This window comes from Streptomyces sp. NPDC111520 (assembly GCF_055635295.1).
In genome coordinates, this window is sequence record NZ_JBVKBW010000026.1 from 1 (window position 1) to 88,740 (window position 88,740).

Annotated in this window: 61 protein-coding genes, 1 tRNA gene, 1 rRNA gene, 1 other RNA gene and 2 pseudogenes; 24 read left to right on the plus strand and 42 right to left on the minus strand. The window is 73.3% G+C overall.

Translation table 11 applies throughout. The features are described 5' to 3' along the window. Nucleotides 1-87 precede the first annotated feature (87 nt). The 6 genes from ACZ7MY_RS38040 to ACZ7MY_RS38065 all read right to left on the minus strand — a co-directional run bounded on the left by ACZ7MY_RS38040 (nt 88) and on the right by ACZ7MY_RS38065 (nt 6,061). Nucleotides 88-876 carry a S16 family serine protease gene (locus ACZ7MY_RS38040; RefSeq protein WP_499609580.1) on the minus strand — a complete coding sequence of 263 codons (789 nt, stop codon included), beginning with the start codon at nt 874-876 and terminating at the stop codon, nt 88-90. Between the two features lie 70 nt (nt 877-946). After that, nucleotides 947-1,612, minus strand: a complete 666-nt coding sequence (locus tag ACZ7MY_RS38045; RefSeq protein ID WP_499609583.1) for an IclR family transcriptional regulator — start codon at nt 1,610-1,612, stop codon at nt 947-949. A 328-nt stretch (nt 1,613-1,940) separates the two neighbouring features. Beyond that, entirely contained in the window at nt 1,941-3,749 is a 1,809-nt protein-coding gene (locus tag ACZ7MY_RS38050) for a DEAD/DEAH box helicase (protein ID WP_499609586.1), read from the minus strand. Between the two features lie 255 nt (nt 3,750-4,004). Continuing rightward, nucleotides 4,005-4,394, minus strand: coding sequence for a type II toxin-antitoxin system death-on-curing family toxin (locus ACZ7MY_RS38055; RefSeq protein WP_499609588.1), 390 nt, complete (start codon nt 4,392-4,394; stop codon nt 4,005-4,007). 1 nt (nt 4,395) lies between these two features. Continuing rightward, entirely contained in the window at nt 4,396-4,596 is a 201-nt protein-coding gene (locus tag ACZ7MY_RS38060; RefSeq protein WP_499609591.1) for a hypothetical protein, read from the minus strand. A gap of 31 nt (nt 4,597-4,627) precedes the next feature. Continuing rightward, complete coding sequence (locus ACZ7MY_RS38065) at nt 4,628-6,061, minus strand: MFS transporter (protein ID WP_499609594.1); 1,434 nt, start codon at nt 6,059-6,061, stop codon at nt 4,628-4,630. Between the two features lie 80 nt (nt 6,062-6,141). On the opposite strand from ACZ7MY_RS38065, the gene ACZ7MY_RS38070 reads away from it, so the two are divergent. Both ACZ7MY_RS38070 and ACZ7MY_RS38075 read left to right on the plus strand, forming a co-directional pair. Further along, on the plus strand, nt 6,142-7,005 hold the full coding sequence (locus ACZ7MY_RS38070) for an alpha/beta fold hydrolase (RefSeq protein WP_499609596.1): 864 nt from the start codon (nt 6,142-6,144) through the stop codon (nt 7,003-7,005). A 91-nt stretch (nt 7,006-7,096) separates the two neighbouring features. Further along, nucleotides 7,097-7,168 (plus strand) — tRNA-Cys (locus ACZ7MY_RS38075). A 56-nt stretch (nt 7,169-7,224) separates the two neighbouring features. On the opposite strand, the gene ACZ7MY_RS38080 is transcribed toward ACZ7MY_RS38075, so the two are convergent. The 7 genes from ACZ7MY_RS38080 to ACZ7MY_RS38110 all read right to left on the minus strand — a co-directional run bounded on the left by ACZ7MY_RS38080 (nt 7,225) and on the right by ACZ7MY_RS38110 (nt 15,951). Continuing rightward, a complete protein-coding gene (locus tag ACZ7MY_RS38080) occupies nt 7,225-9,561 on the minus strand; it encodes a xanthine dehydrogenase family protein molybdopterin-binding subunit (protein ID WP_499609599.1) in 2,337 nt (778 codons plus the stop codon). 61 nt (nt 9,562-9,622) lie between these two features. Continuing rightward, nucleotides 9,623-10,960: a (2Fe-2S)-binding protein gene (locus ACZ7MY_RS38085; protein ID WP_499609601.1), complete on the minus strand. Its 1,338-nt coding sequence runs from the start codon at nt 10,958-10,960 to the stop codon at nt 9,623-9,625. Then, nucleotides 10,957-11,850, minus strand: a complete 894-nt coding sequence (locus tag ACZ7MY_RS38090) for an FAD binding domain-containing protein (protein WP_499609604.1) — start codon at nt 11,848-11,850, stop codon at nt 10,957-10,959. Before ACZ7MY_RS38090 ends, ACZ7MY_RS38085 begins: the two co-directional genes overlap by 4 nt. Before the next feature lie 261 nt (nt 11,851-12,111). Continuing rightward, complete coding sequence (locus tag ACZ7MY_RS38095) at nt 12,112-13,743, minus strand: beta-N-acetylhexosaminidase (RefSeq protein ID WP_499609606.1); 1,632 nt, start codon at nt 13,741-13,743, stop codon at nt 12,112-12,114. Between the two features lie 105 nt (nt 13,744-13,848). Continuing rightward, the gene (locus ACZ7MY_RS38100; protein WP_499609608.1) at nt 13,849-15,012 is read right to left on the minus strand and encodes a hypothetical protein; all 1,164 of its coding nucleotides are present in this window, start codon (nt 15,010-15,012) and stop codon (nt 13,849-13,851) included. Between the two features lie 67 nt (nt 15,013-15,079). Beyond that, nucleotides 15,080-15,361 carry a DUF3039 domain-containing protein gene (locus ACZ7MY_RS38105; RefSeq protein WP_499609609.1) on the minus strand — a complete coding sequence of 94 codons (282 nt, stop codon included), beginning with the start codon at nt 15,359-15,361 and terminating at the stop codon, nt 15,080-15,082. A gap of 11 nt (nt 15,362-15,372) precedes the next feature. Continuing rightward, nucleotides 15,373-15,951, minus strand: a complete 579-nt coding sequence (locus ACZ7MY_RS38110; protein ID WP_499609611.1) for a YqgE/AlgH family protein — start codon at nt 15,949-15,951, stop codon at nt 15,373-15,375. A 253-nt stretch (nt 15,952-16,204) separates the two neighbouring features. Between ACZ7MY_RS38110 and murA the strand changes: the two genes are divergently transcribed. Next, nucleotides 16,205-17,539, plus strand: coding sequence for a UDP-N-acetylglucosamine 1-carboxyvinyltransferase (gene murA, locus ACZ7MY_RS38115; RefSeq protein ID WP_499609613.1), 1,335 nt, complete (start codon nt 16,205-16,207; stop codon nt 17,537-17,539). Nucleotides 17,540-17,620: 81 nt separating this feature from the next. Here the strand turns inward: murA and ACZ7MY_RS38120 are convergent, their stop codons facing one another. From ACZ7MY_RS38120 to ACZ7MY_RS38145, 6 genes are all read right to left on the minus strand, one after another. Next, nucleotides 17,621-17,902 (minus strand): HU family DNA-binding protein, encoded by a 282-nt coding sequence (locus tag ACZ7MY_RS38120; RefSeq protein WP_018564081.1) that lies wholly within the window; start codon nt 17,900-17,902, stop codon nt 17,621-17,623. 198 nt (nt 17,903-18,100) lie between these two features. Then, on the minus strand, nt 18,101-19,522 hold the full coding sequence (locus ACZ7MY_RS38125) for an NAD-dependent malic enzyme (RefSeq protein ID WP_499609615.1): 1,422 nt from the start codon (nt 19,520-19,522) through the stop codon (nt 18,101-18,103). 356 nt (nt 19,523-19,878) lie between these two features. Then, a complete protein-coding gene (locus tag ACZ7MY_RS38130; protein ID WP_499609618.1) occupies nt 19,879-22,152 on the minus strand; it encodes a HelD family protein in 2,274 nt (757 codons plus the stop codon). Between the two features lie 248 nt (nt 22,153-22,400). Continuing rightward, nucleotides 22,401-23,546 carry a uroporphyrinogen-III synthase gene (locus ACZ7MY_RS38135; RefSeq protein WP_499609621.1) on the minus strand — a complete coding sequence of 382 codons (1,146 nt, stop codon included), beginning with the start codon at nt 23,544-23,546 and terminating at the stop codon, nt 22,401-22,403. Nucleotides 23,547-23,707: 161 nt separating this feature from the next. Next, nucleotides 23,708-25,087, minus strand: a complete 1,380-nt coding sequence (locus ACZ7MY_RS38140; protein ID WP_499609624.1) for a nitrate/nitrite transporter — start codon at nt 25,085-25,087, stop codon at nt 23,708-23,710. A gap of 103 nt (nt 25,088-25,190) precedes the next feature. Next, the gene (locus tag ACZ7MY_RS38145) at nt 25,191-26,180 is read right to left on the minus strand and encodes a LysR family transcriptional regulator (protein ID WP_499609627.1); all 990 of its coding nucleotides are present in this window, start codon (nt 26,178-26,180) and stop codon (nt 25,191-25,193) included. 98 nt (nt 26,181-26,278) lie between these two features. Here ACZ7MY_RS38145 and ACZ7MY_RS38150 point away from each other — a divergent pair, with 98 nt between their 5' ends. After that, on the plus strand, nt 26,279-27,487 hold the full coding sequence (locus ACZ7MY_RS38150; RefSeq protein WP_499609629.1) for an MFS transporter: 1,209 nt from the start codon (nt 26,279-26,281) through the stop codon (nt 27,485-27,487). Between the two features lie 141 nt (nt 27,488-27,628). Here the strand turns inward: ACZ7MY_RS38150 and ssrA are convergent. The 5 genes from ssrA to ftsE all read right to left on the minus strand — a co-directional run bounded on the left by ssrA (nt 27,629) and on the right by ftsE (nt 31,554). Continuing rightward, nucleotides 27,629-28,016: a transfer-messenger RNA gene (ssrA, locus tag ACZ7MY_RS38155) on the minus strand. A 118-nt stretch (nt 28,017-28,134) separates the two neighbouring features. After that, nucleotides 28,135-28,617, minus strand: coding sequence for an SsrA-binding protein SmpB (gene smpB / locus ACZ7MY_RS38160; protein ID WP_499609632.1), 483 nt, complete (start codon nt 28,615-28,617; stop codon nt 28,135-28,137). Nucleotides 28,618-28,671: 54 nt separating this feature from the next. Next, nucleotides 28,672-29,835, minus strand: coding sequence for a S41 family peptidase (locus ACZ7MY_RS38165; protein ID WP_499609634.1), 1,164 nt, complete (start codon nt 29,833-29,835; stop codon nt 28,672-28,674). A 67-nt stretch (nt 29,836-29,902) separates the two neighbouring features. Then, nucleotides 29,903-30,820: a permease-like cell division protein FtsX gene (ftsX, locus tag ACZ7MY_RS38170; protein WP_018564090.1), complete on the minus strand. Its 918-nt coding sequence runs from the start codon at nt 30,818-30,820 to the stop codon at nt 29,903-29,905. A gap of 44 nt (nt 30,821-30,864) precedes the next feature. Further along, the gene (gene ftsE, locus ACZ7MY_RS38175) at nt 30,865-31,554 is read right to left on the minus strand and encodes a cell division ATP-binding protein FtsE (protein WP_018564091.1); all 690 of its coding nucleotides are present in this window, start codon (nt 31,552-31,554) and stop codon (nt 30,865-30,867) included. 275 nt (nt 31,555-31,829) lie between these two features. Between ftsE and ACZ7MY_RS38180 the strand changes: the two genes are divergently transcribed. Beyond that, a complete protein-coding gene (locus ACZ7MY_RS38180) occupies nt 31,830-32,021 on the plus strand; it encodes a hypothetical protein (protein ID WP_499609638.1) in 192 nt (63 codons plus the stop codon). Nucleotides 32,022-32,178: 157 nt separating this feature from the next. Here the strand turns inward: ACZ7MY_RS38180 and ACZ7MY_RS38185 are convergent, their stop codons facing one another. From ACZ7MY_RS38185 to ACZ7MY_RS38205, 5 genes and pseudogenes are all read right to left on the minus strand, one after another. Next, on the minus strand, nt 32,179-32,922 hold the full coding sequence (locus ACZ7MY_RS38185) for a hypothetical protein (RefSeq protein WP_499609640.1): 744 nt from the start codon (nt 32,920-32,922) through the stop codon (nt 32,179-32,181). Between the two features lie 309 nt (nt 32,923-33,231). Continuing rightward, the gene (gene prfB / locus ACZ7MY_RS38190) at nt 33,232-34,350 is read right to left on the minus strand and encodes a peptide chain release factor 2 (protein ID WP_499609643.1); all 1,119 of its coding nucleotides are present in this window, start codon (nt 34,348-34,350) and stop codon (nt 33,232-33,234) included. A gap of 84 nt (nt 34,351-34,434) precedes the next feature. Beyond that, on the minus strand, nt 34,435-35,298 hold the full coding sequence (locus ACZ7MY_RS38195; protein ID WP_499609714.1) for a DUF8189 domain-containing protein: 864 nt from the start codon (nt 35,296-35,298) through the stop codon (nt 34,435-34,437). A 54-nt stretch (nt 35,299-35,352) separates the two neighbouring features. Beyond that, nucleotides 35,353-36,582: pseudogene (locus ACZ7MY_RS38200) on the minus strand (serine/threonine-protein kinase); the annotation flags it as partial. A 385-nt stretch (nt 36,583-36,967) separates the two neighbouring features. Next, on the minus strand, nt 36,968-38,734 hold the full coding sequence (locus ACZ7MY_RS38205; protein ID WP_499609646.1) for a serine/threonine-protein kinase: 1,767 nt from the start codon (nt 38,732-38,734) through the stop codon (nt 36,968-36,970). Nucleotides 38,735-39,103: 369 nt separating this feature from the next. Here ACZ7MY_RS38205 and ACZ7MY_RS38210 point away from each other — a divergent pair, with 369 nt between their 5' ends. The 5 genes from ACZ7MY_RS38210 (at nt 39,104) to ACZ7MY_RS38230 (ending at nt 48,380) form a co-directional block, all read left to right on the plus strand. Further along, nucleotides 39,104-42,172 (plus strand): FtsK/SpoIIIE domain-containing protein, encoded by a 3,069-nt coding sequence (locus ACZ7MY_RS38210; RefSeq protein WP_499609648.1) that lies wholly within the window; start codon nt 39,104-39,106, stop codon nt 42,170-42,172. Between the two features lie 220 nt (nt 42,173-42,392). Then, nucleotides 42,393-43,775, plus strand: coding sequence for an ABC transporter substrate-binding protein (locus tag ACZ7MY_RS38215; RefSeq protein ID WP_499609650.1), 1,383 nt, complete (start codon nt 42,393-42,395; stop codon nt 43,773-43,775). An 81-nt stretch (nt 43,776-43,856) separates the two neighbouring features. After that, entirely contained in the window at nt 43,857-45,134 is a 1,278-nt protein-coding gene (locus tag ACZ7MY_RS38220) for a carbohydrate ABC transporter permease (protein ID WP_499609653.1), read from the plus strand. Further along, nucleotides 45,131-46,051, plus strand: a complete 921-nt coding sequence (locus ACZ7MY_RS38225) for a carbohydrate ABC transporter permease (protein WP_499609655.1) — start codon at nt 45,131-45,133, stop codon at nt 46,049-46,051. Before ACZ7MY_RS38220 ends, ACZ7MY_RS38225 begins: the two co-directional genes overlap by 4 nt. A 115-nt stretch (nt 46,052-46,166) precedes the next feature. Continuing rightward, nucleotides 46,167-48,380 carry a bifunctional glycosyltransferase/CDP-glycerol:glycerophosphate glycerophosphotransferase gene (locus ACZ7MY_RS38230; RefSeq protein WP_499609658.1) on the plus strand — a complete coding sequence of 738 codons (2,214 nt, stop codon included), beginning with the start codon at nt 46,167-46,169 and terminating at the stop codon, nt 48,378-48,380. A gap of 28 nt (nt 48,381-48,408) precedes the next feature. Here the strand turns inward: ACZ7MY_RS38230 and ACZ7MY_RS38235 are convergent, their stop codons facing one another. Then, entirely contained in the window at nt 48,409-50,508 is a 2,100-nt protein-coding gene (locus ACZ7MY_RS38235) for a bifunctional glycosyltransferase/CDP-glycerol:glycerophosphate glycerophosphotransferase (protein ID WP_499609660.1), read from the minus strand. 136 nt (nt 50,509-50,644) lie between these two features. Between ACZ7MY_RS38235 and ACZ7MY_RS38240 the strand changes: the two genes are divergently transcribed. From ACZ7MY_RS38240 to ACZ7MY_RS38250, 3 genes are all read left to right on the plus strand, one after another. Further along, a complete protein-coding gene (locus ACZ7MY_RS38240) occupies nt 50,645-54,334 on the plus strand; it encodes a bifunctional glycosyltransferase/CDP-glycerol:glycerophosphate glycerophosphotransferase (protein ID WP_499609663.1) in 3,690 nt (1,229 codons plus the stop codon). Between the two features lie 17 nt (nt 54,335-54,351). Continuing rightward, nucleotides 54,352-56,643, plus strand: a complete 2,292-nt coding sequence (locus ACZ7MY_RS38245; RefSeq protein ID WP_499609666.1) for a bifunctional glycosyltransferase/CDP-glycerol:glycerophosphate glycerophosphotransferase — start codon at nt 54,352-54,354, stop codon at nt 56,641-56,643. 99 nt (nt 56,644-56,742) lie between these two features. After that, nucleotides 56,743-58,266 carry a hypothetical protein gene (locus ACZ7MY_RS38250; RefSeq protein ID WP_499609668.1) on the plus strand — a complete coding sequence of 508 codons (1,524 nt, stop codon included), beginning with the start codon at nt 56,743-56,745 and terminating at the stop codon, nt 58,264-58,266. A 73-nt stretch (nt 58,267-58,339) separates the two neighbouring features. Here the strand turns inward: ACZ7MY_RS38250 and ACZ7MY_RS38255 are convergent, their stop codons facing one another. Beyond that, nucleotides 58,340-63,268, minus strand: a complete 4,929-nt coding sequence (locus ACZ7MY_RS38255; protein WP_499609671.1) for an NAD-glutamate dehydrogenase — start codon at nt 63,266-63,268, stop codon at nt 58,340-58,342. A gap of 305 nt (nt 63,269-63,573) precedes the next feature. On the opposite strand from ACZ7MY_RS38255, the gene ACZ7MY_RS38260 reads away from it, so the two are divergent. After that, nucleotides 63,574-64,140 carry a DJ-1/PfpI family protein gene (locus ACZ7MY_RS38260; protein ID WP_499609673.1) on the plus strand — a complete coding sequence of 189 codons (567 nt, stop codon included), beginning with the start codon at nt 63,574-63,576 and terminating at the stop codon, nt 64,138-64,140. Between the two features lie 78 nt (nt 64,141-64,218). On the opposite strand, the gene ACZ7MY_RS38265 is transcribed toward ACZ7MY_RS38260, so the two are convergent. Both ACZ7MY_RS38265 and ACZ7MY_RS38270 read right to left on the minus strand, forming a co-directional pair. After that, complete coding sequence (locus ACZ7MY_RS38265) at nt 64,219-64,875, minus strand: HAD family hydrolase (protein WP_499609676.1); 657 nt, start codon at nt 64,873-64,875, stop codon at nt 64,219-64,221. An 81-nt stretch (nt 64,876-64,956) separates the two neighbouring features. Further along, a complete protein-coding gene (locus ACZ7MY_RS38270) occupies nt 64,957-65,463 on the minus strand; it encodes a DUF6912 family protein (RefSeq protein ID WP_499609679.1) in 507 nt (168 codons plus the stop codon). Between the two features lie 156 nt (nt 65,464-65,619). Here ACZ7MY_RS38270 and ACZ7MY_RS38275 point away from each other — a divergent pair, with 156 nt between their 5' ends. Continuing rightward, entirely contained in the window at nt 65,620-66,078 is a 459-nt protein-coding gene (locus ACZ7MY_RS38275) for an Rv3235 family protein (protein WP_499609682.1), read from the plus strand. Nucleotides 66,079-66,154: 76 nt separating this feature from the next. Here ACZ7MY_RS38275 and secA read toward each other — a convergent pair whose 3' ends face one another. After that, entirely contained in the window at nt 66,155-68,947 is a 2,793-nt protein-coding gene (gene secA, locus ACZ7MY_RS38280) for a preprotein translocase subunit SecA (protein WP_499609684.1), read from the minus strand. Between the two features lie 207 nt (nt 68,948-69,154). Between secA and ACZ7MY_RS38285 the strand changes: the two genes are divergently transcribed. Both ACZ7MY_RS38285 and ACZ7MY_RS38290 read left to right on the plus strand, forming a co-directional pair. Then, nucleotides 69,155-69,745 carry a GNAT family N-acetyltransferase gene (locus ACZ7MY_RS38285; protein WP_499609687.1) on the plus strand — a complete coding sequence of 197 codons (591 nt, stop codon included), beginning with the start codon at nt 69,155-69,157 and terminating at the stop codon, nt 69,743-69,745. Nucleotides 69,746-69,813: 68 nt separating this feature from the next. Then, nucleotides 69,814-70,983 (plus strand): winged helix-turn-helix domain-containing protein, encoded by a 1,170-nt coding sequence (locus ACZ7MY_RS38290; RefSeq protein ID WP_499609690.1) that lies wholly within the window; start codon nt 69,814-69,816, stop codon nt 70,981-70,983. Between the two features lie 55 nt (nt 70,984-71,038). Here the strand turns inward: ACZ7MY_RS38290 and ACZ7MY_RS38295 are convergent, their stop codons facing one another. From ACZ7MY_RS38295 to mtrA, 6 genes are all read right to left on the minus strand, one after another. Further along, complete coding sequence (locus ACZ7MY_RS38295) at nt 71,039-71,791, minus strand: response regulator (RefSeq protein WP_499609693.1); 753 nt, start codon at nt 71,789-71,791, stop codon at nt 71,039-71,041. Between the two features lie 179 nt (nt 71,792-71,970). Next, on the minus strand, nt 71,971-72,654 hold the full coding sequence (hpf, locus tag ACZ7MY_RS38300) for a ribosome hibernation-promoting factor, HPF/YfiA family (RefSeq protein WP_499609696.1): 684 nt from the start codon (nt 72,652-72,654) through the stop codon (nt 71,971-71,973). 513 nt (nt 72,655-73,167) lie between these two features. Then, complete coding sequence (locus tag ACZ7MY_RS38305; protein WP_499609717.1) at nt 73,168-73,935, minus strand: ComF family protein; 768 nt, start codon at nt 73,933-73,935, stop codon at nt 73,168-73,170. A 209-nt stretch (nt 73,936-74,144) separates the two neighbouring features. After that, nucleotides 74,145-75,977, minus strand: a complete 1,833-nt coding sequence (locus ACZ7MY_RS38310; RefSeq protein WP_499609699.1) for an LpqB family beta-propeller domain-containing protein — start codon at nt 75,975-75,977, stop codon at nt 74,145-74,147. Next, nucleotides 75,977-77,935: an MtrAB system histidine kinase MtrB gene (mtrB, locus tag ACZ7MY_RS38315; protein WP_499609700.1), complete on the minus strand. Its 1,959-nt coding sequence runs from the start codon at nt 77,933-77,935 to the stop codon at nt 75,977-75,979. The genes ACZ7MY_RS38310 and mtrB overlap by 1 nt, the downstream gene beginning before the upstream one ends. A gap of 28 nt (nt 77,936-77,963) precedes the next feature. Beyond that, nucleotides 77,964-78,653, minus strand: coding sequence for a two-component system response regulator MtrA (mtrA, locus tag ACZ7MY_RS38320; protein ID WP_078620260.1), 690 nt, complete (start codon nt 78,651-78,653; stop codon nt 77,964-77,966). Nucleotides 78,654-78,934: 281 nt separating this feature from the next. On the opposite strand from mtrA, the pseudogene ACZ7MY_RS38325 reads away from it, so the two are divergent. Together ACZ7MY_RS38325 and ACZ7MY_RS38330 are read left to right on the plus strand one after the other, a co-directional pair. Further along, nucleotides 78,935-79,054: pseudogene (locus tag ACZ7MY_RS38325) on the plus strand (helix-turn-helix domain-containing protein); the annotation flags it as partial. A gap of 129 nt (nt 79,055-79,183) precedes the next feature. Further along, entirely contained in the window at nt 79,184-81,460 is a 2,277-nt protein-coding gene (locus tag ACZ7MY_RS38330) for an FG-GAP repeat domain-containing protein (RefSeq protein ID WP_499609702.1), read from the plus strand. A gap of 348 nt (nt 81,461-81,808) precedes the next feature. Here ACZ7MY_RS38330 and mtnA read toward each other — a convergent pair whose 3' ends face one another. Beyond that, the gene (gene mtnA / locus ACZ7MY_RS38335) at nt 81,809-82,939 is read right to left on the minus strand and encodes an S-methyl-5-thioribose-1-phosphate isomerase (RefSeq protein ID WP_499609704.1); all 1,131 of its coding nucleotides are present in this window, start codon (nt 82,937-82,939) and stop codon (nt 81,809-81,811) included. A gap of 143 nt (nt 82,940-83,082) precedes the next feature. On the opposite strand from mtnA, the gene ACZ7MY_RS38340 reads away from it, so the two are divergent. Genes ACZ7MY_RS38340 through ACZ7MY_RS38360 form a run of 5 tightly spaced genes read left to right on the plus strand, consistent with a single transcriptional unit; the run spans nt 83,083 to nt 88,515 of the window. Then, entirely contained in the window at nt 83,083-84,336 is a 1,254-nt protein-coding gene (locus ACZ7MY_RS38340) for a DUF7847 domain-containing protein (RefSeq protein WP_499609707.1), read from the plus strand. A gap of 5 nt (nt 84,337-84,341) precedes the next feature. Beyond that, on the plus strand, nt 84,342-84,998 hold the full coding sequence (locus ACZ7MY_RS38345; protein ID WP_499609708.1) for a DUF4129 domain-containing protein: 657 nt from the start codon (nt 84,342-84,344) through the stop codon (nt 84,996-84,998). Continuing rightward, nucleotides 84,995-86,221, plus strand: a complete 1,227-nt coding sequence (locus ACZ7MY_RS38350; RefSeq protein WP_499609709.1) for a DUF4350 domain-containing protein — start codon at nt 84,995-84,997, stop codon at nt 86,219-86,221. The genes ACZ7MY_RS38345 and ACZ7MY_RS38350 overlap by 4 nt, the downstream gene beginning before the upstream one ends. Further along, the gene (locus ACZ7MY_RS38355) at nt 86,218-87,186 is read left to right on the plus strand and encodes an AAA family ATPase (RefSeq protein ID WP_499609710.1); all 969 of its coding nucleotides are present in this window, start codon (nt 86,218-86,220) and stop codon (nt 87,184-87,186) included. The genes ACZ7MY_RS38350 and ACZ7MY_RS38355 overlap by 4 nt, the downstream gene beginning before the upstream one ends. An 18-nt stretch (nt 87,187-87,204) precedes the next feature. After that, nucleotides 87,205-88,515, plus strand: coding sequence for a DUF58 domain-containing protein (locus ACZ7MY_RS38360; protein ID WP_499609712.1), 1,311 nt, complete (start codon nt 87,205-87,207; stop codon nt 88,513-88,515). Between the two features lie 149 nt (nt 88,516-88,664). Here the strand turns inward: ACZ7MY_RS38360 and rrf are convergent. Continuing rightward, nucleotides 88,665-88,740 (minus strand): 5S ribosomal RNA (gene rrf, locus ACZ7MY_RS38365); the annotation flags it as partial.

The following is an 88,740-nucleotide window of genomic DNA, read 5'->3' on the forward strand; positions in this document are numbered from 1 at the left end:
GTGCAGTCCTAGACAGCTCCACCACACCGGAGGTCTTCGCCTTGATCAAGCCCCCGCAGGTGTCAACAACGCTCGTGATCAATACACCTAGCAGCTGGGGACCTTGCCGCCGCTCTGCAGGGCGTCCAGTGCGTCGATCGCCCCGTCGAGGGTGGTGACGGGCACCAGTCGCAGCCCCTCGGGGAGTTCGGCCCTGGCGTCGGCGCACTCGGCCTTCGGGACGAGGAAGACGGTCGCGCCGTCGCGCCTCGCGGCCTGCTCCTTGAGCGGGACGCCGCCGACCGGGCCGACCTTGCCGGCGGCGGTGATCGTCCCCGTACCGGCGATCCTGCGGCCGCCGGTGAGGTCGCCGCCGCGGCCGTTGCCCTCGATCTTGTCGATGATGCCCAGGCTGAACATCAGGCCCGCGCTGGGCCCGCCCACGTCCGCGAGGTGCAGGGTGACATCGACGTCCGAGGGGGAAAGCCGCAGCTGCCGCAGGGCCGCCGCGGTGGCGTCCTGCTGGGACTCGGTCATCTCCGCCTGGTTGTGCTGCTCGATCTCCTTGACGGTGCCGCCGGTCGGGTAGACCGCGTCGCGCGGCATCACGGCCCGGTCCGTGGCGAACCAGGCCGTGAGGACGTCGCCGAAGCGGACGGTCGCGTCCGGGTTCGTCGCGGCGATGGTCGTCATCCGCAGCTGCCCCGAGGTGTCGCGGGTCTCGGTACCGGTGATCGTGATCACCGGCTTGCCCTGGTCGTCGCCGAGGACGTCGGCCGTCAGCCCGGGCACGACGATCGAGATCGGCAGCGGCGCGAACAGGGCCACCGCCAGCAGCGCGGCCACGAGCGCGGCGCAGACGGCGAGGATCCGGTTCCGGGCGGAGGCGAAAGGCATGGGGTGAATCTAGTTCACGGGAGCGGCGCGGCGTGCCGGGGCCCGGTGGACCCCGGTACGGCGGCGTCCCTCACCGCAGGGCGTCGGCCACCTCCAGGGCCGCCTCGACGACCCGCGGACCCACCCGTTCGGGTATCGCGTCGGCGAGCATCACCACACCGACGCTGCCCTCGATGCCCGGGACCCCCACCAGCGGGGCCGCGGCGCCGCTCGCGCCGGCCTCCAGCTCGCCGTGGGTCAGGACGTAGCCGGGGCCCTCGGAGCAGCGCGGATCGGGCTCGTACGGCTGCACGCTGCGCCCGGCGAGGATGGCCCGGCCCGCGGCGCCGCGGTCCAGGGAGTGCCGGAAGCCGGTGCGGTAGGCGACGTGGTAGTCGGTCCAGCTCGGCTCGACGACCGCCACGGCCAGCGCCTCGGTGCCGTCGACCAGCGTGAGGTGGGCGGTGGCCCCGATGTCCTCGGCCAGCGAGCGCAGGGCGGGGAGCGCGGCCTCGCGCAGCAGCGGGTGCACCTGGTGCGCCAGCCGCAGCACGCCGAGGCCGACCCGGGCACGGCCGCCGAGGTCCCGGCGGACCAGGGAGTGCTGCTCCAGGGTGGCCAGGAGGCGGTAGACCACCGTGCGGTTCACGCCCAGCTTCGCCGCGAGCTCCGTGACGGTCAGTCCGTGGTCGGTGTCGGCCAACAGCTTCAGGACCCGCAGGCCCCGATCGAGCGTCTGAGAGGTCTCCGCGGTCACGACGCCCCCTTCTCGTGTGAGTGGCGGCTCATCTCTCACGTCGGGAGCACTGCCGGTCCCGCGGCAGAGCGCGGAGAGGCCACCGGTCTGGCGGTACCGGCTGGCGCCCCGAGGCTGCTCTGCCACGGCGCGTTGCGTGAGCGGAACGGTAGCGATGCGTACCGCTCAGCGGAAGACTTCGTCCACAATCCGGTCACGTGACCGGAGCAGCGGGGGCGCCCGACGTAAATCTTCCGCCGAATCGCCCCTCGCGCCGCAAGATTCACACCAGTGTTGATGCCCTGTCAGCAGCGGGACGGAGCACCGCGGATGAGGGAACGTCCGCCGCTCAGCGCATCCGGGTCGCCCACTCCTGGACCTTCTTGATGCGCTCGTTGAGCTGCCCCGCCGTCGCCTCCGCGCTCGGCGGACCGCCGCACACCCGGCGCAGCTCGTTGTGGATGACGCCGTGCGGCTTGCCGCTCTGGTGGTTGTACGCCGCGACCATCGTGTTCAGCCGCTTGCGCAGCTCCAGCAGTTCCTTGTGCGTGACGATCGGCCGCCGCTCGGCGGGAAGTTCCAGCAGGTCCGCCTCACTGTCCGGCTTCTTCCTGCTGTGGGCGATCTGCCGGGCCTGCCGCTTCTGCAGCAGCAACTGCACCTGGTCCGGCTCGAGAAGGCCCGGAATGCCCAGGTAGTCCTGCTCCTCCTCGCTGCCCGGATGCGCCTGCATGCCGAACTCGGCGCCGTCGTACAGCACCCGGTCGAAGACCGCGTCGGACTCCAGCGCCTCGAAGGGCAGCATGTCCTGCTCGCCGGTGTCCTCGTCCTGCTGCTTCTCGGCCTCCTCCAGCTCCTTCTCGGACTCCGCGTACGGGTCCTCCTCGCCCTCCTTCTTCGGCTTGTCGAGGGCGTGGTCGCGCTCCACCTCCATCTCTCCGGCGAATTCCAGCAGCGTGGGGATGGTCGGCAGGAAGACCGAGGCCGTCTCGCCGCGCCTGCGGGACCGCACGAAGCGGCCGACCGCCTGCGCGAAGAACAGCGGCGTGGAGATCGTCGTCGCGTAGACCCCGACGGCCAGCCGCGGGACGTCCACGCCCTCCGACACCATGCGGACCGCGACCATCCAGCGGTCGTCGCTCGCGCTGAACTCCTCGATCCGCGAGGACGCCCCGGTGTCGTCGGAGAGCACCACGGTCGCCTTGTGCCCGGTGATCTCCCGGATCAGCTTGGCGTACGCGCGGGCCGTGTCCTGGTCGGTGGCGATCACCAGCGCACCGGCGTCCGGGATGGACTTGCGGACCTCCGTCAGCCGCTGGTCCGCGGCGCGCAGCACGTTCGGGATCCACTCGCCGGTCGGCGCCAGCGCGGTCCGCCAGGCCTGGCCGATCGCGTCCTTGGTCATCGGCTCACCGAGCCGCGCGGAGATCTCGTCGCCGGCCTTCGTGCGCCAGCGCATGTTGCCGCTGTACGAGAGGAAGATCACAGGGCGCACGACGTGGTCGGCGAGCGCGTTGCCGTAGCCGTAGGTGTAGTCGGCGGAGGACCGGCGGATGCCGTCGTTGCCCTCCTCGTACACCACGAACGGGATCGGGTTGGTGTCCGACCGGAACGGCGTCCCGGTCAGCGCCAGCCGCCTGGTCGCCGGCTCGAACGCCTCCAGGCACGCCTCGCCCCAGGACCGGCTGTCGCCCGCGTGGTGGATCTCGTCCAGGATCACCAGCGTCTTGCGCTGCTCGCAGCGGTTGCGGTGCAGCATCGGGCGCACACCGACGCCCGCGTAGGTCACCGCGACCCCGTGGTAGTCCTTCCCGACCGGCCCCGCGCTGTACTCGGGGTCCAGCCTGATGCCTATCCGGGCCGCGGCCTCCGCCCACTGCTTCTTCAGGTGCTCGGTGGGGGCGACGACGGTGATCTGCTGCACGAGGTGGTTGTGGAGCAGGTACGAGGCCAGGGTGAGCGCGAAGGTCGTCTTGCCGGCGCCGGGGGTCGCGACGGCCAGGAAGTCACGTGGCTGCGTCGCGATGTACCGGTCCAGGGCACCCTGCTGCCAGGCACGCAGCTTGCCGGCCGTGCCCCAGGGGGCGCGGCCGGGGAAGGCGGGCGACAGGTGGTGCGAGTGCGAGTTGCTGGCGCTGTGCGGGGCGGTGGTAGTCACGGTCTCCGGTGACGGGTCGGGTACGACAACCGTCACAGCCTACTGGGGCGGTGTCCGTGCCTCGGGCTGCGGCACCGACCGGGCCCGTGGTCGCGGCCCGGGGTGGTATGCGGGTGCGTTGTGCCTGCGGCGGGGCGGGGCGGGCAGGATGGCGGGTGGCTGGGGCGGGCGTTTCGGCTGCTCAGCCTCGTCGCCTGTCGCGCCGAAGAACCGGCGCACCGCTGGAGGGCACGAACGACCCGGGAGGAACCCCGCTCAGGCGCCGGCGAGGCGGGCCAGGACGCTCCCGATCGCCGCGGGGGCGGAAACCTCCCCCGCCGCGACCGACACGACCAGGCCGTACGCCGCGTCCTGGTCGGCCGACCGCAGGTCGACCCCGTTCAGCGCCAGGAACACCGCCGCCGCCAGCCACGCCGTCCGCTTGTTGCCGTCGACCAGGGGATGGTTCGCCGCGATCGCGTGCAGCAGCGCCCCCGCCGCCGCGAAGACGTCGTCCCCGTAGGCCTCGACGCCGAACATCCGGGCCCGGGGCCGGTGCACGGCCGACGCGAGCAGCCCGGGCTCGCGCAGTGCGGGGGGTTCGCCGCCGCAGGCGAGGCGGGCCAGGTCGGTGACCTCGGCGAGGGTGAGGTGGCGCACGGTCACGTCACTCCCCCAGCCTGCGCAGCAGGTCCGCGTGGGCGGCGGCGTACGCCTCCCCCGCGGCCCGGACGCGCGCGGCCTCGGCCGCCTCGTACGCCCGCACCGCCGTGCGCACGAACTCCGCGACCGGCACGCCGTGCGCGTCGGCGAGGTCGCCCAGGGACTCCCACTCGGCGTCGGTGAAGACGACGGTCAGCTCTTTCACACCGGGACGGTAACGCCCCGGCGCGTCCGCCTCACCCGGTTTTCGGGTGGAGCCGCACGGCGACGCCGACGCCCGCGAGGGCGAGGACGGCCATGGGGAGGAGGACGGCCGTGAACGCGCCCGCCGCGCCGCCGAGGGCGGCGAAGACGGTGCCCGCGGCGGCGACGAGGACGACGCTGGACAGGGCGTCGGAGACCTGGAGGGCCGCGGAGTTGGCGCCGGCCTCGGAAGGGGGCGAGAGCTTGAAGAGGATGACGCTCAGGGAGGAGATGACCAGGCCCGCGCCGAGGCCGCCCACGCCCCACGCGGCGGCCGCGCTCCAGGCGGGGGCGGCGTCCAGCAGCGGCAGGGCCGCGCCGGCGATCGCGGCGGCCATGAGGAACATGCCGAGGACGACGAGGCGTTCGCGGTGGGGTTCCAGGCGGGGGCGGCCCTGGATCCAGGAGCCGATGCCCCAGGTGACGCCGCCGCCGGCCAGGGAGAGCCCGGCGAGGGTCGGGGACATGTGCCGCTGGGTGACGAGCATGAGCGGGACGAAGCTCTCGGCGCCGAGGAACGTGCCGGAGGCCACACCGCGCAGGAGCACCACGGACGGCAGCCCTCGCGCCGCGCGGAAGGTCCCGAGGGGCAGCAGCCGCAGCGCGGACGGCACGACCAGTGCGGCGCCCGCGGCCGCGAAGACCAGGGACAGCGGCCGCAGGTCCTGCCCGGCGTACTGGAGCAGCCCGGCGCCGGCGGAGACGGCGAGGGCGAGGCGCAGCCGACGGCGGTCGGGGGCCGCGCGGTCGTCGGGGGGACGCTGCAGGGAGGTGCGGCGCAGCGCGGGCAGGCCGACGAGGAGCGGGAGCACGACGAGCACGGGGATGGCGAGGAAGACCCAGCGCCAGCCGAACTGCTCCGTGACCGTGCCGGCCACGAGCGGGCCGACGATGGAGGGCAGCACCCAGGACGCGGCGAAGGCGGCCATCACCGCGGGCCGCAGGCGTTCTGGGTAGGCAAGGCCGACGACGACGTACAGGGCGACGATGACGAGTCCGCCGCCGATGCCCTGCACGGCGCGGCCCAGCACGAACGGCCACATCGACTGGGCGGTGCCGGAGACGACCAGGCCGGCGGCGAAGGCGGCGATGCCCGCGACGAGCGGCGCCAGCGGGCCGCTGCGGTCGGACCACTGGCCGCTGACGACCATCGCGAAGAGCGAGGTGGTGAAGTAGCCGGAGAAGGCGAAGGCGTACAGCGGCAGCCCGTCCAGCTCGCGTGCGGCGATGGGCATGGCCGTGCCGACGGCGGTCGCCTCGAAGGCGATGAGCAGGACGACCGAGACCATCGCGAGGGTCAGCGCGCGGTAGCGGCTGCCCAGCACGGTGTCGGTGCCGGTGTCCGGCGCGGCGAGGAGCATGCCTGCATGGCCGGATACCGGCTCGGTGTCTGCGGTGGTCACCACGACAGGGTAAGGGGTCAACATGGACCTTGCCCCTGGCACCCCGGTCGGCCTTTCGGCCTAGGACCGGGAGAAAGCCGGCCAGGGCAGGGAAGGCGTAGGCCATGCCGCACTACACCTCGTACGACGGAACCGAGCTCGCCTACACGGACCGGGGCGAGGGGCCCGTACTGCTCGCCCTCGCCGGCGGCCCGGGTCGGGACGCCGCCTACCTGGGCGACCTGGGCGGCCTGGACCGGGGCAGGCGCCTGGTGGTCCCGGACAGCCGGGGAACCGGGGCCAGCCCGCCGGCCGGCGACCCGCTCACCTACTCCTTCCCCCGCCTCGCCCAGGACGTGGAGGCGCTGCGCCGGCACCTCGGCCTGGAGCGCTTCGCGCTGCTGGCGCACGACGCGGCCGCCGCGACCGCGCAGGCGTACGCCGCCGCCTACCCGGAGCGGCTGACGCACCTCGTCCTGGTCACCCCGGGCTCCCGGCTGCAGGGCGCGCTGCCGGACGACGCCCGGGAGATCTTCGAGGGCCGGGTCGGTGAGCCCTGGTGGCCGGAGGCGGTCGCCGCCCTGGCCGAACTGGAGAGTGCCGACGACCTCGACCGGGTGCGCACGCTGCTGCTCCAGGTCGCGCCCATGGCGTACGGCCGCTGGGACGAGCCCCAGCGCGCCCACGCCGCCGCCGAGGGCGGCCAGTTGCACCCGGTCCCCCGCGCCGGGTTCTGGCAGGGCATGGACGAGCCGGCCCGGCTCGCCGTCCTGGCCCGGCTGCGCGAGGTGACCTGCCCGGTCCTGGTCCTCACCGGCGACCGCGACGCCGTCACCGGCATGCGCGCCGGCGAGGTCGTCGCGGCCTGCTTCCCGGACGCCCGGCTGCGCCCGCTGCACGCCGTCGGGCACTTCCCGTGGGTGGACGAACCCGAGCTGTTCCGCCCGGTGGTGGAGGAGTTCCTGTCGGGCGCCCCCGGCGGTTCGTGAACGCCGTGTGGCAGTCCTGTTGCGGGCCCCCGGGAACCGTTGACCCCCTCCCGGGGGCCGCGCCTATGGTCGTCGTACGTCACCGACGCACGGCCGTGTGCCCGAGTGGTTCAGGGGCTCGACTGCAAATCGAGTTACGTGGGTTCGATTCCCGCCACGGCCTCCGCGCGAAGGGCCCGGTCCGCACGGACCGGGCCCTTCGTCGTCAGTGGCAGTGGGTCAGCCCTGGGGGCGGGCCACCGCGTGCTGGGGGCGGATGGGGAGGCGGCTGACCGGGCGGCCGGTGGCGGCGCGGACGGCGGAGGCGACGGCGGCCGGGGAGACGACGACGGGGGCCGCGCTGGCGGCCTTGGCGCCGAAGGGGGCGAGCACGTCGCGTTCCTCGATGAGCCGGACCACGCGGATCGCGGGCGCGTCGAGCGCCGTGGGCAGCGAATAGCCGGTCAGGTTGGGCCGCTTGATGACGCCGCGGGGCGCGCGGAGGTCCTCCATCAGGGCCATGCCGACGCCCTGGGTGACCCCGGCCTCGATGCGGGCGTGCAGTTGCGCGGGGTTGAGGATCCGGCCGACGTCCTGGGCGACGGCCATCTCCACGACCCGGACCGCGCCGAGTTCGATGTCGACGTCCACGACCGCGCGTACGGCGCAGAAGGCCAGGCCCACGAAGGCGTCGCCCTGGCCGGTGTCGTCGAGCTTCTCGGTGGGGTGCGGACGGCACTGGGCGGTGGCCCACAGCTCCTTGCCGGCCAGCTCCTCCTCGACGGTGGTGGAGAGCACCCCGTCGTACGAGGTGATCTTGCCGTCGGCGATGGAGAGCAGCTCCGCCGACATGCCGAACTTCCCGGCGAGCGGCTGCAGCAGCTGGGTGCGGACCATCTTGGCGGCGCGTTCGACGGCCCCGCCGGAGACCCACGTGTGGCGGCCGCGGGCGGCGGCGCCGGCCGGGGGCTGGTCGGTGTCGGAGGGCAGCACGCGGACGTCCTCGACGCCGAGGACCTCCTGCACGATCTGCCGGGCGAGGGTGGCGAAGCCCTGGCCGGTGTCGACGGCCGCGCAGATGACGGTGGCGGCGCCGTCGTGGACGCGCACCGTGGCGGTGGAGACCTCGTCGGTGCCCTCGGCCCCGAGCATGTGCACCATGCCCAGCGCGTAGCCCACGCCGCGGCGTACCGCGCCCGGCTCGCCCGCGCCCTCCAGGCCGCCGGGGAGCAGCCACTCGGACTCGTCGTCGTCGACGGGCAGCGGGGGCAGGTCGGTGTCGCGCACGGCCTTGAGCAGTTCACCGACGGGTGCCGGGCAGGTGACCGTCTGGCCGGTGGGCAGCAGGTCGCCGGTGGCGATCACGTTGCGCATGCGGATCTCGGCCGGGTCCAGGCCGAGTTTGGCGGCGAGCTTGTCCATCTGGCCCTCGTAGGCCGCGCAGACCTGCATCGCGCCCTCGCCCCGGACGTGGCCGGAGGGCGGGTTGTTGGTGCGCACCGCCCAGCCCTCGACGAAGACGTGCGGGACGACGTAGGGCCCGGCGGCGAAGGCGACGGCCGCGGCCAGCGCGTCGGCGGAGGTGTCGGCGTACGCGCCGGCGTCCAGCAGCACCTGGGCCTCGACCTTGACCAGCCGGCCCTCGGCGTCCGCGTGGTGGCGGTAGCGCAGCAGCGTCGGGTGGCGGTGGTTGTGGCTGAGGAAGGACTCCTCGCGGGTGGCCACGAACTTCACGGGGCAGCCGGTCTTCAGCGCGAGCAGCCCGAGGGGGATCTGCACCCCGGAGTCCTCGCGGTCGCCCATCGCGCCGGGCACGCCGGTGACGACGACCTTGACCCGGTCCTGTTCCAGCCCGAAGCAGGCGGCGGCCAGGTCGCGGTCGGTGTGCGGGTCGGTGGAGGCGACGTACAGCTCCACGCCGCCGTCGGGGCGGGGCACGGCGAGGCCGGCCTCGGCGCCGACCGGGGCCGGGTCCTGGCGGCCCACCCGGTACAGGCCCTCGACGATGACCTCGCCGACCGCGTCCGGGTCGCCGAACTGCAGCGGGATGTGCCGGATCAGGTTGCCGTCGGGGTGCAGCGGGGCCGCCGCGAAGGCCCGTTCCGGGTCGATGACGGGCTCCAGCACCTCGTACTCGACGTGGATGGCGGCGGCGGCGAGCCGGGCGGTGTCGGGGTGGTCGGCGGCCACGGCGGCGATGGCCTCGCCGTGGTGCCGGACGGTGTCCTTGGCGAAGACCGGACGGTCGGCCACGCGGCGCCCGTGCATGACGTCGCCCGGGACGTCCTCGTGGGTCACCACGGCCCGCACGCCGGGCAGCGCGGCGGCCTCGGTCGTGTCGACCGACAGGATGCGGGCGTGCGGGTGCGGGGAGCGCAGCACGGCCGCCCACAGCAGGCCCTCGGCCCACAGGTCGGCGGCGTACGGATAGGTGCCCTGGGCCTTGGCGAAGGCGTCCGTGGCGGGCAGGGAGGCGCCGATGCCGTGCGGCGCGGACTGATGCTCGGCGGCGCCGGTCGCGACCGTCGCGGGGGTGCCCACGGCCGGGGTGGCCGTCGCGGCGTCGGGGCCCGTCATCGCGCGTACCTTTCGCTGCCGCGAGGGGGGAGGTGGTGCCGGTTCGGGAGGTTCGGGGTGCTCACGCCGGGCCTCCGGAGGAGGGGCGCGGGTGCGGGACGCGGATGCCGTCGGTGGGGTCGCCGGCGGTGTCGTCCGCGGCGGCCTCGGCGGTCTCCTCGCGCTCGGCCACGACCTGGCGGACGGCCTCCAGGACGCCCTGGTAGCCGGAGCAGCGGCAGAGGTTGCCGCTGATGGCCTGCCGGGTCTCCAGCTCGGTCGGGCTGTGGTTGCCCTCGAGCAGGTCGTGCACGGTCATCGCCATGCCGGGGATGCAGAAACCGCACTGCACGGCCCCGCACTCGGCGAGCGCACGCTGTACGTCCGAGGGGCCGCCGTCGGCGGACAGCCCCTCGACGGTGCGAATGTCGCTGCCCGCGGCGGTCGCCGCGGGCACCAGGCAGGAGGCGACGAGCCGGCCGTCGACCTTGACCGAGCACGCGCCGCACTCGCCCTGCTCGCAGCCGTCCTTGGCGCCGGCGAGGCCGAGGCGCTCGCGCAGCACGTACAGCAGGGACTCGCCGAGCCAGGCGTCCGTGACGGGCCGGTCGGTGCCGTTGACGTTGAGGACGTAGGAGTCGACCGGGTGCTCGCTGTGCGCGTCCGCGCCGGGCCCTTCACCGGTCTCCCCGGCCGCCTCCTCGGGGGCCCGCGGCTCCTGCTCCGCGAGGTCCGCGCCGAAGTCCTGGGCGAGGTCCGCGCCGAGGTCGGCGCCGTGGTCCTGGGCGGGGTCCGCGCCGAGGTCCTGGGCGGGGTCCGCGCCGTGGTCCTGGGCGGGGTCCGGCGCGGGCGGGAAGCGGTACTCGCCGGACTCCTCGGCGACGCCGTCCGGGGCGAGCGGCAGCTTCCACTGGCCGGTGGCGTCCGCGGGCAGCGACCAGCCACCGTCGGCCGGCCCCGCGTGCGGCAACGGGGGTGCCTGCGGGGCGGCGGGGGCGTGCCAGGACTGCGCCGGGTCGGGGGCGGTGGTGGGCACGAAGGCGCCCACCGAGTACTCGCCGGAGTCGTCGGCGGTGGCGTCCTCGCGCACCGCGGGGATCGCCCACGTGGTCGCCGCGTCCTCGGCGGACGGGACGGCGGGCGCCTCGACGTGGGCGGGCGGCATCGGGAGGGAGGGCGGCTCGGGCGCGTAGCCGTGGCCCGGGGCGGCGAGGGGGTCGGCGCCCGGCTCGGTCATGGACAACTGCGCCGCGAAGGAGACGTGCATGGTCTGGTCGGGGTCGTACTCGCCGTGGGGCAGGGGCTCCCACACCCCGTGCCCCGGGGTGAATCCCCCGCCGTGCGGCACGGGGGTCCCCTCGTGCGGCTGGTCGGTCATGCGCCCGTCCGGTGTCCTGTCGTCGTACACGTCGTCACTCATGCCAGTGCCCTCCCCAGCGCGCGGCGGGCCAGTGCGGCCACCGTACGCCGCAGCTGGACGGCTGCGGGGGGCAGTTCGGGGGCCGTGGTCCCGTCCGCGGCCGGCAGCGGGTCGGGGATGCAGGCGGCGGCGACGTACTCGCCGAAGGCCGTCAGGGCCTCCGGTGCCAGCGTGCGCTCGCCGTCCCAGTCGATCAGCCCGGCGACCCAGCGTTCGGCCTCGAGCGGCCGCAGCGGCACCGGTGCGACAGCTCCCACCGCGCAGCGTACGCCCCGGCGCGCGGGATCGAGCACGACGGCCAGGGACGCGATCGCGCGGCCGGGCCCGGTGCGGCCGGTGGCCTTGAGGAAGGTCTGCGGCGCGTGCAGCAGCGGGACCCGCACGTACGCCAGGACCTCGCCCGGCCGCAGCGGGTCCATGCCGGTGAGCAGGTGGCTGACCGGCAGCTCGCGGTTGCCGTCCGGGCCGGCGACGAGGACGGACGCCTCCAGGGCGGCCAGCACCGGCAGCGAGTCGCCGGTCGGGGCGGCGCTCGCGATGTTGCCGCCGAGCGTGCCCGCGTTGCGGATCTGCGGGGGCCCGGCGGCGCGGGCGGCCGCGGCCAGGGCGGGGATGAGCGCGGCGAAGTCCGGGCGGCCCATGCGGGCGTGGGTGAGGCCGGCGCCGAGCAGCGCCGCGCCGTCCGCGTACTGCCAGCCGCGGATCTCGCTGATCCGCCCGAGACCGACCAGCCCCGAGGGACGCAGCAGCCCGGAGTTCACGGCCGCCATGAGGTCGGTGCCTCCGGCGACGGGCACGGCGGTGGGCGCGGCGGCCAATGCCGCCACGGCCTCGTCGAGCGAGGTCGGCAACGCCACATTGCGCGCTGCCTGCCGTGCGTACGTGCTCACGCAGCTGCCCCTTCCCCGGCTGTCCGCGGTGCGGTAGCCGTACGGTACGTGCTGACAGCCCGGACGTGGCAACTCTGGCACATCTTCCGGGGTGATCAACGCGAGGGTCGCAAAGGAGAGCCCGCCTTCCGGATGGACCTACGTCCGGTTTGCGTCTTTCTCCAGGTTGCGATGGGAATGGCCTCCTTCACGCGCCTTGCCGTGATTGGCCACACCACCCTGCCATCTCCCGCCTCGCCCGGCCCCGGGTTGTGGCATGCCTCACACGATCGGGGGCGGCCCCTCGATCGGGCGTCCGATGACGCCCGGACGCCGCTGCCACGGCCGCGGACCGCCCGGCGGCCGGTATTCGACCCCCAGTGCGTCAAGTCGCCCGTAGTGGGTGGTCATTCGGGCCGCGAAGCCCTCGTGGTCGCGGGCCGCGGGCGCGGGCAGCCGGCTCCAGACCGTCTCGGCGAAGGCGGCGAGCCGCGGGAAGGCCATGTAGTCCACCGCGCGGACCGAATCCATCGTCTCCGTCCAGATGTTGGCCTGCGCGCCGATGACGTGGGCGGCCTCCTCGGCGGTGAGGTCGTCCGGGACGGGCTCGAAGCGGTAGACGTCCTCCAGGGTGCGCACGTGCGCGATCGGCACCGGCTCGTCCTCGCCGTCCGACTGCCGCCAGTCCAGGTAGACCTGGCTCTCCGGGCACATCACGACGTCGTGCCCCGCCCGGGCCGCCGCGACGCCGCCCGCGTAGCCGCGCCAGGAGGAGACGGCGGCGCCCTCGGCCAGTCCGCCCTCCAGGATCTCGTCCCAGCCGATCAGCCGGCGGCCGCATGCGGCCAGCCAGGCGTCGAAGTGCCGGACGAACCAGCTCTGCAACTCGTCCTCGTCGCGCAGCCCCAGTTCCTTGATGCGGGCCTGGACGGTGGCGGAGGCGCGCCACTGGTCCTTGGGGCACTCGTCGCCGCCGATGTGGACGAACTCCGAGGGGAAGACCTCCAGGACCTCGGCGAGGACCTCCTCGTAGAAGCGCACGGTGGCCTCGGTGGGCGCCAGCACGTTGGGGTTGATGCCCCAACCGGTCAGCACGGGCAGGGCGCCGGTGTCGACCACGTCCGCGTTGCCGAGTTCCGGGTAGGCGGCGATGGCGGCCTGCGAGTGGCCGGGGACGTCGATCTCGGGCACGACGGTGACGTGCCGTTCCGCCGCGTACGCCACGATCTCGCGGAGGTCGTCCTGGGTGTAGTAACCGCCGTGCGGGCGCTCGTCCCACAGCGGGGACTCGCGCAGTCCGACCTTGGTGCGGGTGCGCCAGGCGCCGACCTCGGTCAGGCGCGGGTGGCGGCGGATCTCCACCCGCCAGCCCTGGTCGTCGGTCAGGTGCAGGTGGAGCACGTTCAGTTTGTGCGCGGCCAGCAGGTCGACGTAGCGCAGGACGACGTCCTTGGGCATGAAGTGCCGTGCCACGTCCAGCAGTACGCCGCGCCAGCCGAAGCGCGGGGCGTCCTCGACGGAGCAGTGCGGCAGCCGCCAGGCGCTTCCCGGCAGCGGCGCGCGCCGGAAGGCGTCGGCGCCGAGCAACTGCCGTACGGTCTGGGCGCCCCAGAACACCCCCGCCGCTCCGCCGCCTTCGATGAGCACGCCGTCCGCGGCGGACACCGTCACGCGGTGGCCCTCCGCGCCGAGGCGCCCGGTCACCCGCGGGTCCACGCGGAGCGTGATCGTGCCGGGCGTGCCCGCGGGCGGCGGGGGCAGCCGGAGCCCGGTGGCGGCGCCGACGGTGGCACGCAGCCAGTGCGCGGTCCCCTCGGTGCCGGGACCGGCGTCCAGGGTGGTGCCGGGGCCCAGGTCCACATGACCGCCGTCGCCGTGCCGGTGCGCCTCGACGGGCGCCGGGATGAGGTCCATGGCGCCCATCCTGCCGCGCCCACGGCAACTGGAATAGACCAATCGCCGCATCTTTCCGGCCGGTGTCCGGCCCGTGTCCGGCCTGGTCCCGCCCTCAGCCGGCCCTCAGCCGGCCGCCCGGCGCGCCCTGTTCAGCGCGAGGACGGGGATCAGCATGCCGACGACGCACCACAGGACGTGCGCCACGGTCACCGCGGACCACAGCGCCGTGGAGGTCGCGCCCGCCACCGAGAGGGCCACGACGGTGCCGATGAGGGCGACGACGGCGGTCAGTTGGAGCACGGCGTGCCGGCCGGGCAGGAAGTGGCGCTGCAGGAAGGCGTCGCCGTACCACCAGCGCACCGCGCGGGCGGCGGCGAGCAGCACCACGACGCCGCCCGCCGCGACGCCCAGGACGGCCGGAAGCGGCCACGGCGTCCCGTCGGCGGCTGAGGCGGCCGCCAGACCGGTGGCGGCGAACGGCAGCACGGGCAGGAGGGCCCCGGCGGTCAGGGCGGCGGCCCGGGCGCGGGTCGGGTCCCCGTGCAGCTCGGCCCTCGCCAGGGCGCGTACGGCCTGCAGACGCCCCCGGCCGGTACTGCCGGAGCGGCGGGCCTGCAGCAGCCACAGCGCGCCCGCCAGCGCCGCCAGGGCGGCCGTCCCGCCCGCCAGCACCCACGGGTCGGCGAACAGCACCAGCGCGGCCACCAGCAGCGCCGGCACGAACCGCGGCCACCGGCGCCCTCCCGCCACGTCGGAGGGTGCGGCACCGAGCTCCAGGGCCCGTGCGACGGCCGTGCGGCGCTCGGCCCGGGCGGCCGGGCGGAGCGAGAGGTCCAGCGCCCGTGCGAGCGCGACGTGCGCCTCGGCCTCGCGGGGCGCGATCAGGACCGCCCGCCGGGCGGCGGCGACCGCCTCGGGACGGCGCGAGAGCATCCGGCAGGCGTCGGCGACCAGCACCTGGGCCCGCCACTCGCGGGGCCGGGCGGCGGCGACCCGCAGCCCGAGCCCCAGGGCCGCGTGCGCGTCGCCGAGCATCAGCAGGACGAGACCCGCCAGCAGCGGCGGATCGGGGTCGCCGGGCTCCGCGTGGGCCAGCGCCCAGTCGACAGCCTCCCGGGACCGGTCGGCGCGCCGTTCGTAGGCGAAGACCCTGGCCCGTACGAGGTAGCCGAAACTGCCGTTGCGGGCGACGAAGGCGTCGTCGACGAGCGAGTGCGCCATCTCGAAGCGCCCCCGCTCGCACAGCCCGAAGACCCGGTCCGCCGTGACGGCGTCGTCCTGCGCCATGTCCCCCCGAACGCGCGGGGTACGGCCGCGGTGCCGCGGCCGTACCCGCCGGGTGCCGTGGCGGCCGCTACTTGCCGCCCTTGTCCTTGTCCCCGCCACCGGTGGGCATGGATTCGAAGATCTCCTTGCACATCGGGCAGACCGGGTACTTCTTGGGGTCCCGGCCGGGCACCCAGACCTTCCCGCACAGCGCGACCACCGGCGACCCGGAGAGCGCGCTCTCCATGATCTTGTCCTTCTGGACGTAGTGCGCGAAGCGCTCGTGGTCGCCATCGCCGTTCGACGCCTGCGGGGTCGGTTCGACGAGGGTGCCGGTGCCCGCCCCGCGCTCGGGCTCGAGAGTGCTCATGGCACGCAAGCCTAATTCAGAGACGGATCGTCCGGATACGTCGCGACCATCGCGAGTTCGCTGCGCTGCCTGCGCAGCACGGAGCGCCACAGCTGTTCCGGGTCCGGGGAGAAGACGTCCCCCGGTTCGGACTCCACCACGTACCAGGCACCCTCGACGAGCTCGTCCTCCAGTTGGCCGGGCCCCCATCCGGCGTAGCCGGCGAAGATGCGCAGGGAGCCCAGCTCGGCCGCCAGGAGCTCCGGCGGCGCCTCCAGGTCCACCAGGCCGATCGCGCCGAACACCCGGCGCCAGCCGAGCGGCTCCGCGTCCTCGCCGTTGCGCGGCTCACCGGGCACCACGGCCAGGCCCAGGGCCGAGTCCAGGGAGACGGGCCCGCCCTGGAAGACGACCTGCGGCGCGCCCGCAAGACCGGCCCAGGACTCCAGGACGTCGCCGACCCCGACGGGCGTCGGACGGTTGAGGACGACGCCGAGCGACCCCTCCTCGTCGTGGTCGAGGAGGAGCACCACCGCCCGGTCGAAGTTCGGGTCCGCGAGCGCGGGCGTCGCGACGAGCAGTCTGCCGGTGAGCGATGACACTTCGGTCATGGTCAACATAATCCCGCATTCCGCCGCCGCGCGGGGTGGCAACGACCCCCTTTCCCGGCCCGGGGGCCGCGCCCGGGGCGCAGGGGCGGCCACCCTCCGGAACCGGGCGGGCGCACAGGGTGCTGTAGCGAAGCCATTACATGAGTGGGACCTCACAGGCCTCTTCCGGGCGCCGGAAGGCCGATTACCATTTCTCCTTGGTGCCTGCGGGGACCGAGCTTCACTTCTGCCCGTCTCCAGGAACGCGAGAGCAATGACCGGCCTCAAGGACGTACTGCTTGTTCACGGTGGCACCCCCCTCGAGGGGGAGATCCACGTCCGCGGCGCGAAGAACCTCGTGCCCAAGGCGATGGTGGCCGCGCTGCTGGGAGGCGAACCCAGCCGGCTGCGCAACGTGCCCGACATCCGTGACGTGCGTGTGGTGCGGGGCCTGCTGCAGCTGCACGGCGTGACGGTGCAGACCGGTGACGAGCCCGGGGAACTGGTGCTCGACCCGTCCAAGGTGGAGAGCGCGAACGTCGCGGACATCGACGCGCACGCGGGCTCCTCACGGATCCCGATCCTCTTTTGCGGCCCGCTGCTGCACCGCCTCGGGCACGCCTTCATCCCGGGCCTGGGCGGCTGCGACATCGGCGGCCGGCCGATCGACTTCCACTTCGACGTGCTGCGCAAGTTCGGCGCGGTCATCGAGAAGCGCCCCGAGGGCCAGTACCTGGAGGCCCCGCAGCGGCTGCGCGGCTGCAAGATCGAGCTCCCGTACCCGTCGGTCGGCGCGACCGAGCAGGTGCTGCTGACGGCCGTCCTGGCCGAGGGCGTCACCGAGCTGAGCAACGCCGCGATCGAGCCGGAGATCGAGGACCTCATCTGCGTCCTGCAGAAGATGGGCGCCATCATCACGATGGGCACCAACCGCACCATCCACATCACCGGCGTGGACAAGCTCGGCGGCTACAACCACCGCGCCCTCCCGGACCGCCTGGAGGCCGCCTCGTGGGCCTGCGCGGCCCTGGCCACCGAGGGCAACGTCTACGTCCGCGGCGCCAGCCAGCGCGAGATGATGACCTTCCTCAACGTCTTCCGCAAGGTCGGCGGCGCGTTCGAGGTCGAGGACGACGGCATCCGCTTCTGGCACCCCGGCGGCCCGCTCAACGCCATCGCCCTGGAGACGGACGTCCACCCCGGTTTCCAGACCGACTGGCAGCAGCCCCTGGTCGTGGCCCTCACGCAGGCCTCGGGCCTTTCCATCGTCCACGAGACGGTCTACGAGTCCCGGCTGGGCTTCACCTCGGCGCTCAACCAGATGGGTGCCCACATCCAGCTCTACCGCGAGTGCCTGGGCGGCACCCCCTGCCGGTTCGGCCAGCGCAACTTCCTCCATTCGGCGGTCGTCAGCGGCCCGACCCGGCTGCAGGGCGCCGACCTGGTCATCCCGGACCTGCGCGGCGGCTTCTCGTACCTGATCGCGGCCCTGGCCGCGCAGGGCACCTCGCGGGTGCACGGCATCGACCTGATCAACCGCGGCTACGAGAACTTCATGCAGAAGCTGGAGAAGCTCGGCGCCAAGGTCGAGCTGCCCGGCACGGACTGACCGGCCCCCGCCGCACAGCACACGAAAGGGCGGCCTCCCCGCGGGGAGGCCGCCCTTTCACATGTCGCGTCGATCGCGGAATTACTTGCCCTTGGCGGCTTCCTTGAGCTTCGAGCCCGCGGAGACCTTCACGCTGTAGCCGGCCGGGATCTGGATCGGGTCACCGGTCTGCGGGTTGCGCGCGGTGCGCGCGGCACGGTGGCTGCGCTCGAAGGTGAGGAAGCCGGGGATGGTGACCTTCTCGTCGCCCTTGGCGACGATCTCGCCAACGACCTCGGCGAACGCGGCCAGAACGGCGTCGGCGTCCTTGCGGGTCACCTCGGCGCGCTCGGACAGCGCGGCCACCAGCTCACTGCGGTTCATCTAAGTACTCCTTGCATGGAAACCCCCAACGTCGACCGTCGGGGAAGACGCATTGTGAAGACGCTCATCGCGCTTCTGCGGTGCGGCCCTCACCGCCCAGGTACGCATCCTGCCCCTATTTCTGGGGGAAACGCCAATCCGGCACCCGGGAGAGTCACACAAAAAGCGGGTCGTGTACGGCCCGATGACGCTCCGTCGTCACGACGTCGCGGTGAGGCCCTGCGCCTTCGCCGCCTCGCGGACGGCGCCGGCGACGGCGCCCGCGACCTTGTCGTTGAAGACGCTCGGGATGATGTAGTTCGGGTTGAGTTCGTCCTCCGTGACGACGTCCGCGAGGGCGGTGGCCGCCGCGAGCATCATCTCGGTGTTGACCGTACGGCTCTGGGCGTCCAGCAGGCCGCGGAAGACGCCCGGGAAGACCAGCACGTTGTTGATCTGGTTCGGGAAGTCGCTGCGGCCCGTGGCGACCACCGCGGCGGTCTCCCGGGCGACCGCCGGGTCGACCTCCGGGTCCGGGTTGGCCAGGGCGAAGACGATGGCGCCGTCGGCCATGGCCGCGACGTCCTCGCCGTCCAGGACGTTGGGGGCGGAGACGCCGATGAAGACGTCCGCGCCGCGCACGGCCTCCCGCAGGGTCCCGGTGACCTCCTCCGGGTTGGTGTTGTCGGCGATCCAGCGCAACGCCGACCCGGGGCCGGCTTCGACCAGGTCCTCGCGGCCGCTGTGCACGACACCGTGGATGTCGGCCACGACCGCGTGCTTGACGCCCGCCGCGAGCAGCAGCTTGAGGATGGCCGTGCCGGCCGCGCCCGCGCCCGACATGACGACCTTGACGTCGCCGACCTGCTTGCCGACCACGCGCAGCGCGTTGGTCAGCGCCGCGAGCACCACGATGGCGGTGCCGTGCTGGTCGTCGTGGAAGACCGGGATGTCCAGGGCCTCGCGCAGCCGGGCCTCGATCTCGAAGCAGCGGGGCGCCGAGATGTCCTCCAGGTTGATGCCGGCGAAGCCGGGGGCGATCGCCTTGACGATCTCCACGATCGCGTCGGTGTCCTGGGTGTCCAGGCAGATCGGCCAGGCGTCGATGCCCGCGAAGCGCTTGAAGAGCGCCGCCTTGCCCTCCATGACCGGCAGCGCGGCCTTCGGCCCGATGTTGCCGAGGCCCAGCACGGCCGAGCCGTCGGTGACCACCGCGACGCTGTTGCGCTTGATGGTCAGCCGGCGGGCGTCCTCGGGGTTCTTGGCGATCGCCATGCAGACCCGCGCCACACCGGGGGTGTAGACCATGGAGAGGTCGTCACGGTTGCGGATGGGGTGCTTCGACGCCATCTCGATCTTGCCGCCGAGGTGCATCAGGAACGTACGGTCGGAGACCTTGCCGATCGCGACGCCCTCGATCTGCGCCAGCTTGGCGACGATCTCGTCCGCGTGCGCGGTCGAGGTGGCCGCGATGGTCACGTCGATCCGCAGCTTCTCGTGGCCGGAAGCGGTCACGTCCAGGCCGTGGACCGCTCCACCGGAGGCCTCCACGGCCGTGGTGAGCTGGCTGACCGCGGATCCGCTCGCGGGCACCTCCAGCCGCACCGTGATTGAGTACGAGACGCTCGGCGCCGTTGCCATGGCCGCTGTTCCTCCGCTGTCGCTGCTTCGTGCGCCCTCGATGCTGCCACCTACTGGTGGGTACGCGTAAACCCGGGGGGCCTACGACAAACTGTCGAGCAGCGATGGGTGTCAACGGAAGCTTGTGTGCTTAATGTTCCCCCAGCCGCCACCGGAACGGCGCACACGGACGGAATGACAATCGCGGATCCTTTGTTAGCCTGGGTGAGGCACCGGCTCGATCCAAGCCCCCGGGCCCAACCTTAGGCGCTTCGAGCGCCCACTTGCCGCGAGGCGAGCATGGCGGGTCGGTGTCACATGCGTCCGGCGGGGCGCCCCCTCTCGAGGGGGCGCCCCGCCGTCGTTCCCGGCGGCGGTCAGTCGCGCAGCAGGTCGGGGACGCCGGCGGGGTCCGGCAGGTCGCGCCCGCTCGAGAGCACCGTCAGCCGCTGGGTGGCCCGGGTCAGCGCCACGTACAGCACCCGCAGCCCCGCCGGGGACTCGTCCGCGATCTCCGCCGGCGAGACGACCAGCGTCGCGTCGTACTCCAGGCCCTTGGCCTCCAGGCTGCCCAGCGCCACGACGCGCTCGCCCAGCCCCGCCAGCCAGCGCCGGGCCTCCTCGCGGCGGCCCATGGCGACGACCACGCCCACCGTGCCCTCGACCTCGCCCAGCAGCCGTTCCGCCTCCGCGCGCACCGCCTCGCCGGGACCCGCGTCGGCGGCCACCACGAACCGGGGCACCAGCCCCGTGGAGCGCACCGCGCGCGGCGCCTCGCTGCCCGGCATGGCCAGCGCCAGCACCTTCGCCGCCAGGTCCGCGATCTCGGCCGGGTTGCGGTAGTTCACGGTGAGCGTGAAACGGCGGCGCGGACGGTTGCCCAGGGCCTCGTCACGGGCCAGGGCCGCCTCGTCCGGGTCGGTCCACGAACTCTGCGCGGGGTCGCCGACCACCGTCCAGGTCGCGGCACGGCCCCGGCGGCCCACCATCCGCCACTGCATCGGGGTGAGGTCCTGCGCCTCGTCGACGATGACGTGCGCGTACTCGGTGCGCTCAGCGTCTAGCCGGTCCTGCCGGCTGCGGCGGCCGCCCGCCATCCGGTCGGCGAAGGTGGTGACCTCCTCCAGACCGGTCAGCTGGTCCAGCGGGTCCGCCTCACGGCTGCGCACCTTCGGCGGCGGGCCCAGCAGGGCCTCCAGCTCGTCGAGCATCGCCACGTCGTGCACGGACAGCGCCCCGTTGCCCGCCGCGTCCAGCCGGCGCAGCGAGCGCGCCACCCGGCGCACCTCGGGCGGTGTCAGGACCCGCCGCGCCCAGCGCCCCAGCCGCTTCTCGTCGGAGAGCGCCGCCAGCACCCCGCGCGGGGTCAGCACCGGCCACCAGGCGGCCAGGAAGTCCACGAAGTCCTGCTCGGTGGAGACGTCCTCGTCGAAGCCCTGCCGCTCCTCGGCGGCGAGCTCCGGGTCGTCGAAGCGGCGTCCCGCCTTGCGCCACAGCGCGTCCAGCAGCAGACGACGGGCCCGGGGCCGCAGCAGGTTCACCGGGGTCGTGCCGCCCAGCACGGCGTGCCGGATCGCCGACAGCTCCTCGGCCTCCAGTTCCAGCCGCCGCCCGAACGCCACCACCCGCAGCCGGTCCGGGCAGCGCCCCGCCCCGGTCCCGTACTCCAGCACCCCGCGGGCGGCCTTGCGCAGCACCCTCAGCATCCGCAGCGAGCCCTTGATCCGGGCGACCGCCGGATCGTCGTACGTGGTCGCCTCGGCGCCGTCCACCAGCGAGCCCACGGCGCGGATCGCGACCTGGCCCTCCTCGCCCAGCGAGGGCAGCACGCCCTCGGTGTACGCCACCAGCAGCGGCGTCGGGCTGACCACCAGGATCCCGCCCGCGTACCGGCGCCGGTCCTGGTAGAGCAGGTACGCCGCCCGGTGCAGGGCCACCGCCGTCTTCCCGGTGCCGGGCCCGCCCGTCACCTCGGTGACGGAGGCCGCGGGGGCCCGGATCACCACGTCCTGCTCGGCCTGGATGCTGGAGACGATGTCCCGCATCGTGTGGCTGCGCGCCTGGCCCAGCGCGGCCATCAGCGCGCCGTCGCCGACCACGGGCAGCCCCGTCGTCAGTTCCGGGCGCAGCAGGTCGTCCTCGACACCCAGCACCTTGCGGCCCTTGGAGCGGATGACGCGCCGCCGCACGACCCGGCCGGGCGCCACCGGGGTCGCCCGGTAGAACGGCGCCGCGGCGGGGGCCCGCCAGTCGATCACCAGCGGCGCGTAGTCCGCGTCCAGCACGCCGAGCCGGCCGATGTGCAGGGTCTCGGCGACGTCCGCCGTGCCGTCGGGCCGGATCGCGTCGTCCGCGGGCTCCACGGAGGTGAACGCACCGTCCGGGCCCTTCTTGCCGTCCTCGCCCCGCAGCAGGTCGATCCGGCCGAAGAGGAAGTCCTCGAACTCCGAGTTCAGCCGGTTCAGGTGCAGCCCCGCCCGGAACACCTGGGCGTCGCGCTCCGCGAGCGCGCCCGGCGTACCGACCTGACCGCGCTTCACGGCGTCGTCCATGAGGAACTCCGCCTCGTGGATCTTCTCCTCGAGCCGGTCGTACACCCGGTCCAGATGCGTCTGCTCGACTGCGATCTCCGTGTCCCGGACCGCTGCCACGCAGGACCCCCTTCTTGTTCTTCCGTACGTCACGCGCCGTGCGCGCCGCCCCGGCGAACGGGGCAGCCTGTCACCGTACGCCAACCAGGCGTTTGCCGCCCACTCGGCGACCGCCTCCGGGCACGGCTCCGCGGCCGCGGTCCCGGCGTGGGGGCGGGGCTGTGCGCCGGGTTCCGGCTCTCCCGCCGTCTCGCGCCCGCAGGGCGCGAGACGAACCCGCACCCACCCGACCGCCCGCGCCCGGGACGTCACCCCGCAGCGGGGCCGTACTTCACGTCCGCGGCCGGATCCAGGGCCAGGCGATAACCCCGCTTGACCACCGTCTGGATGAGTTTCGGCGCCCCGAGCGCCGCCCGGAGCCGCGCCATCGCCGTCTCGACGGCGTGCTCGTCGCGCCCCGCCCCCGGCAGCACCCGGAGCAGGTCGGCCCGGGAGACCACCCACCCGGGACGCCGGGCGAGGGCCCTGAGCAGGGCCATCCCCGCCGGGGGGACGGCGTGCAGCTCCCCGTCGACGAGGGCCGCGTGGCCGCGGATCTCCAGGCGCCGGCCGGCCACGGGCAGCGGGCGCGCCCGCCCCGGGAGCTCCGCGGCGAGCAGCTGGACGAGCGGCCCCAGGCGGAAGCGTTCGGGCTGGGCGGTCGGGACGTCGTGGGCCTCCAGGGGCAGCGCCGTGACGGGTCCCACGCAGGCCGGGAGGACGTCGTGGCGCAGGGCGTCGAGCAGCTCGCCGCGCCGGCCCCGGCGTTCGGCCCGGTCCAGCAGGGAGGCCGCCGCCGGGGCACTGGTGAACGTGACCGCGTCCAGCCCGCGCGCGACGGCCGCGTCGATGAGCCGGTCGACCGGGCCGAGGTCCTCCGGCGGCATCCAGCGGTAGACGGGGACGCCGACGACCTCCGCGCCGGCCGCGCGCAGCGCCTCCATGAAGCCGGGCACCGGCTCCCCGTGCAGCTGGACGACGACGCGCCGGCCGGCGACGCCCTCGTCCAGCAGCCGGTCCAGGACCTCCGCCATCGACTCGGACGCCGGTGACCAGGACTCCCTGAGCCCGGCCGCGCGGACCGCGCCCCGCACCTTGGGGCCGCGGGCGAGCAGTTCGACGTGGCGCAGCCGTTCCAGCAGGGTCTCGCCGAGGCCCCAGCCGTCGGCCGCCTCGATCCAGCCGCGGAAGCCGATCGCCGTGGTGGCGACCACGACGTCGGGGCCGCGGTCGAGCAGCCGCTTGGTCGCCGCCAGCAGTTCGGTGTCGTCGGGCAACGGGACGATCCGCAGCGCGGGGGCCCGCATGACGACGGCTCCGCGCCGCTCGAGGAGGGCGCAGAGTTCGTCGGCGCGGCGGGCCGCGGTGACGCCGACCGTGAAGCCCGCCAGGGGGAGGACGTCTGCGTGTCGCACTTGCATGGCTCTTGCCTCGCTCCGCCGGAGGTACACGTGCAACGGAGGCCCGGGACCGTCCCGGGTCCCGGAGTCGTGCGCCCCGTTCCGCGCATGGTGCCAAGCCCCGGTGACGTTCCGGGTTCACCGGTATTTCCCCGTTGTTACACGGTTCGCCCGGGCTACACCTGCGCGTAGGACAGACGCTGCTCCGGTTCCGCCCCGGCGGCCGGGGCGGGGGCCGGGGCGGGCCTGCGCAGGTATACGGCCCAGGTGACCGCGAAACAGACGGCGTACACGGCCAGGAAGGTGACGAAGGCCGGGGTGCCGGTGCCCCGGCTGAGGAAGGACTGCCGGAAGGCGAGGTTGATGCCGAGGCCGCCGAGCGCGCCGACGGCCCCGATCAGGCCCATCGCGGCGCCGGACAGCCGGCGTGCCCAGGAGGCCGCGGCCTCGCCGGTCAGGCCCATGGCGGCGGCCTTGGCGGCGTAGATGCCCGGGATCATCTTGTACGTCGAGCCGTTGCCGAGGCCGGTCAGCAGGAACAGGGCGACGAAGGCGACGGAGAACAGCACCAGGGACCTCTGGGCCGAGGCGAGGACGATCACGGCGGTGGCGGCCGCCATCGCCAGGAAGTTCCACAGCGTGATCCGGGCGCCGCCGTAAGCGTCGGCGAGCCGTCCGCCGACCGGGCGGAACAGCGAGCCGAGCAGCGGGCCGACGAAGGTGACGGCGGCGGCCTGCAGCGGGGTGCGGTCGAACTGGCTCTGCAGGACGAGCCCGAAGGCGAAGCTGTAGCCGATGAAGGAGCCGAAGGTGCCGACGTAGAGCAGGGACATGATCCAGGTGTGGCCGTCCTTCACCGCCAGGGCGGCCGCCCCGGTGTCGTTCCGTACGGGCGCCAGGTTGTCCATGAACAGGGCCGCGAGCGTGGCGGCGACCACGACGAGCGGGATGTAGACGGCGAGCAGCAGCCGCGGGTGGCCGGCGCCCGCCGTGCCGATGACGAGCAGGCCGACCAGCTGGACGACGGGCACGCCGATGTTGCCGCCGCCGGCGTTGATGCCGAGCGCCCAGCCCTTCCGCCGCAGCGGGAAGAAGGAGTTGATGTTGGTCATGGAGGAGGCGAAGTTGCCGCCGCCGACCCCGGTCAGCGCGGCGACGGCGAGGAAGGTGCCGTAGGAGGTGCCGGGCTCCATGACGACCGCGGCGGCGGTCGTCGGCAGCAGCAGCATGAGCGCGCTGACGACGGTCCAGTTGCGGCCGCCGAAGCGCGCGACGGCGAAGGTGTACGGGACGCGGACCACCGAGCCGACCGCCGTGGCCGTGGCGACCAGGAAGAACTTCCCGGCGGGGTCGATGCCGTACTCCGGGCCCATGAAGAGCACCATGACCGACCACAGCGTCCAGACCGAGAAGCCCACGTGCTCGGACAGCACGGAGAAGAGCAGGTTCCGGTGCGCGACCCGGCGGCCGCCGGCCTCCCAGGACGCCTCGTCCTCCGGGTCCCACCGCTCGATCCAGCGGCCGCCCTTGCGTGCTGTGGTGCTCGCGGCAGTCATGACGCCTCCAGGCCCTGATGTCGCTCGTCGGGTGATGCCCACGACGGTAGGAACGGCGCGTTTCCGCCCGATGGCCCGAGGTGACCGCCACGCAACCTTGCTCTCACCCGGTGCGCGGGCGCCCTGTGAGCCCCGGGGGCGCCATGACGCGGGCGTCCGCCTCCGGCAGCCACGCGCCGTCCGGCGGGGTGAGCCAGTCGCCCTCGCCGGCGAGCCGGCGCGCGGCGGAGAGCAGGGCGTCCAGCCCCGGGTGGCGCAACCCGCGGCGCCACACCACGGAGACCGGCGCGAGCGGTACGGGGCCGGTGAGGGGGCGCAGGACGAAGCCGGGCAGGTCGATGAACTCGGTGCTGGCCAGGACGGGCCAACGGTGCTTGCGCACGAGGCGGACGAACTCCTCCGGGCCGTCGATGGCGGGGAAGGGGGCGGCCACGGAGATGCCGCGGCCCCGGAAGAGGCGGTGGGCGAGGTCCGTCCACTCGGCGGTGTCCGGGTTGCCGGCGGCGGCGTAGAGGGACTCCCCGGCGAGGCGGTCGAGCGGCACCTCGGCGAGCGGGGCCAGCCGGTGGCCACCGGGGAGCAGGACGGCCATCCGCTCGTAGCGGACCGGCCGGTGCTCCAGCCGGTCCAGCACCTCGGGGGCCAGGCCGGCCGCGCGGCCGAAGGAGACGTCCAGGCGGCCGGCGAGGATCTCCGCGGCGGCGCCGGTGAGCCCGCTGTGGAAGCGCGCGGTCAGTTCGAGTTCGGGCGCGCCGGCCCGCGCGGCGGTCAGCACCCGGTGGCCGGTGCCCACGGGCGCGCCGGTGTCGACGAGCAGCGGGCGGCCGGCGGGCGCGAAGGCGGCGGCCAGTTCGTCGTGGGCGGCGAGCACGCGCCGGGCGTACGGCAGCAGCCGCTCCCCCTCGGTGGTCAGCCGCACCGAGCGGGTCGTACGCACGAACAACTCGGCGCGCAGTTCGCGCTCCAGGCGCCGGACGTCCCGGCTCAGTGCCTGCTGCGCGACGTGGAGGCGGGCGGCGGCCTGGGTGAAGTGCAGTTCCTCCGCGACGGCGGTGAAGGCCCTCAGCAGGCGCGGGTCGATGGCGTGCGGCATCCGCCCATTGAACACGTCCGCCACTCACAACCGGTACGCGTCAATCGCTCCTGATCAGGTGTTGGACCGCGTCCGGCGCGAACCGCGAGGGTGGTCGCATGACCGCGAGCGCCCTCGCCGCCCCCTACCGGCGGCTCTTCGCCCTGCCCGGCACCCGGGCCTTCACCGCCGGGAACCTCCTGGCCCGGCTCCCGATGGGGATGTTCGGGGTCGGCGCGGTCGTCATGATCGCCGCCGGGTACGGCTCGTACGCGCTGGCCGGGGCGGTCACCGCCACCAGGCTCGCCGCCACGGCGGTGGTGGCTCCCTGGACCGCCCGCCTGACCGACCGGCACGGCCAGGCCCGGGTGGCCGTGCCGGCCGCGGGGCTCGCCGCGCTGGGCTCGCTCGCGCTGGTGGTGTGCGTACGGCTGCACGCCCCGGCCTGGACGCTGTTCGCCGCCTACGCCGCCACCGCGACGACGCCGAACACCGGCGGCATGGCGCGGGCCCGCTGGGCGCACCTGTACCGGGACGACGAGCGGGCCCGGCACGTCGCCAACTCCTTCGAACAGGCCGCGGACGAGGTCTGCTTCATGCTCGGCCCGGTCCTCGCGGCCTTCCTGTGCACCGCGCTGTTCCCCGAGGCCGCCACGCTGACGGGCGCGCTGCTGCTCTTCACCGGCATCCTGCTCTTCGCCGCGCAGCGCGGCACCGAGCCCCCGCCCGTGCCGCGGCGGACCGAGGGAGCGCCGGCCGGGGCGGGGCGGACCGCGGTGCCGGCGGTGCTGCTGACGTTCCTGGCGACGGGCGCCGTCTTCGGCGCCCTGGAGGTCACCACGATCGCCTTCGCCGACGCCCGCGGTCACCGCGGCGCCGCCGGGGCGGTGCTCGCCCTCCAGGCGGCGGGTTCCTGCGCGGCGGGCCTGCTGTACGGGCTGCGCCGCCCCCGGGGCACCGTCGGCGGCCGCTTCGCCGCGAGCGTCGCGCTGATGGCCGTCCTCATGCTCGGCCCGCTGCCCGCGGCGGCCCTCGGCGGCCTGTGGCTGCTGGCCCCCGCGCTGCTGCTGGCGGGCATGGCCACCGCGCCCACGATGATCAACGGGATGGCCCTGATCCAGCGGCGGGTCCCGCCGGGCCGCCTCAACGAGGGGATGACGCTCGCCGTCACGGCCCTGCTGGGCGGCATCGCCTCCGGCTCCTTCGCCGCGGGGTCCGTCGTGGAGCACCGGGGCGCGGTGACGGCGTACGCGATACCGGCGCTCGCCGCGGCCACCGCCGCACTCGTCGCGACGGTCTCCCTGCGGGCGGCCCGACACCGGACCTGACGTCGTCGGTGGCACCTCGGGCTATGCGGAAGACCGGTGCCCCCTGTGACGCCGGGCCGCTTCCCGTCCCGGACCCACCCGGAAACAACGGAAGGCGATGCCTGCCGCGCAGTGCGCGGCAGGCATCGCCTTCCGTTGGGTCAGTGGAGATGGCGGGAATCGAACCCGCGTCCTGTGGTGCGGAACCAGGGCTTCTCCGAGCGCAGTCCGCTGTGCTTTTCTCGGCCCCGGCAGTCACGCGGACAAGCCGCCGACGGGCCCAGCCACTGTTTGGTTTCCCACCGAGCCCCGTGGCCGGGCCCAGTGGTTTAGTCCCCTAGCTGATGCCAGGATCCGGGTCGGGAACAGCCCCGGGCTGACACTCCGCGGAGTCTTCGGCTAGCTGCTAATTAGGCAGCGAGCGCGAAGGCGGAGGAATCGCTCTTGTTATTGGCGATTATTGTTTTCGGCATATGGTTTACGAGATCATTGCCGCTTCCTCGGCTCGCTTCCCCTGCTTCGACATCCCCAGTCGAAACCGATCATCCCCATGTTGATTTTTCAAACTGCTCACCGGGCGGTCACCGTCCGGTGGTGCTGGTGCCATCGTACGTGACCAACGCGCACGGTGGCCAGCGCATTCCCGCGCGGGCGGCGCGGGCCCGCACTCACTCCCCGCGCTGCCGGCGGCGCGCCGCCGAGATGGCCCGGTCGGTCTCGCGGCGGTCCTGCTTCTCGCGCAGGGTCTGCCGCTTGTCGTAGTCCTTCTTGCCCTTGGCCAGCGCGATCTCGACCTTCGCCCGGCCGTCCTTGAAGTACAGGGCGAGCGGCACGATCGTGTGACCGGTCTCCTGCGACTTCTGGAAGAGCTTCTCGATCTCCGCACGGTGCAGCAGCATTTTGCGCTTGCGCCGCGCCGAGTGGTTCGTCCACGTCCCCTGGGTGTACTCGGGGATGTGCACGTTGTGCAGCCACGCCTCGCCGTCGTCGAGCTGGCCGAAGCCGTCGACCAGGGAGGCGCGTCCCTGGCGCAGCGACTTCACCTCGGTGCCGGTGAGCACCAGGCCCGCCTCGTAGGTGTCGAGGATGTGGTAGTCGTGCCGCGCCTTCTTGTTCTGCGCGATCAGCTTGCGACCCGTTTCCTTTGCCATAGCGCGGCCATTCTCGCACCTCGGCGCGGCCCGGGGTACCGGTTTGCGCGCCGGTCAGCGGGCCGGCGCGCCCAGGCCGTCCAGCACGTCGAGCGCCTCGGACTCGGCGTCCTCGCCGCCGGTGACCGCGAGGTCGGGCTCGATCCCCCGGCCGTCCACCCGGCGGCCCGCCGGCAGCCGGTAGTGGCCGACGGTGAGCTCGGCCACCGAGCCGTCCGACAGCCGGCTGGGCATCTGCACCGAGCCCTTGCCGAAGGTGCGGGAGCCCACGACGACGGCACGGCCGCGGTCCTGGAGGGCGCCGGCGAGCAGTTCGGCCGCGCTCATCGTGCCGCCGTCGACGAGCACGACGAGCGGGGTCTCGGTGTCACCGGCGTCGTCGGCGTACAGCGCCTGCTGCCTGCCGTGGACGTCGTACGTGGCGACCAGGCCGCCGTCCAGGAGCGCGGAGGCCACCCCGACGGCCTCGGTGACCAGGCCGCCGGAGTTGCCGCGCAGGTCCAGGAGTATGCCCTCGTGCCCCGGCCGGCCGGCCAGGGCGGTACGGACCTGCTCGGCGACGCCCTTGGTGAAGGCGTCCGCCGTGACGACGGTGGCGCCGCCGGGGACGTGCCGCACCCGTACGGACTCCGTCGGCAGCAGGGCGCGCCGCGGGGAGACCTCCCAGGAACGCGTGCCGCGCCGCAGGCCCAGCGCGACCGGCGTGCCGGCGGCGTCGGAACCGCGCAGCCGGGCGACCACCTCGGTGACGGGACGGCCGGTGACCTCGGTGCCGTCGATGCTCGTCAGCCGGTCCCCGGCGTGCACGCCGGCCCGGGCCGCGGGGCTGCCGGACTGGACGCGGTCGATGCCGATGCGGCCGTCCTCGGTGCGCCGCACCCACAGGCCGACCCCCACGTACCGGCCGTCCAGGGACTGCTGGAAGCCCTCGTACTCCTGGGCCGTGTAGAAGGAGGACCAGCGGTCGCCGCTCCGGCTGACCAGGGCCTCCGCGGCCTGCGGGCCGACCTTGCCCTCCGCGATCGCCTCGGCGATCTCGTCGGTGTCGGCGACCGTGCCGGCCGGGATACGGGAGTGCGGCGGCGTCCGCCGGTCCCCGCCGAGGTCCCCGAAGGAACCCGCCGCCGCGCCGGTCGCCAGGACCGCGCCGAAGACCAGCGTCAGCGCCGCGGCGCGGCACAGCCGGCGTGGTCTCCCGGGCGGACAGTGGCTCAGCACGTCGGGCAGTCTAGGCGAGAAGGGGGCGCTGTACGGAAAGTTGGCCGTACAGCGCCCTTGGCGCACATCAGACCTTGAGGTATTTGCGCAGCGCGATCAGGGCCGCCAGCGCGGGCATCAGCATGCCCACCACCAGCACCAGCGGCAGCACCTGCGCCACCTCGCCCCAGCCGAGGAAGTTGATCAGCGGCACCTTGGTCTGGAGCGACAGGCCGTGGTCGATCAGGAAGTAGCGGCCGACGAGGAGCATCAGGCACGCCAGGCCACCGCCGACCAGACCGGCGAACGCGGCCTCCATGATGAACGGCATCTGGATGTAGAAGCTGGACGCGCCGACCAGCCGCATGATCCCGGTCTCACGGCGCCGGCTGAAGGCCGACACGCGCACCGTGTTGACGATCAGCATCATCGCCACCGCGAGCATGAACGCCAGCACCACGAGCGCGGCCAGCGTCATGCCGTTGAGCAGCCCGAACAGGTTGTCCAGCAGGGCCTTCTGGTCCTGCACCTCCTGGACGCCGGGGCGGCCCTGGAAGGCGCTCGCGACGACCTGGAACTTCGTCGGGTCCTTGAGCTTGACCCGGAACGACTCCTGCATCTGGTCCGGGGTGAGCGAGTCGGCCAGCGGCGAGTCGGAGAACTGCTCCTTGTAGTGCTTGTAGGCGTCCTCCGCGCTCTCGTGGAAGTACTTGTCCACCAGCGGCAGCGCCTTGAGCTGCTTCTCGACGTCCTGCTTCTGCTCCTCGGTGACGGCACCCTTGGTGCAGTTGGGGTCGGTCTTGGCGTCGTTCTTGTTGCAGAGGAAGATCGACACCTGGACCTTGTCGTACCAGTACCCCTTCATGGAGTCGACCTGCTCGCGGGCGAGCCACGAGCCGCCGGCGAGCGCGAGCGAGAGGGCCACGGAGACGATGACCGCGAAGGTCATGGTGAGGTTGCGCCGGAGGCCGACGCCGATCTCCGAGAGCACGAACTGGGCGCGCATGTTGTCCTTTCAGAAGGCTGCGGTGTGCAGGGCGGGGCCCAGGCTCAGTGCTGGTAGCCGTAGACGCCGCGGGACTGGTCGCGGACCAGTCGCCCCTTCTCGAGCTCGATGACGCGCTTGCGCATCTGGTCGACGATGTTCTGGTCGTGGGTGGCCATCACCACGGTGGTGCCGGTGCGGTTGATGCGGTCCAGCAGCCGCATGATGCCCACGGAGGTCTGCGGGTCGAGGTTTCCCGTGGGCTCGTCCGCGATCAGCAGCATCGGGCGGTTGACGAACGCCCGGGCGATCGCCACGCGCTGCTGCTCACCACCGGAGAGCTCGCCCGGCATGCGGTCCTCCTTGCCGCCGAGGCCGACGAGGTCCAGCACCTCGGGGACCGTCTTGCGGATGGTGCCGCGCGGCTTGCCGATCACCTCGAGGGCGAACGCCACGTTCTCCGCGACCGTCTTGTTGGGCAGCAGGCGGAAGTCCTGGAAGACGGTGCCCAGCTGGCGGCGCATCTGCGGCACCTTCCAGTTGGACAGCCGCGCGAGGTCCTTGCCGAGGACGTGCACCATGCCGGTGTCCGTCCGCTCCTCTCGCAGGATCAGCCGCAGGAAGGTCGACTTCCCGGAGCCGGAGGAGCCCACCAGGAAGACGAATTCACCCTTCTCGATTTCCAGCGACACGTCCCGAAGTGCGGGACGGTTCTGCCGGGGGTAGGTCTTGGTGACGTTGTCGAATCGGATCACGGTCGCACTCCGGATACAGGGGATCGGAGGCGACCTTACGCGAACGGCCGCGACCCGCGCAGTCCGCGGTCCGGGATGACGGGTTTATTCACCGACCACCGGGGGACAAAGCAGGCATTGGCCACATGGGTCACTCTTCGGAGTCGCGGGAATCGCGCGGGGCGCGCCGAGTGCCCCGGGAACTGGCACAGTGGTCGGGGGGCTCGGGAACGTACCGCCCCTGTCGCGCGTTGTTCATGGAGCGGCCGTCGGGCCGCCTGGGAGGAGGCGACGGCATGACAGTCGACCGACTGGTGTGCGCCAACTGCGCCGGCCCCGTCAGCGAGGGCCGCTGTGCGGTCTGCCGCGCCCACCGCGCCCGCATGCAGCAGGAGAACCCCTTCGCGGCCATCTCCCCGGCGGCTCTGATCGCGCTGCTGGTGGCACTGCTCGCGGTGGTGTGGGTGGTGCACGAGGCCGCCGCGTAGCGCGGGGTACACATACGGCGAACACAGGGGCCCGCGGCGCACGGCGCTGCGGGCCCCTGTGGCGTTCCCGGGCCTCCAGTGGACGGGCGCGGGCCCGCCCCGCATGCGGCGCATGCGGTGCGGGCCCATGGTGCGCGCCGGCGTCCGGGCGCGGACCTCAGACGGCGGTGTTGCGGCCGCCGCCGACCAGGCGCGGCATCAGGCGGAAGCCGACACCGCCCGCGATCATCGTGGCGGCACCGACCAGCAGGAACAGGCTGTCGCCGGCACCGGTCTCGGCCAGCTCCTCCGTGGTGTCACCCTGGGTGACGACCTCGCTGCTGCCGGCGTTGTCGGTGTTGGTGTTGTCGGCGCAGGTCACGCTGTCCCCGTCGAGGGTGCAGGTCGTGCCGTCCCCGTCCGAGCCGCCGGCGCCGTTGCCGCCGTTCCCGTTGCCGCCGTCGTCACCGCCGGGGTTGGTCGGCTCGCCCGGGTTGGTGGGCTCGTCGGTCGGGTCCGTCGGGTTGGTGGGCTCGTCCGTCGGGTCCGTCGGGTCGGTCGGCTCGTCGGTCGGGTCCGTCGGATTCGTGGGCTCGTCCGTCGGGTCCGTCGGGTCGGTCGGCTCGTCCGTCGGGTCGGTCGGATTCGTGGGCTCGTCCGTCGGGTCCGTCGGGTCGGTCGGCTCGTCCGTCGGGTCGGTCGGATTCGTGGGCTCGTCCGTCGGACCGCCGTCGACACCCGAGATGTCGTTCTCGTCGTCACCGAGGTTGACGCTGACGCCGACCTGGGCCTCGCCGGCGCTCAGGCCGATGTCCAGGCCGACGGCCTGTGCGGCGCCGGCGGCCGTCAGCGAGGCACCGCCCGCGATCACCGCGGCGGCGGCTATACGTGCCACCCGCAACCGTGTGTTCTTCATGCTCATCTGGCAACTACCCCCAGTAGCTTCTCGTCAGTGGAGCAGCGTCACAGGGGGAGCGTCCTGCGGGGCGGTGCACGTTCAAGGCCGGGGCGTGAGCCACCGGCCGCGCTCGCCCCCGTTCGCTCACGCCCCAGTCATACGCATGCCGCGCATCACGATTCCCAGATTTCACAGCGTCGTCAAGGGCGTTCCAAGCTCAATGCCGGAATTGGCTGACTATGCCACCCACTTGCTTATGGGGCTGTGACCCAAAACGCACAACTGCCACCCATGGGGCGGCAGTTGTGAGGATCCTGCGCAGGTGACGTCACGTCAGACCCGGGCGCCCTGCTCCTGCTGCTTGCGCCAGCGGATGCCCGCCTCGAGGAAGCCGTCGATGTCGCCGTCGAGGACGCCCTGGGGGTTGCCGACCTCGAACTCCGTCCGCAGGTCCTTGACCATCTGGTACGGGTGGAGGACGTAGGAACGCATCTGGTTGCCCCAGGAGTTGCCGCCGTCGCCCTTGAGGGCGTCCATCTTGGCCTGCTCCTCCTGGCGGCGCCGCTCCAGCAGCTTGGCCTGCAGCACGTTCATCGCGCTCGCCTTGTTCTGGATCTGGGAGCGCTCGTTCTGGCAGGAGACCACGATGCCGGTCGGGATGTGGGTGATCCGGACCGCGGAGTCGGTGGTGTTGACGCCCTGGCCGCCGGGGCCGGAGGCGCGGTAGACGTCGATCCGCAGCTCGGTCTCGTCGATCTCGACGTGGTCGCTCTGCTCGACGACCGGCAGCACCTCGACGCCCGCGAAGGAGGTCTGGCGGCGGCCCTGGTTGTCGAAGGGCGAGATGCGCACCAGCCGGTGGGTGCCCTGCTCGACCGAGAGGGTGCCGTAGGCGTACGGCGCCTTCACCACGAAGGTGGTGGACTTGATGCCGGCCTCTTCCGCGAACGAGGTCTCGTAGATCTCAGTCGGGTAGCCGTGCCGCTCGGACCAGCGCAGGTACATCCGCTGCAGCTGCTCCGCGAAGTCGGCGGCGTCGACGCCGCCCGCCTCGGCGCGGATGTTGACCAGCGCCTCGCGGGCGTCGTACTCGCCGGACAGGAGGGTGCGGACCTCCATCTCGTCCAGCGCCTTGCGCACCGACTCCAGCTCGCTCTCGGCCTCGGCGCGGGTGTCCGCGTCGTCCTCGGCCTCGGCGAGCTCGAAGAGCACCCCGAGGTCGTCGATGCGACCGCGCAGCCCCTCGGCCTTGCGGACCTCGGCCTGCAGGTGCGACAGCTTGCTGGTGATCTTCTGCGCCGCCTCGGGGTCGTCCCACAGCGAGGGCGCGGCCGCCTGCTCCTCGAGCACGGCGATGTCGGCCCTCAGCTTGTCGAGGTCCAGAACGGCCTCGATCGAGGCCATGGTCGACGAGAGGGACTTGAGCTCTTCGGATACATCCAGGACTGCCACGTCCCCCAGCGTACCGGCACGCCGCGGATTGCCGCTCCGGTGAGCCGGGGAGGGCCGGCCGGCGGCCGGTGCACCCCGCGCGGCTCAGGCCGGGACGGGGGCCGAGGCGTGGGCGAGCGTGCCGTCGGCACGCCGGAGGTAGAGGGTCAGGGTGTCGTCCGCCGTGGTCAGCCCGGGGTGGGAGGGGGTACTGGCGGAGAGCGGGACCGGCGTCCAGGTGCCGCCGTCGAGGACGGCGGCGGCCAGGGCCCCGTCGTCGGCGGGGGCGAGGACGAAGAGCCGGCCCCCGGACACGGCGGGCTCGGGGCGGCCCGTGGCGTCGAGTCCGGCGACGATCTCGGAGGGCCGCCAGGCGCCGTTCACGTACGGCAGCCGCAGCACCGCGCCGTCGGCCTTGCGCACGGCGAAGGCGTCGAGGGTGCCGGGCGCCGCCGAGACCAGGCCGGGGGCGGCGGTGACCCGGCCCGCGGTGGGGACCAGCGCCCAGGCGTTCCAGCGGCCGTCGACCCAGGAGGAGGTGACGAGGTCACCGCCGGAGCAGCCGAGGAGGTCGATCCGCCCCGGGGCGGAGGACGCGGCGGCGGGGGTCGTGGTGAACCGGGCGGGCTGGTCCACCTGGTACCAGTCGCCCCAGGCGCCGCCGCTGAGGGTGCGGCGGTAGACCCGGTGGTCGGTGCCGAGGGCGAAGACGTCCAGCTGCCCGGGGCGTGAGGAGACGACCGAGGGGTCGTCGGCGACGCTTATCCCGGTGAGCCGGTGCCAGGTGCCGGAGACCAGGTACCAGACGTTCTTGTCGCTGCCCCGGCTGAAGACGTACGTCGTCCCGGAGACGGAGATCGCCCGGGGCCCGCCGAGCGGGTGGACGTCGCGGTCCGGGAAGCGGGGCAGCGCCGTGTAGCCGGACCAGCGCAGCGCGGCCTCCTGCGCGGTGCCCGCCGGGGTGCTCACCGCGCCCTGCGGGGAGGCGGCGGCGCCGGTGGGGGCGGTCGGGGTGGTCGAGGCCGGCCCGGACGGCTTGTCCTCGCGGCTGGTGGAGCCGCCGTCGTCGTCGGAGCCGGAGGCCGCGATCGCCCAGCCGCCGAGGCCGACGACCAGCACGGCGGCCGCCGCGGCGCCGATCTTGACGCGGCGGCGCTGCAGCGCGTCGGGGACGGCGCGGTGGCGGTGCCGGGGGCGCTGTCCGGGCACCGCGGAGGGCCCGCCGACGGCCAGTTCCTCCGCGGTGGGCAGCTTGATGCTGGTGTGCGTGTCGCGCGTCGAGTCCGGTGCGGAGCCGCGGACCAGGGGCACGGCGCCGCGCGGCCGGCCGGCCGGCGGGTCGTACGGCTCGGCGGCGGAACCGGGGTCCCGGTCGTACTCCTCCTCGCCGTGCTGATCGCCGGGGGCGTCCACCTCCAGCGCGGGCAGCCCGGCGAGGGCGGGCAGCAGCTCGCGCAGCCGGGCGCCGACCTCGGCCGCCCTCAGCCGGGAGGCGGGGGCCTTGGCGAGGCACTGGGACAGCAGTTGCCACAGCTCGTCGGGCAGGTCGGGCAGCGGCGCGACCGACTCGGTGACGTGCCGGCGCAGCACCGCGCCGGGGTGGCCGCCGCCGAACGGGGTGAAGCCGGCGAGCAGTTCGTACAGGACGGTGGCGAGGGCGTAGATGTCGACGGAGGCGCGCGGCGGCAGGCCCTCGATGATCTCCGGGGCCAGGTAGTCGGGGGTGCCGATGATGCGGGTGGCCCGGGTCCTGCGCGGGGAGTCGACCAGCCGCGCGATGCCGAAGTCGGTGAGGAGCGCCGGGGGCGCGCCGCCCGGTCCGGGCGGGGCGGCGGAGTCCAGCAGGACGTTCTCCGGCTTGACGTCGCGGTGGACGACGCCCGCGGCGTGGGCGGCGGCCAGGCCGTCCGCGACGTCCGCGGTGATGGAGACGGCCGCCTCGGGGGTGAGCCGGCGTTCGCGCTCCAGCCGGGAGCGCAGGTCGGTGCCGCGGACCAGGTCCATGACGAGCGCGAGGTCGGAGCCGTCGACCACCAGGTCGCGGATGCCGACGATGTGCGGGTGGTGGAGCGCCAGCAGGGCCGTGCGCTCCTGGACGAAGCGGCCGACGAGGTCCTGGTCGGAGGCGAGGTCCTCGCGCAGCAGCTTGATGGCGACCGGGCCCTCGGGGCCCTCGCCCAGCCACACCGTGCCCGCGGAACCCCGCCCCAGCACCTGGTGCGCGGTGTACCGGCTGCCGATCTTGCGTCCCAAGGCTGCTCCGACTCCTCCGAGGTGCCGTCGTGTTGGCGACAAAGCTACGCGGATGCGAGCCGGTTGGGGGAACCTGCGGGGGGTGAGTGCGGCTTCTCCGGGAGAAATCACCCTCCAGAAGTCGACAAATCACCAACACCGGCCCCGCGGGGAGGTGACGGTGGGCCAGCCGTGGTTGACGGCAACGGCGCGGCCGCCGGTACGGCGCGGGCGGTGCCCGGCGCCGTGCTCGCGCGCGCTCCGTCCCCGTGGCCGGGGCGTGTCGTCAACCGGGCTCCCCCGGCTACCGCTGGAAGGTGCTCCCAGGCGCGGTGCGTCGCAAGAGGGAGGGCCGTCCTCGCCCCCGGCCGAAGGCGGGGGGCGGGCATGTGACGACTCGGCCCTGCTAGGGGGTGGTGCCGGAGGAACCGCCCGAGGAGCCGCCGAGCTCCGAGACCCAGTCCCAGAAGTTCTGGACGCCGCTGCTGACGGTGCCCCACAGGCTCTTGCCCGTGTCCAGCCACTCCGGGACGGGGGTCAGGTACCAGACGAGCACGACGATCACGATCAGCACGATGATCATCGTGAAGCAGCCCTTGAGGCACCCCAGGCCCGGGATCTTCATGGGGTTGGCGCCGCGCTGCCGCGGCTCGCGGCGCGGGGCGGGCTCAGGCGCCGCCGGGCGCTGGGGCTCGTACCGCTGGTGCTGCGGCTGCTCGTAGCGCGGCGCGGGCTGCGGCCGCGGCGCGTACTGCTGGGGCTGGGGCTGCGGTTGCTGCTGGGCGTACTGCTGCGGGTGCGGCTGCGGCGCGTAGGCGGGCTGCGCCGGCTGCCGGTACTGGGGCTGCTGCGGCCGCTGCTGGTACCCCTGCGGGGGCTGCGGCGGTTGTTGCGGTTGCTGGGCGGCCTGCCGGCGCGGCCTGCGGCGCAGCGGGTCCTGCTCCGGGTCGAGGTACTGGATCTCGGTCTGCTCGGCGCGCGCACGGGCGCGGTTGAGCTGCGACTCCCACGGGTGCGGGCCCTGCGGGGCGCCGGACTCCGGCGTCCCGTCCGGCACCGGCGGCATCACGCGGGTGCCGTCGCCGGCCCCGACCGGTGCCGAGCCGCCCGGGATCACCCGGGTCGCGTCGGCGGCGCCGCCCGAGGAGGCGGGCAGCACACTGGTGGCGGCATTCGGGTCGTACGCGTCGTACCCGCCGGCGGGCGCCCGGTTCGGCAGCACCTGGGTGGGGTCCGCGGTGCCCGGCGGGACGAGCGGGGTGTCCGGGACGGTGGCCGGGGACGGGTCCGGGGCGAGCAGCGCGGCGACGCCGAGCGCCGCCTCGGACTGCGCCGGGGAGGAGTGCACGCCGACGCCCGCGGCGACCACGCGCAGGGCACGCGCCAGGTTCTCCGCGCTGGGCCGCTCGCCCGGCTCCTTGCGCAGGCAGCGCTCTATGACCGTCCACAGCGGCTCGGGCACGGTGGAGGGACGGCGCGGCTCCTGGCTCAGGTGCTGCTGCAGCACCTCCAGCGCGCTCTCGCCCCTGAACGGCGGGCGGCCGGTGACCAGTTCGTAGAGCAGGATGCCGGCGCCGTAGATGTCCACGGCCGAGGTCTGCGGACGGCCCTGGGCCGACTCCGGCGCTATGTAGGCGGGCGTGCCGACGAACTCGTGGGTGCGGGTGACGCCGGGTGAGTCCGCCAGCCGGGCGATGCCGAAGTCGGTCAGCATCGGGTGCATCTGCTGGGTGCCGTCCGGGCCCGTGACGGTGGCGAGCAGGACGTTGGCGGGCTTCAGGTCGCGGTGGACGACGCCGTCGGCGTGGCTGGCGGCCAGCGCGTCGGCCACGGCGGCGGTCAGCAGGGCGGCGCCGACCGGCGAGAACGGGCCGTTCTCGCGCAGGTGTCGGTAGAGGTCGGGACCGTCGACCAGATCCATCACCAGGGCGAGCAGCTCGCCTTCCACCACCAGGTCGCGGACCCGGACGATGTGCGGGTGGCGCAGCCGCATCAGGACCGAGCGCTCCCGGAGGAAGCGCATGACGATGTCGGGGTCGCTCGCCAGCTCTTCCTTGAGCACCTTGATCGCGACGGTCTCGCCGGTGTCCCGCACATGGGACCGCCACACGGTGCCCGTGGCTCCGCGCCCGAGCGGCTCCACCAGTTCGTATTTGCTGCCTACCGGCCGCACGTTCGCGCTCCCTGGATCTTGGCCTGGTCCGTGGCCTGTTTCGCCCACTGTAGTGCCGCCACGTGGGAGCGGGGCTGCGTTCCGGTACGGGGCGGGTGTGGGGTTAGGACGCGGAGTACGGTCGTTTGGTTGCTCTTTCCGCCCAAAGCCGACCATTCAAGATCGCAAAGGTGGGCACCGGCGGCGAGCTGTCGGCGGCGAGTGGGAGGATGCCTGTCGCGGATCGCACTTCGCCGGGCGGGCTGGGCCTGCCGGGCAAGGGGAGGCAACCGTTCCGCTCTTGTACGTGTCGACGTCCCGGGCAGGGCGGCGGGTGGGGTCGGGGGCCCGCGCCGCGGCGGATCCGGGCAGAAGGGACCGTGGACGGAGATGCAGATCCGGCTGACCGTTCTCGGGCCGCGCGGCGGCCGCGCGGCGCGCTCCTGCGACGTGCTGGTCACCGCGCCCGCGGGCACACCCCTCAGTGCGGTGGCCGGCGCCCTGGCGTCCGGCTCGGGCGGCTCGGGGCAGCCCGCGCGGGCCGGCAAGTCCACGCCGCCGCTCTACGCGGGCGCCGAGCGGCTGGACCCGGCGACCGCCGTCCTCGGGGTTCCGCCGCTGCTCGACGGCGCGGTGCTGTCGCTGCACGCCCCCGCCGACGGGCACGAGGGCGGCAGCCCGACGGCCGCCGCCCGGCTGCACGTGGTCGGCGGCCCCGACGCGGGCGGGGTCCACCTGCTGCAGGGCGGACGGATCCGGGTCGGCCGCTCCGCCGACGCGGACGTGCCGCTGGACGACCCCGACGTCTCCCGGCTGCACTGCGCCGTCACCGTGGACGGCGAGGGCCGGGTCACCGTCGCCGACCTCGGCTCCACCAACGGCACCTTCCTGGACGGCGCTCCCGTGGGCGAGCGCGCGGTCCCCCTCCCCGCCGGCGCGCTGCTGCGGATCGGCGAGTCGACCCTCCGACTGGAGCCGGCGCCCCCCGGCTCGACGGTGCCCCCGCCGCCCGCCTCCGTCCCCGCCGTCCCCGACGCCGAGGGGCACCTCCAGGTGGCCCTCCCCCCGACCTCCTGGCCCGAGACGGGCCGCGTGGCGACCTGGCGTCCCGCCCGGCCCGACGACGGCGCCGCGCAGCGGACCGCCCCGCGCGAGGCGGCGCCCGCCGACGGCGCGACGACCGCCGGCACCGGGTCCGGGAGCGTCGGCGCGGACGCCGGCCCCGCGCCCGCGCCCGGGGAGGACCGGGCGGAGGCCGCCGCGGGCACCCCGGCCCGGCGGGACACCCCGCAGCGCGGGCTGTCCGAGCAGACCCGCGCCGTCGAGCCGCCCCAGGGCCGGCGCGGCGGCACCCGGATGGCCGGCGCGATAGGGGACTGGGCCAGGCGCCTGACCACCGGACGCGGCGCCCCGGACGCCGACGGGTCCGAGGGCGGCGGGACCCCGTACGACCGGGCCGACGCCGCCGCGCTGCGCGAGCGCTGGCCCGACCCGGCGGCGGTCCTGCTCACCGCCCTCGGGCCGGGACCGCGGCTGTGGGAGCGCGCCCCCGGCCACCCCGACCTGCTCACGGTCCGGCTCGGCACCGCCGACCTGACCGCGGAGGACGGCTTCCGGACGCTGCCCGCCGTGCCGTTCACCGTCGACCTGCGCGACCCGCACACCCAGGTGCTCGGCCTCACCGGACCGCGCCCCCGGCTGTCCGGGCTGGCCCGGGCGGTGATCGCCCAGCTGTGCGCCCTGCACGCGCCCGGCGTGCTGGAGGTCGTGCTGATCAGCGCCGACCGCTCCCGTCCCGCCGAGCAACGGGCCGAGGAGTGGGGCTGGCTGTACTGGCTGCCGCATCTGCGCCCGGCCCACGGCCAGGACTGCCGGCTGCTCACGGCCTCCGACCGCGAACAGGCCGAGGCCCGGATCGCCGAGGTGGTCCGCCGCATCGAGGAGGGCCCGCTCGGCCCGGGCTGGGCGACGGCGACCCCCGAGGAGGTAGCCGAGGCCGCGGCACGCCGCGAGGGCCCGTACACCCTGCTGGTGGTGGACGGCGACCCCGGCTCGGCCTACCTGCGCGAGGCCGCCGACCGCATCGCGGCCGCCGGGCCGTCGGTCGGGGTGCACCTGCTGTGCCTGGCCGAGAGCCCGGAGCGGCTGGCCGCCCGATGCGGCGCCATCGCCGTGCTGGAGGGCGACGTCGCGACGACGCTGCGGATGGAACCGCAGGGCCCCGGCCACATGACGATGGAGGCGGTGTCGGCGGCCTGGGCCGAGCGTTTCGCGCGGGCCCTCGCCCCGCTGCGCGAAGGCGACTCCGCGCCGCGCCGTACGCGTTCGGCGCTGCCGCCCACGGCCCGGCTCCTGGACGAGCTGGACCTGGCGCTCGCCACCCCGGCGAAGATCTCCACCCGCTGGGCCGCACTCACCCCCTCCGGCGGTGCCGCCGCGGCCGTCCTGGGCGCCGGGCCGGAGGGCCGGATCCTGGTCGACCTGGTCGCCGAGGGGCCGCACCTGCTCGTCGGCGGCGCGGCGGGCTCCGGCAAGACGGAGCTGCTGCGTTCGGTGGCCGCCGCGCTGTCCGCGGGCGAGCGTCCGGACCGGCTGGCCCTCGTCCTCGTCGACGGCGCCGGGGCGGAGCGCGGCGAGGGACTGCGCAGCTGCACCGACCTGCCGCACGTCTCCACCTACCTGTCCGCCACCGACCCGGTGCGGATGCGCGAGTTCGCGCAGGCGCTCTCGGCGGAGCTGAAGCGCCGTGACGACCTGCTGGACGGTTCGGACTTCGCGCAGTGGCACGAACGCCGCCGGCTGCCCGTCGTGCCACGGCAGGCCGAGCCGGGCCACGCCCCGGCCGCCGCCGTCGCGGCGGACCCGCAGGTGCGCGGCGCGGTGCGGGTGCGGACCCGCACCACGGAGCCGCTGCCCCGGCTGGTCGTCGTGGTCGACGACTTCGACGCCCTGGTCGCCCCCGCCCTCGGCAGTCCCGGCCGGCCCGCCGCGGGTTCGGTGGTGCGCGCCCTGGAGGCCGTGGCGCGCGACGGCGAACGGCTCGGCGTCCACCTGGTCGCCGCGACCGGCCGCCCCGAGCGCACCTCGGGCACCGACGCCGACGACGCGGCGCGGCTGCGGATCGCGCTGCGCACCGAGGAGCCGGAGTCGGCCGCGCTGCTGGTCGCCGTCGAGGAGCCGGCGACCGTCGACGACGCGCTGCCTGGCCGCGGTTACCTGCGCCGGCCGGACGGGGCGGTCACCGCCTTCCAGGCCGGCCGGGTCAGTGGCCGGATCCCCCGGACGGCGACCCTGCGGCCGACGGTGGTCCCGCTGGAGTGGGACCGCATGGGCGACCCGCCGACCCGCCGGCCGGTGCGCGAACTGGGCAACGGCCCCACCGACCTCGCCCTGCTGGCCAGTGCCCTGCAGCGTGCCGCGGAGTCCGCGGCGGCCGATCCGGTGCCGCCGCTGCTCTGATCCGTCCCGGTCCCGTACGCCGGTCCGAACGGCCGGTCACATGACGGTCACGATCCAACCGCCGTGCGCTGAGGCGCTATTGCGGCGGTTATCAGACAGGGCGTAGGACTGAACGCGGAACAGCGGATGACGCGGGGACGGGACGCCCGGCGCAGCTGCCACGGCCATGCGGCGGGCTGCCACCGCGGCGCGGGTCCGCGCTGAGGGGATGGGCAGGCAGATGCGGACATCCAGCAGGCGCACGCGACGTACACGCCGGACGGTGATCGCCGCCGTGGCGGCGGCCCTGGCGCTGACGGCCGCCGGGTGCGGCGGTGGCGACGACGACAAGGGCACCCCCGACGGCGGCGGGAGCAGTTCCGGCGCGAGCGGGAGCGTCCCGCTGCCGGACCTCAAGGGCCAGAAGCTCGAGGTCGCGGCGGTGTGGACCGGGCCGGAGCAGAAGAACTTCCAGAAGGTGCTGGACGAGTTCACCAAGCGCACCGGGGCCGAGGTCGGCTTCGTGCCCACCGGGGACAACGTCTCCACCTTCCTGGGTACGAAGATCGAGGGCGGCCGGCCGCCGGACGTGGCGTTCCTCCCCCAGGTCGGCGTGCTGCGGCAGTTCGCACAGAAGGGCTGGCTCAAGCCGCTCTCCTCCGACGTGCAGGCGCAGCTCGACAAGAACTTCACCACCGGCTGGAAGGACCTCGGCGCGTACGAGGGCAAGCAGTACGGCGTGTACGCCAAGGCCGCCAACAAGTCGCTGGTCTGGTACAACACCGCGGCCTTCGAGAACGCCGGGATCACCGAACCGCCCGGGAGCTGGGACGACTTCCTGCAGACCGCCGAGACCCTCTTCGAGTCGGGCACTCCCCCGGTGTCGGTCGGCGGCGCGGACGGCTGGACCCTCACCGACTGGTTCGAGAACATCTACCTCTCCCAGGCCGGTCCGGAGAAGTACGACCAGCTGGCCGAGCACAAGATCAAGTGGACCGACCCCTCGGTGAAGGACGCGCTCACCACCCTCGCCCAGCTCTTCGGCAAGAAGGACCTGATCGCCGGCGGCCAGAACGGCGCGCTCAAGACCGACTTCCCGACGTCCGTGACGCAGACCTTCACGGGCAACCCGCCGAAGGCCGCCATGGTCTACGAGGGCGACTTCGTCGGCGCGTTCATCGGCGACAACACCAAGGCGAAGGTGGGCGAGGACGCCAAGGTCTTCCCCTTCCCCGCGGTGGGCTCCGGCAAGGCGCCGGTGGTCAGCGGCGGTGACGTCGGCGTGGCCCTGAAGGACGGCGAGGGCGCGCAGGCGCTGCTGACCTTCCTCGCCTCCACCGACGCGGCGAAGGTGTGGGCCTCCTCGGGCGGCTTCGTCTCGCCGAACAAGTCGCTGGACCTGTCGGCCTATCCGGACGAGGTCTCCCGCTCCATCGCACAGGGCCTGGTCGCGGCGGGCGACGACTTCCGCTTCGACATGTCCGACCAGGCACCGGCGGCCTTCGGCGGCACCGCGGGCAAGGGCGAGTGGAAGGACCTGCAGGACTTCCTGCGGAACCCCTCCGACGTCGCCGGCGCGCAGGCCAAGCTGGAAGCGAACGCCGCCAAGGCGTACGCGGGATAGGCGGCCGCGATGGCGACGGCGGCCACGGCGAAGGGGCCGGCCGCTCCCGGCGGCGCGCCTTCCGCCCGGGGCAGGAGCGTCATGGGTACCCCGCGCTGGGTGGCGGGACTGTTCCTGCTGCCCGCGCTGGTGCTGCTGGGCGCGCTGGTGGTGTACCCGATCGGGTACACCACCTGGCGCAGCCTCTTCGACAAGGCGGGCTCGGGCTTCGTGGGCCTGCACAACTACGCCTCGGTCTTCAGCGACGACGGCACGCTGACGGCGCTGCGGAACACCGCGGTCTGGGTGGTCGTGGCGCCGGTGCTGGCCACGGCCCTCGGGCTGGTCTTCGCGGTGCTGACCGAACGGGTGAGCTGGGGCACCGCCTTCAAACTGGTCGTCTTCATGCCGATGGCGATCTCGATGCTGGCGGCCGGGATCATCTTCCGTCTGGTGTACGAGCAGGACCCGGCGCGCGGCGCGGCCAACGCCGTCGTGGTCGGGGTGCACGACACCTTCGCCGAGTCCTCGGCGTACCCGGGGGCCCGGCCGCGCCCGAACGGCTCGCTGGCCGCCTCCGGCGGCGGCTCCTTCACCACCCGGGACGCCGCCGGGGCGGGGACGGCGGTGGGGCTGCCGCTGATCGGCGTCCCCGCGGCGAAGCTGCCCGCGGGCACCGCCGACGCCGGTCAGGCCCCCGCGGGGCCCGGGGTGACCGGCACCGTGTGGCTGGACTTCAAGCCGGGCGGGGGCGGCAGGCCCGGGGTGATCGACCCCGGTGAGAAGGCCCTGGAGGGCGTGAAGGTCGAGGCCGTACGGGACGGACGGGTGGTGGCCTCCGCGACCTCCGGCAAGGACGGCACCTATGCGCTGCCCGCCTCGGCCGAGGGGGCCCGGCTGCGGCTGCCCGCCTCGAACTTCGCGGAGCCGTACAACGGTGTCGACTGGCTCGGCCCCACCCTGGTGACGCCCGCGATCATCGGGTCGTACCTGTGGATGTGGGCGGGCTTCGCGATGGTGCTCATCGCGGCGGGTCTGGCCGGGGTGCCGCGGGAGCTGATGGAGGCGGCGCGCATCGACGGCGCCAACGAGTGGCAGGTCTTCCGCAGGATCACCGTGCCACTGCTGGCCCCCGTACTGGTCGTGGTCGTCGTCACGCTGATGATCAACGTGATGAAGATCTTCGACCTGGTCTACATCGTCGCGCCCGACACCTCGAAGGACGAGGCCAACGTGCTGGCCCTGCAGCTGTACCTGTCCTCCTTCGGGGCCGGCAACGACCAGGGCGTCGGCAGCGCGATCGGTGTGGTCCTGCTGCTGCTGGTCGTCCCGGTCATGGTCTTCAACATCCGCCGACTGCGCAGGGAGGCCCGGCGATGACGACCGTCGCAGGCACAGCGGAACCCGCGGGCACGGCCGGGGCGCGGACCGGCACGGCCGCCGCCCGGGAGTCCTTCGCCGCACGGGTCGCGGCCCGTACCGGCGGCGGGGTGCTGAGGGTCTTCCTCGTCCTGGTGGCCCTGTTCTGGCTGATGCCGACCGTGGGGCTGCTGATCTCCTCCTTCCGGGGGCCGGTGGACATCGCCGACTCCGGCTGGTGGAAGGTCTTCACCGCGCCCTCGCAGCTGACCGTCACCAACTACCGGGAGCTGCTGGGCAACGACGCCGTCACCTCCTCGCTGGTCAACACCGCGCTGATCACGGTGCCGGCCACCGTGCTGGTCGTGGTGATCGGGGCGCTGGCGGGCTACGCCTTCGCCTGGATGGAGTTCCCGGGCCGGGACTGGCTGTTCCTCGTGGTGGTGGGGCTGCTCGTGGTGCCGGTGCAGATCGCGCTCATCCCGGTGGCCAAGCTGTTCGGGGAGATCGGGATCTTCGGCGACATCATCGGCGTGGTGCTCTTCCACGTGGGCTTCGGCCTGCCGTTCGCCGTCTTCCTGCTGCGCAACTTCTTCGCGGAGATCCCGCGGGAGCTGCTGGAGGCGGCCCGGCTGGACGGCGCGGGCGAGCTGCGGCTGTTCGCCCGCGTGATCATGCCCCTGGGCGGCCCGGCGATCGCCTCGCTGGGCATCTTCCAGTTCCTGTGGGTGTGGAACGACATGCTGGTGGCGCTGATCTTCTCCAACACCGGCTCGCAGCCGATCACCGTCGCCCTGCAGCAGCAGGTCCGGCAGTTCGGCAACAACATCGACGTCCTGGCGCCGGGGGCCTTCGTGTCGATGGTGGTCCCGCTCGTCGTCTTCTTCGCCTTCCAGCGCCAGTTCGTCTCCGGCGTCATGGCGGGCGCCGTCAAGTAGCCCCGCGCAGGTCAGAGGGGGCAACACTCCGTCGCCGGACGGGTCGCCGTGCGCGGCGCATGCCCGGGATATAACGGGCATACGCCGCGTAAGCCGACATTACGGATGTGCTGCCTTGCCCCGGTTCAGCGTCATCGTGCCCGTCCACAAGGTGCAGGCCTACCTGCACGAGTGCCTGGAGTCCGTGCTCGGCCAGAGCTTCTCGGACTTCGAGGTGATCGCCGTCGACGACCGCTCCCCCGACGCGAGCGGTGCCATCCTCGACGCCTTCGCGGCCCGCGACCGCCGGGTGACCGTCCTGCACCTGAAGGAGAACGTGGGCCTCGGCCCGGCCCGCAACGCCGGAACGGCCCGCGCCACCGGGGACTACCTGCTCTTCCTCGACAGCGACGACACCCTCGCCCCCGGCTCCCTGCAGGCCCTCGCCGACCGCCTGAAGGAGACCGCGGAGCCGGACGTCCTGGTCTACGACTACGCCCGCACCTACTGGGACGGACGCGTCGTGCGCAACCAGCGCGCCGCGCTGCTCGCCCAGGACGGCCGCCCCGCCGGGCCCCTCGACGACCGCCCCGACCTGCTGCGGCTGCTGCCCGTCGCCTGGAACAAGGCGTACCGGCGGGAGTTCGTGCAGCGTCGTGACGTCGCCTTCCCGCCCGGCTGGTACGAGGACGTCCCCTGGACCTACCCCCTGCTGCTGGCCGCCCGCAGCATCGCGGTCCTCGACCGGGTCTGCGTGCACTACCGGCAGCGCCGCAGGGGCAGCATCCTGCGCACCACCAGCAGCCGGCACTTCGACGTCTTCGACCAGTACGACCGGGTCTTCGCCTTCCTCGACCGCAACCCCGCGCTCGACGGCTGGCGGCCCGCCCTCTTCGGCCGAATGACCGACCACCTCCTGGCGGTCTACAACACCCCGGGCCGGCTGCCCCGCTCGGCCCGGGGCGTCTACTTCCAGCGCTGCAGCGTCCACTTCCGCCGCTACCGCCCGCAGGAGCCGGGCAGCCGCGCGCACGGTGTCCCCGGCGGCGTCCGGCGGCTGCTGGTGCGGCTCGGGGCGCGGCAGGTCTTCGACGCCGTGCGCACCGCCAACGCGCTGCGCAGGAGGCTGCGGCGGCTGGCGAAGGACACCTCCCGGGCGGCCCGGGAGGCGGGCCTGCGGCTGCACTACCGGATCCAGCGGCACCGCTCCCTCGACCCGGACCTCGCGGTCTTCGCGGCCCGCCGGTACGGCGGCTACGGCGGCGACCCCGCCGCCCTGGAAGCCGCCGTCCGCGACCTGGCCCCGCACGTCCGCACCGCGTGGATCACGACCCCGGCGTACGCGCACACCCTGCCGCGCGGCGTACGCCGGCTCCAGCCCGGCTCGCCCGCCTACTGGACGGCGCTGGCGCGCGCCACCTACCTGGTCAACGACGTCAACTTCCCGCACGCCTACCGCAAGCGGCGCGGCCAGGTGAACCTCCACACCCACCAGGGCACCCCGCTCGGCCGCACGGGCCTGGACGTCCAGGGGCACCCGGCCGCCTCGGCGGGCCGGGACTTCGCCCGGATGCTCGCCCACACCGACCGCTGGGACTTCTGCCTGTCCGCCAACCCGCACTCGACGGTGGTCTGGGAACGGGCCTACCCGGCCGGTTACACCACCTTGGAGCACGGCCGGCCCGGCAACGACGTCCTGCTGCGCGCCGACGCCGACGACGTGCGGCGCATCCGCGCCGGCCTCGGCGTCCCGGCCGGGTCCACCGCGCTCCTGTACGCGCCCGCGCACCGCGACTACCGGCGCGGCTTCCACCCGCCCGTCGACCTGGTCCGGCTGGTCCGCGAACTCGGCCCCGGCCACGTCGTCCTGTACCGCGCGCCGGACGGCGACGCCGGCACGGCCACCCTGCCCGAGGAACTGCCCGACACCGTGCTGGACGTCTCCGGCCACCCCTCGGTCCAGGAACTGTGCCTGGCCGCGGACGCCCTGGTCACCGACTACTCGTCGCTGATGTTCGACTACGCGGGCCTGGACCGCCCGATCGTCGTCCACGCCGAGGACTGGACGGCCTACCGGGCCGCCCGCGGCACCTACTTCGACATCACCGCCGAGGCGCCCGGGCCGGTCGCCCGCAGCGAGGACGAGCTGCTGTCCATCCTCACCACCGGCACCTGGTGCGGCCCCCGTTCGGCCCAGCTGCGCGCCGCGTTCCGGGCCCGTTTCTGCCCGTACGACGACGGCCACGCCGCCGAGCGGGTCGTGCGCCGCGTCTTCCTCGGCGAGGACGGCGGACAGCCCTGCGCCCTCCCCCCGGAGCGCCGCACCCCGGCCCCGCCGGCTCGCCCTTAGTGCCGCCCGCGCCCCGACCGCCGCGGGCTCACCCCGGCGGCGGCGCCGGGGTGCGCTCGTCCGGCTTGAGGACGGGCAGCAGCTCGCGTTCGCCCAGCAGCACGCGGCGCACGACCCGTTCGGCTGCGCGGCCGTCGTCCCAGGGGCAGAAACGGGCCCGGAAGGCCGCCCGCAGCTCGGCGGCCTCCGGCGAGGACCAGGCGCCCGAGCGGAAGGCGGTGGCGATGCCGGCCTCGTCGCGGGCGACGACGCCCGGGGTGTCGCCGGGGCGCCCCGAGACCAGGTCGAAGTAGACCCCGCGGGCGGCCCGGTAGACCTCCCAGTCGGCGGCGTGCACCACGATCGGGCGGTCCAGGCCCGCGTAGTCGAACATCAGCGACGAGTAGTCGGTGACCAGGGCGTCGGAGGCCAGGCACAGCTCCTCCAGCGGGGTGTGCGCGGACACGTCCAGCGCCCCCTCCGGCAGCGCCGCCGGCCCGGCCCCCGGGTGGAAGTAGTGCGCGCGGACCAGCACCAGGTACTCCCGGCCCAGCGCCCGGCACAACCGGGCGAGGTCGAGCTGCGGGACGAACTCCCGCTGGTAGTCGCGGTGCGTGGGGGCGTACAGGATGGCCCTGACGCCGTCCGGGACGCCCAGCCGGGCCCGGATCCGGCGCACGTCGTCGGCGCCGGCCGTGAAGTAGGCGTCGTTGCGGGGGTATCCGGTGGGCAGCGTCAGGTAGCCGCCGGGGTAGACCCGCTCCCACACCTCGCTGGAGTGGGGGTTGGCGGACAGGGAGTAGTCCCACTGGTCGGCGTGGTCCAGCAGCCGGTGGAAGCTCATGCCCTTGGCCACCGCCGGGTGGGCGCGCAGGTCCATGCCCATGTGCTTGAGCGGGGTGCCGTGATGGGTCTGCAGGTAGACCTGGCCGGGGCGCTTGACGACCTCCCCGGTGAAGTTGGCGTTGTTCACCAGGAAGCGGGCGCGGGCCAGCAGCTCCCAGTAGCGGCGGGAGTTCACCTCCACCCGGTCGACGCCCTCGGGGACGGCGTCCCGGGCGCCGCGCCGGACCACCCACACCCCGTGCAGGTGCGGGGCGATCTCCCGGGCCTTGCGGTGGATCGCGGCGGGGCTGCACAGCACCCCCCGGTTCCAGTACGCCGCGTACACCACCAGGTCGTCGTCGAGCGGGCGGCGGCGCTCCAGGGCGTACCAGCGGCGGTACACCTCGCGGGCCGCCGCGTTGCGGCGGACCCGCAGCCGCCGGGCCGCGTCGGCGCGCAGCTCCGCCGCGCGGTGCGCGGCGAAGCTGCCGGGCAGCCCGGCGCGGCGGAAGAAGGCGGCGCGGTCCTGCGGGCGCAGCCGCCCGGGGTCGTCCAGGACGGCCGTCAGCCGCCGGTCCCGCTCGGCGCGCAGCACCGGCAGGTCGTGCCGGGCCAGCAGGGCGTCGTACCGGTCGGCCAGCGCCAGGTGCTGCGGGCCCGGCATGCTGGAGAAGCTGCCGTGGCGGCGCCTGCGCCAGGTGACGCAGACCCGGTCCAGGCAGGCGATGCGCGGGGCGGCGAGCAGCGTCTCGTACACCACCGGCACGTCCTCGTACGGCCCGGTGCCGAACCCGAAGCCGGCCCAGTAGTCGCGCCGCACCACCCGGTTCCAGGCGGCGGGGAAGACCGTCAGGCACTCGGGGCGCTCGGTGGCCCGGAAGACGGCGTGCCCGGCGAGGGCGGCGGCCTGCAGGAAGGGGCCGTCCCCGCTCTCCGCGCGGTGCTCCCACACGTCGAGCCGGTCGTGGTCGAAGAGCAGCACCTCCGGGTCGCCGGTGGCCTGCAGCCGTGCGTCCAGGGCGGCCAGGGCGCCGGGCGCGAGGAGGTCGTCCGCGTCGAGGAAGAGCAGGTAGTCGCCGCTGGCCCGGGCCGCGCCGGCGTTCCGGGCCGGGCCCGCGCCGCCGTTGCGCGGCCGCCGCAGCGGGAGCACCCTCGGGTCGGCGGCGGCGACCTCCTCGACGACGGCGGCCGACCCGTCGGGCGAGCAGTCGTCGACGGCGATCAGCTCCAGGTCCGCGTACCGCTGCCCGAGCACCGACTCCAGGCACGCACGGACGTAGCCCTGGGCCTTCCACACCGGGACGATCACGCTGAACCGAGGCATAGCGCCGAGCGTAAGCAGCGGCGGCCCCCGGCGCCCGGTGGATCACCCGAAAGGCGCAGGCGAGGTGACCGAGGAGGCGGTCGCGAGTTGAACCCCTCGCCCCCTGTCGCCCTCGTCCGGAAAGGGCCACGTCACCATGGTGTCGCGCACGCCCCGCCTCACGGTCGTCGTTCCGGTCCACAACGTCGAGAGCTGGCTGGAGGAGTGCCTGCGCTCGGTGGCCGCGCAGACCTTCGACGCGCTCGACGTCGTCATGGTCGACGACGGCTCCACCGACTCCGGTCCGGAGATCGCCCAGGGCTTCGCCGGCCGCGACCCGCGCTTCCGCCTCGTCCGGCAGGACAACGGCGGACTCGGCCACGCCCGCAACACCGGCACCCGGCACGCCGACCCGCGCACCGAGTACCTGTGCTTCCTCGACAGCGACGACATCCTGCCGCCGCGCGCCTACGAGACGCTGGTGGGCCTGCTGGACGGTTCGGGCTCGGACCTCGCGACCGGCAACGTGTGGCGGCTGACCGCCGACGGCCGCAGCCAGGCCTGGCAGCACCGGGAGATGACCCGCACCGTCACCGGCACCCACATCACCCGCGACCTGAGCCTGCTCTCGGACCGGGTCGCCTGGAACAAGGTCTTCCGCCGCACCTTCTGGGAGCGGCACCGGCTCGCCTTCCCCGAGGGCGTGCTCTACGAGGACACCCCGCTCACCATCCCCGCGCACTTCCTCGCCGACGCCGTCGACGTGGCCCACGAGCACGTCTACTACTGGCGGATCCGCGAGGGCTCCATCACCCGGCGCCGCACCGACGTCAGGGGCGTGCGCGACCGGATCGCCGCCGTCGACCACGTCAGCCGCTTCCTCGGCGACCCGGCCCGCACCCGCTGGACCGCCTTCAAGCGGGACTACGACCGCTCGGTCCTCACCGACGACCTGCTGTACTTCATCGACGCCCTGCCGATGGCCGGCCCCGAGTACCGGCGCGTCTTCATGGACCGCTGCCGTGACTGGCTGACCCGGGTCGACCCTGCCCTCTTCCCGGAACTGCCCGCCGCGCTGCGCATCAAGTGGCACCTCATCCTCAAGGACCGCCTCGACGACCTGCTGGCGGTGCTCGACCACGAGCAGCGCAACTCCGCCGGCTTCGCCGTCGCCGGCCCGCCGCTGCGCAAGCGGGCGGTGCTGCGCGACGCGGACGGCGGCCGGATCGCCCTGCCGGCCGCGGCGGCCCGGCTGCGGCGCTCGGACTTCCCGGTCCGGGCGCGGGTTCGCGAGGTGGTGCGGGAGAACGGCCGGCTCGTCCTGCGCGGCTACGCCTACCTGCGCAACATCGACGCGGACCGCAAGGGCGCGGCCCACATCACCGCCGTCGCCGTCCACGGCCACGGCCGCCGGGCCAAGGTGGTGCTGCTTCCGGTCAGGATCCGGCAGGAGCCCGCCGCGACCCTCAACTCGCGCCAGGAGGAACACTGCTACGACTGGTCGGGCTTCGAGATCACCATCGACCCGGCGCGGCTGACCACCGGCCGCCGACAGGGCGAACCCCGGGCCGGCCGCTGGCGGCTCGGGGTGGTGGTCGCGGCGAAGGGGGTCATCCGCAGGGCGGGACTGCGGGCCGTGGACTCGGGCTCGGGGGCGTCCCCGCCCTCGTACGCGGCCGGCGGCGGCATGCGGCTCGTGCCGTACTACCGGCAGGGGCGGCTGCACCTGTCGGTCGAGCCGGAGGTGCGGCGGCTGACCGGGCACCGGGCGTCCGCCGACGGCACCGCGGTGGAGCTGGACTTCACCGGCGCACCGCAGGCGACGGCGGTACGGCTGACGCACTCCGCGACACCCACCGTGCTGGAGTACCCGCTGCGGCCCCTGGCCTCCGGGGAGGCGGACGACGGCGTCCGCCGGGCCCGCGTGCCCCTCGCCGCCCTGGCGGCCGCCCGGCCCGCGCTGGACGCCGGGCCCAAGGAGATCCGCCCCGAGGACACCGACAGCTGGGACGTGGCGCTGCTGCGCCCCGGGCACGCCGACCCCGTCCACCTCGACGGCGCGCTGCCCGCCGGGCACTACGACCTGGGCACCGACCCCCGCCTCGGCGGCACAGCGCGGCGGCTGCTGGTCGAGGCGAAGGCGTCGGGGAAGCTGGTGCTGCGCGACCGCACCCCGCAGCCGGTGGCCGACGCGATCGGCTGGACCGCCGAGGGCGCCCTGGTCGTGGCGGGCCGCCTCGCCCCCGGCTCCGCGCCCGGCCCGGCCGAACTGGTGCTGCGCCACGGCACCCACCGCGTGGAGCACGCCGTCCCGGTCCAGGCCGACGGCGTCCCGGGGCGGCGGCCCGGATTCCCTCCGCCGTCCAGCGCCATCCCGGCGCTGCCGCAGGCGCCGGAGAACGCCGCGGGGCCCGGCCCGCACGAAGGGCGCCGCTTCACCGCCACCCTGCGCCCCGGCGCGCTGGACTCCCTCGCCGGCACCGTCCCGCTGCCCGCCGGGCGCTGGTACCTGCACCTGCGCGACGGGGCCGGCACGGAAGCCCCGGTGCGGGTCGCGCCCGGGGTGTTCGAGGCGCTGCCGATGGCGGCGGAGGCCGGCGGCAAGTCCTTCTCCGTCGACCGGCGCTTCCACGACCGGCTGTTCCTCGACTCCCGGCCCACGGTGCCGGAGCCGCAGCGCGGCCCGTACCGGCAGCGGGTGCTGCGCGAGAGGCACCACCCGCGCACCCGCGGCCTGCCGCGCCGCGAGGCGGTGCTCTACAGCGCCTTCGACGGGCGGGCGTACGGGGACTCCCCGCGCGCCGTCCACGAGGAGCTGCTGCGCCGCCGCACGGCGGACGGCCTGGAACACCTGTGGGTGGTCAGGGACGGCCAGGCACCGCCGCCGGCGACCGCCCGCCCGGTCGTCCTGCACAGCGCCGCCTGGTACGAGGCGCTCGCCCGCGCCCGTTACGTCGTCACCAACACGCACCTGCCGCCGTGGTTCGTGCGCCGCCCCGACCAGACCGTGCTGCAGACCTGGCACGGCACCCCCCTCAAGCGGACCGGCCGGGACCTCGCCGGCACCCTGTGCGCCGACCTGGTGCACCTGCCCCGCCCGCCACGCGACCCGGGCGCCCAGTGGAGCCTGCTGCTGTCGCCGAACGCCGCCGGCACCCCGCTGCTGCGCGGCGCGCTCGGCTACGACGGCCCGGTCGCCGAGACCGGGCTGCCCCGCACGGACGTCCTCTTCGCCGACGACCGCGACAAGGTCGCCGCCGCGCTGCGCGACCGGCTGCGGATCCCCGCGGACCGCACCGTCGTGCTGTACGCGCCGACGCGCCGCGACGACCAGGCGTACGACGGCGAGCACTACCGCATGTCGCCCCACCTGGACCTGACGGAGGCCGAACGCGCCCTGGGCGCCGACCACGTGCTGCTCTACCGCTCCCACCCGCTGGTCGCCGACCGCGTCCGCACCCCGCGCCCCGGGTTCGTGCGCGACGTGTCCTGCCACCCGGACGTCGCGGAACTGCTGCTGCTCGCCGACGTCCTGGTCACCGACTACGCGTCACCGGCGGCCGACTTCGCCAACACCGGCCGCCCGATGCTCTTCCTCGTCCCCGACCTGGAGCACTTCCGCGACACCCTGCGCGGCTTCTACCCCGACTTCGAGGCGCAGGCCCCCGGCCCGCTGCTGCAGTCCACCGCCGAACTGGCGGGCGCGCTGCGCGACCTCGACGCCGTGGCACGGCACAGCGCCGACGCGTACGCCCACTTCCGCGCGACGTTCTGCCACCTCGACGACGGCGGCGCGGCGGCCCGCGCCGTCGACCGGCTGCTCGAACCCGACCGTCACCGACCCTGAGGGAACCCAGGATCCACATGCCCCGCTTCTCCGTCATCGTCCCGGTCCACAAGGTGCAGGGCTACCTGCGCGCCTGCCTCGATTCGGTGCTGTCGCAGTCACTGCCCGACCTCGAGGTCATCGCGGTCGACGACCGCTCGCCGGACCACTGCGGCCGCATCCTCGGCGAGTACGCGGCCCGCGACTCCCGGGTCGTCGCGCTGCACCACGACGAGAACCGGGGCGTGGGACGGGCCCGCAACACCGGCGCGGAGCGGGCCACCGGCGACTACCTGCTCTTCCTCGACGGGGACGACACCCTCGCCCCCGGCTCCCTGGAGGCGGTCGCCGAGCGGCTGAAGCAGGACGGCGACCCGGACATCCTCTACTTCGACCACGTGCGCACCTACTGGTGGGAGGCGGCCGAGAAGAGCGTCTTCGGGGACCTGCTCGCCTCCGCCGGCACCGAGGTCTTCCGGATCACCGAACGCCCCGAGTTCCTGCGGCTGTTCGCGATGACCTCCAACCGGGTCTACCGCCGCGCCTTCTACCGGGAACACGGCTTCTCCTTCAGCGACGGCATCTACGAGGACGCCCTCGTCTCCTACGTGACGATGCTCAGCGCCGAGCGGATCTCCTGCCTGGCCCGGGTCGTCCTGGAGTACCGGCAGCGGCGCAGCGGCGCCAGCACCCGCAGCCCGGGCCGCAACCACTTCGTCATCCTCGACCAGTACACCCGGCTCTTCGACTTCCTCGACGAGCCCGGCCACGAGCACCTCGCGCCGCTGCGGCCGATGCTCTTCGAACGGGCCGTCAGCCACTTCCTGTTCTGCCTCGGCAACCCCGACCGCATCCCACCCCGGCTGCGCGGCGCGTTCTTCCGGCTCGCGGCCCGCTGGTACGCCCGCCACCTCCCGGAGGGCTTCACCGCCCCCGCGGACAAGGCCCTCGGCTACCGGCGGCTGGCCCGCGGCAGCTGGCTGCTGGCCCGGCTCGGCGACGTGCCGCGCGAGGTCCGCAAGGAGCTGACGCGGCGCAGGCGGCGGGTGCGCCGGCAGCTCGCGCAGCGGGCCAAGACCGCCCTGTACGCCTACCACCTGCGGCGGCCCCTCGACCCCGGCCTCGCGGTGTACTCGGCGTACTGGGACCGCGGGGTGTTCTGCAACCCGGCCGCGATCTACCACAAGGCGCGGGAGATCGCCCCGGGCGTCCACGGGGTGTGGCTGGTCCGCAAGTCCGACGTGCCCCGGGTGCCCAAGGGCGTGGACTACGTCGTACCGCGCACCCGGCGCTACTGGCGGCTGATGGCCCGGGCCACGTACCTGATCAGCAACGTCAACTTCCCCAACGACGTGCGCAAGCGGCCCGGCAGCGTCCACCTGCAGACCCACCACGGCACCCCGCTGAAGAAGATGGGCATCGACCAGCAGCGCTACCCGGCCTCCGCCAAGGGCATGAGCTTCCGCCGGCTGCTGGAGCGGGTCGACCGCTGGGACTTCAGCCTGTCCTCCAACCCGCACTCCAGCGAGGTGTGGGAACGCGTCTACCCCTCCTCCTGGCAGCACCTGGAGACCGGCTACCCGCGCAACGACGTCTTCCTGACCGCGGGCGCCGCCGAGGTCGCCCGCGCCCGCGCCGCCCTGGGCATCGCCCCCGGCCGCACCGCGCTCCTGTACGCGCCCACCACCCGCGACTACCAGCGCAACTTCGTGCCGCGGCTGGACGTGGAGCGGGTGTGCCGCGCGCTCGGCGAGGACTTCGTCCTGCTGACCCGCATCCACTACTTCCACGGCGAGGACGCCCGGCTGAAGGCGCTGCACGAGGAGGGGCTGCTGGTCGACGTGTCCCGGCACCCCTCGGTCGAGCAGCTGTGCCTGGCCGCCGACGCCCTCGTCACCGACTACTCGTCGATCATGTTCGACTACGCGCTCCTCGACCGCCCCATCGTCGTCCACGCCGACGACTGGCCGGTCTACCGGGCCAGCCGCGGCGTCTACTTCGACCTGCTCTCCGGCGCCCCGGGCGAGACCCCCGGCGCGGTCTCCACCAGCGACGACGAACTGATCGCGACCTTCCGCGACGGCGCCTGGAACAGCCCCGAGGCGGCCCGGCTGCGGGCCGCGTTCCGCAGCCGCTTCTGCGCCTTCGACGACGGCCGGGCCGCCGAGCGCGTCGTACGGCGGGTCTTCCTCGGCGAGACCGATCCGCTGCCCTTCGTGCCCCTGGAGGAGCGCACCCCCGCGCCCGCGCCCGCGCCCGGAGTCCCGGCCGGCGCCGGCCCGCTGGAGGAGCCGCGCTCCGGTCCGCAGGAGGCCGCCGCACGGCCCTGACCGCGCCCCGTACGGGCCCCGCCGGGATGCAGCGGCGCCCGTCACGATCAAGCATCGAGAGGACGAGGTGACGAGCCGACGAGGGCCGGGAGGGCTGCGGTGACCGGCGTGCTGACCCAGCGGGACTGGCGGATCCAGACGTACGAGCTGCGGGAGGTGCGCCGGCCCTCCCCGTACCTGATCCTCGGCACCCTCTTCTGGGCGGTCGTGGCCTACCGCACCTGGCAGGCGCCGATCGCCTCCGACTTCGGGCAGCACGCCGCCGCGATCGAGCGGATCGCCGCGGACTGGCGGCACCCGGCCAACCCGCTGCTCGACGTGCCGGGCACCGGCAGCCCCTACTTCACCCCGTACACCGTGCTGCTGGGCCTGCTGTCGAAGCTGACCGGCGTACCGGGCTGGCAACTGCTCAAGGGTTGCGGCCCGGTCAACCTGGCGCTGGTCGTCACCGGCATCGGCGCCTTCACCCGCACCCTGAGCCGCCGCCGCTGGGCGCCGGTGCTGGCGCTCGCCGCGTTCGTGCTGCTGTGGGGGCCGGAGCACAAGGAGTGGAGCGGCTTCCTCGGCCTGCAGTCGATGATCCGCGGGCTCACCTACCCCAGTGCCTTCGCCGTGGGCGTGACGTTCTGGGTGTGGGCGCTCACCGCGCGGGCCGCCCGCCGCGGCGTCGCGGGGACCTGGCTGCACGCCTGGCTCGGACTGCTCATCGGGACCGTGCTGCTGGTCCACCCCTTCACGGCGATGGGCACCGTCATCGGCGTGGTCGCCATCGTCATCGGCATGCAGCGCATGCCGGTCGCCGCCGGGGTCCTCGGCCGGTGGGCGCTGACCGGCGCGGTCGCCTTCGCGGTCGCCGCCTGGTGGCCGTACTTCAGCCTCTCCTCGCTGCTCGGCGACCCCACCGTCGACGACGTCCACCGGCGGCTGTACGCCGACCTGTGGCAGTGGTACGGCCTGGCCCTGGCCGGGTTGCCGGCCCTGCTGTGCCGGCTGCGGGTCAACCGCTTCGACCCGCTGGTGCTGATGTTCGCCGCGGACTGCGCCGTCGCCGCGTACGGCTGGCTCAGCGGCTCCTACTCCTTCGGGCGGATCTTCGGGCTGCTGCTGGTGCCGCTGCAGCTCGCGCTGGCGATCGAACTCGCCGAGGCCCCGCCGTGGACCCCGCTGCGCTCCGTGCTGGCGCCGCTGGCGGCGGTGGCGGCCTGCGCGGGACTGCTGGCGCAGGCGGGCGCCGTCGTCCCGGCCCGCTACGTGCCGCCCGCGCTGCACCTGCAGCGGCTGGGCACCTGGCCCGGCTACCTGTGGGCGCAGGAACACGTCGCCGTCGGGGACGTCCTGCTGACCGACGGGTACGACCCCAAGCACGTCATGCCCGCCTACGGCGCGTTCCTCGTCTCACCCACCTGGCCCGACCCGTCGACCACGGCGGCCGACCGCGCACGCCGCGAGCAGGACGTACGCGCCTACCTGTCCCCCGCGACGCCCGCGGAGCAGCGCCTGGACATCGCCCGTCGCTACCACGTGAAGTGGGTGATGACCGGCTCCGGCGACCCGGCACCGCCGGGCGGCGTCGAGGTCGCCCGGGGCCCGCGCACCGGCGAGCGGCTGTACCGGGTCGGCTGATCCCTTCCACGCGGCAGGGGCCGGGGAGCACCGCTCCCCGGCCCCTGCCGTCGTCCTGCCGCGGTCGTACGCGTCAGCGGCGGGCCCGCAGCAGCGAGCGGATCGTGCGCATCGCCACCGACAGGTTCGCCAGGTCGAAGCTCTCCGAGCCCTGGATCTCGTCCAGGGTCGTCCTGGCCCGCCCGATCAGCGCGCTGTTGGACTCCTCCCACGCCTGGTAGCGCTGCTCCGGGGTGGAGGAGCCGTTGCCGACGGACAGCACGTCCTGGGTGAGCGCCGCGTGCGCCGCGAACAGGTCCTCGCGGATCGACGCGCGGGCCATGGAGTGCCAGCGGTCGGCGCGCGGCAGCTCGATGATCCGGTCGAGCAGCTGCGTGATCTGCAGCCGGTCGGCGAGGTCGTAGTAGACCTCGGCGACCGCCAGCGGGTCCTTGCCGGTCCGGTCGGCGACGTCGACGATGTCGAGCGTCGGGAAGGCCGAGGAGAGCCCGGCGACCCGCGTCGCCAGCTCGTCCGGCACGCCCGCGCCCGTCAGTTCGTCGTGGATCGACTGGTACCACTCCAGGTCCGCGCCGCGCAGCAGCTTCGGCAGCACCGCCCACACGGTGGCGACGCCCTCGCGGAAGAAGCCGATCGTCTCGGCGATCGCCAGCGGCTGCGGCCGGTTGTTCAGCAGCCAGCGGGTGCCCCGCTCGACCAGCCGCCGCGAGTGCAGCCGGATCCGGGTCTGGACGTCGGCCGCGACGACCGTGTCCAGCGCCTCCACCTCGTCCCAGACGCCGCCCAGGCCGAAGATGGCGCGGGCCGCGGTGTGCGCCCGCACGATCTCCTCGGTGGTGGCCCCGGTCTCCTCCTTGAAGCGGTGCAGGAAGGTGGTGCCGCCGGTGTTGACGGTGTCGTTGACCAGCACCGTCGTGACGATCTCGCGCCGCAGCGCGTGCTTGTCGATCTGCGCGTGGAACCGCTCGTGCAGCGCCTTCGGGAAGTACGCGTCGAGCAGCTGCCGCAGGTACGGATCGTCGGGCAGGCCCGTGCCGAGCAGTTCCTCCGCCACCGTGATCTTCGTGTAGGCGAGGAGGACGGCCAGCTCCGGCTGGGTCAGCCCGTGGCCGGCGCTCAGCCGCTCGCGGATCTGCCGGTCGGAGGGCAGGAACTCCAGGGCCCGGTCCAGCTTGCCGTCGCGTACCAGCTTGCGCAGGTAGCGCTGGTGGGCGTGGAGCAGGCTGGCGGACTGCGCCATGCCGTTGCCCAGCGCCACGTTCTGCGCGTAGTTGTTGCGCAGCACCAGGTCGCCGACCTCGTCGGTCATCTCGGCCAGCAGCGCGTTGCGCTGCTTGACCGTCATGTCGCCCTCGGTGACGACCGCGTTGACCAGGATCTTGATGTTGACCTCGTGGTCGGAGGCGTCCACGCCGGCGCTGTTGTCGATGGCGTCGGTGTTGACCCGGCCGCCGGTCTGCGCGAACTCGATCCGGCCGAGCTGGGTCAGGCCCAGGTTGCCGCCCTCGCCGACGACCTTCACCCGCAGGTCGCCGCCGTCCACCCGGATCGCGTCGTTGGCCTTGTCGCCGACGTCCAGGTGCGACTCGGTGGCGGCCTTCACGTAGGTGCCGATGCCGCCGTTCCACAGCAGGTCCACCGGGGCCTTGAGGATCGCCTTCATCAGGTCGGCCGGGGTCATCTTCGCCACCGGCTGCTCGATGCCGAGCGCCTTGCGGATCTGCGGGGTGAGCGTGATCGCCTTGGCGCTGCGCGGGAAGATCCCGCCGCCGTGCGAGATCAGCTTGGTGTCGTACTCCGCCCACGAGGAACGCGGCAGCTCGAACATCCGGCGGCGCTCCGCGTACGAGGTCGCCGCGTCCGGGTCGGGGTCGATGAAGATGTGCCGGTGGTCGAAGGCCGCGACCAGCCGGATGTGCTCGCTGAGCAGCATGCCGTTGCCGAAGACGTCACCGGACATGTCGCCGACGCCGACGACGGTGAAGTCCTCGCTCTGCGTGTCGTGGCCCGTCTCGCGGAAGTGCCGCTTGACCGACTCCCAGGCGCCGCGGGCGGTGATGCCCATCTTCTTGTGGTCGTAGCCGACCGAGCCGCCGGAGGCGAAGGCGTCGCCGAGCCAGAAACCGTACGAGGTGGCGACCTCGTTGGCGATGTCGGAGAAGGACGCGGTGCCCTTGTCGGCCGCGACCACCAGATAGGTGTCGTCGCCGTCGTGGCGCACCACGTCGGCGGGCGGCACGACCTTGCCGCCGACCAGGTTGTCGGTGACGTCGAGCAGACCCGAGATGAAGGTCTTGTACGAGGTGATGCCCTCGGCCAGCCACGCCTCGCGGTCGGCGGCCGGGTCCGGCAGCTGCTTGGCGACGAAGCCGCCCTTGGCGCCGACCGGCACGATGACGGTGTTCTTCACCATCTGCGCCTTGACCAGGCCGAGGACCTCGGTGCGGAAGTCCTCGCGCCGGTCGGACCAGCGCAGGCCGCCGCGGGCGACCTTGCCGAAGCGCAGGTGCACGCCCTCCACGCGCGGCGAGTACACCCAGATCTCGTACGCCGGGCGCGGCGCGGGCAGGTCCGGGATCGCCTGCGGGTCGAACTTCATCGACACGTAGGCGTGCGGCTTGCCGCCCCCGGCGCGCTGGAAGTAGTTGGTGCGCAGCGTCGCCTTGATGAGCGTCAGGAAGGATCGCAGGATGCGGTCCTCGTCCAGGCTGGCGACCTGATCCAGGGCGGCGTCCACCTCCTCCAGCAGGGCGTCGGTCAGCTCGCTGCCGGCCCGCTGGTGGTCCGGGGAGAGCCGGGCCTGGAACAGGTTGACCAGCAGCCTGGTGGTGTGGACGTTGTTGCGGAGGGTGTCCTCCATGTAGTCCTGCGAGAAGGCCGTGCCGGCCTGCCGCAGGTACTTGGCGTACGCCCGCAGCACCATCGCCTGGCGCCAGGACAGCCCGGCGCGCAGCACCAGGGAGTTGAAGCCGTCGTTCTCGGCCTGCCCGGTCCAGGTCGCGGTGAAGGCGTCCTGGAAGCGCTCACGGGCGTCGTCGCCGAGGTCGCCCAGCGAGGGGTCGATGCGCAGCCCGAAGTCGTAGATCCAGGCGCGGGTGCCGTCGGCGCGGCGCATCTCGTACGGGCGCTCGTCGATGACCTCGACGCCCAGGCGCTGCAGCACCGGCAGCACCGCGGACAGCGAGACGGGGGCACCGGTGCGGTAGATCTTGAAGCGGCGCTCGTCGGGTGCGGCACCGACCGGCTCGTACAGGCTGAGGCAGAAGTCCTCGCCGTTGAGCCGCTCCAGGTGCTGCAGGTCCGCGACGGCGGCGCGGGGCGTGAAGTCGGCGCGGTAGCCGTCGGGGAAGGCGTGCGCGTAGCGGCGGGTCAGCTCGGCCGCGCGCTCCTCTCCGCACTCGGAGGTCAGCGCCTCGGCGAAGCCGTCCGCCCACGAGCGGGCGGCGTCCGCGAGCCGGTTCTCGATCCGCTCGATGTCGCGTTCCGTCAGTTGCGGCAGCGCGGTGCCGGACGCGACACGGACCACGAAGTGCAGCCGCGAGAGCACCGACTCGGTGTTCCAGGCGGTGAAGTCGGCCGTGACGCCGTTCAGCTCCTCCTTGAGGATGTCGGTCAGCCGCAGCCGCACGCCCGTGGTGTACCGGTCGCGGGGCAGGTAGACCAGCGCCGAGAAGTACCGGCCGTACTCGTCCTGGCGCAGAAACAGCCGCAGCCGGCGGCGCTCCTGGAGGTAGAGCACGCTGGTGACGATCTCGCGCAGCTCGTCGGGACCGGTCTGGAACAGCTCGTCGCGCGGGTACGTCTCCAGGATCTGCAGCAGGTCGCGCCCGTCGTGGCTGTCCGGGGAGAAGCCCGCGCCGTCCAGCACCTCCTGCACCTTGCGGCGGATCACCGGCACGCGGCGCACGGACTCGGTGTAGGCGGCCGAGGAGAACAGGCCGAGGAAACGGCGCTCGCCGACGACGTTGCCGTCGGCGTCGAACTTCTTCACCCCGATGTAGTCGAGGTAGGACGGACGGTGCACGGTGGCACGGCTGTTCGCCTTGGTGAGGATCAGCAGCTTGTGCTCGCGGGCCTTCTTGCGGGCGTCCGCGGGCAGCCGGTTGAAGGACGGCGAGACCGCCTGGCCGCTCTCGGACTCCTCCACGCGGTGCTGCGGGTCGGAGCGCAGGATGCCGAGCCCGGTGCCGGGGACGGCGGTCAGCACGTCCTCCTCGCCCTCCGGGGTGGTCTCCGTGGTCAGCGCGTACTCGCGGTAGCCGAGGAAGGTGAAGTGGTCCTCGGACAGCCAGCGCAGCAGCTCCCAGGCCTCGCCGACCTCCTGCTCGGGGAGCGCGGGCGGGGTCGCGGCCAGCTCGTCGGCGATGCGCAGCGCGGCGTCGCGCATCTTCTGCCAGTCCTCGACGGTCTCGCGGACGTCGGACAGCACCCGGCGCAGGTCCGCGGTGATCTGCTTGAGGTCCTCGCGGTCGGTCTCGCGGTCGGTCTCGACGTGGATCCAGGACTCGGTCAGCACGTCGTGCGGCACTCCGGCGCCGTCGCCGGGCACGGCGTCCAGCACCTCCAGCAGCTTCCCGGTCACGTCCCGGCGCACCAGCATCTGCGGGTGGACGACGACGTGGATCGCGCGGTCCTGCCGGGACAGTTCGTTGGTGACGGAGTCGACCAGGAACGGCATGTCGTCGGTGACCACCTCGACGACCGTGTGGCTGCACGTCCACCCGTTCTCCTCCACCGAGGGGGTGTGCACGCGGACGTTGGCCGTCCCCTGCGGGCGCACCTCGGCGAGGCGGTGGTGGGACACGGCGGCGCCGAAGACGTCCACCGGGTCGCGGTCGAGCAGGTCCTCGGGGGCGCTGTGCAGGTAGTAGCGCTGGAGGAACGCTTCCAGCGCCTCCTTCTCGAGGCCCTGGCCAGGTTGTCCCCCCGCCGGGCTGTTCTCAGCTACCCGGGCCGCCCGTGCGAGCAGCTCGGCCTTTGCTTCGTCCAGCTTGGTCTGCATGTCCTCATGCTCCTGTCGCGCGCCATTGCGTGACGTAGGTGATGGAGATCGGTGGATCAGCGCTGATCACGCTGTAAGGCTATCGCTACGGCCGGGGGGGCTGTCAGGGGCTCTTTGTGTACAAAACCACGAACCAATCTTTGACGAACTGGACAGTCCGGCCGGGCGGGTGCAGGTTGAGGAGGGGAACGTCGCGGGGATGTTCCGGGACGTTCAGACGACCGGTGCGCGGGACGGCACGGCGGCAGTACGCAGCGGACGGACAGCAGGCGGACAGCAGACGGCGAGAGGCGGGACACCCAGCCATGGCCACCAAGATCCTCATCGTGACCGGCGACGCGGCGGAATCGCTGGAAGTCATGTACCCCTATCAACGGCTCCTCGAAGAGGGGTACGAGGTGCACATCGCGGCGCCCAGCCGCAAGAAGCTCAGGTTCGTCGTCCACGACTTCGAGGAGGGCTTCGACACCTACACCGAGAAGCCCGGCTACACCTGGCAGGCCGACCTGTCCTTCGCGGACGTGGAGCCCGGCGAGTACGCGGCCGTGGTCATCCCGGGCGGGCGCGCCCCCGAGTACCTGCGCAACGACCCGGAGCTGCGCAAGGTCCTCAAGGCGTTCTTCGACGCCGACAAGCCCGTCGCGCAGATCTGCCACGGGCCCCTGCTCACGGCCGCCGTGGGCGCCCTCAGCGGGCGCCGCGTCACGGCCTACCCGGCGCTGGAGATGGACATGGAGGCGGCCGGCGCGAGCTTCCAGGACTCCGAGGCCGTCGTCGACGGCGTCGTGGTCTCCGCCCGGGCCTGGCCGGACCACCCGGCGTGGATGCGCGAGTTCCTCACGGTGCTGCGCTCCAAGGCGCCGGTGATTTGACGGCCCGCCGCACCGCCGCCCGGGGCCCGGCGGGGAACCGGACGGCGCGGGGGGATGGCCGGGTTCGGGCGGCCGGGTTCAGGCGACGATCAGGGCCTCGGCCGCCTCCACGGCCTCCTCCAGGGTGTCGACCACCGGCACCCCCGCGGTCTCCAGGCTGGCCCGGCTGTGCGAGCCCCCGGTGTAGAGCACCGCCATGGCCCCGACGTGACGGGCGGCGACGGCGTCGTCGACGGCGTCGCCGATGACCACCATGCGGTCCGCCGCTATGCCCTCCATCGCGGCGACGTGCCGCGCCATCTGCTCGGACTTGCCGCTGTGGCTGCCCTCGGTGCGCCCGTCCACCCGCAGGAAGTGGTTCTCGATGCCGTGCGTGCGCAGGATCGGTATCAGCCGATCGTGGGGCGCCAGGGAGCACAGCGACTGCGTCAGCCCCTCGTAGCGGCGCCGCGCCAGGATCTCCGCCGCCCCCTCGGCGAGGCCGCACGTACCGGCGAGGGTCCAGTAGTGGCGGTGGAAGATGTCGTCCATCACCTCCCACTCCTCGTCGGTGGGCAGGCGGCCCATGAGCCGTTCGTAGAACAGCGGGACCGGCACGCAGTACAGCTCGCGGTAGCGCTGCAGGGTGATCCGCGGCAGCCCGATCTCGGCGAAGGAGGCGTTGGTCGCCTCGATCACCGCGTCGATGTCATGGAGCAGCGTGCCGTTCCAGTCCCACACGAGATGCGCGTTCACACCCGAAACCGTACCCAGACCCCATGTCCTCAAGGCAAGTGCCCAGGTCAAATACAATCGCGGCGTGTTCGCGCGGTCACCTCACGCGATGAGCGAGGGGATCTCCTGGGTGGCGTACCAGAGCAGCTCGTGGTCCTCCGCGCCGTCGACGGTGAAGCGCGCGTCGTCGTCGCCCGCGTCGGCCGCGCCGAGGGCGTCGGCGGCCGCCGTGACGTCCTGCTCGGCCTCGTCGGCGTCGGCGTGCACGGCGGCCGCCCGCGTCATCGGCACCGGTGCGGCCAGGCGCACCGCGCCCAGCGCCGAGGGGTCCAGACCGCGGTCGGGGTCGAAGGCGACGGCGCCGTCGGCGACGTCCACCGCGACCACCACACGCCGCCTCGGGGCGTCCGGCGTGGCGGCGAGCTGGCGCAGGGAGGCCTGGGCGGCGCGGGTCAGCGCGGCGTACTCCAGTTCCTCGATGTCGTCGGAGACGTACCACTCGCGCAGGCTCGGGGTCACGGCGAAGGCGTCCAGCGGGCCGGGGCCCAGCTCACCCGCCTTGTGCGCCTCGGCCAGGCCTGGGAGGGTCGTGGGGATGTAGACGCGCATGGCGTCAGCATACGGGCGCACCACCCCTGATAGGTGAATCCCGCACCGCCTCGCGGACATCGCGGGCCCCGCTTCCCCCCACGGCACCCGTCCCCGTAGAACCCGGTTACCAGCCGGTAGACCACGGGGGTCCACACCATGCCTGTCCTCACGCCCATGCCCACGACCGCGCCCATCGCGTCCATCGCGTCCACACGGCACGTCACCGCCCTGCCGCCGCACGTCTGGTTCGCCGGGCGGCTGCTGGAGGTCCTCACCGGACGGCGGCCCATCACCAGCCTCGCCGGACGGATGCAGCCCGAGGCCTACGACCGGCTCTGGGACCTGGCCGGAGCCCGCGCCGACTGGCGCTACGTCTCCCGCGGCCACCTGCCGCGGCTGCTCAAGCCGCCGCGCGTCTCGCCCGTGCCGGACGGCACGGCCGTCGAGGTCAGCGCCGTCGTCCTGCTCACCCCGCACGTCGTACGGGCCCTCGCCTTCCGGCTGGAGCACACGGACCGCGAGGCCCCTGTCCCCGTTCCGGTCCCCGGCCACGGCCCCGTCCCCGGGCGCGAGGGCGCCGTCCGTACGGGCAGCGGCGCCGGATGGCGCTGCGCCGCCGTCGAGGCGCACTGACCGCGCCCCGCAAGGCGTCCCGGACACGCGCCGGGGCCGGACCCCGTCAGGAGTCCGGCCCCGGTCAACGCGTCCGCTACTTCTTGCGGCGCCGGCCGCCCTTGGCGGCGCGGCGGCGCTCCGCCCGCGTCAGACCGTCCGACTCCGAACCGGCGTCGCTCTCGAAGTCGCCCTCGACGACACCGCCCTCGCCGTCCACCGTGGGAGCGGAGAAGTGCAGCCGGTCGGCCCGCTTCGGCGCCTCCAGGCCCTTGGCCCGGATCTCCGGACGGGCGTCCTGCTTGACCAGCGTCGGAGCGGCGTCCTGCGGGGCGCCGGAGTCCACCGGCACCTCCTCGACCTGCTGCTCGACCTGGACCTCCAGGTTGAACAGGTAGCCGACGGACTCCTCCTTGATGCCGTCCATCATGGCCTTGAACATGTCGTAGCCCTCGCGCTGGTACTCCACCAGCGGGTCGCGCTGCGCCATCGCCCGCAGGCCGATGCCCTCCTGCAGGTAGTCCATCTCGTACAGGTGCTCACGCCACTTGCGGTCCAGCACCGACAGCACCACGCGCCGCTCCAGCTCGCGCATGATCTCCGAGCCGAGCTGCTGCTCACGGCTGTCGTACTGCTCGTGGATGTCGTCCTTGGCCATCTCCGCGATGAAGTCCGCGGTGATCCCCGCGCGGTCGCCCGCGGCGTCCTCCAGGTCCTCCACGGTCACCGTGAGCGGGTAGAGCTGCTTGAAGGCGCCCCACAGCCGGTCCAGGTCCCAGTCCTCGGCGAAGCCCTCGGCCGTCTCGATCGCGATGTAGTCGTCGATCGTGTCGTCCATGAAGTGCCGCACCTGCTCGTGCAGGTCCTCGCCCTCCAGGACGCGACGGCGCTCGCCGTAGATGACCTCGCGCTGGCGGTTGAGCACCTCGTCGTACTTCAGGACGTTCTTGCGGATCTCGAAGTTCTGCTGCTCGACCTGCGACTGGGCGGAGGCGATCGCGCGCGTCACCATCTTGTTCTCGATCGGCACGTCGTCGGGCACGTTGGCCATCGCCATCACGCGCTCCACCATCTGCGCCTTGAACAGACGCATCAGGTCGTCACCGAGGGAGAGGTAGAAGCGGGACTCGCCCGGGTCGCCCTGACGGCCGCTGCGGCCGCGCAGCTGGTTGTCGATGCGCCGCGACTCGTGACGCTCGGTGCCCAGCACGTACAGCCCGCCGAGCTCCTTGACCTCCTCGAACTCGGCCTTGACCGCCGCCTCCGCGCGCTCCAACGCGCTCGGCAGGGCCGCCGCCCACTCCTCGACGTGCTCCACCGGGTCCAGACCGCGCTGCCGCAGCTCCGCCTCGGCCAGGTCGTCCGGGTTGCCGCCCAGCTTGATGTCCGTACCGCGGCCGGCCATGTTCGTGGCCACCGTCACGGCGCCCTTGCGGCCTGCCTGCGCGACGATCGACGCCTCACGCTCGTGCTGCTTGGCGTTCAGCACCTCGTGCGGCACACCGCGCTTGTTCAGCTGCTGCGACAGGTACTCGGACTTCTCCACCGAGGTCGTGCCGACCAGGACCGGCTGGCCCTTCTCGTGCTTCTCGACGATGTCCTCGACGACCGCCGCGAACTTCGCCTCCTCGGTGCGGTAGATCAGGTCCGCCCGGTCCTTGCGCTGCACGTTGCGGTTGGTCGGGATCGGGACCACGCCGAGCTTGTAGATCTGGTGGAACTCCGCGGCCTCGGTCATCGCCGTACCGGTCATGCCCGAGAGCTTGGAGTACAGGCGGAAGAAGTTCTGCAGGGTGATCGTGGCGAGCGTCTGGTTCTCGTCCTTGATGTCCACCCCCTCCTTCGCCTCGATCGCCTGGTGCATGCCCTCGTTGTAGCGGCGGCCGGCCAGGATGCGGCCGGTGTGCTCGTCGACGATCATGACTTCGCCGTCCATGACGACGTAGTCCTTGTCCTTCTTGTAGAGCTCCTTGGCCTTGATGGCGTTGTTCAGGTAGCCCACCAGCGGGGTGTTCACCGACTCGTAGAGGTTGTCGATGCCCAGCCAGTCCTCGACCTTGGACACGCCGGCCTCGTGGATGGCGACGGTGCGCTTCTTCTCGTCGAAGTCGTAGTCACCGGTCTCGGCCTTGCCCATGCTGCCGGCCTCGCCCGCCTTCAGGCGGGTCACCAGGCGGGCGAAGTCCGAGTACCACTTCGTGGCCTGGTCCGCCGGGCCCGAGATGATCAGCGGGGTGCGGGCCTCGTCGATGAGGATCGAGTCCACCTCGTCCACAACGGCGAAGTTGTGGCCGCGCTGCACCAGTTCTTCCCTCGACCACGCCATGTTGTCGCGCAGGTAGTCGAAGCCGAACTCGTTGTTGGTGCCGTAGGTGATGTCGCAGGCGTACTGCTCGCGGCGCTGCGCCGGGGTCATGTTCGCCAGGATGCAACCGACGTCCAGGCCCAGGAAGCGGTGCACCCGGCCCATCCACTCCGAGTCGCGCTCGGCGAGGTAGTCGTTGGTGGTGATCAGGTGCACGCCCTTGCCGGACAGCGCGTTCAGATAGGTCGGCAGCGTACCGACCAGGGTCTTGCCCTCGCCGGTGCGCATCTCGGCGACATAACCGAGGTGCAGTGCCGCACCACCCATGATCTGGACGTCGTAGTGCCGCTGACCCAGGACGCGCTTGGCAGCCTCGCGGACGGTGGCGAACGCCTCGGGGAGCAGGTCGTCCAGGCTCTCGCCGTCGGCGTAGCGCTCCTTGTACTCGTCCGTGAGCGCCCGCAGCTCGGCGTCCGTCAGATTGACGAAGTCCTCTTCAATGGAATTGACCTGGTCCGCGATGCGGTGCAGCTTGCGCAGGATCTTGCCTTCGCCTGCACGCAGGATCTTGTTGAGGACGGACACGTAGGCTGGCTCCTTGCCGGTCGGGCCTGGCACGGTTTCTCGCGCTGGCACAGCAGGTCACACCCCGCTGCAACGGCCATCGTAAGCGAGGACACCAGCGGGCCGGGAGGTCCGTCGCCAAGCCGGGCGGTTCTCCCTGCCGATCCCGCGCCCGATCCGGTCCTTTCCGGTCGAGAACGCACCCCCCGCTCGGGGATACTCCGACCCATGGAGCCGATAACCCTCACCACCGAGCGCCTCGTCCTGCGCCCCTTCGGACCGGACGACGCCGAGGCCGTCCGCCTCGCCTGCCAGGACCCGGAGATCCCCCGCTGGACCCCGGTGCCCTCCCCGTACACCCACGAACACGCGCAGGAATTCGTCACCCGGACCTGCCCCGACGGCTGGCGCGACGACACCGTCTACAACTTCGCCGTCACCACGCGCGACGAGGGACGCCTGGTGGGCGCCATGGGGCTGGTGCGGCTGGCCCAGCTGAACACCGCAGAACGGCAGGCCGAGCTCGGCTACTGGACCGCCAAGGAGCAGCGCGGCCGCGGCCTCACCTCCGAGGCCGCCCGCGCCGTCGCCCGCTGGGCCTTCGACGACCTCGGCGTGGAGCGCCTGGAGTGGTTCGCCGAGGCGGGCAACGCCGGCTCCCGCGCCGTCGCCGTCAAGGCCGGCTTCCGGATGGAGGGCACCATGCGCGCCAAGATCGTCCACCAGGGCACCCGCCGCGACGCCTGGATCGGCTCCCTGCTCCCCTCCGACCTCGGCCTGGGCGGCGGCGCGGCCTACCTCCCGCACCAGGGCGGATGACCGCGGCGGGCGGGGGCCGCGGACCCGGCACGGACCGGATTGTCAGTGGCGGCTTCTAGGGTGGGCCCATGACGACGCCCGTGGCCCTCTCCGCCGACGACGCCCGCCGCACCGCCCTGCGCGCCCAGGGCTTCCTCGGCGCGCCCGACCGCCGCGGCGGCGTCCGCGGCGTCCTGCGGCGGCTGGGCGCGGTGCAGCTCGACACCATCTCCGTGCTCGCCCGCTCCCACGAGCTCATCCCCTACGCCCGCCTCGGCGCCGTCGGCCGCGCCGCCGTCGAGGCCGCGTACTGGACGGAGAACCACGCCTTCGAGTACTGGTCGCACGCCGCCTGCATCCTCCCCATCGAGGAATGGCCGCACTTCGCCTTCCGCCGCCGCGCCCGGCGGGCCCGCGGCCACCGCTGGCACGTGCTGCAGGACGCCGACCGCTCCACCGCCGCCGTCCTGGACCGGCTCAAGACCGACGGCCCGCTGACCTCCACCGAACTCGGCGGCGCCAAGAACGGCGGCCCCTGGTGGGACTGGTCCGAGACGAAGATCGCGGTGGAGTGGCTCCTCGACACCGGCGACGTCGTCTGCACCCAGCGGCGCGGCTGGAAGCGCGTCTACGACCTCGCCGAGCGGGCCGTCCCCGACGACCTCCTCCACGACGACATCGACGACGCGGAATGCCTGCGCCGCCTGGTCGCCCAGGCCGGCGCCGCACTGGGCGTCGCCACCCGGGCCGACCTCGCCGACTACCACCGGCTCAAGGGTGAGCAGGTCGACTCGGTCGTCGCCGACACCGGGCTCGTCCCCGTCCAGGTCGAGGGCTGGGGCGGCAAGCCCGCCTGGGCCGACCCCACCGCCCTGGCCGAGGCCTCCCGCGGCGGCCGGCACCGCACCACCCTGCTCTCCCCCTTCGACTCCCTGATCTGGGACCGGCCCCGCACCGAGCGCGTCTTCGGCTTCACCCACCGCCTCGAGGCGTACGTCCCCAAGCCCCAGCGCATACACGGCTACTTCGCGATGCCGCTGCTGGCCGGCGGCCGGCTCGTCGGCCGCGCCGACCCGGCCCGCGAGGGAAGCACCCTGATCGCCCGTCAGGTCTCACTGGACTCCGCGCGCGCCGTCGAACCCATGGCGCAGGCACTGCGCGAGGCCGCCACATGGGTCGGCTGCGAGGAGGTCCGCGTCGAACGGCTCGACGACCCCAAGCTCGCCGCCGCCCTGACCGAAGCCCTCGCCACCCCTTGACCGGCTGACCGACTGACCGGCGGACGGGCTGACCGGCGGACGGGCCGGTCCCGGCTCAACGGATCTCGAGGATCTTCTCCCGCATCGCGTAGACCACCGCTTCCATCCGCGAGTGCAGCTGCAGCTTCTCCAAAATGTTCCGCACGTGGTTCTTCACCGTGTTCTCGCTGATGAAGAGCTCCTTGGCGATGTCCCGGTTGTTCATGCCCGTGGCCACCAGCTTCAGCACCTCCAGCTCACGGTCCGTCAACCGGGGCGCGGGCACCAGCCGGCGCTCGTCCGTGCGCTGGATCATCGACTTGAACTCGGTGAGCAGCTTCGACGCCATAGACGGGCTGATCTGCGACTGGCCGTCCGCCACCGCGCGGATCGCCGTGGCCACCTCGTCCGTGGAGATCTCCTTGAGGAGGTAGCCGGTCGCCCCGGCCTTGATCGCCTCGTAGAGGTCCGCCTCCTCGTCGCTCATCGTCAGCATGATGATCTTCGCGCTGGGAGCCACCTCCTTGATGGAGGTGCACGCCTCGATACCGCCCCGCCGCGGCATCCGCACGTCCATCAGCACGATGTCCGGCAGCAGGTCCGCGGCCTTCTCCGTCGCCTCCGCGCCGTCCCCCGCCTCGCCGACGACCTGGATGTCCTCCTCCTGCGCGAGCACGATCTCCAGACCCCTGCGGAACAGGGCGTGGTCGTCCACCACGAGCACCCTGATCGGCTCCTTGCGCGGCGCGCCGGCGACGCCCGTGTCCCCCGCGGCACCCGTCACGGGCTCCGCGCCACCGGCCGGCGCGGGCTCGAAGCTGTCCGCCATCGGTTCCCCTCCCTCGGGCCGGCGCCCGCGGTAGTCGCACTGTCCCTGCCAGGCCAACCGGGCGCTGCGGCCCGTCCATTGGCTGCCGGGCCATGATTTCACGCCCGGGCACGACGACGCCCCCAGGCATTGGTCGTTTTCCCGCCCGGGAGCGCCGCCCCTGACCCCTGACCCCTAGTTCACCGGCGGAGCGCCCCACCCGCGCCGGCCGGCGCGTCCTCGACGGACGGGTCCGCCTTGAGGTGGATGACGCCGTAGTCGTAGCCGTGCCGCCGGTAGACGACACTCGCTTGTTCCGTGTCGGAGTCGATGAACAGGTAGAAGTCGTGCCCGATCAGTTCCATCTCGTAGAGTGCCTGGTCGAGCGTCATCGGTGCTGCCGCGTGCGTCTTCTCGCGAACCACCAGGGGTCCTTCACCCTGGACCTCGAGACGACCGCCGATCTTGGCGGTGGGCACGCCCGTGGACGTCTCCCCGGCGGTCGGGGTGCCGTTCAGCTCGGTCGTGGCCAGTCCGGCCGTCGCCTCCGCCACGCTCATCGGCGTCCGACTGCCGCCGCGATGCACCCGGCGCTTGTCGGCCGCCTTGCGCAGCCGCGCCTCGAGCTTGTTCGCGGCGACGTCGAGCGCCGCATAGGGGTCGGTCGCGGCGGCCTCGGCCCGGATCACCGGGCCACGGGTGCGCAGCGTGATCTCCACCCGGTCGGAACGGTCTGCCTGCCGGGGGTTCGGTTCCTTGGACACCTCGACCTCGAGGCTCATCACCTTGCCGTCGAGCTTCTGGATCTTCTCCAGCTTCTCGTTCACGTGCTTCCGGAACCGCTCGGGCACCTCGGTCTTACGGCCCTTGACGACGATGTCCACGCAGAACTCCGTTCCCGGATCGCCTCGGTCTCACGGGGCGATCCCTTGCGCTGAGGCCGGCGGGCACCAGGTCCCGCCCGGCGTCGACGTTCGTTGCCGCTCCGCGCGCTCGGAGGCTTCCGGGCGGCGAAGCCGCGACTCTCACCTCCTCCTCCCCCGCGAGACAGATCTTCACCCACTGAACCGTGGGTGAACCACGTCTCGCGGTCCGTGAAACGGCGGCCCACCATGGGCACCGCCGCCCCTCACCACCGAACATAGACCCGCGGACCCGGGGTCGGCACCCCCAGATGCGCTATACCTCCCTTCGGGTGAAATGACCGTTGCGCCACCTGCGAGATCGGCCCTGACCTTCGGATTCCGCTTGCCTTTCGACCGCCCGTTCGGCCGCCCGGCGGGCCTGTCCTCACGCGCTGTCCGGGCCGCGGTCCGGCGTGGTGCGGGCCGCCTTGCCGGCCGCGGTTCGGACCGCGGCCGTCGCCGGGTGCCGGGCCGCCGTGGGGGTGCCGGGCGCTACCGCCGGCCCGCGGTGTGGCGCAGCGGCGCCGGTCCGCCGACCACCGCCGCGGCCATGACCTGCCCCCCTGCGTCCTCGACCGCGCGGGCCGCGGCGGCGAGCGAGGCGCCGGTGGTCATCAGGTCGTCCACCAGCACCACCGGCGCGGTCCGCAGGAGACGGCCCGCCCCGCGGACGGCGGTCAGGGCGCCGGCGAGGTTCGCGGGCCTGGCCCGGGCGCCGAGCCCCGACTGGTCGGCCACCGCCCGGCGCTGCCGCAGCACCGCCGCCACCCGGACGGACAGCCCGTCCCGCCTCAGGTCCGCGGCGGCGGCGAGGGCGAGGCGGCGGGTCGCGTCGTGGCCGCGGGCGGCGACCGCCCGGCGGGAGGAGGGGACGGGGACGAGGAGTACCGGGGGGAGAGCGAGGGGCGGGGGGACGGGGAGGGCGTCTTGCCGGTGCCGCGTCTCGGGGGCCCCACCCCCTCCCCCTCCCCGCACCGCTGCGTAGACCGCCCCCGCCAGCGCCTCGCCCAGCGGGCGCGCCAGGCCCAGGGCGCCGCGCTCCTTGTGCGCCAGCAGCACCGCGCGCGGCTGGTCGGCGTAGACGGTCGACGCCCACACGGCTGGCAGCCCGGGTGGCGGTGCGTCCGGCCGGACCTCCCGCGCTCCCGGCTCGTGCAGCGCGGCACCGCACTCCTCGCACAGCACGGTCCGCGGCGCCCCGCAGCCCGCGCACTCGGCCGGCAGCAGCAGCCCCGCGATCTCCCGCCACCATGAGCGCACCGCGCGGCCGCACCGCAGGCCCCGCCTTCCCCGTGCTCCGCGCATGACTCAACGATGCCGGGAGTTCGCGACGACCACCAGCCCCGTCCCCAGCCTGTGGATAACTTCCCGCCGCACCCTCCCCCGCACGGCCCCACGGCGCCAGGCCCGGCGCGCGGAGCCCCGCGCCCCTGCTCGTAGCGCAGGAAGTCCGTGCCGGGGACCGCCGGTCAGCCCGGGTAGACGGGCGAGCCGCCCTTGCCCGCGACTTCCTTCCAGTTCGAGTCGGGCGGCAGCCGGAAGACGCCGCCGTCGAGCTCCGCGAGCAGCGGCTGGTCCTGGCGCTCCGAGGCGGCCACCGACACCACGCCGCTGATGCCCGGCAGGCTCGACGAGGACGTTCCCGAGCCGTCGGCGTCCACGTACTGGATCTGCGGCACTCCCCCGGCCTCGCGTCCCACGACGACCAGCCGGCTGAAGCCGGCCCAGGAGGCCGCTATGACGTCCTCGAGCTGCGGTGCGACGCTGCGCAGCCCGGCCACCGTGATCTTCTGGTCGCCGGCGGTACCGGTGCGCTCGATCCGCCCGAGTTGCAGCGTGGTGTGGTCGCCGGCGCGCACCAGCAGGGCGATGCGCACGCCGTCGGCCGCGACCCGCAGCGCCTCGATGCGCCCGTCGCCGAGCTCCGGCATGTCGACGGGCACGGGGTCGCCTGCGCCGTCCGGCAGCATGTATAGGTGCGGCTTCGCGGGGTCGCGGTCGGCGATCCACAGGTCGCCGTAGCCGTCCCAGCTGGGGGTCGTCAGCCGGTTCTTCGGGTCTGTGGCCTGGCTGCGCAGGACGACGGGGCCGAGCTGGGCGTCGGCGCTGAGGCCGGTCACGTAGAGGCTCGCGTCGTCCTCGCTGAGGGCGGCGGCGTACTGCTCGTCGCGCCGTACGGCGGCGGAGCCGACCTTGAACGTCCCGGCGCCGAGCGGCCCCTCGACCTCGCCGGGCAGCGGGGTCTCGTCCGTGCTGTCGAAGCTGACGAGGTGGTGCTCCGCGTCGATGTAGTACTGCTCCTTGCTCTCCCCGACGAGCTTGTCGGGCGCGTAGGCGCGGCGGGCCTCGTCACGCTGCAGCGTGCACAAGGTGCGGCCGGAGGGTGCCTGGAGTGCGACGGAGGGCACGGGCGTGGACGACATGCCCTGGATGGTCTGGATCAGCTGGGCGGCCATCCGTTCGCAGCGCGTGCCGTCGCCGCCGGGGGATCCCTTGAGCTTGACCGTCACGCGCTGGGAGTCGTCGAGTTCGACCTCCTCGGCGCGGATCCCGGTGGGGAACGCCGAGACGACGACGGGCTCCAGCCAGTCGGTGGGCCCGGCGAGCAGGGCGTTGACGGCGTTGCTGAGTGCGTTGATGCGCTTGCGCAGGTAGATCGGGTCGGCGACGAGGGCGTCCCGGCTGGCGGCCGCGTCCTTGGCGCCCGGCCCGGGGGCGGCGAAGTAGAAGGTGTCGACGGAGCGGTAGAAGCGCTGGAAGTCGGCCTCGCTCAGCACCAGGCCGTCGGCGACGCCGGCGATGCGCCATTCGCCGTCCTCTTTGGTGAGGCGTATGCCGCTGCTGAAGGTGCCGTTCTCGGCGTGGTACGCGTGCCGGTCGTCGACGGTGGCGACCTTGGCGCCGGTGAGGGTGATCTGGGTGCTGTCGCCGTCCTTGCCGTCGGCCGTCGTGCCCGGCTCCTGCAGCTGGGAGAGCGCACCGGAGAGGACGGTGATCCCCGATCCGGGTTTCCAGCGCTTGCCCTGGTCCTTGGTCATGTAGAGCTTGGCGGTGTCGTAGTCGGCCTCGTCGCTGGTGGTGGCCTCGAGGAAGCCGCTGACGATCTCGCTGGGGGTCTCGCCGCCCTGCGGTTTGACGCCGAAGACCCGGACCTGGGGGTCGGTGTCGGCGTGCTTCTCACCGCCGACCTTGTGCACCTCGCCGCCGCTGGGCATGGAGGCGCAGCCCGTGAGCAGCACGAGTCCGCTCAGGAGCAGGCCTGCAACGGCCGGCCTGCGCAGGCCGCCCCCCTTCGCGCGCATCAGTCGTCGTCCTCCCGCGCTTCGTCCTCTGTCGTGGGATGGGTGACCGTGCCGCCGCCCGCGCGGTGCCCGACGACCCGTGCGCCGTTGCCGGGCAGAGCGGCGGGGTCGGCGGCGGGGGGCCGCGGCGGCGTGAACGGCATGGAGGGGATGGCGGGCGCGGCGAAGCGCGGCGCCGGGAAACCGTGGTGTGCGGGGGCCGGGGGCGTGACGGCGTCGAGCGCGGTGGCGCCCGCGGGCATGCCGCGGTGGGAGAGCGCGGTGGCGAGGTCGCGGTTGCGGCGGGAGTCCTCGGGTTCGAGGGCGATCGGTGAGCCGCGCAGGCTGTCGGCGCCGGTACGGGGCAGGGTCAGCCGGAACTGGGAGCCGCCGCCGGGCTCGCCCCAGGCCTGGAGCCAGCCGCCGTGGAGGCGGGCGTCCTCCAGGGCGATGGACAGTCCGAGTCCGGTGCCGCCGGTGGTACGGGCGCGGGCGGGGTCGGCGCGCCAGAAGCGGTTGAAGACGCGGGTGGCCTCGCCGGGCTTGAGGCCGACGCCGTAGTCGCGTACGGCGACGGCGACGGCGCCTCCTGCGGAGGCCAGGCGGACGTGGACGTCGTGGCCCTCGCCGTGTTCGACGGCGTTGACGACGAGGTTGCGCAGGACGCGTTCGACGCGGCGGGCGTCGGCTTCGACGGTGACGGGCTGTTCGTCGCCGTGGACGACGATGCGGCTGCCCTTGCGTTCCGCTATCGGCTCGGCGCCGTCGACGACGCGGCGTACGACGTCGCGCAGGTCGATGGGCTCGGCTTCGAGGGCGGCTGCGCCCGCGTCGAAGCGGCTGATCTCCAGCAGGTCGGAGAGCATCGACTCGAAGCGGTCGAGCTGGTTCTGCAGCAGTTCGGCGGAGCGGGAGGTGGCGGGGTCGAAGTCCTCGCGGGCCTCGTGGATGACGTCGGCGGCCATGCGGACGGTGGTCAGCGGGGTGCGCAGTTCGTGGGAGACGTCCGAGACGAAGCGGCGCTGCATCCGCGACAGGTCCTCCAGCTGCTGGATCTTGACCTGGAGGGTGTGGGCCATCTTGTTGAAGGACTCGCCGAGGCGGGCGATGTCGTCCTCGCCGGTGACCTTCATGCGCTCCTGGAGGTGTCCGGCGGCGAGGCGCTCGGAGATCCGGGCGGCCATGCGGACGGGGGTGACGACCTGGCGGACGACGAGCCAGGCGATGGCGCCGAGCAGGACGACGACGAAGATCCCGGCAGTGGCCAGGGTGCCCTTGACCAGGCCGAGGGTCTTCTCCTCCTGGTCGAAGGGGAAGAGGTAGTACAGCTGGAAGGGTTTGCCGTTGGGGTCGCTGAGGCGCTGGCCGACGATGAGGGCGGGCTCTCCGTCGGGGACGCTGTCGCTCTTCATCGAGGTGTAGCGCTCGAAGACGTCGGATTCCTCGTCGAGTGCCTTGCGCAGGTCCGCGGGGACGCTCTCCTCGGGCCGGACGCCGCCGGAGCCGCGGGGCGCGTGGGTGCCGGGGCTGTCGACGCCGACGCTGGTGGGCTGCTCCTGGGCGGAGCTGAGGGCGACGACGGAGTAGACGCCCTGGCCGCTGCTGGCGAGGTTCTCGACGAGGTTGTTGAGCCAGGTGGCGGTGTCGGTCTGGCTGTGCCCGTCGGCACCTGCGTCGGTGTCGCCGTTGCCGGTGACGTTGCGGGCGTTCTCCTTGGCGACGGCGAAGCCGCCGACGGCCTGGCTCTGGGCGGTCTGCCGCTTGGCGTCGAGCAGTCCGTTCTTGACCTGCCCGATGACGACGACGCCGAGGAGCAGGACGACACCGAGGGACATCAGCAGGGTGGTGGCGACCACGCGCAGCTGGATGTTGCGGCGCCAGAGCCGTACGGCGGGCTGGAGCGGCCGCCGGGCCCAGCGCACGAACGAGCGGAGTACCGGCAGCAGACCCGTCAGGGGGTCCGCGTGCCGGCTCTCCATCCGCTCACGCTCGTACGCGGTGGCCACCTCAGCCGGGTCCGGCCTTGTAGCCGACGCCGCGGACGGTCACCACGATCTCGGGGCGCTCGGGGTCGCGTTCGACCTTGGAGCGCAGCCGCTGGACGTGGACGTTGACCAGGCGGGTGTCGGCGGCGTGCCGGTAGCCCCAGACCTGTTCGAGCAGCACCTCGCGGGTGAAGACCTGCCAGGGCTTGCGGGCGAGCGCGACCAGCAGGTCGAACTCGAGGGGAGTCAGCGCGATGGGCTGGCCGTCCCGCTTGACCGAGTGGCCCGCCACGTCGATGACGAGGTCACCGATGGTGAGCTGCTCGGGGGTGGGCTCCTCGGCCCTGCGCAGCCGGGCCCGCACGCGGGCGACGAGCTCCTTGGGCTTGAACGGCTTGATGACGTAGTCGTCGGCGCCGGACTCCAGGCCCACGACGACGTCGACCGTGTCGCTCTTCGCCGTGAGCATGACGATGGGGACCCCGGACTCGGCCCGGATCTGACGGCATACGTCGATGCCGTCCCGTCCGGGGAGCATGAGGTCGAGGAGGACCAGATCGGGCTTGGTCTCTCGGAAGGCGGCGAGGGCCTTGTCACCGTCGGCCACGAACGACGGCTCAAAACCTTCTCCGCGCAGCACGATGCCGAGCATCTCTGCCAGTGCGGTGTCGTCGTCGACGACCAGGACGCGTCCCTTCATAGCGACCATCATCCCATTTTCGCATCGATAGCTTTGACCATGGTGTTTGTCGTCACTCCCCCGTGATCTCCGTCCACTGGCATCCGCCGTTGAACTGGGATGTTCAAAGCCGTCGATGTCAGGCACAGATGTCGGCCCCGGGCACCTGGTTCCGGACAGTGAACACACTGCCAGGTCCATGCTGACCTGCGCGATGGGCCGTAAGCCCTTCTCCCCTGACGAAGGTCACTTTGAGGGGGTTCCTGCTCATCCGCTCGCCGGCCGCACTCCGACATCCATCCAGGACTGCCTGAGCCCCGGCCCACCCCGCCGACCTCGCCGAGGCGCTCGGCGTCTCCCGCACCCGGTTGTCGAACCACCTGGCGTGTCTGCGCGTCGATGTGTACTTCGACGGCACCAAGCGCCGGTACGACCACCTCGCCTGAGCGACACCTCCGTCGGCCTGCCGACATCGCCACCCGGCACAACCTTCTGACGTGATCAAGGGTCTGACCGGGCGCGCAGCCCCTGGTGGGCGCCCGGTCGCTTGAGAGGAACCCGCTTTGACCCGCATTCGTCCCACCCGACATCAGCTGGTCGCGGCCGTCGCCACCGTTCTGGCCGTGACCGTCGGTGCGAGCGTCGCGACGGCGCCCGCGATCGCCGCGACGCCCACCGCTGCCGTCGCCGCGGGCGCCGGACCCGCCCACGCGCAGGCGACGGTCGACGGCGTCATCTCCATCCCCCGCACCGACCAGATCCTCAGTGTCGGCCCGACCGGGTTCTTGTCGGTGGAGCGCCGATGGGACCACACGTACTACCGCTGGACCAGCACCGTCGACGGCACCACCACAAACCTCCCGGAGTGGAGCAGCGGGTACCGCGGCGGCGGTTCCGACACCGTCGTCGCCAAGGAGGACGGCACGACCCGGTACCTGCTCCATGACATGACGTCGCCGGGCAGCGACCCCGTGGTCGTCAACCAGACCGACACCCGGCTGTACTGGAGTGGCGTGGTCGGCAGGACTCTCGTCTTCTCGTCCTGGGACAGCAAGAGCAAGGTGGGCCGGCTCCGTCTGGTCGGCGAGGGGAACCAGGCGAGCAGCAACCGGCAGGTGACCGGCCTCACGCCGAACTCGAGGGTCCAGAGCGTCGAGGCCCTGTCGGACAGCTCGGCGCTCGTCCGGTACGTCTCGGCGGATGCCGACACCGACCGCTCCTACCTCGCCGTCGTGGACGTCGCCACCGCCTCCGTCGTCGAGAAGCGCGAGGTGGGCGTGTCCTCGTACGACACCGACACGGCCCTCTCCGGGGACCGCTGGGTCTGGGTCGACGCCCCGACGTCCACGCACGCCAAGCTCATGTACGCCACCCGCGACGGTTCGGGGGGCACGCCGGCCGCGGAAGCGGCCGACCTGGGCAACTCCGCCCGCCCGCACATCGGCGTCCTGGGCGACTGGGTCACGTACGCGGCTCCGGGCGGCGGCGCCGCGACCGAAGCGTCCCCACGCTTCGCCCTCAGTGCCGTAAACCTCGTCGACGAATCCACGGTCAAACTCCTCGACCACGCCTCGTCCACCGTCCCCACCGCCGACGGCGCGCTCCTGGTGCGCGGCGGTACGGTCGCCCACGGCGAGGGGGTCTACCGGATCGCACTCGGCGCGGACGGCAAGCCCACCGCCACGCTCATCGCGAGCACCGGCGAGCCGACCGTGCTCACGCTGCACACCGCGGCCACGCCCCCGGTCGTCGACCTCGACAAGAACAGCGGTCAGGCCCTGCTCCGCTGGGTGCTCTCCCGGACCAACGCCAAGGGCTCCGTGACGGTACGTCATGTCAGCACGGGCCGCAGCGTGCGGTACGACTTCGCGCAGGCGGCCACCTACGAGGGCATGGGATCCGTCGACTTCCGCTGGGACGGGATGCTCCCCAACGCCACAGGCATGAAGGAGTTCGCGCCCAGCGGCGACTACGCATGGAACTTCACCGCCTCGCCGCTCAACGGCATCGGTCCGGACGTCGCGCAGACCGGCACCTTCAAGGTCACCCGCACGACCGGCCTGCACGACTACACGGACAACAGCACACCGGACCTGCTCTCCCGTGACGCCGCGGGCGTGCTGTGGCGCGACGACTCGGTCAAGGTGGCGTCCGCGCCGCAGCCGTACGCGACGGGTCGGGTGAAGGTCGGCGGCGGCTGGCAGATCTACAACCAGCTGGAGGCCGTCGGGAACATCGCCGGCAGCCCCGCCGGCGACCTTGTCGCCCGTGACAAGGCCGGCGTGCTGTGGCTCTACCAGGGCAACGGAAAGGGCAACTTCGCCGGCCGTACGAAAATCGGCAGCGGCTGGCAGATCTACAACAACATGACCGGCGGCAGCGACCTCGACAGCGACGGGAAGTCCGACCTCCTCGCCACCGACGCCGCCGGCGGCCTGTGGTTCTACAAGGGCACGCGCAGCACGAGTGCGCCGTTCGCAGCCCGCAAGAAGATCGGCCCGGGCTGGGCGATCTACAACCAGCTCACCGCCACCGGCGACATCACCGGAACCTCCGCCGGAGACCTCGTCGCCCGCGACAAGGCCGGCGTCCTGTGGCTTTACGAGGGCAAGGGCAACGGCACCTTCGCCCCGCGCACGCGGATCGGCGGAGGCTGGGGCGTCTTCACCCACCTCGTCGGCATCGGCGACGCCAACCGCGACGGGCGGGCCGATCTCTACGCGGTCGGAACCTCGGGCGCCAAGTTCTACGAGGGCACCGGCGACACGGCGGTCCCGTTCAAGCCCGCTGCCCCGGGCAACCTGCTCTCGGACTCTGCACCCGTCAACTCAGTCTTCTGACGACGTCGGCCTCCATCCGGTGACCCTGTTCTGACGGAACGTCGGCACGATCGACGGGGATCCCAAGACCGAGACGTCCAAAGCTCCGCTACCGCTGCCGCCGCAATGCATCGCCCCGCTGCGCCGGCAACGGATGCGCACGACGTGGCTTCGGGAGCGTGCCTCGGCGGCTGGACGGCCGTGGTTCGATGACCCGGACCGACACGTTTTCGTAACGAATGAAGTCGTTGCGGAGCGTCACCCGTGAGGACGCCGATCAGCCCGACTGATGTCAGCTGTGGATGTCACGGCCTCCTGGCCCGCGAATCGTCGCAGGTCAGGGGGCCGTTTCCATGCTTCAGCCCGGGATCATCCCAATACCTGATCGTGACCGGGAGCACGAGACGGGCACAAGGCTGCCAGGGCATCGGGCGTGACCGGCGAAACCACGCCGTTTTCGGTGACTATTGCCGTGATCAGTGCCGCGGGTGTGATGTCGAACGCAGGGTTGTACGCCTGGGTGCCGAGCGGCGCCACAGGGTTCCCGGCCGATTCGGTCACTTCATGCCCCGGGCGCTGTTCGATCTCGATGGACGAGCCGTCGGCGGTGCCCTGGTCGACGGTGGTGGTGGGGGCGACGACGATGAAGGGCACGTTGTGGTAGCGGGCGAGCACGGCGAGCGGGTAACTGCCGACCTTGTTGGCGACGGAGCCGTCCGCGGCGATGCGGTCGGCGCCGATGAGGACGGCGTGGACGTTGCCGGCGGCGAAGAGTGAGCCGGCGGCGCTGTCGGTGAGCAGGGTGTACGCCATGCCGGTGCGGGCGGCCTCGTAGGCGGTGAGGCGGGCGCCCTGGAGCAGGGGGCGGGTCTCGTCGATCCACAGGCGGCGCAGCTGGCCCTGGCGGTGGGCGGCGAGGGCGACGGCGAACGCGGTGCCTTCGCCGCCGGAGACGAGGGCGCCGGTGTTGCAGTGGGTGAGGATCTGGTAGCCGCCGCCGGGGAGGAGCTCGGCGAGCAGCTGGAGGCCGTGGCGGGCCATGGCGGCGCTGGCCTCCTCGTCCTCGGCGTGGAGGCTGCGGGCCTCGGCCAGGGCCGCCGCGGCGGCGCGCTCGGGGTCGCCTCCGCCGGCGAGGGCGGCCCGGTAGGCGGCCAGGGCCCGCCGGACGCCGTAGGCGAGGTTCACGGCGGTGGGCCGGGCGTGGGCGAGGGATTCGGCGGCGTCGTCCACGTCGTAGCCGCGTACGGCGGCCAGGGCGACGCCGTAGGCGCCCGCTATGCCGAGCACCGGGGCGCCGCGCACGGCGAGGCCGCGGATGGCCTCGACCAGGGCGGGGACGTCGGTGCAGACCAGTTCCACTTCCTCGGCGGGCAGCCGGGTCTGGTCGAGGAGGACGAGGACGGGCCCCTCCGGCGGCTCCTCCCACCGCAGCGCCGGCAGGGGCTCGTCGGGATTGCCCTTGGAATCATTGGCCAGAGTTACCACGTGCTGATCACCCATCTGCTCAGTCTGCCGTGAACGGCAGCACGTTTTGAACGGTTGCGGCACTCCGCATCCGCAGGTACACGCCCGCTGCACCCATGGCACGATGGCCACCGTCCCGCCGTTGGACGGGTAGGTAGCGCAGTAACGAAGGAGCGACGATGAACGACTCTCCGGGCTGGGCCTCGCCCGGATCCTCACCTTCCGGCGATCCGGGCCGCACCGACGGCCCCGGCACGCCGCAGGATGCTGCGCCGCAGAACTGGTCCCAGCAGCAGCCGCCCGCCGGCCAGTGGCAGGCCACCGGCGGCTGGGGTGCCCCGCCCCCGCCCAGCGGCCCGGTCTGGGGCAGCCCGGCCCCCTCCGGCTGGCAGCAGCCGCACTGGGGAGCCCCGCCGTCGCCCAAGCCCGGTGTCATCCCGCTGCGGCCGCTGGGCATCGGCGAGATCCTCGACGGTGCGGTCTCGACGATGCGCGCCCACTGGCGCACCGTGCTCACGATCGCCCTCGCGGTCTCGTTGCTGACCGAGGGCGCGATGCTGCTGCTCCAGGGCTTCATGCTCAACGACAACGCGACGCTGAACTCCCTGGACGAACCTTCCGAGCTCTCCTTCAGCGAGATCATGAACGCCGTCGGCGGCACCCTGGCCGCCGCGGGGCTCGCCATCGTCATCAGCCTGCTCGGATCGGTGATCGCCACGGCGATGCTCACCATGGTCATCAGCCGGGCCGTGCTCGGCCACCGCGTGACACTGGGCGAGGCATGGTCGGACGCCCGCGGCCAGTTGCCGCGCCTGTTGGGACTGACGCTGCTGCTCAGCCTGATCGGCGGCGGGATCTTCGCCATCGGCATCGTCCCCGGCGTCCTCGTCGCGGTCGGCGGCGCCACAGCCGCGGGTGTCGGCCTGGCGTTCCTCGGCGGCGTGGTCGCCCTCGGCGTGGTCATCTGGCTGATGATCCGCTTCAGTCTCTCCTCGCCTGCCCTCATGCTGGAGAAGCAGGGCGTCCTGAAGTCCATGGCCCGGTCGGTCAAACTGGTCCGGGGCTCGTGGTGGCGCATTCTGGGCATCCAGTTGCTCACCATGATCCTCGTCTACATCGTCTCGTCGATCATCCAGGTTCCCTTCATGGTGGTCGGGATGCTCGCCGGCGGCGACGGCCTGTCGGCCTTCGCCTCGGGCGACCAGGCCGGTCTGGGCTGGACGTATCTGATCGTCATCGGCATCGGTGCCGTCATCGGATCCACCATCACCTTCCCCATCCAGGCCGGGGTTACCGCCCTCCTCTACATGGATCAGCGGATCCGCCGTGAGGCCCTCGACATCGAACTCGCCCGGGCCGCGGGCGTCCCCGGCTCCACCGACGCCCCCGGCGGGGGCACCGCAGCCGGCAACAGCACGCCCACCGGGGGCTGACGCCGGTGTCGGGGGACGACGTACCGGTCACCATTCCCCGCGGCCCCGCCCGCGAGGCCGCCGAGGACGAACTGTCCAAGGGGATCTACCACCACGACGACCCGAGCCTGTTCGAACGTGCCCTGAACTGGCTCTGGGAGAGATTCGACCACCTGATGGACGCCGCCTCCGGGGCCACCCCCGGAGGCACCGCCGGTCTGGTGACGATCATCGTCGTGGTCGTGCTGCTGGTCGTCGCCCTGCGGCTGCGGCTCGGCAAGCTGCGCGCCCAATCCATGACGGGCGGCGGGCTGTTCGCCGACGTCCCGCGGACCGCCGGCGAGCACCGGGCCGCCGCCGAGGAACACGCCCACCACGGTCGGTGGGGCCCCGCCGTCCAGGAAAGGATGCGCGCGATCGTGCGCTCCCTGGAGGAACGGGCCCTGCTCGACCCGCGCCCCGGCCGGACCGCGGATGAGGCCGCCGCCGAAGCGGGCCGCCCCCTCCCCGGTCTCGCCGGCCGCCTCGCGGACGCCGCTCGCGTCTTCGACGACGTCACCTACGGCGACCGCCCGGGCACCCCGGACGCCTACGCCGCCCTGCGTGAACTCGACACCGAAGTGCAGCGCACCAAGCCCCGGTTGACCGAGAGCGGAACCGCCACCGGAGGTTCCCGTCCGTGACCGACACCCTCTCTCCGGCGCAGGTGCCCGCCCCGCCCACGACCTCGGCCTCCCCCACCGCCGGCCAGCTGTGGACCCGCTCGCGCGGCCTGCTCGCGGCGCTCCTCGCCCTGATCGTCTTCGGCACCCTCTACGCCGCCGCGCGTTCCGGTGAGAACCATGACGCACTCGACCCCCGTTCTCCCGACCCGTCCGGCAGCCGGGCCGTCGCTCAACTCCTCCGGGACCACGGTGTGACCACCACGGTCGTCACCACCACCGACGCGGCCGTGGCCACCGCCGGTCCCGACACCACCCTCCTCGTGACCGTGCCTGACTTGTTGACGAAGCGTCAGCAGAGCGCGGTGCACGACGCGATGGAGCGCTCCGGCGGCCGCGTCGTCCTCCTCGCCCCCGGCGAGCCCTCCATCGGGCGGCTCGCCCCTGGCGTCCGCTACACAGGACCCGTCCCCGTCCGCGTCCTCGAACCGGGCTGCGGTCTGTCCGCCGCCCGCACCGCCGGCGCCGCCGAGACGGGAGGCGGCAGCTATACGACGTCCTCGCGGAACGCCGACCGTTGCTACCCGGACGCCGCGGGCGACTTCACCCTCCTGCGCCTCCCCGCCCCCGACGGTGGCGACACCGTCGTCCTGGGCACCCACACTCTGCTGCAGAACGAGAACCTCGCCGAGCAGGGCAACGCCTCGCTCGCCATGCAGATCCTCGGCGCCCACCCGAAGCTCGTCTGGTACCTCCCCTCACTCACTGACTCCTCCGCCTTCGGCGGCGGTCAGGAAAGCTTCCTCGACCTCATCCCCGACGGCTGGAGCTGGGCCGTCCTCCAGTTGTTCATCGCCGCCGCCCTCGCCGCTCTCTGGCGTGCCCGGCGCCTCGGCCCCGTCGTCGCCGAGAGGCTGCCCGCCACCGTGCGCGCCTCGGAGGCGACCGAGGGACGCGCCCGTCTCTACCGCCACGGCCGAGCCCGAGGCCGTGCCGCCGAGGTGTTGCGCACCGCCGCACGCGACCGACTGGCCCCGCTGGTCGGCGTCCCCCCGTCCCAGGCCCATGACCCGGGCGTCCTGGCCACCGCGGTGGCTGGCCGGCTCGACGACCCCGCCGCCGACCCGCACGGCCTGCTGCACGGTCCGCCTCCCCCCGACGACGCGGCCCTGCTGCGTCTCGCCGACGACCTCGACGCACTCGAACGCCGCGTCCTTCTCCACGAGAGGAAAGCCACCCCGTGAGCGCCGCCCCGACCGCCGACAGCGCCCGTGCCTCCCTGGAGGCCCTGCGCACCGAAATCGCCAAGGCCGTCGTCGGCCAGGACCCCGCCGTCACCGGCCTGGTCGTGGCCCTGCTCTGCCGGGGCCACGTCCTCCTCGAAGGCGTCCCCGGAGTCGCCAAGACCCTCCTCGTGCGCGCCCTGGCCGCTTCCCTCCAGCTGGAGACCAAGCGGGTCCAGTTCACCCCCGACCTGATGCCCGGCGACATCACCGGCTCCCTCGTCTACGACGCCCGCACCGCCGAGTTCTCCTTCCAGGCGGGACCCGTCTTCACCAACCTGCTGCTCGCCGACGAGATCAACCGCACCCCGCCCAAGACCCAGGCTTCCCTGCTTGAGGCCATGGAGGAGCGCCAGGTGTCCGTCGACGGCATCCCGCGTCCACTTCCCGAGCCGTTCCTCGTCGCGGCGACCCAGAACCCCGTCGAGTACGAGGGCACGTATCCGCTCCCGGAAGCCCAGCTGGACCGCTTCCTGCTGAAGCTGATCCTGCCGCTGCCCTCCCGTGAGACCGAGATCGACGTCCTCACCCGTCACGCCGACGGCTTCAACCCCCGGGACCTGGAATCCGCCGGTCTGCGACCGGTCGCCGGCACCGCCGACCTCGACACCGCCCGGGCCGCCGTCGCCAAGACGCAGGTCACCGCCGACATCACGGCCTACATCGTCGATATCTGTCGAGCCACCCGTGAATCCCCCTCTCTGACCCTCGGCGTCTCCCCCCGGGGAGCCACCGCCCTGCTCGCCACCGCCCGCGCCTGGGCCTGGCTGACCGGCCGCGACTACGTCATCCCCGACGACGTCAAGGCCCTCGCCCTCCCCACGCTCCGGCACCGCATCCAGCTGCGACCCGAAGCCGAGATGGAGGGAACCACACCCGATTCGGTCATCACCTCGGTCCTCGCCCGCGTCCCCGTACCGCGCTGAGACGGGCGACGACCGACCATGGCACTCACCGGACGCACCGCCCTCCTGGCCGCCCTGGGCGCCCTCGCCGTCGGCCTGCTGCTCCCCGGCTGGAACGGCATCCTGCTCGTCGAAGGCGTCCTTCTCTTCGGAATTCTGTGCGACCTCGCGCTCGCCGCGCCAGTAAGAAAGCTCCATTTCACCCGATCCGGTGAGACATCAGTTCGACTCGGGGACACGGCGGAAGTCATCCTCACCGTGACCAACCCCAGCCGGCGCCCGCTCCGTGCCCACCTCCGCGATGCCTGGCCACCCAGCAGCTGGTACCCGGGTACCGAGGTCGCCGCCTCACGCCACCGGCTCACCGTCCCGCCCTCCGAACGCCGACGAGTCACCACCGTGCTGCGCCCCACGCGCCGCGGCGACCGGCACGCCGAACGCGTGACCGTCCGCTCCTACGGCCCCCTCGGACTGGCCGCCCGGCAGGGCTCCCACCGCGTCCCCTGGACCGTCCGGGTGCTCCCGCCGTTCAACAGCCGCAAGCACCTGCCGTCGCGCCTCGCCCGCCTGCGCGAACTCGACGGACGCACATCCGTGCTCGTCCGGGGCCAGGGCACCGAATTCGACTCGCTGCGCGAGTACATCCCCGGAGACGACACCCGCTCCATCGACTGGCGGGCCACCGCACGCCGGGCCACCGTCGCCGTCCGCACCTGGCGCCCCGAACGCGACCGCCACATCCTCATCGTCCTCGACACCGGCCGCACCGCCGCCGGCCGCGTCGGGGACGCCCCACGCCTCGACGCCGCCATGGACGCCGCCCTGCTGCTGGCCGTCCTCGCGGGACGCGCGGGCGACCGCGTCGACCTCCTGGCCTACGACCGCCGCGTGCGGGCCTCCGTACAGGGCCGCGCCGCGCGCGACATGCTCCCCGCGCTCGTCAACGCCATGGCGCCGCTCGAAGCCGAACTCGTCGAATCCGACGCCCGCGGCATGGTCTCCACGGTGCTCCAACGGGCAACGCAGCGCTCCCTCGTCGTCTTCCTGACCGGACTCGACGCCGCACCGATGGAAGAGGGTCTGCTGCCCGTCCTGCCCCAGCTCACCCACCGCCACAACGTCCTCATCGCCTCCGTGGCGGACCCCCGCATCGAAGAGATGACACAGGGCCGTGGCAGCGTCGACGCCGTGTACGCGGCCGCGGCGGCCGAGCAGGCACGCGCCGAACGCCGACGCGTCGCCCAGCGCCTCTCCCGCCACAACATCACCGTCGTCGACGCCCCGCCCGCCGACATCGCCCCCGCACTGGCAGATGCCTACCTCGCCCTGAAGGCCGCCGGCCGGCTGTAGCGGACGGAGGGGGTGAAGGGGGCAAGAGGAGTTTCGCCTCCCCCTGCTTACGCGCAGGGGCCTCTCACACCCGAGCACGGGCGACCGGGTGGTGAACGCAAAAATGCCTCAGCCCCCGAGTATCAACTCAGGGGCTGAGGCTAAAAATTGTTCGGCGGCGTCCTACTCTCCCACAGGGTCCCCCCTGCAGTACCATCGGCGCTGAAAGGCTTAGCTTCCGGGTTC

Bases quoted from the DNA above. Each gene is read 5' to 3' on its own strand.
- ACZ7MY_RS38140 (WP_499609624.1), bottom strand. From the start codon at position 25,087: ATGACTGCCGCGAGCACCACAGCACGCAAGGGCGGCCGCTGGATCGAG.
- ACZ7MY_RS38255 (WP_499609671.1), bottom strand. From the start codon at position 63,268: ATGCAGACCAAGCTGGACGAAGCAAAGGCCGAGCTGCTCGCACGGGCG.
- ACZ7MY_RS38210 (WP_499609648.1), top strand. From the start codon at position 39,104: ATGCAGATCCGGCTGACCGTTCTCGGGCCGCGCGGCGGCCGCGCGGCG.
- ACZ7MY_RS38105 (WP_499609609.1), bottom strand. From the start codon at position 15,361: ATGAGCACTCTCGAGCCCGAGCGCGGGGCGGGCACCGGCACCCTCGTC.
- smpB (WP_499609632.1), bottom strand. From the start codon at position 28,617: ATGGCAAAGGAAACGGGTCGCAAGCTGATCGCGCAGAACAAGAAGGCG.
- mtrA (WP_078620260.1), bottom strand. From the start codon at position 78,653: ATGATGGTCGCTATGAAGGGACGCGTCCTGGTCGTCGACGACGACACC.
- ACZ7MY_RS38125 (WP_499609615.1), bottom strand. From the start codon at position 19,522: ATGGCAACGGCGCCGAGCGTCTCGTACTCAATCACGGTGCGGCTGGAG.
- ftsX (WP_018564090.1), bottom strand. From the start codon at position 30,820: ATGCGCGCCCAGTTCGTGCTCTCGGAGATCGGCGTCGGCCTCCGGCGC.
- ACZ7MY_RS38100 (WP_499609608.1), bottom strand. From the start codon at position 15,012: ATGGCGCAGGACGACGCCGTCACGGCGGACCGGGTCTTCGGGCTGTGC.
- ACZ7MY_RS38235 (WP_499609660.1), bottom strand. From the start codon at position 50,508: ATGCCTCGGTTCAGCGTGATCGTCCCGGTGTGGAAGGCCCAGGGCTAC.
- ACZ7MY_RS38120 (WP_018564081.1), bottom strand. From the start codon at position 17,902: ATGAACCGCAGTGAGCTGGTGGCCGCGCTGTCCGAGCGCGCCGAGGTG.
- ACZ7MY_RS38295 (WP_499609693.1), bottom strand. From the start codon at position 71,791: ATGGCGGACAGCTTCGAGCCCGCGCCGGCCGGTGGCGCGGAGCCCGTG.
- ACZ7MY_RS38220 (WP_499609653.1), top strand. From the start codon at position 43,857: ATGGGTACCCCGCGCTGGGTGGCGGGACTGTTCCTGCTGCCCGCGCTG.
- ACZ7MY_RS38270 (WP_499609679.1), bottom strand. From the start codon at position 65,463: ATGCGCGTCTACATCCCCACGACCCTCCCAGGCCTGGCCGAGGCGCAC.
- ACZ7MY_RS38275 (WP_499609682.1), top strand. From the start codon at position 65,620: ATGCCCACGACCGCGCCCATCGCGTCCATCGCGTCCACACGGCACGTC.
- ACZ7MY_RS38110 (WP_499609611.1), bottom strand. From the start codon at position 15,951: ATGACCGAAGTGTCATCGCTCACCGGCAGACTGCTCGTCGCGACGCCC.
- murA (WP_499609613.1), top strand. From the start codon at position 16,205: ATGACCGGCCTCAAGGACGTACTGCTTGTTCACGGTGGCACCCCCCTC.
- ACZ7MY_RS38150 (WP_499609629.1), top strand. From the start codon at position 26,279: ATGACCGCGAGCGCCCTCGCCGCCCCCTACCGGCGGCTCTTCGCCCTG.
- ACZ7MY_RS38245 (WP_499609666.1), top strand. From the start codon at position 54,352: ATGCCCCGCTTCTCCGTCATCGTCCCGGTCCACAAGGTGCAGGGCTAC.
- ACZ7MY_RS38065 (WP_499609594.1), bottom strand. From the start codon at position 6,061: ATGTTGACCCCTTACCCTGTCGTGGTGACCACCGCAGACACCGAGCCG.
- ACZ7MY_RS38095 (WP_499609606.1), bottom strand. From the start codon at position 13,743: ATGGACCTCATCCCGGCGCCCGTCGAGGCGCACCGGCACGGCGACGGC.
- ACZ7MY_RS38260 (WP_499609673.1), top strand. From the start codon at position 63,574: ATGGCCACCAAGATCCTCATCGTGACCGGCGACGCGGCGGAATCGCTG.
- ACZ7MY_RS38310 (WP_499609699.1), bottom strand. From the start codon at position 75,977: ATGCGCGCGAAGGGGGGCGGCCTGCGCAGGCCGGCCGTTGCAGGCCTG.
- ACZ7MY_RS38080 (WP_499609599.1), bottom strand. From the start codon at position 9,561: ATGACGGGCCCCGACGCCGCGACGGCCACCCCGGCCGTGGGCACCCCC.
- ACZ7MY_RS38085 (WP_499609601.1), bottom strand. From the start codon at position 10,960: ATGAGTGACGACGTGTACGACGACAGGACACCGGACGGGCGCATGACC.
- ACZ7MY_RS38240 (WP_499609663.1), top strand. From the start codon at position 50,645: ATGGTGTCGCGCACGCCCCGCCTCACGGTCGTCGTTCCGGTCCACAAC.
- ACZ7MY_RS38185 (WP_499609640.1), bottom strand. From the start codon at position 32,922: ATGAGCATGAAGAACACACGGTTGCGGGTGGCACGTATAGCCGCCGCC.
- ACZ7MY_RS38145 (WP_499609627.1), bottom strand. From the start codon at position 26,180: ATGCCGCACGCCATCGACCCGCGCCTGCTGAGGGCCTTCACCGCCGTC.
- ACZ7MY_RS38070 (WP_499609596.1), top strand. From the start codon at position 6,142: ATGCCGCACTACACCTCGTACGACGGAACCGAGCTCGCCTACACGGAC.
- mtrB (WP_499609700.1), bottom strand. From the start codon at position 77,935: ATGGAGAGCCGGCACGCGGACCCCCTGACGGGTCTGCTGCCGGTACTC.
- ACZ7MY_RS38340 (WP_499609707.1), top strand. From the start codon at position 83,083: ATGAACGACTCTCCGGGCTGGGCCTCGCCCGGATCCTCACCTTCCGGC.
- ACZ7MY_RS38225 (WP_499609655.1), top strand. From the start codon at position 45,131: ATGACGACCGTCGCAGGCACAGCGGAACCCGCGGGCACGGCCGGGGCG.
- ACZ7MY_RS38360 (WP_499609712.1), top strand. From the start codon at position 87,205: ATGGCACTCACCGGACGCACCGCCCTCCTGGCCGCCCTGGGCGCCCTC.
- ACZ7MY_RS38215 (WP_499609650.1), top strand. From the start codon at position 42,393: ATGCGGACATCCAGCAGGCGCACGCGACGTACACGCCGGACGGTGATC.
- ACZ7MY_RS38290 (WP_499609690.1), top strand. From the start codon at position 69,814: ATGACGACGCCCGTGGCCCTCTCCGCCGACGACGCCCGCCGCACCGCC.
- mtnA (WP_499609704.1), bottom strand. From the start codon at position 82,939: ATGGGTGATCAGCACGTGGTAACTCTGGCCAATGATTCCAAGGGCAAT.
- ACZ7MY_RS38285 (WP_499609687.1), top strand. From the start codon at position 69,155: ATGGAGCCGATAACCCTCACCACCGAGCGCCTCGTCCTGCGCCCCTTC.
- ACZ7MY_RS38180 (WP_499609638.1), top strand. From the start codon at position 31,830: ATGACAGTCGACCGACTGGTGTGCGCCAACTGCGCCGGCCCCGTCAGC.
- ACZ7MY_RS38040 (WP_499609580.1), bottom strand. From the start codon at position 876: ATGCCTTTCGCCTCCGCCCGGAACCGGATCCTCGCCGTCTGCGCCGCG.